We start from the raw sequence: 115343 nt of genomic DNA, 5'->3' as shown, positions 1-115343 counted from the left end.
CATGGCCGTCGATCACCACGACAGCCTGGCCGATGTCGAACGGCCCGAGCGCGGTCAGGACCGCGCGGCCGCGCTCGATGTCGGTCTTGCTGGTGTCGCTCGGCCAGGCGCGGCTGATGCAGCCCTCGGGCATCAGGAGGTCGGGCGCAACGTCCTTGATCCCGACCATGCGAAAACCGCCTTGTTCGAGAATGCGCCCGACGCCGGACAACAGATGATCGTCGCCGCCGCGAAAGGCGCGGATGACATTGCCGAGCAGCCGCAACGTCGTGAAGTCGAACCGGATCTCCGAGAGCGAAGGCCGCACCAGGGTGCCGATGAAGATCAGGTCGCGGCAGCCTTCCTCGCGGAACAGCCGCATCGCGCGCCCGAGCTGGCCGACCGAGATCCAGCGGTGGCGGAATTTCTCCACCTGCACCGGATCGCAGGCGCCGCGCAGCGGAAACAGCACCGGCGCGATGCCGCGCGCGGCGAGCGAGTCGGCGACCGCAAACGGCATGGCGCCGCCGCCTGCGACCACGCCGACCGGCGATGAAATCCCTGCCGCCGCCGATGTCATGTCCGCGGCCATCGCAGGTTCACTTCGCAATGGCGGGAAGACAGAGCGGACGCTTGCCCTTGCCGATGAAGCCGAGGATCTCGGCAATCGCCGGATCCTCGCCGGCGAGCGGCCTGGAGGCTTCGAGCCGCTCGCCAAAGGTGCCGGGGCCGTGGAAGAGCTTCTGGTAGAACGCGCGCACGGTCGCAAGCCGCTGCTTGGTGAACTTGCGCCGCTTCATGCCGATCAGGTTGAGGCCCTCAAGCACGGCATACTGGCCATTGACCAGCCCGAACGGAATGATGTCGTCGCGTACGCCACACACGCCGCCCACCATGACCTGCGGCCCGATGCGCGTGAACTGGTGCACCGCGGACAGGCCGCCGATGAAGACGAAGTCGCCGATCTCGCAGTGACCGCCGAGCGTCGCCGAGGTCGCGAAGATCACGTCATTACCGACATGGCAGTCATGGCCGACATGGCTGCAATTCATGAAATAGCCGCGATCGCCGACCGTGGTGATGCCGCCGCCGGCGACGGTGCCGGCATTCATGGTCACGGATTCGCGGATAGTGCAGCCCGAGCCGATATTGAGCTTCGTCAGCTCGCCGCGATAGCTGAGCGACTGCGGTGGCGTACCGAGCGAGGCAAAGGGATAGATGGTGCAATCATCGCCGATGGTGGTCTGCGCCGTGACATGCACATGTCCGATCAGCTTGCAGTTCGCGCCGATCACGGCATTGGGGCCGATGATGCAGTAGGGGCCGATCTCGGTACCCTCGCCGATCACGGCGCCGTCCTCGACCCGTGCGGTGGGATCAATCTTGCTCATCAAGCAATCTAACTCGTCAAGAAGGTCTGGTTATACGTTGAAGTCGCTCGGTTTTCCGCTGGTTAGCCCGACTATGCCCGATCTGTCCAGTGACGTATCATCTCGACGTGTTTCACGTGCCGGATGAGGCGGCCTTCGCGGCCCAACAACACGTTCATGCGGAGCTTCAGGTATCGTGGTCAGGGCCTTGACAATGCTGCTCGCACAGCTGGCGACCGCACCGGTCGTCTCCGAGACGGTGGAGACCGGCGGACACCGTCCCGTCGACCTCGCGACATTCGAATGCCGCGACATCACCCGCAGCACGGTGCTTCAGCGCGTCTGCTACGACCGCGCACAACAGGATCTGATCGTCGCGATCAACGGCGCGTATGACCGCTATTGCGGCGTGGATCCCGATACGGTCGACGGCCTCCTGGGTGCGCCGTCCATGGGCCAGTTCTTCAACCGGAATATCAGGCGCGAGGCAGCGGGCAGCCGCTACGATTGCGGCGCGTGAGCCCGCCCTGCGGGCCGTAAGCCGCTCAGTCCGTCAGCATGGCGCCGACGTCGGCTTCCGCGACGACCTGGCCGTTGACCTTGGCGTCGCCGTGAAACCACCACATGGTCTTGCGGCGGCCGAGCGAGCGCATGTGATACTCGATGGTATCGCCGGGCAGCACGGGCTTGCGGAACTTGCACTTGTCGATGGTGAGGAAATAGACCGCGCGCGGTTTCTCGGTGCCCTCGACCGACTTGATGCCGATCACGCCCGCAGTCTGCGCCATCGCTTCGATCATCATCACGCCGGGATAGACCGGGCGCTCGGGGAAATGTCCCTGGAAGGCCGGCTCGTTGAAGGTGACGTTCTTGATGCCGATGCCGCTGTAATCGGCGCGGATGTTGATCACGCGATCGATCAGCAGCATCGGAAAGCGGTGCGGCAGCGTCTGGAGGATCGCGTTGATGTCCACCAGCTCGAACCTAACAGGTGATTCCTCCGTCATTCCCGTCCCTCGTCCTTCGGATCGGCCTTGCTGTCACGTACCAGGCGCTCCACCGCGATGATCTCCTTGAACCACTGCTTGGTCGGCTTGGCAAAGAAACCACCCCAGCGTCCGTTCGGCGGGATGTCGTCCTTGACGCCGCTCATCGCGGTGACCTGGGCCCCGTCGCCGATCTTGAGGTGATTGTTGATGCCAACCTTCGCTCCCAGCGCCACGTTGTCGCCGATGGTCAGGCTGCCGGCCAGCCCAATCTGGGCCGCCAGCAGGCAATTCCGGCCGATTGTCACATTGTGGCCGATCTGGACCTGGTTGTCGATTTTGGTGCCCTCGCCGATCACGGTGTCGCGCAGGGAACCGCGATCGATGGTGGTGCCGGCGCCGACCTCCACATTGTTCTGGATCAGCACGCGCCCGGTCTGCGGCACCTTCAGGTGCCCCTCGGGACCGAAGAAGATGAAGCCGTAGCCGTCCTGGCCGATCGAGCAGCCCGGGTGGATCAGCACGTTGTTGCCGATCAGGGCACACTGGATGGCGGTGCGGGCGCCGACATTGCAGTCCCGGCCGATCTTGACGCCGGGGCCGATCACGGCGCCGACGCCCACCACCGTGCCGCTGCCGATCTCGACATCCGCACCGATGACCGCCAGCGGGTCCACGACCACACCGTCCTCGAGGCGCGCCGTGGGATCGATGATGGCCGACGGCGCGATGCCGTCATTGCCGACCCAGGATTGTGGCCTCAGCGCGTCGCCGTGCCATTCCCGCGCGATCCTGACGAAGGCGCGGAACGGCTGCGCCGCCCGCAGCACGGCCACATGCGCGGGCACCTGGGCCTCGAAGCGCGGGCTGACCAGGCAGGCGCCCGCTCTGGTCGCCTTGAGCTGATCGGCATATTTGAGGTTGTCGAAGAACGCCAGATGCATCGGGCCGGCTTCGTCGAGCGAAGCCAGGCCCGTGATGACGTGATCGCCCCTGGCGGGATCGACCAGTAGCGCCTTGGTCAGCGTGGCGATATCGGCCAGCGCCGTCGCAGGCGGCTTTGTGAAGAAGGTCGGCTGCGCCATTCCACCCCGTCGTGGTCCGGCTTCGGCATGAAGCGGCCAAGCCGCATCATGCCTCATCTCCCGGATTGAGCACGAACTTTTTGGAGACCGGCCCCCAAGGGAAATCCAAAGGGAAACCCAAGGGGCCGGATCATGCCCTGCTGATCGAATTAGAACGAGGTGCCGCCGCCGAACCGGAACTCCTGGGTGCGGTCATACTTGCCCTTGCTGAGCGGCACGGCGTAGTCGAAGCGCAGCGGTCCGAACGGCGACTGCCAGATCAGGCCGACACCGACCGACGAGCGGATCACCTTGCTGTCGTCGTAGACGAGGCCGGTACAGGTTCCGGTGCTCGACGGATTGACGGTCGACGGAATACAGCCAGGCGCGTTCACTTCGTTGGTCAACGTCCAGCTCGTCGGTCCCTTGTAGTCATACAGGCCGCCGGCATCGGCATAGACCGCGCCCTTCAGACCCACTTCCTTCGGCAGGAACCAGAACGGCATCTGCAATTCGAACGAAGCGCCCCAATACTTGGTGCCGCCGAGCGCGTCCTGTGTACCGAAAGGATTCAGATCGCGCGGGCCGATGCCGTTCGGAGCGAAGCCGCGGACGAGGTTCGGGCCCATCTGGAACTGGTCGAGCATTCGCAGATCTTTGCTGATCTTGGTCAGGACGCCGCCCTGGAGATGGACGAGGCCGACGATGTCAGACACCAGCGGGGCGTAGTACTTTCCGTCCGCCGCGGTCTTCAGGTAGGACACGTCGCCGCCGACGCCGGCGAAATCCTGCCGGAAGTCGATGAGCAGGCCGTCGGTGGGGTTCTTGTTGTTGTCGAGCGTGTTGTAGGTCAGCGTATAGCCGAGCGCCGAGGTCAGGGTCTTGCCGTTGGCAAGCTCCTTGCGCACCGGCAGCGAGGCTTCGCCGTCGTTGTAGCAGCCGAGGCCGTTGGTCGAAGTCAGGTCAAGCGGCGGCGTCTGCGACGCGGCGAAGGCCGGGCTCGGGTTGAATGCCGAACCGGGATTGTTGTTACAGTTCGCCAGGTAGGACGGCAGCGTGATTTCCTGCCGATAGATCGAATAGCGCAGCTGGAGCGACAGATCTTCGCGCAAGGAGAAGCCGAGACGCGGCGAGAAGCCGAGCGTCTTGGTGCCGTAGGAGATGTAGCTGTTGGACAGCTGCTGGCGCTGATAGAGGTCGAGGCCGAGCGCGACGCGGTAGTCGAGCAGATACGGTTCGACGAACGACAGCGAATAGCCGCGCGCGTACTGGCCATAGGTCACCGACGCCTTGGCGAACAGGCCGCGGCCGAGCAGGTTGCGTTCGGAGATCGAGACTTCGGCGAGCGCGCCGTCGGTCGTGGAGTAACCGCCCGAGACCGAGAAGTCGCCGGTCGATTTTTCTTCCATGTCGACGACCAGGATAACGCGGTCGCTGGACGAGCCGGGCTCCGTCGTGATCTTCACGGTCTTGAAATAGTCGAGGTTCTTCAGGCGCCGCTCGGCACGATCGACCAGCGCGCGGTTGTAGGCATCGCCCTCGGAGATGTCGAACTCGCGACGGATCACGTAGTCGCGCGTGCGGGTGTTGCCGCGCAGGTTGATGCGCTCGATATAGGTGCGCGGGCCCTCGTCGATGTTGAACACGACCGAGACGGTGTGCGCCTCGAAATTGCGGTCGCCGCCGGGACGGACCACGGCGAAGGCATAGCCGCGGCGCGAGGCCTCGATCTGCATGTCCTCGACCGACTTCTCGACCGATTCGACGTTGTAGAGCGAGCCGACATTGACGCGCGAAAAGGAGCGCATCGAGCTCGGGTCGAAGTTCGGGATGCTGGAACGGAAGTCGAGCGCACCGACGCGGTATTGGGAGCCTTCCTCGATCTTGAAGGTGACGAGGAAGCCCTTCTTCTCCGGATCGTATTCGGTGAGCGCGGCCACGACCTGGACGTCGGCGAAGCCGTTCTTGAGGTAGAAGCGGCGGATCAGATCGCGGTCGGCCTCGACGCGGTCGGGATCGTAGATGTCGCCGCTGCCAAGGAAGCTCAAGAGGTTCGATTCGCGCGTCTTGATGACGTCCCGCAGGCGGTAGGACGAGAACGCGACGTTGCCGACGAAGTCGATCGACTTGACGCCGGTCTTGGAGCCCTCCTCGATCGTGAAGATGAGATCGACGCGGTTGTTCGGCTGCTCGATGACCTCGGGCGTGACGCGGACGTCGTAGCGGCCGGAGCGGCGGTAGATTTCGGCGATTCGCAGCGTGTCGGACTGCACCATGGCGCGGGAGAAGGTGCCGCGCGCCTTGGACTGGACTTCAGCGGTGAGCTGCTCATCCTTGATCTTCTTGTTGCCCTCGAAGGCGATGCGACCGATCACCGGGTTTTCCACCACGGAGACGATGATCTGGCCACCGGCGCCGCGGTTGATCTTCACGTCCTGGAACAGGCCGGTCTCGATCAGCGCCTTGAGGCCGTCATCGATGGCCCCCTGATCCAGGCGGCCGCCCGGACCCGGCTTGAAATAGGAGCGGATCGTCTCCACCTCGACACGGCGATTTCCCTCGACGGAAATCGACTGGACGGTCTGCGCAAGCGCAGGCGATGACACAAAAGCCGCCCCCATCGGGGCAACCACCGGCGCGCCGAACATGATCAGGGTGGCAAGCAAGCCCCCCCGGAGTCGCAGTCCAAACTTCATTGCGCAACGCGCCCTTATTTCCGTGCCAGACCCAACCCCAACGCCGGTCCGGAGATTCCCCAAGTTCAGAGCCGCTTGTAGCCAATTTCACCGACGCCGCAAACGGCCGAGCGCGCCGCAATTTCAATTTCATTCCAAGACGTTGCTCAACAGCAACGCCTCAAAAAAGCCCCTATCAGGAAGCCGCCATCCGCAGGATGTCGTTGTAGGTCGCGAACACCATCAGCATCAGCACCAAACCAAGCCCGATTCGGAACCCCATCTCCTGCGTCCGCTCGGACAGGGGCCGGCCACGGACCACCTCCGCCGCGTAGAACATAAGGTGACCGCCATCCAGCAGCGGGATCGGGAACAGGTTCAGGAGGCCGATCGACACCGACAGCACCGCGCAGAGATTGATCACGAACTGGAACCCGGCGCTGGCCGCCTGCCCCGACATCTTCGCGATTCCGAGGACACCGCTGACCTCGTTGGGATTGCCGTTTCCGACAAACAGCGAGCCCAGGAACTTGAAGGTGCTGGTGATGATGAACCAGACCTGCTCGACTCCGATCTTGAGCGCCTCGCCGACACCGACCGGTGTGGTCGAGGCCTCACCAGCCTGGGACTTGTGCTCGACGCCCAGCACGCCGAGGCGGTGGCTGTTGCCGAACGGATCCTTGCGCTCGAGCAGCGCCGGCGTCGCGGTCAGCGACACGATGGCGCCGTCGCGCTTCACCTGGAAGGCAAGCGCCGAACCGGCGTTCATCGCCACGATTCGCTGCATGTCGGCAAAGCTCTCGATCGGCTTGCCGTCGATCTGGACGACGATGTCCCCGATCTTGAAGCCGGCCGCAGCCGCCGCGCCATCGGCGACGACGCCGTCGACGCGCGCGATCGTGCTCGGCTTGCCGTAATACAGGGCCATGCCGGCGAAGATCAGCGCCCCCAGAATGAAATTGGCGATCGGTCCGGCCGCGACGATGGCGGCGCGCGGGCCGACCTTCTTGTGGTGGAAGCTGCCGGCGCGCTCCTCGGCCGTCATCGCCGCGAGCGTCTCGGCCGACGGGGTCGAGGCCTCGCTCTCGTCCCCGAAGAACTTGACGTAACCGCCGAGCGGGATCGCCGAAATCTTCCAGCGGGTGCCATGGCGGTCGTTGAAACCGACCAGCTCAGGCCCGAAGCCGAGCGAAAAGGTTAACACCCGAACGCCCGCCCAGCGCGCGACCAGAAAATGGCCGAGTTCATGGAAGAACACGACGATGGTCAGGACGAACAGGAAGGGAATTGCGTAGCCGAGGAGCCCATGGCTCAACGTATTGAAACTATGGACAAAAAAGTCGATCATCGAATTCCCTCATCCAGCGCCGCAAGGCCCTGGCCCCGAACCATCTAGGTTGCCTTTAAGGCAATTTGAGGCAATAGGGCGGCAGCTCTATTTCGAGCAACATGGTCAACAGAGATTGCATCGTCGGCGGACGTCAGGGGCCTCTGGTTCCCACCCCGGATCCAATCCTCCAGTGTCGCCTCGACCAGCCGGGCAATCGCGCCGAACCGGATCTTGCCGGCGATGAAGGCGGCGACCGCGACCTCGTTGGCGGCATTGTACACCGTGGTCGCCCCCTTCCCGGTCCGGAGCGAATCGTAAGCCAGCCGTAGTCCGGGGAACCGCTCGAAATCGGGCGCCTCGAAGGTCAGCTGGCCGATCTTGGCCAGATCGAGCTTGGCCGCCGGTCCCTTGATGCGGTCGGGCCAGCCGAGGCAGTGGGCGATCGGCGTGCGCATGTCGGGCGCGCCGAGCTGGGCCACGACCGAACGGTCGGAGAACTCGACCATGCCGTGGATGATCGACTGCGGATGCACGAGAACGTCGATCTCGTCGGGCGAGAGCGCGAACAGATAGGAGGCCTCGATCACCTCGAGCCCCTTGTTCATCATCGAGGCGGAATCGATCGTGATCTTCTGACCCATGCTCCAGTTCGGATGCTTCAGCGCCTGGGCGAGTGTCGCCTGCTCGATGTCGGCAGGCTTCCAGGTCCGGAACGGACCGCCGGATGCCGTGATGATGACACGGACCAGTTCATCGCGATTGCCCGAGCCGAGCGCCTGGAACAGCGCATTGTGCTCGGAATCGGCAGGCAGGATGCAGGCGCCGGCTTTCGCCGCGCGCTGCATGAAGAAATCGCCGGCGCAGACGAGGCATTCCTTGTTGGCGAGCGCGACATGTGCGCCGCGATCGACCGCGGCGAGCGCCGGCTTCAGCCCGGCGGCGCCGCTGACTGCAGCCATCACCCAATCGGCCGGACGCGCACCGGCTTCGATCACCGCGCTTTCGCCGGCGCCGCATTCGGTGCTCGTACCCGCCAACGCGGCCTTGAGCTCGGCGAGCTTGGAGGTGTCGGCGATCGCCACGAAGCGTGCGGAAAACTCCTTCGCGAGCTTTGCCAGCGCTTCGACATTGCCGTTCGCCGTCAGCGCCTCGACGCGGTAGCGTTCGGGAGAGGCGCGCAGCAGATCCATCGTGCTGTCGCCGATCGAGCCGGTGGCACCGAGAACCGTGACGCTGCGGACGGCAGACGCCGCAGCCTTGTTATTACGCAATGGGACCGCGCTCATATCCTCACCAAACCACAAGACCGCTTCCGGCGCTATGCACACCATGGCGGAGAAAGCCGATAATCCATGCCGCCAGGATGGCGGCGACAAAGCCGTCCAGACGATCCAGTAGACCGCCATGGCCGGGAATTAAGTGACTGGAATCCTTGACACCGAAGCGCCGCTTCACTGCGGATTCGAGGAGATCGCCGAGTTGCGAGACCACCGACAGGACGGCGCTGACGAGCAGCAATGGAACCGCCTTCCCGAGCCCGCAAGCCGCAAAGCCCGCGGCAACCGCAAGGCTGGCGGCAAAGCCGCCGAGGGCGCCGGCCCAGGTCTTCTTCGGGCTCACGCGCGGCCACAGCTTCGGTCCGCCAATGCTGCGGCCGGCGAAATAGCCGCCGATATCGGTCGCCCAAACCACGAGCAGCACGAACATCAGCGCGGCAAAGCCGTTCACGAGATCCTGCCGTACCAGGATCGAGGCCAGCAGCGCCGCCGATGCATAGGCGAATCCGGAGGCGGCCCAGACGAACTTGCCTCGCGCGATCAGCGTCACGATGGCGCCGCCAACGAGGCCGGTGACGACGGCGGTCTTGAGCGCGCCGAAGGCGACGCAGAAGCCCATGATGGCCAGGACGATCGTTCCGGACGCGGTCAGCGCAACGGACCCCGCGCCCACCACCATCAGCCATTCCGCAAACAGCCCGATCGACACCAGGGTGACGAGGAGCGCCCACAGCCAGCCGCCGGCATAAGCGAGCGCGATGGCAAGCGGCGCCAGCACCAGCGCTGCGAGGACCCGCATCACGAGATTGCTCGGGGCAGGCTTCGAGCCAGCCGGTGCGGTTTCGGGTTCGCTCACGAGGCGGTTTTCGCAACCAGGCCGCCGAAACGGCGCTCGCGCCTGGCAAATTCGGCGATCGCGCCTTCCAGCGCCGCCTTGTCGAAATCGGGCCAGTGGATCGGCACGAAGACGAGCTCGCTATAGGCGGCCTGCCACATCAGGAAGTTGGACAGGCGCTGCTCGCCGCTGGTGCGGATGATGAGATCGGGATCGGGAATATCGGGCGCATCGAGATGCGCGCCAAGCGTCTCGGCGTCGATCGTGGCAGGATCGCGCCTGCCCTCCGCGACCTCGCGCGCGAGCTTCTGCGCAGCTTTTGCGATCTCCTGCCGCGAGCCGTAGTTGAAGGCGACGACGAGCGTCAGGCGCGTGTTGTCGCGCGTCAGTTCCTCGGCCTCGTTCAACAGCGCGCAGATGTCGCTCTCGAGCCCTTCGCGCTCGCCGATGATGCGGACCTTGACGCCGTCGCGATGCAGGCTCGCGAGATCGTTGCGGATGAAGCGCCTCAGCAGGCCGAACAGATCGCCGATCTCGCTCGCCGGGCGCGACCAGTTCTCCGAGCTGAACGAGAAGATGGTGAGATAGCGGATGCCGAGTTCGTGCGAGGCGCGCACCACGCGGCGCAAGGCCTCCACGCCGCGGCGATGACCTTCAGCCCGCGGCAAGCCGCGCGCGGCCGCCCAACGCCCGTTGCCATCCATGATGATGGCGACATGCGCAGGCGCCTCGGACCGGTCGGGTCCTTCCGTTGCGGGCGCGGCGGCGTTGGACATGACGGCAGCCTCAGACGGTGAGGATTTCTTTTTCCTTGGCGCCCAGCAGCTGGTCGATCTCGGCGATCGTGCCGTCGGTCGCCTTCTGCACCTCGTCGGCATGACGCTTCTGATCGTCCTCCGACATCTCGTGATTCTTCTCGAGCTTCTTCAGAACGTCGAGTCCGTCGCGGCGGACGTGACGCGTGGCGACCTTGGCTGCTTCCGCGTATTTGTGCGCGACCTTGACGAGCTCCTTGCGCCGCTCCTCGTTGAGCTCGGGGATGCGCAGGCGCAGCACCTGGCCTTCGGTCGCGGGCGACAGGCCGAGATTGGAATCGACGATCGCCTTCTCCACCGCCTTGACCATCGACTTGTCCCAGACCTGCACCGAGATCAGGCGCGGTTCGGGCACGCTGACGGTGGCGAGCTGGTTCAGCGGCATGTGGCTGCCATAGGCCTCGACCTGCACGGGGTCGAGCATCGATGCGGAGGCGCGGCCGGTGCGCAAGCCGCCGAGCTCGTGCTTGAGGGACTGGACGGCGCCTTGCATGCGGCGCTTCACTTCGTTGAGGTCGAAATTACCCGTGGGCATCACGTTTTCTCCTTCAAAATCCCGGCGACCTCACCGCGCCCTCCCTTCAGGGCGCGCCAGATGAGCCGTCAGCCGGCGACGATGGTACCGTGGCCGATGCCACGTAGAATCGCACCGATCGAACCCGGCTCCGCGATCGAGAACACGATGATAGGCAGCGACGTCTCCCGGGCAAGCGCGAAGGCGGTCGCATCCATCACCTTGTAGCCGCCCTCGATCGCCTGCGAATGCGTCAGCCGGTCGAACCGCGTGGCGGTGGGGTCCTTCTTCGGGTCAGCCGAGTAGACGCCGTCGACATTGGTCGCCTTCAGGACCGCCTGGGCGCCGATCTCGGCGGCGCGCAGCACCGCGGTCGTGTCGGTGGTGAAAAACGGATTGCCGGTTCCGCCGCCGAGCAGCACGATCCGGCCCTCGGCGAGGTATTTGTGCGCCGCAGTCCGGGTGAACAGCTCGGAAATCTCGGGCATGACGAAGGCCGACAGCGTGCGCGCCGGCGTGCCCTTGCGCTCGATCGCCGCTTCCAGCGCGAGGCAGTTCATCATGGTGGCGAGCATGCCCATGGTGTCGCCGGTCGGGCGCGAGACGCCGCGGGAGGACACCTCGACGCCGCGCACGATGTTGCCGCCGCCGATCACGACCGCAACCTCGGTGCCGAGATGGCGGGCGGCGATCAGATCGTCCGCAACCCTGTCGACGGTCGGCTGATCGATGCCAAAACCCTGCTGTCCCGCGAGATATTCGCCGGACAGCTTGATCACGACGCGACGATAGACCGGATCAGTCATGAGCACTTTCCTTGTCCGGGCGCCGCTTCCGGCGGCACGCCGGAAGGAACGTTCCGGCTTACTTCTTGCCGCTGGCCGCAGCGACCTCGGCTGCGAAGTCGCTTTCCTGCTTCTCGATTCCCTCACCGAGAGCATAGCGCACAAAGCCCGCAATCTTCACAGCACCGCCGACCTTGCCTTCGGCTTCCTTCAGCGCCTGCGCCACCGACTTGCCGGTGTCGTGGATGAAGGCCTGCTCGAGCAGGCAGACTTCCTTGTAATAGGTCTTGAGGCCTGACTCGACGATCTTCTCGATCACGTTCTCGGGCTTGCCCTGCTGGCGATATTTGTCGGCGAGCACGTCCTTCTCGCGCTTGACGACCGCCGGATCGAGGCCGGACGGATCGAGCGCCAGCGGGTTGGTGGCGGCGACATGCATCGCGATCTGGCGGCCGAGCGCGGCAAGCTCGTCGGCCTTGCCGGGCGATTCCAGCGCCACGATCACGCCCATCTTGCCGGCGCCGTCGATGACCGCACCGTGGACGTAGTGCGACACCACGCCCTGGCTCACTTCGAGCAAAGCTGCGCGGCGCAGCGTCATGTTCTCGCCGATGGTCGCGATCGCGTCATTGATCGCAGCTTCGATGGTGACGTCACCGACCTTGGCGGCCTTGATCTTCTCGACATCGGCGCCGGCGTCGAATGCGACCTGGGCGATCATCTTGACCAGGCCCTGGAACTGACCGTTGCGCGCGACGAAGTCGGTCTCGGAGTTGACCTCGACCACGACGCCCTTGGTGCCCTTGGTGAGCGCGCCGATCAGGCCCTCAGCCGCGACGCGGCCGGACTTCTTGGCGGCCTTCGACAGGCCCTTCTTGCGCAGCCAGTCCTGCGCCGCCTCCATGTTGCCGTCGTTTTCGGTCAGCGCGGCCTTGCAGTCCATCATGCCCGCGCCGGTCGACTCGCGCAGGTCCTTGACCATCGCAGCAGTGATCGTTGCCATCGTTGAATATCCTTTGTGCCTGCCGGTTTGCCGCGGCGTGGCATCCAATTGCCCCGCCGCGGTCCATCTCAGGAATTCGCGTCAACTGAAATGGTGGCCGGAGTCTATCCGGCCAACCCATCGCTCTTTTTGACTATTCCGCTTCCGCGGTCAGCGCCTTGGCCTTGGCCACCCAGGCATCCGCGCGGCTCGGCAGACCGACTTCTTCGCCGATCGTGTGCGCGGTGTCGTGGTCGAGCTCGGCCAGCTGCCAGAAGTGGAAGATGCCGAGGTCGTTGAACTTCTTCTCGATCGCGCCCGACACGCCCGGGAGCTTCTTGAGGTCGTCGGCGGTGCCGCGGGGACCCGCGAGGCCCTGGAAGCCGCTCGAGGAAGCCGCCGGCAGCTCTTCGGCGAGCGGACGGGTCGACGCACCGATGTCGATGCCCGAATCGCCTTGGGCGCGCGAGATGCCGTCGATCGCCGCACGCGCAATGAGATCGCAGTACAGCGAAATGGCGCGGCCGGCGTCGTCATTGCCCGGCACCACATAGGTGATGCCCTTCGGGTCCGAATTGGTGTCGACGATCGCGGCGACCGGGATGTTGAGGCGCTGGGCCTCCTGGATCGCGATGTCTTCCTTGTTGGTGTCGATCACGAAGATCAGGTCGGGCAGACCGCCCATGTCCTTGATGCCGCCGAGCGAGCGGTCGAGCTTGTCGCGCTCGCGCTGAAGCGTCAGGCGCTCCTTCTTCGTGTACGAATTGGCTTCGCCGCCCGAGAGCACGTCATCGAGATGACGCAGGCGCTTGATCGAGGCCGAGATCGTCTTCCAGTTGGTCAGCGTGCCGCCGAGCCAGCGCGAATTGACGAAATACTGCGCGCAGCGCTTGGCAGCGTCCGCGACGCCGTCCTGCGCCTGGCGCTTGGTGCCGACGAACAGGATGCGGCCGCCCTTGGCCACCGTGTCGCTGACCGCCTGGAGGGCGTGGTGCAGCAACGGCACTGTCTGGGCGAGGTCGACGATGTGGATGTTGTTGCGGGTGCCGAAAATGAACGGAGCCATTTTCGGATTCCAGCGGTGAGACTGGTGACCAAAGTGCACGCCAGCTTCCAAAAGCTGACGCATGGTGAAATCGGGTAGCGCCATCGTTATAATTCTCCGGTTGGTTCCTCCGGAAGCGTGTGAGCAAAACGGAGCGTTGTCGCCCCGGCTGCCACCGGACGGCCTTGTGAGCCATGCTTCCGTGTGAGATGGCGCGCTATATAGCGCGATTTCGGCCAGAAGCAAGGAAATAAGGGCCCATTCGCGGGCGGTTTTCGCCCGCGAGAGGCCCCCTTCCGTAAAGGCCGCGCCACGCCCCAGCGCCGGACCAGCGCCTGACCAGCGCCTGACTAGCGCTTGACTAGCACTTGGGCTGGTTCGGCGGGCACTTCTTGGCTGCCGCCGGCGGCGGGGCCGCGGGACGCGGCGGAGGTGCTGCCGGGCGCGGCGGCGGCGGAGGCGCGACGGCCATCCGCGGTGGCGGCGGCGGTGGCGCCGCCCGAGCCACCGGCGGCGGTGGCGCCGGCCGGGCTACCGGCGGGGGTGGCGCAGGCCGGGCCATTATTGGCGGCGGCGCCGGCCGCGCGACCGCCACCGGCGGAGCGGGTCGTGGCGGCGGAGGTGCAGCCATCCTTGGCGGGGGCGCGGACACCCGCGGCGGCGGCGTGGGCCGCGCCACGGCCTGGGGCGGCGGTGCGGCCGGTCTGGCCGCCTGTGGCGGGGCCGACGGCTGGGTCTGCGGCCTGATCGGCTCACGCGAGGCTGAGGGCGGCGGCACGACCGGCCGTCCCGCGGTGCCCGGATGCGTACCGGGCGCGGGCGCGCCGGGCGGCGGCGAACCGGCCGGCTCGCGCGTCGCGGCCTTGGCACGATCAGCAGGCCCTGTCCCGGGCGGGGTCTGTGCAACCGGCGGCTTCGGCGGTTGGCCGGGCGCAACAGTCGGGTTTGCCGTGGCGGGCGCGGCGGTCGCCGGAGCGGCAGCCGTTGGCGCACCGGGATGCGCCGGCGGCGTTGCACCGGGTAGTGCCGTGGTCGGCACCCCCGGACGCGGCGGCGGTGTCGCGCCTGGTGCGGTCGCCGTCGGTGCGGGCCTGCCGCCCGGCAGAGGCCCTGCCCCGGCCGGCGGCACCGGCGGGCCGCCATGGGCTCCGGGAACCGGCAGCGTGTTGGCCTGAGGCAACCGGGTCTGTGGCGCAGCGGATGGAGCCGCGGTCGGCGCGACATTGGCCGGCGCCACCGGCGGCGTCCCGGGCCTTGCCATCGGCTGGATCGTGGCGCTCGGCGGCATCGGCGCCTTGCCCTGCTGGATCAGGGCGGCACGCTGCGTGACCGCCTGCGGCACGGCTGCACCGGCCGGATTGGCGCGGCCGGCAACCGCCGGCGCGAGATTGCCCGGTCCGGCGCCTGCTCCCACTCCCGCGGCAGGTGCCGGCGGCTGGTTGATCACGGTGTTGATGACCGTGGTGTTGTGGATGTTGGCGTAGATGATGTTGTTCGGCGGCGGCGCGACATAGACCGGCGGCCTGACGAACACCGGGATCGGCACGAACATCGGCTGCGGCAGCACGAACAGGCCGACCACGGGAAGCGGCGGCTCCAGCACGACGAAATCCGGCGGCGGTGGCGGCAGATAATAGACCGGCGGCGGCGGTGGCGGCGCGAAGCCAAAATCGGGATCGCTGAAGTACAGCACGGGACGGTCGACATAGACCACCTCCTCCGGCGGCGGCGGCGGCACGTCATAGTCGATCATCGCGAAGGTCGGCGGCGGCTCGACCGGCGCGGTGAGGATCGCGAGGCGCCGGCGCGCATCGCCCGCATGCGGGCCGCGCGGATAGCGGCGCAGATACGACCAATAGGCCTCCGGCGTGTCGGTGCGATAGGTCCGCCGCCAGGTGATCGCCTCGCGGCGCGCCGCAACGATCGCCATCACGCGCCTGGACATCGGATCGTTCGGATAGGCCGCGAGAAATTCCTCGTAGGCCGGCAGCGTGTCGCGCTCCAGCGCGGCGGCGTAGGCGTCTTGCACACCGAGATCGCGGATCGGCTTGTTGCGGATCGCGGCGATCTGGTCGGCCGAGGCCTCCGGCGGCGGCGCGTCGGGCCCGCGATCGAAGAACGAGAATGGCGCCGATATCTTCTGCTCGTTCCAGGGCACCTGCGCACCCTTGGAGGCCTCGTTGACGCGCAGCCGGACGCGATCGAACACCTCAGGCAGCGGCAGGCCGCCGGTGCGAATCATCTCGGCCAGCGACTGCGCATAGATGCCGTAGGGCCCCGGCTCCTGTGGCGCCACCGTGCCGGGCGCGGCGTTGAAGGCGATCAGCATGTTCGGATCGGGCTCGACCAGCGCCAGTCCGCTCGCGATCGGCTGGCCGCCCTCGATGAAGGGCTGCGCGCGGGCTGCGTCGAGCACGACGATGTTGGCCTTCAGTGGAATCGAAGCGAGCTGACGCGCATAGTCGCTGATGCGCAGGGCCTCGGTCGGGATGTCGGTGTCGCGGGTGATGTTGGAATCGACCGGGATGAAATAGTTCTCGCCGGCAAGCTGCACGCCGTAGCCGGCAAGATAAATCATCGCGACGGTGCCGGGGCCGGAGGCCTGCGCCTTCTGGATGAAATCGCGAAAGCTCTTGCGCAGCGTGTCGCCGTCGAGATCGCGCGCGCCGACCACGTCGAAGCCCGCCGCCTGCAGCGTCTGCGCGATCAGGCCGGCATCGTTCGCGGTCGTCGCCAGCGGCGACTTGGCATAGGCGCCGTTGCCGACCACGAGCGCGATGCGCTTTTCCTGCTGCTGCGCGCGCGCCGGACCGGGCATCGCACCCGCAGTCACCAGCAGGATTGGCAAAAGAAGGCTTATGAAAGCTCTGTATGTCCCGCGCATCGCCTGCCTGCCCTAATTGATGAATTGCCACTGCGCATCAGACGCGCGGCCAGCTGAACGGCGCTTGAACGAGAGGCTCGGATTGAGGCGGCGAAATGGCACGCCGAGCACGAGCATGCCCGGGAAGATTCAGGATTATCGCATTTGCAAACAGCTCGGTGACCGGCCTCTGCGGGAAAGAGGCCTGATCACCCGGCCCGGATGCCCCGGGAACCCGTGCTCAGCCCTGGGCAAGCAACTCGACGGTGCCTGTGCGCAATCGATAGATGCCGCCGATCACCTTGACCTTGCCCTGCTCGACTGCCGCATTGAGAATCGGGGCGGCCGATTTCAGCTTGGCGACGTTGTCGATGACATTCTGACGAATGGCGTTGTCGAGCGCATTCCCGCTCTGCTGGGCAGCTGTCTTCACAGCCGGCGCGATCGCGGAAACGAGCGAGGGGATGTGCCCCGGCAGCGGCTTGTCGTCTTTCAGGGACTTGATGGTCGCATCGACGGCGCCGCAATTGTCATGGCCGAGTACCAGGATCAAGGGCGTGCCGAGCACGGCGACCGTGTACTCCATGCTGGCGACGGTTTCATCTCCGGCAAAGTTTCCGGCGACACGGCACACGAAGAGGTCTCCGCGTCCGCTGTCGAAAGCATATTCGGGCGCGATCCGCGAATCGGCGCAGCTCAAAACGGCCGCGTACGGATTTTGCCCCCCGACCAGTGCTTCGCGCTCATGCGTAAAGTCGTGGCGGCGCGAAACGCCCGACACGTAGCGCGCATTGCCCTCCATCAGCCGCTTGAGCGCGGCATCGGGCGACAGCACGTTCTGCGGTTTGGGCGGCGCCTTCGCCTCCTTGGCCAACGCGGTCCCGCCAAACGCCACCCCGAGCGCCGAGGCAGCAAAAAGCATCACGGAGCGCCGCGAAGGAGCAACAGGTTGATGCAGATTTTCGGAGCATTTGTCGCACATGGTTCTCTTCCTTCGCTTCCCGCTGAACCGGATCATCAGGACAACAACTCATAGCTGCGCTCGACAGCCTTCGAAACCACGCACAAGCTTGATAGTTAAGCCTTCGTTTGCGGCGGTGCAGGCAACGTCAGAGCTGCTGCACGTCCACCACGCCCGCCACTGCCTTGATCGCGCCGGCGATCTGCGGCGAGACCTTGAAGCGGCCGGGCAGCTTCATCTCGACCTCAGTCTCGAGGTCGAGCATCATCACCAGCGAGACCTCGCCATCGCCGTTGGAGCGCGGCGCAATTCCCGGGCTGCCGACCTTTGGCGCGGCGCCGTTCGAGGACGCCATCTCGGGGCCGGCGAGACGCTTGGCGATCGATTCCAGCGGCTTGGTGTCGCGCAGGAAGATGCGCAGGCCCTTCTGCGTCTTGGCGGCGGCATCGTCGAGCGGCTCGGCATGCAGCACGCGGGCGCGCACGTCCTCGCCCTGGAGCTCGGCGCCAAGCTGGAGCAGCACGGCGGCGCCCGGCTCGAGCACGTCGCGATATTGCGCAAGGCCCTCGGAGAACAGCACCGCCTCAAAGTGGCCCGTGGGATCAGAGAGCCCCATGATGCCCATCTTGTTGCCGGTCTTGGTGCGCCGCTCCATGCGCGAGACCACGGTCGCCGCGACCTTGCCGGCGGTGGCGCCGGTCTTCACCGCGCGCGAGAACTCGGCCCAGCTCTGCACCCGCAGGCGCTTCAGCACGGTGGCGTAGTCGTCGAGCGGATGGCCGGACAGGAAGAAGCCGATCGCGTCGTATTCGCGGCGCAGCCGCTCGGCCGGCAGCCACGCCTCGATCTGCGGCAGCATGATGGTCGGCGCATCGGCCGCGCTGCCGAACATGTCGTTCTGGCCGATGGTCGCGGCCTCATGCGCGCGCTGGCAGGCGGCGAGGATCGCGTCGGCGCCGGCGAAGACGCGCGCGCGGTTCGGCTCCAGCGTGTCGAAGGCGCCGGCGGCGGCGAGACTCTCGATGATGCGCTTGTTGATCGCACGCGGGTTGACGCGCGCGGCGAAGTCGGCGAGCGAGGTGAAGAGACCGTTCCTGGTGCGCTCCTCGATGATCTGGTCGATCGCCTGAATGCCGACGCCCTTGAGCGCGGCGAGCGCGTAGTAGATGGTCTTTTCTCCGACCTCGAAGGTCGCCCCGGAGCGGTTGATGTTCGGCGGCTCGACCTTGATGCCGAGACGCTGCGCCTCGGAGCGGAATTCGGAAAGCTTGTCGGTGTTGTTGAGATCGAGCGTCATCGACGCCGCGATGAACTCCACCGGATAATGCGCCTTCATGTAGGCGGTGTGGTAGGACACCAGCGCATAGGCCGCCGCGTGGCTCTTGTTGAAGCCGTAGTCGGCGAACTTCGCCAGCAGCTCGAAGATGGTCTCGGCCTGCCCCTTCGGCACGCCGTTCTTCACCGCGCCGGCGACGAAGATGTCGCGCTGCTTGTCCATCTCGGCGCGGATCTTCTTGCCCATGGCGCGGCGCAAGAGGTCGGCGTCGCCGAGCGAATAGCCCGACATCACCTGCGCGATCTGCATCACCTGTTCCTGGTAGATGATGACGCCGAAGGTCTCCTTCAGGATCGGCTCCAGCACGGGATGCAGATATTCCGGCTCCTCGTCGCCGTGCTTGCGCGAGCAGTAGGTCGGGATGTTCGCCATCGGGCCGGGGCGATAGAGCGCGACCAGCGCGATGATGTCCTCGAAACGGTCGGGGCGCATGTCAATCAGCGCGCGCCGCATGCCCTGGCTTTCAACCTGGAACACGCCGACCACATCGCCGCGCGCCAGCATCTGGTAGCTCTCGGCATCGTCGATCGGCAGCGTCGCGAGATCGACATGGATGTTGCGCGGCTTCAGGAGCTTCACCGCGACGTCGAGCACGGTCAGCGTCTTCAGGCCCAGGAAGTCGAACTTGACGAGCCCGGCCGGCTCGACCCATTTCATGTTGAACTGGGTTACCGGCATGTCCGACTTGGGATCGCGGTACATCGGCACGAGTTCGCTTAAGGGACGATCGCCGATCACGATGCCGGCCGCGTGGGTCGAGGCGTGGCGGGTCAGGCCTTCGAGGCGCTGGGCGATGTCGAAGGCGCGCGCCACCACCGGATCCTCGTCGCGGAACGCCTGAAGCTTCGGCTCGCTCTCGATCGCGGCCGCCAACGTCACCGGCGCGGCCGGATTCTGCGGCACCAGCTTGGTCAGCTTGTCGACCTGGCCATAGGGCATTTGCAGCACGCGGCCGACGTCGCGGAGCACGCCGCGCGCCTGCAGGGTACCGAAGGTGATGATCTGCGCGACCTGGTCGCGGCCGTAGCGCTCCTGCACGTACTTGATCACTTCGCCGCGGCGGTCCTGGCAGAAATCGATGTCGAAGTCCGGCATCGAGACGCGCTCGGGATTGAGGAAGCGCTCGAACAGCAGGCCGAACTTGATCGGGTCGAGATCGGTGATGGTCAGCGCCCAGGCAACCAGCGAACCTGCACCCGAGCCGCGGCCCGGCCCGACCGGAATCCCTTGCGACTTCGCCCATTTGATGAAGTCCGACACGATCAGGAAGTAGCCCGCGTACTTCATGCGCATGATGACGTCGAGCTCGAACGCCAGTCGCTTGTCGTAGTCCTCGTCCGTGGTGCCCTGCGACAGGCCATGCACGCGCAGGCGGTTGGCGAGCCCCTCCTCCGCCTGGCGCTTCAGCTCGGCTGCCTCGACCGCGGCCGCATCGGAGCTTGCGGCGGCGCCGACGGTGAAGAACGGCAGGATCGGCTTGCGCGTCATCGGGCGGAACGAGCAGCGCTCGGCGATCTCGACCGTCGAGGCCAGCGCCTCCGGAATGTCCGCGAACAGCACCGCCATCTCGGCGCGGGTCTTGAAGCGGTGATCGGGGGTGAGCTGCACGCGATCGCTCTCGGCGATCAGCCGGCCGCCGGCGATACACAAAAGCGCATCGTGCGCCTCGTAATCGTCGGTCGCGGCGAAATACGGCTCGTTGGTCGCAACCAGCGGCAGGCCCTTGGCATAGGCAATGTCGATCAGCCCGCTTTCGACGCGCCGCTCCTTGTCGATGTTGTGGCGCTGCAGCTCGATGTAGAGCCGGTCCCCGAACAGCGTGGCGAGACGCTCGCAGCGCGCAGCCGCAAGCTCGGCATGGCCGCCGGCAAGCGCCAGCGAGATCGGCCCGTCAGGGCCGCCGGTGAGCGCGATCAGGCCCTCAGTCTCGCCATCGAACCAGTCGAACTTGATGAAGGGCGCGTGGCTGTCGGGCGTTTCCAGGAACGCGCGCGAATTGAGCCGCATCAGGCTGCGATAGCCGCGCTCCTGCGCCGCCAGCAGCACCACGCGCGACGGGCCAATGGCGTTGCGTGCATTGGGATCCTGGTCGGCGAAGTCGATCGCGAGCTCGCAGCCGACGATCGGCTGGATGCCGGAGCCCGCCATCTTGTCGGAGAACTCCAGCGCACCGAACAGATTGTCGGTGTCGGTCAGCGCCAGGGCCGGCTGATGGTCCTTCTTGGCGAGCTCGGCGAGCTTGGCGATCTTGATCGAGCCCTTGAGCAGCGAATAGGCCGAGTGAACGTGAAGGTGGACAAATCCGGCGCTCGGCATGGTCGCGTGACGGCCTCTTGCAGATGAGATGGAGCGGTCGTCGGCCCCAAGGGGATGCCGAGGGGATCATGAGAGCATCCTGCACCCGCGTTCCACCGGCCTTTGCCGACTCGCCGCACCATGGTGGGGCGTCGCTGCCGCAGAGTCCACGCCGGAGCGGCCGATCGGCCGCGTCGTCCCGCTTTTCCCCAAGCGCGCCGAGGGGTTCCCGGGCAACGGTTTTCCAACCCTGCTTCTAGAGCTGCGGAATCACCTGCGCCCAGATTGCGATCATCCCGACGAACAGCGTGATCGATGCCAGTGCGGCGGCTTCTTCCACGAAAATCCTGAACATGGCCTGCTCCCTTGCTGGAACGTATGAAGAACATTGTTCTCATTTCGTTCTCGGAAGTCAAGCCATCTGAGCCGTCCCCAAAAGGAATGGTTAACTCGTTGACTTCAAACAATAAAAAAGCCCCGGCCAACGGCCGGGGCTTTCGACAACCGCTTCTTGCGAAGCGATCGGTATCAGTAGCGGCCGAGGATCGGGCCACCGAACTTGTAGTTCAGGCGGACGAGGCCCATGTCGACGTCCTGCTTGGTGTGGACCGCCAGGACACCGAGGCCGCCGGTCAGGTTCTGATCCTTGCCGCCCAGGAAGATGTGGTCGTACTCGACGCCAACCGACCAGTTCGGAGCGAAGCCGTACTCGAGGCCTGCGCCGACCGTGCCGCCCCAACGGGTGTCGTTGGCCGAAGCAAGCGACACGCCGGCGAGAGAGGCGTCGTACTTGGTGCCGACCACAGCCGCGCCGCCCTTCACGTAGACCAGCACGTTGTTCCAGGCGTAGCCGACCTGACCGGTGATCAGACCGAACGAATCGATCTTGGTGTTGTTGGTGAAGCCGGAGATCGCACCGACGTGGCTGCCGGAGAAGTCAGCCCAGTTGCCCTGGCCTTCCACGCCGAACACCCACTGGCCGGACTGCCAGCGATAGCCGATCTGACCACCGACCGTGCCGCCGGTCGCATCGTGCGAACCGTCGCGGCCGAAGCCGACCAGATCCCAGGTCGCGTGCGACGAACCGCCGCCGCCGTTGATGCCGATGTAGAAGCCGCTCCAGTCGTAGATCGCGGCGACCATCGCAGGCGCCTTCGTGTACGGCCGAGCCGCGAGATCAGCAGCCAGCGCCGGTGCAGCCGCGCTCAGCGCGACGAGGCTCACAGCAGCAAGCAACAAATTCTTCTTCATTTGAATCCCGTTCCAGTTTCGTCGTTAGGCCCCCGGGCCGTGGCGTCGTCATATCAGCGATCGACGGAATTGCTGTAACCTCGACGCAACAGTTCGCTCCAAAGGGCCGCGCTTCATTAATGAAGATTTATCAGAGCGCGCTGGAAACCCTTTGAAACAAGAGTCTTCAGCGATTCCAATGTCGCCGGCACGAGACGCACAGCGGACGCGCGTAACATCGCCGCGCGCACATTCGCGTGATTGGAGATTCGAGATGCGTGCATTATTCGCTCTCCCCATTGTCGCCACATTTTCGCTCGCAATCGCCACATTCACGCTCGCGCTCAGCGCAAGCACACCGGCGCGCGCGTTCGGAACAGGCTGCAAGCCATCGCAGCCCGGCACGGGTCTCGAACGATCTAGTGCCAGGGTGGCGCGCTTAGCGATGGCGCGATCGCACCCGCCTCACCGCGCTGCGCGATACCATCATATTGCGACAGAGCTGCATCGTCCAACACGCGATGTGGTTCGCGCGCGGCGCGCCACGTATCCCATGCCGAGGTCTCGATCTTGGCGAGCGCGAGCAGATCGCGCACGAGGTTGACGCGCGCAAAGAACAGGCCGGTCGTCGTTCCGTGGCCAAGCTGCGCAGGATCGATGGCGCCGGTCCGGCATAGCTTCCATACCTCGATACCGGTGATGAACTCCGTACGAGGCACATCAACTGGTTCGAAATCGAACTTGAGCAGACTGCGGTGCAGCTCGTCGAGTTCGGCATCGACCAGGATCCAGCGTTGCTCGTCCCGGGACCAATACTCGCACACCCAATGGTCGTGATAGGGATGCCCGGTAAAATACCTGCCGAAACCGCAGCGTATGCGGGCCGGCACGCGATGATGCCGCAGGACGGCGCACGACATCAGTGAAAAATCCCGGCACGTCGCCAATACCCTCGACGGGCCCGGCCGGGCGATGGTCAGCGGTCTCGGGTCGATCGCCAGAATCTGCTTCAGGCGCTGGGCCACAGGCAAGGTGGTGCGGCTTTGACCGGCGAACGCAGCGACGTCCAATCCCTGCCTCTCGATCCATGCTTCGTGGATCAGGAGGCCCTGCAAGGTGCGACATAGCACCGGCAAATCCAGCGGCAGGCCGCCGATCACAGCGGCGTAAGCTCCGGGATCGGTGAGCGCGCTATGGCTGGCGTAGTTGGGAGTCGCGAATTCAGTCATCGGGACATATCGGCAAGGGCGAGCAAATCATATCAGGCCCTTGTCGCCCTGCACACACTCCCGCCATCGCCACCCGCAAATCGGGACGCTGATATGCGGCCAGCCTTGCATCGCGGCTCCGGTGTTGACGCAGGCTGATCCCGCTTTAAGTACGGCAGACAAATCTTGCAGGGGTGGCGACGTTCGCTGGGCTGGTTCCCCTTGACGCCACCAATGCAGGACACATGTCGATATCGCCTCAAGCGACCTCGCCCCGCGCGACCACGGCCTCCGCGCCCCCTCACCTCGCCATCGTCCTGTTCTCGCTCGCGATGGGCGGCTTTGCGATCGGAACCACCGAATTCGCATCGATGAGCCTGCTGCCGTTCTTCGCCGCCGACCTTCATGTCGACGAGCCGACCGCGGGCCATGCGATCAGTGCCTACGCGCTCGGCGTCGTGCTGGGCGCGCCGCTGATCGCCGTGCTTGGCGCGCGTTTCGCCCGGCGCACGCAGCTCCTGGTCCTGATGGCCGTGTTTGCGCTCGGCAACGCGCTCACCGCGCTTGCGCCGGGCTTTGGCCCGATGATCGCGGCCCGTTTTCTCTCGGGATTGCCGCATGGCGCCTATTTCGGCATCGCCGCGCTGGTCGCGGCCTCGCTCGTTCCTCAACATCGCCGCTCGCGGGCGATCGGCCAGGTGATGCTCGGCCTGACCAGCGCCACCATCATCGGCGTGCCGCTCGCCAATCTGATTGGCCAGGCGGTCGGCTGGCGCGCGAGCTTCGGTCTCGTGTCGGTGCTGGCGCTGCTCACGGTTCTGCTGTGTGCCCTGTTCGCGCCGCGCGATCAGGCTGGCCAGTCGGATCCGCTGCGAGAGCTCGGCGCTTTGAAGAGCGGCCGCGTCTGGATCACGCTCGCGATCGGCGCGATCGGCTTTGGCGGCATGTTCGCTGTCTACACCTATCTGGCGACGACGCTGATCGAGGTCACCAAGGTGAGCACCGCGGTCATCCCGTTCTTTCTGGCCGTGTTCGGCGTCGGCGCCACGCTCGGCAATCTGTTCGTGCCGCGCTTTGCGGACCGGGCGTTGATGCCGACGGCGGGCATCATCCTGCTGTTTGCTGCGGTCGCGCTCTTGCTGTTTCCGCTCGCCGCCGGCAATCCCTGGCTGCTTGCGGCAGACATCTTCGCCATCGGTGCCAGTGTCTCGCTTGGCGCCATCCTCCAGACCCGCCTCATGGACGTCGCGGGCGACGCCCAGGCGCTCGCCGCCGCGCTGAACCATTCGGCGTTCAACACCGCCAACGCGCTCGGCCCGTTCCTCGGCGGCCTCGCCATTCGCGAGGGGCTGGGCTGGACCTCCACCGGCCCCGTCGGCGCTGCGCTCGCGCTTGCGGGTTTCCTGATCTGGATCGTCGCCTCTCGCGACGCCGGATCTGCGCCGGTCAAGGTCACCTCAGGACTCGACGCTGCTCCGCTGAAGAGCGCTGCCGCGAGACCGGCGCCGCCGCTGGCGCCGGATGACCGGGGCCGTTCGGCTTATCGCAAGGATCCGGTGGCATGACGCCACCTCTTGCCGGGCGACGCTGAGACGTCTCGGGCTCTGGCCAGGGCGGCCCTTAACCGGCCATCGTAACGATCAACGGTCCGTGTCGGGTGGCGACAACGGTGTGTTCGTACTGCACGGTCGGCGCCTCGGGACTGCTGTAGAGCGTCCACGGATCATCACCATTCTCCGCCCACTCGGCGGCAAAGGACAGGAATGGCTCGACGGTGAACACAAGGCCGTCGCTCATGATGCGGCGTTCGGAGGAATCGGGCCATGTTGCGATCTCTGTCGGCTCCTCGTGGAGCGAACGGCCAACACCGTGACTGGCGAGGTTCCTGACGAGGCTGTAGCCGTTTTTCCGCGCAAAGGTCCCGATGGCTTTGCCGATGCCGGCGATCGGCTTGCCGGCGCCGACCTGCTGCAGGCCCGTCCACATCGCCCGCCGGCCATCCCTGCAAAGGCGTTCTATCCTGCGGGTTACGGGTGGAACGGCAAACGAGGCGCCGGTATCCGCAAACAAGCCGTTCTTCTCGGCTGAAACGTCGATGTTGACGAGGTCGCCACGCGCGATCCGCCGATCACCCGGGATGCCGTGCGCGATCTCCTCGTTCACGCTGATGCAGGTCGCCCCCGGGAAGGCATAGGCCAGCTCCGGAGCCGAACGTGCGCCGGCAGTCTCCAGGAATTTTCGTCCGATCTGGTCCAGCTCCGAGGTCGTCATGCCCGGTTCGAGCGCCTTCCCCATCGCCTCGAGGGTATTGGCGACGATGCGCCCGATCTCCTTCAGGCGGGTGAGGTCGTTGTCATCGGAGATTGTCATGTCGGGCGCTCTCGAAAGCCCGGACATAGCGGTTGCGAACTCGACTTGCAAACGCGAGAGCGCGCGCGAATTCGCAAAAGCTCGCTCATGGGGCCGGATGAGGTTTCGTTCGTGAATGCGGAATAATCGGCGCTCCGACACGCCACCAAAGGTTGTGACCTCGCCGATCTTCATATAGCTTTCGCTTCTGTTTTCGCCCCGCGTGGTCCCGTCAGTTCATGCTCGCCCGTATTCTGCTCCTCGTGACCTTGCTGTCGATCCCCGGCGCATTGCGTGCAGAAGGAGCGCCGGCCGAGAAGGCCGGATTTGCATCCAGGCTGACGATCTATCTGGCCAAGGGAGCGCCCGACGCGTGCGGGCCGGGTTGCGACCGCTGGATTGCCATCGAGGGCCAGATCGATCAGGACGCGGGGCCGCGCATTCGCCGCTTCCTCGCCGGCGTCAAGGACACGCAGCGTCCGATCTACCTTCATTCGCCCGGCGGCAACGTGGAGCAGTCCTACGTCATCGGGCGGTTGCTGCGCAGCCGCACGGCAGTCGCCCGAGTTGGCCGCACCATTGTGACAGCGTGCGCCGAGGGCGCGCAGGTGGACGCCGCATGCCTGAAGGTGAAGAACGCAGGCGGCGAGATCGAGGCCGAGCTCACCACCCGCAATGCGATGTGCAACTCGGCCTGCGGTTACCTGTTTCTCGGGGCGACCTCCCGCGAGGTGGCGCCCGACGCGGCGCTGGCGGTCCATAATTCCAGGCTGGTCCTCCTCTTTCGCGGTCATCCGCCTCCGGAGGTGATCGCGGAGGCCCGGCGGCGTCGAACAGCGACCGCCGACCGCGACCGCGCCGCCTTCATCGCGGCGATGGGCATCAGCCGCGAGCTCGATGCTCTCATCCGGACCGTGAAGTTCGAGAACCTGCACGTGCTGACGCGCCCCGAGCTCTATCGTTTCGGAATCGACACGCGACCGCTGGCCGAGACGACGTGGAAACTGGAGAAGGAAGCGCGCCCGTTTGTCCGCAAGATCGCGGTATTGAAGAAGGAGAACGGCGCTTCGTTCCGGATGATGGAGTGGCGCCTGTCTTGCGAAAGCAGGAAACGCGTGCCGCTGACGTTCGCGGGCGAAATCGACGAGGCCGTCACCGGCAAGAGCACGATCCTGGTGACGGCGGACGCCGACACGGACAAGGCGACCGGAGGAGCTCCACTACGCGCCGGCAAGGTCGAGGTCTGGCGCGGCAGCATCGCCCCCGACATGGTCAAGGCGATCCTGGCGTCCCGCTCGCTGCATGTCCGGGAAACCATTTCGATGCCGGACGACAAGACGGACATGACGAAATTCGACATCGACTTGACGGGCCTGGCGTCGGTGTGGACGCAGCTCAAATCATCTTGCGCTCTGTCGACGCTCAACCCGATAAGCCCTTGGCCAGCCACGCTGCCGAACGCCAGCACACCGCCCCCGGCCACGCCGGCACCGTAAGCGGCGGTTTAGCGGGCTAAGACGGGTTCAATCGCCTTCGAGCGTTCAATCTCACCAGCTAAAAGGCAACCGGCTTCAACGAACTCTGGGCCTTGCGATTTAAAGACCAATTGGTCTATATATTGGCAATGAGCTGCCAAGCCCCGATGCGATTGCCCCGCGGTCGCCCCCGCAGTTTCGACGTGGAAGCCGCGGTCGCGCGCGCGATGGATGTGTTCTGGTCGCGCGGCTATCACGGCACGGCGCTCCCCGACCTTCTTCGTGCGACGAAGCTTTCACGTGGCAGCCTTTACGCCGCTTTCGGTGACAAGCACTCGCTGTTCTTGCGTGCGCTTGATCGCTACATTGCCGATGCTCTGACACGGATGGATTTCGAGCTCGCCCCCCGCAGAGAGCCGGTCGACGGCCTGCGGACCTTCCTTGCCGGCTATGTCGACCGCACGAGCGGTGCCAATGGCCGCCGCGGATGCTTGCTCGTCGCCACAGCCATGGAACTGGCCGGCCAGGACGCCGAAGTCGGTCGGCGCGTCACGAGCTTTTTCAAGGCCATGGAGGCCAGGGTGGCCGATGCCCTTTCGCGTGCGAGGGCGGCGGGCAAGCTGGCCGACGGTGTCGAGCCTTCTAGCGCCGCCCGCATTCTCGTCTGTTTCGTCGAGGGGCTGCGCGTGGTCGGCAAGACGGCGCCGGCACGGATGACGTCGCAGGCCACCGCTGACGCTCTGCTCGACCGCTTCATCAGGTGAACAACCCATGCCGCGCCTTCCGCCATTGTCGCGCGCCGATATTTGGACCGATCGGTCTTGCAAGGAAGGATGCCGTGTCTGCCATCCAGATCGTCTGCGCGGTCACCGTTCCCCTGCTCTGGGGTTACCAGTTCGTGGCCATCAAGGTGGGCGTGACGGAGTTTCCGCCGCTCTTCTTCCTCGCGCTGCGCTTCCTGGCCATCGCGCTGCTGCTCGTTCCGTTCGTCAAGAGGCCCACGCGTCAACAGATCGGCCCCGTCGCAGCCATTTCGATTTTCCTTGGCGGACTGAATTTCGGGCTCTTCTATGTTGGCCTTGGGCTCGGCTCGGGAAGCATGTCGGCGGTCGCCTATCAGCTCGCCACGCCCTTCACCGTGCTGTTGGCCTGGCCGCTGCTCGCGGAGAGGCCGTCTGCCACCACGTCTGCCGGTGTGGCGCTTGCATTCGTCGGCGTGGTCGTGCTGGCGGCGGAGCCCGGCCCGGCGGCAAACGCGCTTCCGCTGTTGCTCGTGGTCGGTGCAGCCTTCGCCTTCGCGGTGTCCAACGTCCTGACGAAACGCTACGGCCCTTTCGATCCCCTGATGTTGATGGGATGGTCGTCGCTGTTCACGGTGCCGCAGGTCATGGTGATGTCGCTGCTCCTTGAATATGGACAGTTGGCGAGCCTCGTCACGGCGGATGAACGCGGCTGGCTGGCCCTCGCCTACACAATCTTCATCGGAGGAATTGTCGGATTTGGCCTCTGGTTCTGGCTGATCGCCCGCTGCTCCATGGGCCGCGTCGCCCCCTTCGGTCTGCTACTTCCGGTGTTCGCGTTGCTTTCGAGCGTGTTGTTCCTTGGCGACCGCATAACCCCGAAGTTGATCGTCGGTGGGCTGCTCGCGATCTCCGGCGTCGCCATGACACAAATCAGACCGAGCGTTCGAGCCACCTAAACCCCGGAAGCCAACGCTCGGCCTCACGAGCTGCCGCCCCTGACCGGCGTGTAGATCACGAGCTTCAGCGCGGGATCGTCATTGGCCTGGAAACTGGTGTGCTCGAAATGCAGCACGCCGAGGGTCGGATGCGACATGGTCTTCAGGCCCGACGACGTGCTGCGGATCTCGTGGGCTTCCCACCATTTGACGAATTCCGGGCTGCCCTGCCGTAACCGCGTGAGCAGCTCGGCGAAGGCGGGATCGCCGGCCCACACGTCGTGGGTGGCCCGGAACATCGCGACCATGCGCTTGGCCACGTCCGCCCAGCCCGCGCCGTAAGCCTTTCGAGTCTGCTTGTTGGTCATCACGAGGAGCAGCGTATTGCGATCCTCCTCAGGCAATCGCCCGAACGCAAACACCTGCTCCGCGGCGGCGTTCCAGGCCAGCACGTCCCAGCGCCGTCCGACAATGTAGGCCGGCTGATTCAGGCTCTCGATCATCCGCAGGATCGGCGGCGGTACGATTTCGCGCGTGAAGGCGCGCTTGTCGCCGTCGCGCGCCAGCGCCTTCAGATGCGCGTGCTCGGTCTTGCTGAGACGCAGCGCGCGGGCCAGCGCGTCGACGGTGGTCACCGACGGGCTGACGGTACGGCCCTGCTCGAGGCGAATGTACCAATCGACACCGATGCCGGGGAGCTGGGCGACCTCCTCGCGGCGCAGACCCGCGGTGCGCCGCCGGAGCCCTGCCGGAAGCCCGACGGTCTTCGGCGACAGCTTTTCGCGGCGGGACCTCAGGAAGTCGCCGAATTCGACGCGGCGTGGGTCGGCCATGATGTCGCTCCCGCGATGGAGGGTCTAGGAAATACTAGGATAATACCAGGCCTTCTTGTCCCCTCCAAGGCGGCGCATAAGCGTTTCACCCCAATTCGAGGTGAACATCATGAAAGCCGCCGTACTCAAATCCTTCGGAACGCCGCTGGTGATCGAGAATGCCCCCGAACCGGTGCTCGGCACCGGCGAGGTCATCGTCGACGTCGTCGCCACGCGCGTGCTGTCCTATATGAACGAAGTCTTCAGCGGCGAACGAAACTATGCACTCGATTTGCCGATCATCCCGGGCCCAGGCGGCATCGGCCGGGTGCGGGCGATCGGTCCCGACGCAACCAAGCTCAAGATCGGCGACTGGGTGTTCTGCGACCCGACGGTGCGCTCGCGCGACGACGCAATTGCGCCCGACATCGCCCTGCAGGGATTAACCGCCGCCGGCGCCGGCGGCATGCTTCTGCAAAAACATTTTCGCCACGGCTCGTTTGCCGAGCAGATGCGGGTGCCGACCGAGAACGTCAAACGCCTTGGCGCGATCACGTCCGAGGAAGCCACGCAATGGTGCGCGCTGGGGACGCTGCTGGTGCCCTATGGCGGCTTCCTCGCCGCCAACCTCCAACCGGGCGAAACCGTGCTGGTGAGCGGCGCGACCGGCAATTTCGGCAGCGCTGCGGTGTCGGTCGCGCTGGCGATGGGGGCGGCCTGCGTGGTGACGCCGGGCCGCAACGAAAAAATTCTCGCCGACCTCGTCCGCCGCTTCGGCGCGCGGGTGAAGCCGGTCAAGCTCACCGGCAACGAGAACGACGACCGCGAGGCGATGAAGCGCGCCGCGCCGGGGCCGATCGACTGCGTGTTCGACATCATGCCGCCTTCGGTGAGCCCCACCGTGGTGCGCGCGGCAATCATGACGGTGCGCGCTTATGGCCGCGTCGTGCTGATGGGCGGTGTCGGCATGGCCGGCGGCGCGGGCCTCGAGCTGCCCTACCCCTGGATCATGCGCAACTGCATCAGCATCCACGGCGTCTGGATGTACCCGCCGGATGCCGCCAGCCGCCTGATCGCACTGGTGCGATCAGGACTGTTGCGGCTGGAGGAGTACGAGACCACGGCCTTCGACCTCGACCACACCAACGACGCCGTGGCGCATGCCGCGGCCAACGGCGGACCGTTCAGATTGACGGTGATCCGGCCGTAAGCGGTCGCCTGCCCCGGCGATGCGCCGTCGGCGCCGTTTTGCCTGCCACGTCAAGTACCTGGCAGGCCTCAGGCCGGCAGAGGCTGAAGCAGGCCGGCTACTGTGCATGGGGTTGTTTTCGCAGTTTTACTCGAGCTCGACCACCTGGCCGTTCGACAGCGACACCCGACGGTCCATGCGGCCGGCGAGCTCCATGTTGTGGGTCGCGATCAGCATCGAGACCTGCGTCGCCTTGACGAGCTGCATCAGGGCCTGGAACACGTGGTCCGCCGTGTGCGGATCGAGGTTGCCGGTCGGCTCGTCCGCAAACAGCACGCGCGGCGCATTCGCCACCGCGCGCGCGATCGCGACGCGCTGCTGCTCGCCGCCCGACAGCTCTGCGGGGCGATGGGTGATGCGGTCGCCGAGGCCGAGATAGCCCAGGATCTCCTTGGCGCGCTTGACGCTCTCGGACTTCTTCAGGCCACGGATCATCTGCGGCAGCATGACGTTCTCGAGCGCCGAGAACTCCGGCAGCAGCCGGTGCGACTGGTAGACGAAGCCGATGTCGGTGCGGCGCAGCTGCGTGCGCTCGATGTCGGGCAGTTGCGAGGTCGGCGCGCCGTTGACGTAGACCTCGCCGGAATCGGGCGCTTCCAGCAGCCCCGCGATGTGCAGCAGCGTCGACTTGCCCGAGCCCGACGGCGCCACCAGCGCGACCGACTGTCCGGCCCACAGCGCGAGCTTGGCGCCGTCCAGGATCGTCAGCGGCACCTCGCCCTGCAAGTACTGCCGCTTTATCTCGTGGAGATAAATGACCGGTACATCCTCAGCCCCCTGTTGCTGCTCCATCAGCCCCTCACTCGTACCGGAGCGCTTCGACGGGATCGAGGCGCGCGGCGCGCCACGACGGATACAGCGTCGCCAGGAACGACAGCGTCAGCGCCATGATGACGACGGCCGTGGTCTCGCCGACGTCGATCTCGGCGGGCAGTTTCGACAGGAAATAGAGCTCCGGCGAGAACAGCTCGGTGCTGGTGAGCCAGGACAGGAACTGCCTGATGGATTCGATGTTGAGGCAGATCACGAGGCCGACGAAGAAGCCGACCAGCGTGCCGACCACGCCGATCGAGGCGCCCGTGATCAGGAAGATGCGCATGATCGAGCCTTGCGAGGCGCCCATGGTGCGCAGGATGGCGATGTCGCTGCCCTTGTCCTTCACCAGCATGATCAGGCCGGAGACGATGTTGAGTGCCGCGACCAGCACGATCATGGTCAGGATCAGGAACATCACGTTGCGCTCGACCTGGAGCGCGTTGAAGAAGGTCGAGTTGCGCTGCCGCCAGTCGACCAGGAACACCGGGCGGCCCGCCGCTTCCGTCACCGCCTTGCGAAAGGCGTCGATCTTGTCCGGATTGGTGGTGAACACCTCGATCGAGGTGACGTCGTTGCTGCGGTTGAAATAGGCCTGCGCCTCCGCCAGCGGCATGAACACGAAGCCGAGATCGTATTCGGACATGCCGATCTCGAACACGGCGACAATCTTGTACGGCTTGATGCGCGGCGTCGTGCCCATCGGCGTGACCGCGCCCTTCGGCGCCACCAGCGTGATGCTGTCGCCGGCGTGCAGCGACAGCTGGTCGGCGAGGCGCCGGCCGATCGCGACGCCCTGTCCGTCGTCGAAGCCTTCGAGCGAGCCCTGCTTGATGTTCTTGGCGATCGAGGTGAGGTTGTTGAGGTCGTCGGAGCGGATGCCGCGCACCAGCACGCCCGAGGCGTTCCACGGCGAGGACGCCAGCGCCTGGCCGTCCACCACGGGCGCGGCAAGCCGGATGCCCTGGACCTGGCTGATGCGGTCGGCGACGTCCTTCCAGTCGGTCAGCGGCGATTCCAGCGGCTGGACCAGGATGTGGCCGTTCAGCCCCAGGATCTTGTCGAGCAGTTCCTTGCGGAAGCCGTTCATGACGGCCATCACGATGATCAGCGTCGCCACGCCCAGCATGATGCCGAGGAACGAGAACCCGGCGATGACCGAGATGAATCCCTCCTTGCGGCGCGCCCGCAAATAGCGCCCCGACAGCATCCACTCGAATGGCGCAAAAGGCGCGGTTTGCACGGTTTCGGTCATGGTCTCATCCATCGCTCGATAATCCCATGATTCGGGGTCAATTGTGGCCGGATTGGCGGCCGCGATATCGGGCGATGAACAATATTCAGCCGACCAGCCGGGCGACCGCGTCCGCAGGCGACATGGTCTCGCGCGAGCCGTCGCTGCGCCGCTTGAGCTCGACCTTGCCGTCGGCGAGCCCCTTCGGCCCGATCATGATCTGCCAGGGGATGCCGATCAGGTCGGCAGCAGCGAATTTGGCGCCGGCGCGCTGGTCGGTGTCGTCGTAGAGCACGTCGACGCCCTTGGCCTGGAGCTCCGCATAGAGCTTCTCGCAGGCCGCATCGACCGCGGCATCGCCCTGCTTGAGGTTCAGCACCACCGCACGGAACGGGGCGACAGCTTCCGGCCATTTGATGCCGGCATCGTCATGGCAGGCCTCGATGATGGCGCCGAGCAGCCGCGAGACGCCGACACCGTAGGAGCCGCCATGGATCGGCACGTCGACACCGTCGGGCCCCGCCACCATCGCCTTCATCGGCTCGGAATACTTCGTGCCGAAATAGAAGATCTGGCCGACCTCGATGCCGCGGGTGTTCAGGCGCTTGTCCGCGGGCACTTCCTGCTCGAACCGCGCGGCGTCGTGCACGTCCTCGGTCGCAGCGTAGACCGACGTCCATTGCTTGATGATCGGCGTGAGGTCGCTCTCGTAGTCGACGTCCTCGCCCGGCACCGGCAGGTCCAACACGTCGCGATTGATGAACACGCCGGATTCGCCGGTTTCGGCGAGCACGATGAATTCGTGGCTGAGATCGCCGCCGATCGGGCCGGTCTCGGCGCGCATCGGGATCGCCTTCAGCCCCATCCGCGCGAAGGTGCGCAAGTATGCGACGAACATCTTGTTGTAGGCGACGCGCGCCGCCGCCTCGTTGAGGTCGAAGGAATACGCATCCTTCATCAGGAATTCGCGGCCGCGCATCACGCCGAAGCGCGGACGCTGCTCGTCGCGGAATTTCCATTGGATATGATAGAGATTCAGCGGCAGGTTCTTGTAGGACTTCACGTAGGCGCGGAAGATCTCGGTGATCATTTCCTCGTTGGTCGGCCCGTACAGCAGCTCGCGCTTGTGGCGGTCGGCGATGCGCAGCATCTCCGGGCCGTAGGCGTCGTAGCGGCCGCTCTCGCGCCAGAGGTCGGCGAGCTGGAGCGTCGGCATCAGCAGTTCCAGCGCACCGGAGCGGTCCTGCTCCTCGCGCACGATCTGCTCGATCTTCTTCAGCACGCGGAAGCCCAGCGGCAGCCAGGCATAGATGCCGGCCGCCTCCTGCCGGATCATGCCGGCACGCAGCATCAGCCGGTGCGAGACGATCTCCGCCTCTTTCGGATTTTCCTTCAGGATGGGCAGAAAGAACCGCGACAACCGCATGGCAACACTCTGGGAATCAGTGAGGGGTTGCAGTGAAACCGGATTGGGAGCGAAAACACAAGACCGGGAATGAGGAAAAGCCGCTAACACGGCGGAATTCCTTATCATTTTTCCGTCGACTTCAGATTCAGCTTGAGCCGCAGCAGCGCCCCTTACGGCGTCACTTCGAACTCGTCCTCGAGCGTGATCTTGTCGAAGTCGGTCACCAGCGCATCGATCCGCACATGCCAGCGGCCGGCAAAGGGCAGCTCGACCTTTCGCACGTGCCAATAGCCATCCGGCCCGAGCGAGGCGTCGCGCTCCATCGGCTCGATACCGCGCTCGGGCAGGCTCAGAGTCAGCGTCACCTCCTTGGCCGCCAGCGGCGTCGCTTCGCCGGTCATGAGCTGGAGCACGAAGTCATCGACGCCGGCCTTGCCCGGCGAGACCAGGACCTGGAACATTGCCTTGTCGGTGTGGAGGTGGATCGCCAAAGGCGTCTCCGGAACGATCGTCCGTGGCGGCGGCGTGAAGCGCCAGCCGGCGACAACGGCAAGGATCGCGAGGCCGATCACGCATTCGAGCAGGATCGAGCGCTTCAACGCCGGCGCAGCCGCCTCGTCCCGCGCCAGCGCCGGGGTCAGGCGAACGCGATTGAGCGCGGCCAGCGCCAATAGTGCAGCGACCAGCGCGAGCTTGATCGAGAGGATGAGACCGTAGCGGGTCTCGACCAGCGCCGCCGGCTTTTCAAGCTGGACGACCGCGAGCGCAAGACCAGTCAATGCCAGCATCGCGACGACAGGCACGGCGATCCGGGAGAATCGGTTCACGACGGGCAATGCCGCCGCCGGCTTCGAGACGAGTGCAGCGAGCGGGGCCAGCGCCCCGATCCAGAACGCAACGCCGAGGCCATGGAGGAAGATCGCCGGCCGTGTCAGCATTTCGGGCGGTGCCGTTGCGGCGTGTCCGGTCATGGCCAGCGACAAGCCGACACCGACAAACGCGATGGCCGCAAGCGCCCGCGCGTACCATGCACCACGCAGCGCCAGCATCGCCAGCAGCATCGCGGTGACGGCGACCAGCACTGCGGGACCGGCGCTCGTCGCGGACGCAACCTTCCAGGGGGTAACGGTCGCGAGAGCCGCTGGCGGCAGGCCGAGGAGATCGAGGCCCAGGACGCCGAGGGCGACAACAGCGCTCGGCAGGCCAACCACGAGCGCGACACGCGCCACGGCCGTTCCCGTCATCGACCATGCAATCCAGCGCGCAAAGAACACACCGCCGACACCGACGAACAGCCCGAGATAGAGACCGACCCGCGCCAGCCAGATCAGCGCGTTCAATCCGCTATCCGCAGTGGCCGAAGGCTTCGTCGCGGTCGGCGTGCCGATCGAAAAGACCACCGACCCCGCGACGGGATGGCCGTCCTGCGAGATCACGCGATAGCTGACCACCGCCGTTCCCTGCGGCAGGTCCGGCGGCATCGCGACCCAAATTGTCTCGCCCGACGCGCTGACGCTTGCATCGTCCCGCGCCCTGCCCGCACCGTCGATCAGCAGAATCGCGCCCGGCGTCACCGCCTCGTTGAAGCGCAGCTCCACCGCCTTGGGCGCGGTCTTCAGGATGCTGCCGCTCGCCGGCGCGGCCGAGACGAGCGCCGCATGCGCCGACGCGCCGGTCGCGAAGCCGACAATCAGGAGCAACGTCGCGAGCGCGGCGAGGAGGCGCATCAGAGTTTTGGCAACAGCTTCACGCCAGGCGCCGGCGACTTGCCCTCGTGCGAATGCCCTGCCCCCTCCGCCGGAATTTCGATCCAGCGGCTGACGCCGGTCTCGCACTCCTGGACGACGGGGAAGTACAGGGTCGCGTTCGGTTTGAGCTTGTCGGTCAGGACCGTGTGCATGACGAATTCGTCATAGTTCTTGTCCGGCAGCTTGCCGCCGGACCACGACACTTCCTTGACGCCCGAGGAGAGCTTGTTGCCGTGATAGTCGTACTCGTTGGCATATTTGCCCTCGACGACATCAACGCTCCAGCCCGCCTTCGGCATCGGCTTCACCGCGATCACCCCTTCAGGGATCTGGACGCGGATCTTCACCGTGGGCGAGCCCGCGCAGCCGTGCGGCACGGCGAAGACGGCCTTGTATGACGCCCCCACACTCGCCTGCTTGCCTTCGAGGAAGACGTGCGCACTCGCCGGCGCTGCCGCAAGCACGCCGAGAAGGATCAGCCAGATTCGCTTCGACATGTTCGCTCTCCCGAAGGTCCTGATCACGCTCGTCACATCTTCATTCCCGAATGGTCCGGCATTTTCTTCATCATGTGCCCGCCGTCGCCGGGCGCCTGCGCGCCGACGCCCTGGACGTCCAGGGACACGGCGACCTTGCCGGCCTTCTCGAACTGAAGCGTCACCGGCACCTTGTCGCCCTGCTTGAACGGACCCTTCAGCTCCTGGAGCATCAAATGATAGCTGCCGGGCGCGAACTTCACGATCTTGCCCGGCTCGATCACCAGCCCCTTGTCGAGATGACGCATCTTCATCACACCATTGTCCATCGCCATCTCGTGGACCTCGGCCTTGCCGGCGATATCGGCGGAAACGCTGACCAGCTTGTCCGCCACTGTGCCCTTGTTCTCGATGGTGAGATAGCCGCCCGCGACCTTGGCGCCACCCGGCGTCGCACGGCTCCAGGCCTGCGAGATGACGAGATCGCCGGCCTTGACGTCGTCGGCGCGCACCGGGGCTGCAAACATTGCGGCGGAGAGCGCTGCGAGCGCGAGCATGCGTGAGAGCTTGTTCATGTCGTTTGCCTTTCTTGTCGTCGTGAACATCATCCCACCCGTCAGAACGTGTACTTGCCGGCGAGAACGAAGGTTCGCCCCGGGAACGGATGGAACAGGAAATACTGCTCGTTGAAGAGATTATCGATGCCGAAGTCGAACGCGAAATTCTTCGTCGCGTTATAGTGCATCTTCAAGTCCACAACGAAAAAGTTATCGAACGCGCCGTAGACGTGGGAGACACGGTCGGTGTTGTCCAGCGTCGAGTACTGCTTGCCGCTGTAGCGTGCGGCAACGGTATAGGCCCAGTTCTCGTTCGGCCGATAGGTGACGCCCAATTTGGCCCGCCAGTCCGGGACGTAAGGCACGCGCTTGCCGACGGCCGTCGTGGCAAGATTCGTCAGAGGATCAACGCCGGCCCAGCTTGTATCGGCCAGAATTCGGGAATCGACATAGGTCACGCTGCCGAACAACTGTAGACCGCTCATGAGAACGTTGTCCTTGTCGGCGGACAACTCGACACCCTGCAACCTGATCGCATCGACATTGCTGAACGTGGTGGCGCTCTGGGTCGCGTTGATCATGTTGGTCTGCGCGATGATCGCGTTGTTGGTCCGCTCCCTGAACAGGGTCAACCGGACTCGGCCATCATTCCAGTGACGCTCGATATTGAGCTCGCCGGTAAAGTCCTGCTCGGGTTTCAGGAACGGATTGGCCACCGTGATCGTATTGCCGACGGTCACGTTCTGATACAGCTCGAGAACCGTCGGGTAGCGATAGGCCTCGCCGAAATTGACCGTGATGTTCCAATCCTTGTTCGGGTCGTAGGAGAGCGACGCCTTCGGCGAGAAATTCGTCGACGCAAGGCCCGGCTGGTTCTTCGTGAACGACGAAGTGATGACACCCGCCCCGCTGGCCAAGGTCACGACGTTCTGACCATCGAGCGATTGCCAGGTCTCCAGCCGCCCGCCCAAGGTCAATTTCAGATTGGGCTGGATTTTCCAGGCATCCTGAAGCCAGAGCGCGCCGGTGCGGGTTTCCCCCTGACTGTTCGCGTAAAGCTGTCCCGTGCCGGTCGAGGCCTGATACCAGACGGCCGAGCCATAGGTCGGGTTTTCCAGGCGGTACCGATCGCCGTGGATGCCGAAGCTGATCTCGTGCGCCCCGCCGTAACCGAGCGGACGCCAGATGCCCTTGGCGTCGGCGTTCTGCCAGTTGGTGCCGTCCATGCGCTGGATCTTGCCGTTCTGCGAGAAGCCGACGCCGGTGGGAGTTACGGTATAGGGATTGAGCTGGGTGTCCTCGAGATAGTTGTAGCTCGAGGCCGACAGATCGAAATCGAAAGTGCCTTTGGTGTCGCTCTTGATCGCGACCGCGTTGCTCACATGGGTTTCGTCCCAGATATATTTGGCGTTCGCGAAGGTCGTGATGTTGTTGAAGGTCGGCAGCCCGGTCGCCGCCGACCGCAGGTAGGTCTGAGGATCGGAGACCTGATGGTTGTTCCATATCCCGAACGAATAGGTCGCCTGCACCTGCGCCGTCACGTCATAGGCAAGGCGGATGTTGCCGGAGGTCTGCTGCGAATGCGCGAGGATTCCCGCGCCGACCACATTGGCCGCAACGCCCTGCTTGTTCAGCGCAGGAAACGCACCGGTCGTGCCGGCCGGGATTGCAGCGCTCGTCGTATAGGTCAGCGGCTGCTGAAAACTGTCGAGATAATTGGCGCTGACAAGCCAGGACAGCCTGCCGTCGCGATTGCCCGCGGCCGCACTGGTCTGGCTGGTCACGTAGGTGTCCTTGGTGCCGTACTGATTCCACGGCATCACCGAGACCGTTTCCTTGGCGACCGCAAACGGCTTGTCCGGCATCTTGGACGAGATCAGCAATACGCCGCCGATCGAGTTGCCGGGATAGGCCGCGGCGAACGGGCCATTGAGGTAGTCGACCCGACCGATCGCTTCAGGCGAGATCAGATTCCACCGTGGCGAGGAGTTCGTGTTGTTGTTGCCGATCAGCGCCGAGATGAGGAGGTCGTCGTAATAGATCAGCGTGCGCGCGCTGGAGTTCACGCCCCAGCTTCGCGTCGCCAGCACCGCCTGGTTGTCGCCGTCGTTGCGCTTTCGCACGAACAGGCTCGGCATGTATTTGACGGCGTCCTCGGGGTCCTTGAGGTTGATGGTCTCATCTACCTCCTTCGCGGTGATGCTGAACGACCGCTGCGGCAATTGATAGCGCGCCACGGCAGCCGGCGGTCGCAGTGACGCGCGGGCACTGCCCGCCCCCTGCTCGCCCGTGAGGGTGGGAGCCGCCCGCTCGCCGGCAGGCTTTGCCGACCGGCTCCTGGCGGCGGCCGTATTCACCGCCGGCTTGCGCGGCTTGGGCTTCACTGCGGCGGGCGCGTCGACGGTCACCGGCGGCAGCACTGCGCTGCTGCTTTGGGCGAAGGCTCCGCTCGACGACGCAAGCAGCGCGGCCTGAACGGCAACGACGCTCACGCCACGGCGGGCATGACAACGTAACATGAGGCATTCCTGACGCCGGCTTTCTTCCCGGCTGCTCGACAGCATCAATCGCCAGCGGACGAACCGCGGCGACACCGAAGGTCGTCAGGAAAAGCTTGGAGGCGCACGCGCCTGGGCACTTCCGCCCTTATGGACGGAAACAGCGGACGTATCCGCCACGTGCCACGCCACGCGCTCGGCGTGGCGGAAGGGAACGGCCAGCGCAACCTCTGGCGACGAATCGAGCGACGCGTTGGCGTGGGCCAGACAGCAGAGCGCGCACGCGGCGCCATGCGCGGTTGGCGCGCCGGTCCGATCGTTCAGGCCGCCCTGTTCATTCGCGCTGTGGCAGATGACGGCGGCGGACAGCGGATCGGCAACAGCCTGACTGGCCGCCCAACAGGCGGCAATCGGCGCCAGCACCTGCATCACCAGGGCGAGCAGGACCAAAGGTAGGAATTTTTGCAGCCGTGCGCGCATCCACCGAACCATTCGTTCGCGCGCTAGCTAAACACCTCGCCGGGACCTGAGTCGAGGTCAGTTCCGCCGCCTGCTTGGTCCAGCGCAAATTTGCCGAAAACTGTGGTCGGGGCGCCCCATCGGGGGACGGGTCCGGCATTTGAGGCAGTCGATCCGCCCCGCCGGTCCACAGATTTCTTATATTTGTCATATGCTTACATGGCTAAAAGCCCGATCGTTTCATTAACTGCTCTTATTTTGAACATTCGTTGCCGAAAATGATGACAAGTGAGAAAAGTTGATCTAGCATCCCTCTTGCTCAGGCTGGCCGAGAGGTCGAAGTCTGGTGGTCCAAGTCTCGGGAGGAGCCCCTGGCGCGCAAAACGCAGCGTCGCCCCGTCAATCAAGAGCAAATCTTAGAATCGGGGATAATAGGGTCGACACAATTTTTGAGCGGGGCTAGGGCCCCGCTCTTTTTTTGTCTGCATGGCGCCTACGCCGATGAATGTCTCCCCCAATCCGATCGAACAGAGCTTTGAACGCGCGGCCTTGCGCTGCGCGGATCTCACGCCGCTGGTCTACCAACGTCTCTTCACTGAGCACCCGGAAACGCGAGCCATGTTCCGCTCGCAAGGCAGCGAGCTGGTGAAGGGATCGATGCTTGCACTGACGATCGAGGCGATCCTCGACTTCGCCGGTGAGCGCCGTGGCCATTTCCGGCTGATCGCCTGCGAGGTCACCTCGCACGATGCCTATGGCACGCCGCGCGAGCTGTTCATCGCCTTCTTCGCAGTCATCAGGGACACGCTGCGCGAGCTGCTCGGCGCCGAATGGACGCCAGATATCGTGCGGGCCTGGGACGCGTTGCTCGTCGACATCGACACATACGCCGCCGCTCAGGCCTGACGCTTTGCGCTGCACCAACGCGGCTGCGGCGATCTCGCAACTGATTGCAGATTGAGTGGCATCAACTCTTGTGAGACACTTTCGGACATCGGTCGCGCAATCAATGACGCGCCGACGATAAATATATGGGAGCGAGCGATGTCCGGGACGAAAGATTTCTCGACGACGAGGCGCGATCTTCTTCAGGCGGCAGCGACCGCCGGCGCCGCAACTGCCATCCTCGGCAGCATGGGCATAAACCCCGCATTGGCAGCCGAAGTCGGACGATCCGAGAAGCCGCTGAAGGCGGCGTTCTCCAACGCGGGCCTCCAGGCGACCTGGTGCGCGCAGGGCAAGCAGGCCGCGGAATTCTGGGGCAAGCTGTTCAACGTCGAAGTCACCTGGTTCGACGGCCAGCTCGATGCGGTGAAGCAGCGCGCCGCGATCGACAACATGGCCTCGCAGAAATGGGATTTCGTCGCGATCCAGGCCTTCGGCATCGGCACCCTCACCCAGCCCGTGCAGAAGATGATCGATGCCGGCACGCCCGTGATCGACATGGACACGCTGATTGCTCCGCTCGACCAGATCAACGTCCACTCCTTCCTCGCCCCCGACAACGAGTTCATGGGCGCCTCGGTGACGCAGGCGCTGTGCAACGCCATGGGCGGCAAGGGCAAGATCATCATGACGCAGGGCGCGCTCGGCCATACCGGCGCGCAAGGGCGCGCCAAGGGCTTCACCAATGTCGTGAAGCAATTCCCTGGCATCGAGGTGCTCGACACCCAGCCCGCCGACTGGGACGTGTCGAAGACCGCGCGCCTCTGGGAAACCTATCTGACGAAATATCCGCAGATCGACGCGGCGTTCTTCCACAATGACGACATGGCGCTCGCCGCCGCCAACATCATGAAGGCGCGGGGCCGCACCAACATCCTGATCGGCGGCGTCGACGCGATGCCGCCCGCGATCCAGGCGGTGAGCGAGGGCCGCATGTTCGCGACCGTGCGCAATCCGTCCTGCCGCATCCATGGCGGCGCCATCATCGCGGGGGTTTCCGCCGTGGTCGGCGGCGAGAAGAGCGGACAGGGCATCCCCAAGAACGTCGTCACCGACGGCCCGGTCGTGACCAAGGCCAACGCCGCCGGAATGCAGTGGATGCAGGATCACTTCCTGATCTGAGCCTCCATGCGAGAGGATCGTTCGCCCATCCTGGAACTGCAAGGCATCACGAAGAGCTTCGGCGGCGTCGAGGCGCTTCGTGGTGTCGACTTCGCGCTTCATCCCGGCGAGATCCACGGTCTCGTCGGCGAGAACGGCGCCGGAAAAAGCACGCTGATGAAGATCATCGCCGGCGTGCACACCGAATTTTCCGGCCGTTTCCTGGTCGACGGCAAGGAGACCCATTTCCGCTCGGCGCGCGACGCGCATGCGGCCGGGATCGCCATGGTGCATCAGGAGCTCAGCGTCGCGCCCGACCTCACGGTCGCGGAGAACGTCTTCCTCGGCAACCAGCCGACCAACGCCCTCGGCCTGGTACAGTGGCGGCGCATGGCGCGCGAGGCCGGCGAGCAGCTTGCCCGCTTCGGCATCAACGTCGATCCGATGAGCCGGCTCGGCGACCTTCCGATCGGGCTCCAGCAGCTGATCGAGATCGCCCGCGTGCTGTTCTCCGGCGCGCGCATCGTCATCCTCGACGAGCCGACCTCCGCCCTCTCCCCGCCCGAGGTCGAGCGGCTGTTCGCGACGCTCAGGCGCTTGCGCGAGGAAGGCACTGCAATCGTCTTCATCTCGCATTTCATCGAGGACATTTTGCGCGTGTCGGACACGGTGACAGTGTTCCGCAACGGACGGAAGGTCGCGGAAACAGCGAGCGCGGCGACCAGCAAGGGCGCGCTGATCGAGGCCATGATCGGCCGCGGCGGCGAAGCGCTCGAGCACAGCTACACCGATGATCTGATGCTGCCCCAGCCGAGCGACAGCTCGGTGATCCTGAAGGTCGACCAGCTTTCGCTGGCCCGCAGCCTGAAAGACATCTCCTTCGAGGCGCGCGCCGGCGAGGTGCTCGGCATCTACGGCTTCATGGGCTGCGGCCAGCAGGAGCTCTCGCGCATCCTGTTCGGCAAGCTGAAGCCGGACGGCGGCACGCTCGCCGTCGAGGGCAAGCCCAAGACCTTCGCCAGCACGGCGGCGGCCCGGCGCGCGGGCGTCGCGCTGGTGCCGGAAAGCCGGCGCGACATGCTGTTTCACCAGGAGCCGGTCTACAAGAACATCTCGATCAGCATTCTGGACCGCATCTCCGCACTGCTGCTCAAGCCGGCGCAGGAGCGCGACATCGCCAAACGGCAGGTCGAGCAGCTCCAGATCCGGCCGCCGGTGGTCGGCCTCGACCTCGGCATGCTCTCCGGCGGCAACCAGCAGAAGGTCGCGCTGGCGAAATGGCTGACCTATCCGCCAAAACTGCTGGTGCTGTGCGAGCCGACCCGCGGCATGGATGTCGGCGCCAAGAACGACGTCATCAACATCGTCCGCGACCTCCGCGCCAGGGGGCTCGCCATCATCGTGCTGTCGACCGAGCCGGAAACGGTGCTGTCGCTGGCCGACCGCATCCTGGTGCTCAAGCGCGGCACAGTGGTGCGGGAGTTCAAGAACGAACCGGTCAGCAAGGACCGCCTGCTGGAAGCGGCGTGACGGAGAAGCACAATGGCGAGCAGTGAGACGGCCTTTGCTGAAGCTCATCGGGCGCGTGGTCTGGCGCCCTTCCTGCGCTCGCAGATGCGCAACATCGCGCCGTTCCTGACACTGATCTTCCTCTCCGCCTTCTTCGCCTTTGCCAGCCCCTCCTTCGCGACGCTGGACAATCTCGGCAACATCCTCACGCAGGTGTCGGTGACCGGCATCATCGCCGTCGGCCTCACCTTCGTGATCCTCTGCGCCGAGATCGACCTGTCGATCGCCAGCATCGCCAACGTCACCGGCATTGCCGTCGCCTACTTCACGCTGCAAGAGTCCTACGTCAACATCGCCAACATCCCCCTGCCCGGCGCGGTTGCGATCATCCTGTCGCTCCTGCTCTGCGCGCTGCTCGGCCTCGTCAACGCGCTGGGGCTGACCGTCATCGGCATCCCCTCCTTCATCATGACCTTGGCGATGATGCAGATCGCGGCCGGAATCTCGGCGCTGCTGGTGCGCGGCCAGATCGCCTACAAGGTGCCCGGCCTGATCACGACGCTCGGCTCGGGCTCGATCGGCGGTATCCCATGGATCGTCATCGTCGCGGCCATCATGCTGCTCGGCGGCCATCTGGTGCTGACCTACACGCGCTTCGGCCGCTACGTCTACATGGTCGGCGGCAACCGCGAGGCGGCCGAATATTCCGGCCTCAACGTCAAGCTCATCCTCGGCGCCGTCATGGTGATCTCGGCGGTGTGCTCCGGCATCGGCGGCATGCTGGGCGTCGCGCATTTCGGCAGCGCGCAGCAGAACGAGTTCGACACCTATCTGCTCGACTCCATCGCCGCGGTCGTCGTCGGCGGCACCAGCCTGTTCGGCGGCCGCGGCGGCATCGGCAACACCATCGTCGGCCTGTTCGTGCTCGGCGTCCTCAACAACGGCCTCGACCACGTCAACATCGACAGCTTCCTGAAGATCTTGATCCGCGGCCTGATCCTGCTGGCGGCGCTGGTCATCAACGTCTATGCGCAGCGGCTGAGGGAGAAAGCGGCGGAGTAGACCGCCTCAAAACAAAAAACTTGCGAAAACAACCCCATGCACAGTAGAAACTGTGAGGAAGTTCAGCCGCTTACCAAACCCGCAATTGCGTGAGTGCGACCGCGCCGACATTTGACTCGTCGGGCAAGACACCGGCATAGATCCATCGTGACGTTGCTCGCCAGCCCTTGGGAACGCTGGGCTCACGCTGGAGATTACAGCTCATTCGAGCCGCACTCGTCTTTTCAGGAGCGTGACTTACGACTCGGCTGTCAGCCAGCCGAGCTCGAAGAGCCGACGGACCACGTCGTCGTAGGGTTGGTTCTGCGCAATCTGCTCTTTGGTCATGCCTAAATTCGCAATAACGCCCTGCTCGGTCAGCTCAGCAACAAACCAAAGAAAAGCGGCGCGCATCTTTGGCCGATCCGTTTCATTCTGAGGCATGCTCTGCACGAGCTCGTAGAGCGACTGAACTCGCAGCCGATTTGCGTCGGGCAACAGGTGGATAATGCGCTCGCGCGGGAGGGCAACAGCGGCCTGAACGTAGGATGAGACCAGAAGCAGCTTTTCGAGTCCGATCAGTTTGGCGACGGGGAGCAATGCCGCGATTTGCTGCCGCACCATGGGAGGCGCGGCGGCAATCAACGCCTCGTGCGGTTGCCTTTGTCCCGTCAGGACGAGCTCTGCCACCGCGACCGCATCCTGCGATCCGGCCGGCGGGTCGCCATTATGTTGACGGATCATCGCCATCACGCCGATGAACATGGCTTGATCAGGATTGAATCCAAACCCGCCACCGCTGAAGCCGGGAGATATTCCCAGCATGGCAAGCTGGTGACCGACTTGGGCGTCGATCTGCGATCGTCGATTCACGGCATCCGCCTGCTGTTTCATGAATGCGGCCTGCTCGACGATCTTCGAGGGGATCTTGTGCCACGACCACCGCGCCAACAGGGCCGCATGGGCCACATTGTGGTGCATCCATATGTCCCAGATTTTTCCCAGGAACCCATCGTACGGATTCTTCGGCTCAAAGAGTTTTCTGATCAATCCAAAAATTGGAGCCTCCCATCATTGAGTAGCAATGAGCGGCGGTGACCTTTGACACCTTCGGCTTTCAGCGCCTGAGCGGCGCGCGCAATTCCTTGTCGACCTCCTCCGGAGTGACGCTCTCCAGCGAGCGCGGGGTACCGTCGATCTCCACCTTGATGGCCCGGATCAACGCTCCGCCCTCGGTGACCATTTTGCGCAAGGCAACAAGAAGGGATGTTCCGGCTCCGACTGCCCCGGCCATCGCGCTCAGCAGGACTGCGAGATGGGCGACCGTCGCGGGATCTAGATTTGCCTGCGAACGAACGGCCATGTCATCGATCGCAACACCTTTTATCTCCCCGAGACTCGTGCGCGCCAACGCTGCGACCTCGTCCTTGCGCTTCGCTGCAACTTTGGGGTCCTGGTCCCGGTTGATCTCGACGAATATCTGCAAAGTCATCGCAACCTCCGCTCGTTATGCTTTCATGCCAAATTGCACCGCCGTGAAGGGGGCCCATTCGTAGTTGTTCTGGTGGAAGGCGTTCTTGCAGAGCTCCACCGCCGCTATTTGGATGCTGGCAGCGGCATCCGCCCCCTTGACCCAAGCGTCGTAGACGACGCCTGCCATTGTCTTTGCGGCGCCGACATCGGCATTCCAGAGCGAGCCGATGACCTGGCGCGCGCCGGCGGCCCGAAATGCGGCCTGGAGCCCAAATAGATCGTCCCCGGGCCAGAATTGAATCCCCATCCCGCCGACAGGTCGTTGCCCGGAGCAGCAGGCGACGAGCAAGACAAGGTCGGCGGGAGCGCGAGACGCGGAGATCATGTCTGCAGTCAGCCGCTCCGACCCCAACTGCAGGAACGACTCTCCGGGGACATCGCCTTGCGCGGATGTGCCGTGGCAAGCCAGCAGCAAGAATGCGGCATGGTCCAGCTCACCGGCGGCCAGCATCCGAGCGAATGTCTTGCAGACACCCGGCTCCGTGAGCCGGCGGGCCGGAAGTCCCCGAGCCCTGTGCCTTTCAACTATCTCTTCGGCAACGCCGTCAAATCCCACGGTCGCTTCAACGTCAGGATAATAGTCAATGCCCGCAGCAACCAGGCCTCGCCCTCCCGCGACCGGTATGCGTCGGTGGATAGCTCCCAGATTAGGGATGGTTGTCCATGGATAGCGCAACCCGAGCCGACTTTCCCCACACCTGAGTAAGCTGAATGGAAGCGCGTGCAGCGACCGATGCGGCAGGATGAAAAGCTTCTGGGCGCTCGTCAGTCGCGACGTCACCAGGGAGGGCAAGAGCACCGGGTGCAAGACGTCGAGCAACTCAGCGTCTTTGGGAATGAACTCCCAGCCCCGGTCGTTGCCGTTTCGAAGATGGGTCGAGAACGACTCCAGAATGCTCAGAGCTTCCAAACCGACGGGCACCGACACCGACTGCAAAGCATTTCGCTCGACGGTCGCAACCAGAAGACGGTCGGCTCCCAACCATGTGTAGACAATGGCGAGTTCACCAATTCCCAGAGCTTCCTGAACCAGCTTCAAATCCAATGGCGGTTCATTCGGCAGCGCGGAACGCTGGTTCTCTGCTGCCTTCAGCGCGCACGCCAAATGTCCAGCAGCCAATGCCGCCGAGGTCGCGCTCTCGAAGACGCGAATGCGATCTCGCATGGCGGTCGCCCGGAGAATTGGATCCGTTGTCCGTTCGCGATGCTGTCGGGCCAGCTTGATCGCGCGTTGCGTCAGGTCGTAGGCGCATTCCGGCTTGGGCTTGTCGCCCTTCATCGCCGCGTCCGCCTCGATCGCGAGCGCGAGCGCCGTAACGTTCGGTGCAGACGTCTCGTTCACCAACTCGCGCGCCTGCACGGCGAAGCATCGCGCCTTGCCAGGCTCATCATCGAGCCAAGCGTCGGCCACTTCCAGCAGGGAAGCAGCTCGAACAACGCGCTGCGTCAGCGGCGCCGCTTGCGCTGCGAGCCGCTCGGCCGCCGCGAGCCTGTCGCGCCCGCGCACGCCTGAGAGGCGCTGGAGCCGCACCTCGGTCAGGAGCTGATTTACCGCCAGGAGCACACGACTACTCCCGCTGGGTTTGCAATTTATGCGCCTCAATCAGGCCCGCGTAGTGATCAGCCATGCCCCGGTTTCCGGGGTTGCCCGCATCAACCGGGCCATACGCATTCTTCAAACCGCTGTACAATCGGTAGAAGAGTAGCCTGAGCTTCAGGATGTTGCCGGCGCGCTGCATCAATTGCAGGCCACTTCCATTGTCGCCCCTCATCGATACCAGCATCTCGGTGAAGATCGCGCCGGGGGCCGGCGGCTCGTCGTAGCCGGCCCGCTTCAGGGTTGCCTCTGCATCGCTAAACGTCGCGACCGCCGCCCATTGATTGCCGGTTTGCAGTTGGATTTCACCCAACTGGATCAAACGGGACGCTCTCGAAACCGTGGATGGAGGGGCCGAGGCGACCGCTGCTCGCACGCGCGAAAGTCGCTCCTCGACATTGCCCGTCGAAACGTCGACGCATGCTGCCGCGTTTTCGGCGGCCTCCTGGGCTTCCGCCAAAAGACCAGCTCTTTCGAAATTGGCTTGCGCCACCTTGTATCGAGATGCAGCGCGATCGGGCAACTCCAACACGGTATCGAGGATGAAGGCGGCGAGCCGGGAACATTCAGCCGCTTGCGCGAGAGGCGGCATCGGCCAGCCCGAGGCCGGAGCTGGCTGGTTCGCGAGGGCCAAAAAGACAGTCTCAATCTGCAGAAGTTCCGCGATCGTCGTCTCATCCATTTGCATCGATGACATTCCCAGCGCTGTCGCGGCAACTGGCGGCAGACTCCAGCCCATCGAAACGAACGTGGCTTGCAGGCTCACACGCCGAAGCCTCGCGTTCGCATCGAAGAATGCATCCAGTTGCCGCATGGGAGCCGAGCCTCCGAACGCGTTCCGCCCTCCTCGAAGGCGATCGACAACGGCAACATGTTGATTGATCGAAGCCGCATCCAACGCGGTCCTTCCGTTCGCGTCCCGCAGATTCGGATTGGCGCCATGCTCGAGTAATACGTCGACGGCAGCGAGCTGACCCGTCATCGCAGCGGACATGAGCGCGGAGAATCCGTTGTCGCCGACCAAGTTCGGATCGGCTCCCCGGGACAGCATGAGACGGAGAACATCGATTTGCCCACGTTGCGCCAGGAGATTGAGCAATATCGGCCCTCCCAGATCAATGTTGGGCGGCATTCCCCTGCTCAGCCCCTCGGTGACGGCGGCCAGATCGCCTCTGATAGCCGCCCCTGCAAAGGTCAGGATCTCTTCGTCTGTCATGTGTCTGCCCCCAACTTCGCCGGTGTAGCGAGCCGAACGAGCAAGATATGCTTTGCTCGTGTCGACGTTGGATCAGCCTTGTATGCGCCATCAACGACGGGAAAGGCCGCGCAATCAGCGAGAGCACCACCATTCCTTGTCTGCTATTGCTGCTGGTGCGACCCCTCAAACGTGCAAGCAGGTCAAAGAGGGATCGAAAATTCGCCGAAGCCGACAATTCTTGTCGTTGGGACGACTCGCGTAAGTATTTCCCCTTACACAACCACAGGGCGATCCTAGCATGACATGCTCTGTCGTCAAAGCCGCTCTCCTGTCCTTCGCATCACCTGTTCATCAGCAACCACACAGCTGCGTAAAGGCAACTTAAGCGCTGCACCGCGAGAACCGTGTGAACCAATTCACTTCCAACAAGCGACTTTTTTGGCTAGCTGAACTCTCGCTCCTGAAGCTAATCATCTCCACGACAGGCCGACGTCCCCCAAACGGGTGAGGGATGATTGACCACCAACAATTGGCGGAGTCCTGCTGACCTTTTCGGACATCGTGAATTTCTGACAAATTGAAATCAGACGCGCCTGAGGAAGCGCTGAGCGGAAAATGGAATCCGCCGCCGGTTGTGAAGTCACAAGCAACGGCTGGCATATCGGCCCAATAAAAGTTGACGGCACGCTGGCGCTTCGGTGCCGGCGTCCCGCGCCCGGACGAACCCGCCTTAGCGCGGCCTGCTCCAGTTAGCCTCCATGCTCACGAATACGCCGTATAGGAACTGACCCACACCAGGATCGAGACGAGCAGGCCGATCACCCCTGCATTCTTGGCAAAGGCAGTGGCGCTACCGGACATTTCCAGACGAAGCTAGTCACGGCTGATCCCATCAGGTATCGATATCTCAGCCGGAAGCACCGTCGTACCGCCAAGCGCGTTTGTACACGCCGGCCCATAGCACGAAGAGGTAGAGGCACACAAAATAATGACCAAGGCTGGTCCTCACTGGACGGTTGTGCTAGCGTTCCCTTCGCAAGGAGGTTTCAAGAAATACCTCATCGCAACTTTTTCACTGCGCCTCATTTCTATTCCCGCATACGCCGTCAGGCGTTTGATGCATCGCATATTGCCTGCAGATGCGCTCCTTGGCGCGCCCAAGCACGAGTGTTTCAAGTCGTTCCGTGGTTTTGTGTACAAGGAATGATGTCATGCGTATCACAATGCTGAATCACATTTTCGGAATGCTCGCCGTCACCGCGACGTTGCGCGGGACCGAAACAGCGTTCGCCCGGAACGCGGCAGCCCCGCCTCCGCCCTATCATTGAGACGATCGAAGACGCGGGGAACGCGCGCGACGCGTGGGCCAAGGCTCCGGCGATATGATGTGGATCAACTGATCGAAAATACGCCGGGCTCGACCGTCACGAGAGGCGAGACGATTCCGACGTTGGACAAGGAGAATTGAACGAAGACGTAAATCCAAATCAAAAATCAGCAGAGGAGGTTCGAGATGTTTCGAGGATTGCTGCCACTGACATTGTCTCTCTGCCTTGGTGCGGCGACAGCACCAGCAACGCTGGCTCAATCGGCGCCGCCGATCACCGAACAGGAGGCGCACGCCATCGCGGTCGACGCCTATGTTTACTTCTACTCCATCATGTCGATGGAAGTATCCCGCAAGCAATTCACCAACGGCACGACCGATTTCAGGGGGCCGATGAATACGTTCGTCAACGTGCCCGAATACCCGCCGGCGGATTTCAAAGGCGTGGTGCGTTCCAACTTCGATACGCTGTATTCCGCCTCCTGGCTCGACATGACCAAGGAGCCGGTCGTCATCTCGGCGCCGGATACCGATGGGCGCTACTATCTGCTGCCGATGCTCGACATGTGGACGGACGTCTTCGCATCGCCGGGCTGGCGCACGACGGGCACCAAGGCCGGGACGTTCCTGGTGGCGCCGGCGAACTGGCGGCCGGATCTACGCGACAGGTTCGCTGAGGAGTTCAAGCTTCCAAAAGACACCCAGCGCATCGACGCGCCAACGCCCTACGTCTGGCTGATCGGCCGGACCAAGACCGACGGGCCGCCGGATTATGATGCGGTCCACAAGATCCAGGCCGGCTACAAGGTCACCCTGCTTTCCGAGTATGGCAAAACGCCCAGGCCAGTCGAATTCAAGCCGGACCCAAGCGTCGACATGAAGACGCCGCCAAAGACGCAGGTCGATACCATGACGGCGGGGGTATATTTCGCCTATGCCACGGAATTGCTGAAGCTGCATCCGCCTCACGTCACCGACGAACCGATCCTCGCGCAGATGAAGAGAATCGGCATCGAGCCCGGCAAGAGCTTTGACATCGGCAAGCTCGACCCCGCCGTGCAAAGGGCGCTGGAGACCGCACCGCAGGACGCGCAGAAGCTGATGGCCTGGAAGGTGCCGACGCTAGCGCGGGTTGCCAACGGCTGGGGGATGAACACCGACACGATGGGTGTTTACGGCAACTACTACCTGAAGCGGGCCATTATCGCGCAGCAGGGGCTTGGCGCCAACGTGGTCGAGGATGCCATCTATCCGCTCAATCTTGCCGACGACACCGGTAAGCCGCTCGATGGCGCGAACAAATACACCCTCACTTTCGAGAAGGGCGCCACGCCGCCTGTCAACGCGTTCTGGTCGATCACCCTCTACGATCAGGACGGCTTCCAGGTCGGCAACACGCTGAACCGCTTTGCGGTCTCTAGCTGGATGCCGTTCAAGTACAATGCGGATGGTTCGCTCGACCTCTATTTCCAGAACGCGAGCCCCGGCAAGGAGCTCGAAGCCAACTGGCTTCCTGCGCCGAAGGCGCCGTTCAATCTGACCATGCGCCTGTACGCGCCGAAGTCGGAGGCGCTGACCGGAAAATGGAATCCGCCGCCGGTTGTGAAGTCACAAACAACGGTTGGCATATCGGCCCAATAAAAGTTGACGGCACGCTGGCGCTTCGGCGCCAGCGTCCGACAGCGCGAACGCGAAGCAGGCGGTGAGACGCTTGAACCCGCGGCTTGGCGGTCAGGCTCAAAGGCTCTGCTGCAAGCCCGTTGCTGAAGGGTCAGCACTCCTTCCGTAATTCGCCAAGTACGAACATAGTTCCGCCCTCCTCGGCTGCGTTAAAAATCAACACCGAGCGGCTGGCAAGAAACAATCCTCGCAGGCCCAACAACCGATGCGTTGAGTGTTCGCGCTCCGTAGCGCGGATGCGCGGATCGCTCTCACGCGAATGCCATTGCATTTTGATACGGAGCATCAAATGAACTCCATGCTGGACGACAGGCTCGTGGAAGGGCAGATCGCAAGCTTGGAGGAGCAATTGTCGAACCTGGCACGCGAAGCAGGAGTCAGTTCTTCGGCCGCGCCGACCAGCATCAAGCGGTTTCCCATCCCGCTGCCAACGCTTCGGGCGGATTGGCGCCATGTGGCTTTCGTCGGTTCCCTGTTGGCAGCATCCCTTGGTGTGGTTGCCTGGTGGTGGTCATTCTCCGCCGATACGGCAAAGATGCCTCCCTCAGACCCAGCACCTCTGGCGCGCGCCGCGCCGGAGGCGGTCGTGCCGACTGCCGTTGCCCTGCGTCCCGAGTCGTCGCAGCAGCTCCAACCGACGGCGCGTGATCTTGCTGCCTTGAGCCAAACGGTTGAACAGCTCAAAGCGAGGCAGGAACAATTGATCCGCGACAACGAAAATCTGGCAAGCCAACTCAAGGAGAGTCGAGAGGAATCGGCGCGCAACAACGGCATCATCTTCCAGATCAGGGCCGATCAGATCCAAATGGCGCGCGAAAGCCAGACGCTCACCGAGCGGCTCAACGCAAGTCAGGACCAACTCGCCCGCGTCATCGCCAACGCTTCAGAGCCAAAGGCAATGCCCGAAGCGTCACCAACGACGATCCCCGAACAGCCAAAGACGATGCTCGAAGCGTCACCAACGGTGGGCTCTGAAGAGCCCAAAGTGGTACCCGACATACCGCTGCCACGTCCGCGGCAGTCGGCCAATGTCGTCCAAACGCAAAGGCCGGCGCGCCCCCCGGAGCGGCCGCAAGCCAAGAAGCCGCAACCGTCGATCTCATGGCCATGGTCCACGCGCTAAAGCGGGCATCGACGTTCCGCAGAAATTGACGCTGCGAGCGGTGGCAGCCGGCGAACTTGGGATGCGACGACGGACGCGCTCTCCATTCTAGGGATGTCCGCTTTCGGTCGAGGCCAATGCCATCGGGCCGGCAATTTCGTCAGCTCGCCAACACCGCACCGCGTGTCCGTCGGGCCGCACTTCCAGCGACGGCCCTGGCTCGCTTCGACACACGTCCTCGGCGTGACGGCAGCGCGGGCTGAAGGCGCAGCCGTTCGGTGGATCGAGCGGATTGGGAAGGTCGCCCCCTGTCGTCGCCAGCGGCGCATGGCGCAGCGGATCGGGGATGGCGGCGATCAGGGCCTGCGTATAGGGGTGCGCCGGCCGTTCGAAGATCTCGCGCCAGTCGCCATTCTCGACAATGCGGCCGAGATACATCACGGCGACCCTGTCGCTCATGTGCTCGACCACGCCGAGGTCGTGGCTGATCATGATGTAGGAGAGGCCGAGCGTCTCCTTCAATTCCAGCAGCAGATTGATGATCTGGGCGCGGATCGAGACATCGAGCGCCGAGACCGGCTCGTCGCAGATGACGATCTTGGGATTGAGGATCAGGGCGCGCGCAATGCCGATGCGCTGGCGCTGGCCGCCCGAGAATTCATGCGGGTAGCGGTCGGCCTGTTCGGGCCGCAGGCCCACATGCCGCAGCATCGTCGCGACGCGGTCCTCGATCTCGCTTGAGGCCGTGACGCCATGCACCCGCAGCGGGTCTTCAAGCGTGCGACGAACGGTCTGGCGCGGGTTGAGCGAGGCGTAGGGGTCCTGAAACACCATCTGCACGATGCGGGCCAACGCCTTGCGATCGCCGGATTGCCGGTTCGTCACGACCTGTCCGTCCAGCACGATGCGGCCGCGCGTCGGCGTCAGCAGACCAAGGATCGACAATGCGACCGTCGACTTGCCGGAGCCGGACTCGCCGACGAGGCCGAGACATTCGCCGCGCTTCAGCCTGAGATCGACACCGTCGACGGCACGGAGCAGCCGCCGGCCGCGGCCCAGCAAGCCGCCCCCCAGCGGAAAATGAACCGCGAGATCCTCGATGCTGAGAATGACGTCGCCGTCCGGCCTGCCCAGCGGTTCATGCATGGTGGTGACACCTCACCAGACCGCCCGCCTCCAGCCATGTCGTTTCCGGCGCGGTGGTCCGGCAAATATCGGTCGCCTGCGCACAACGTGGATTGAACCTGCAGCCATCAGGGAAAGCCGTGATCGCCGGGACGACGCCCGCGATCTCCTGCAGCCTGGTACGGCCAAGCGCCGCGCGGCTGCCCAGCCGCGGCAACGAGTCGACCAGGCCCTGCGTATAGGGGTGCGATGGCGCACGGAAGATATCGGCCGAGCCGCGCTCCTCGACGATGCGGCCGGCATACATCACGGCAACGCGGCGACAGACATTGGCGACCAGGCCAAGATCGTGGCTGATCATCAGGATGGCCGTTCCCCTCTCGGCGCAGAGATTGCGCATCAGCTCGATGATCTCGGCTTGCACGGTCACGTCGAGCGCGGTGGTCGGCTCGTCGGCGATCAGAAGATCCGGGCCGCATGCGAGCGCGATGGCGATCATCACGCGCTGGCGCATTCCGCCCGACAGCTGGTGCGGGTAATCCTTCACGCGTCGCTGGGGCGCGGGGACGCGGACGCTCGCCAGCGCCTCGACCGCCAGCTGGTCGGCCTCGCGCCAGCTCTTGCCCTGGTGCAGCACGAACATCTCGGCTATCTGCCGTCCCACCGGCGAGACTGGGTTCAGCGCCGTCATCGGCTCCTGGAAGATCATGGCGATGCGATTGCCGCGCAGCGCCCGCTGCCCGGCAGCTGGGAGCCGCTGGATCTCCCGCCCCTCAAACCGGATGACGCCGCCGCCGATCGACAAGGGCGGCCGCAGCAGGCCGATCAGGGCCAGCGCCGTGATGCTCTTGCCGCAGCCGGACTCGCCGACCAGGCCGAACGTCTCGCCCCGATCGATGCGGAATGAAACGCCCTCCACGGCGGGAACCTGGCTGGAACCGTGGTTGAGGTCGATGCGCAAATCCTCGACTTCGATCAGCGGCGAGCCCGTCATGTGCGCCGGCTCCGCGATTGCGGATCGAGAATGTCGCGCAGGCCGTCGCCGAGCAGGTTGAGGCCGAGCACCGTCAGGAAGATGGCAAGTCCGGGAAACACCGAGAGCCACGGCGCCGTGGTGATCTGGTCGCGGGCTTCCGACAGCATGCTGCCCCAGCTTGGAAAGGGCGGGCGGACGCCGAGACCGAGGAACGACAATGCGGCTTCGGACAAGACCGCGCTGCCCATGCCAAGCGTGCCGATGACGACGATGGGTCCGAGCATGTTCGGCAAGAGCTGCGTGATCATGATGCGCACATCGCCGTAGCCGAGCACGGTTGCTGCCTGCACGTAGCCCTGGCTCCTCAGCGACAGCGCCGAGGCCCGTGCGAGGCGGCAGGTGAAGGACCAGTTGGTCAGCCCGAGTGCGATCAGCAGGCTGGTCAGGCCGGGGCCGAGCACCGCCATGATGGCGAGCGCGAAGATCAGCGAGGGGATCGCGAGCATCAGATTGGTCAGGCCGTTGACGACATCGTCCCACCAGCCGCCAAAATAGCCGGCGCTCAGGCCCAGCGCCACGCCGATAACGCTGTTGATGAGCTGAGAGACGATGCCGACGGTCAGCGAGACGCGCGCGCCGTACAGGACGCGGGAATAGATGTCGCGGCCCTGCCCGTCGGTGCCGAACCACCAGGTCCAGCTCGGGGGTTCCTCTGCATTCATCAGATTGGCGTCCATGACGGGGTCGGTGTGCGCCAGCCAGGGCGCGAGCAGGCCGACGACGATCGCAAGCGCGAACAACGATCCGCCGATGACGAGATTGGCGCGGAGCTTCATGCGTATCTGATCCTGGGATCGATCACGCCGTAGAGCACGTCGATCAGCAGATTGATCGCGAGAAAGAACAGCACGACCACGAGAATGGAGCCCTGGACGGCGGGAATGTCGCGCTGCAGAACGCTATCGACGAGCAGCGAGCCGATGCCCGGCCAGGAGAACAGTTTTTCGACGACGACCGCCTGCCCCATCAGCGCGCCGAACTGCAGGCCCATGGTCGTGAGAATGAGGACGAGCGCGTTGCGCATCACATGCCACTTCACGACCCTGGTCTCGCTCATGCCCTTCGATCGCGCCGTGCGGACAAAGTCGGCCGTCATGATCTCGAGCACCGCGGCGCGCGTCGTCCGCGCCAGCAGCGCCATCGGCGAGACGCCGAGCGTCACGGCCGGCAGGATCAGATATTTGAGGCCGCCGTCGCCATAGCCGAAACTCGGAAGCCAGCCGAGTTTGAGCGCGAACAGGTACATCAAGAGCAGTCCGAGCCAGAATTTGGCCAACGACAGGCCCGACACCGCCAGGACCATCGAGGCGGTGTCGACCAAGCTTCCCGGCCGCAAGGCCGCGACGAAGCCGAGCGGCACGCCGAGCGCGATCGCAAATGCCATGGATGCGAAGATCAGTTGCAGCGTCGGCCATACCCGCTTGGCGATCATGGTCGTGACCGGCTCACGCGTCCGGAACGACGCCCCCAAATCACCAGTCGCGAGCCTCGCGACATAGGCGCCGAAGCGCATGTAGACGGGCTGGTCGAGGCCGAGCTGCCTCTTCATGCGCAGCTCAACCTGCGGATCACTGTCATCGCTCATGGTCGAGACGATGCTGCCTGGAACAACGCTGAACAGCACGAAGATCAGCAGCACGACGGCAAGCACGGTCGGAATGGTCTGCAGGAGACGGCGGAACAGGAACGGAAGCATCGGCACTTTTCCTCTCTCCCTCCATCGTTCGTCACGATGGAGGGAGCGCGAGAGCAGGTTTCACTTCGCGGGCGAGGTCTCGTCGACCCAGAGGTCTTCGACGTTCTGATGGGTCAGCTCCGTCGCGTTCAGCTGAACGCCCTTGAGCCAGGGCTGCACGGCCATGACCGCCTTGTTGTAGTTGAAGAACCAGACCGGCGCCTCTTCATAGAGCAGCGCGTTGGCCTTTTGCAGCAGCTGGCCACGCTTTGCGACGTCGTCGGTCTGCCCGGCCTCGTCGATCAACTTGTCGAAGTCTGCGTTCTTGAAATTCATGTAGTTGCAGGCCGATTGCGGCGTCGACGAGTGGAAGCATTTGAGGGCGGCCTGCGGATCCGGGCCGGTCTGCTGGGAGTAGACAAAGGCTTGGTAGTCGCCGCTGCGGACCACCTCGGCCAGAACCGCGGTCTCGACCTGCTTGACCTTCGCCTTGATGCCCACCTTGTCCAGCATCGGGATGACGGCCGTGACGATCGGCAGGCCCCAGCTTTCATTCTGGCTCGTGGTCCATTCGAACTCGAAGCCTGAGGGATAGCCTGCATCGGCAAGCAGCTGCTTGGCCTTGGCGGGATCGTAGGCGTAGGGCTTCATGGTCTTGTCGTAGAGCGGCGAGGTCAGCGGCAGCCAGCTGGTGGCGCGATAGGCCTTGTTCTTGACCAGCTTGTTGATGATCAGGTCGGTATCGATCGCATAGTTGATGGCCTGCCGGACGCGCTTGTCGGCGAACGGCTTGAAGGCGGTATTCATCCCCATGTAACGCGTGAATACCTCGGCGACCTCGACGATGGTACCCTTGAGGTCCGCGTCGGACTGATAGGCGACATACTGCGCAGGTCCCAGCACCGAAGTGTCGATCTCCTTGTTGCGGAAGGCGACATCGCGGGCCGCGGCCTCGCCCATGACCGACACGATGACCTTGTCGGCGTAGGGCTTGCCGGGCTTGTAGAACCGGTCCCACCGTTCGAGGACGATGCGCGATCCCGGCACGTGCTCGACGAACTTGAACGGCCCAAGTCCGATCGGTTTCTGGATAAAGCCCTCCTTGGCGGCCTCGTCGGCGGGATAGATCGACGTCAACGCGGTGAAGAAGTAGAAGCCCGGATCGACCTTCTCGGTCAGCTTCATCTCAATGGTGAAATCGTCGATCTTCTTCAGGCCGGAGATTTCCTTGGCCTGGCCCTTCTCGACCGCGGCGGCGCCCTCGATCACGCGGACATAGCGCGCGCCGGGATAGGCCTTGGCACCGTCCATGATACGGTTGTAGGACCAGATGACGTCATCGGCGGTCATCTTGCGGCCATTGTGGAAATAGGCGTCGTCGCGCAGCTTGAAGGTGTGAACGAAACCTCCGCCCGAGACCACGTCCTCCTTGGCGAGTTCCAGGACCGGTTTGCCTTCAGCCGAATTCCAGATGTAGAGCGACCGGTGCAGAGCCTTGGCGTAGATCTCGTCCTGGGCGCGCTGGGTCGTATGAATGTCCAGACTGGTGAAACTCGAACCGTAGGGCGCGGTCATGCGGATGGTTCCGCCCTTGCGCGGCGTCTGGGCCTCCGCCGTGGCGGCGAGCGCCAGTCCCAAACCAGCGACGATCGCCACTATCCTGAACATCATGGTCCCTCCGACAATGCAGGCGTATTCCAGTCAGCGAGTTGACCATTCGCAGCACGTCGAGCGCAAGCTCCTCTTTTCGTCTTGATGGCGCAGTTCCTAGCAACGCATCCTCCAAGACGCCCGCCCCGGGGGCAAACCCCTCAGGATGAGGCCGTGCTCTGCGGCAAGACCTTCAACCCATCGAGAATCGGAAGCGGAAACAACGATCTACGAACGGTGAACGCCTTGCGCGATCGATGCGACCAAGCTCAGGACAAGGGCCTTGGCCCAAAGATCTCGTCGCGATGGGAATCCGAAAGATGAAAAGCCGAACCTTGGGTATCTTGCTCGTCGGCGGTCTGGTCGCCGCCACGGCTGTGCTGGCAAGCCCGGTCGCGGCCAGCCTCAGCCGGTACAGCGAGGCGGACAGCATCCGGTTCAACTGGAGTCGCACCACCGGCGCGAACGACTATCTTGACGAAACGTGGTGGGCGGTCCGGGGCCATGACACTCCGGATAATTTCGTCGAACGACTGCTCAGCATCCCGGTCGGAGCGGTCGCACGGGGCGCAGGTGCGGGTTTCGAAGCCAGGGTTTCCCAGGGCACCGGTCTGCCACTGCCAGAGAGCTGGAGCATCGCTACGGCGAAGAATTCGCCGTTCATCACGTCGGTCTACGCCGAGACCCCGCGCGATCTCGCGGCGGTGCTCGGCTTCTATCGCGCCGAGCTCGGCAAGCGTGGCTGGATCGAGACGGTGGTCGAACCAGATCGGGCCGTGATCACCTTCACGACGGCCCGTGGACCGGTCCTGCTCCGGCTTTCCCGTCAGAACGACAGGACAATCGCCGAACTTTCGCTGCGCAAGCCGGGTATCGCGAATGCCGGCCTCCTGCCGAGGCCGAGGCAGGCAAGGCTGATGCTCGGCAACAAGTCGGACGAGGGGGCGGTCATCACCGTCGCCGACCAGACCATCAAGCTGGCGGCGCACGCCGGCGAAAAACTGGCGCACTCCGACTCCGCCGCATCCGAAATACCGGACAGCCAAAAGATCGATCTGCCGCCCGGCAAGTACAAGGTCACCCTCAAGGTCGAGGGCGGCACGGTCCAGACCCGGGAGTTCGAGATCGCGGCCAACGAGACCTGGGGTCTGCTGGCCGGCACAGACGGCGTCCTGCTGCCGATGCGGCTTTATTGAAGCGCGCCTGGCCCCTTGGGCTCTCATAACAGTGTGACCGTCATCCTGAGGTGCTCAGCACGCGATGCGAACGCATCGCGTGTTGAGCCTCGAAGGATGAACGGTCGCGATGCATCCGGGCTGTCGCCCTTCGAGGCCTCCGCTTCGCTCCGGCACCTCAGGGTGACGGCGAAACAGTTGTGTCAATTGTTCGGTTTTGTCATTGCGAGCGCGCAACCGCGCTCCTCATGAGGCTCTTAACCGGATAGCTCCGGCATCCAGTCCCGCAGTTTTCGCGCGGCACCTGTGACGTCGGCGATCGTCCCAAATGCCCCCGCCTCCACCATCATCGCCCGCGCCAGCCGCACGGCGCGGGCCTCGCTGACCGCCCGCCTGCGCGGATCCTCGATCAGCTCGAAATCGATGTTGTGGGCGAGGCCGAAGATGCGGCGGATGGTTTTTGCCGCGGCGAAGCCGACGGTGTCGGCGAACAGGCGCTGCATGTAGGCCTGCCGCTCGGCCTCCAGGCGGGCGGCGCCCTTCTCGCCGGCGAAGAGCGAGACCGGATAGGCGTCACCCGAAGCACCGGCGCGCCAGAGGTCGAGGAATTTGCGGGCGAACTCGCTCCAGACCTGCTCGACCGTCTCCAGCACCCAGCCCTCGAACGCAGCCCGCTCGCCCGGCGAGCGCTCGTGACCGGCGGAGGCGAAATAGGCCATCAGCAGATTGGCCAGCACGGCGCCGACGTCGAACCCCATCGGGCCGTAGAACGCGAATTCGGGATCGATCACCCGCGTCTGGCCATCCGTGACCATGATCGAGCCGGTGTGGAGATCGCCGTGGACCAGCGCTTCGGGGCTTGCCATGAACTTCAGCTTCAGCCGGGAGATCGCGACGTGCAGGTCCATGTCGTCGCGCAACGACGTGGCCAGGCCGTCGAGGTAAGGCGCGGTCCAGCGGTTCTGCTCGGCGACGCGGTAGGGATCGGTGAAGATCAGGTCCTCGGTGATCTTGCACAGCGCATGGTTGCCGGCGAAGGCCGCGATGCCCTCCTTTTTCTCGGCCGCGGAGAGCGCGAGGTCGGAGGTGAAGAACAGCGTCCGCGCCATGAAGGTGGTGATGTCGCCCGCAAAGCGCGGATATTGCGTTGCCGCGACCAGCCCCTTGCGCATGATGATGTGGGGCTCGAGCAGCTCCATCACCGTCAGCGCCAGCTTCTCGTTGTGATGCAGCAGCGCCGGCACAAGGCCGGGCGCGAGCTGGGCCTGCCGGGACAAAGCCAAAAATTCGTAATGGGCGCGCGACAGCGGCAGCGGCCAGCTTTCGCCGACAAGACGGACATAGGGCAGCGCCTGCTTCACGGCGACGCCGCCGCGGTCGCCCTTGACGATGAAAACGAGGTTGAGATTGCCGTCACCGACCTCGGTGATCGACCAGGACACCGGCTCGGCGCCGAGCAGCGCCGCGAGATCCGGCAGACCCGCGAGATAATCCCGCAAGGCCGCCTCATGCAGAATACGGTAGTCCCCTGCCCGATCCCCGGTCATGACGATCCCATCCCCCAAAGCGCGATGAAATCGCGCTTTAGTTTTTCTATTTGAGCATGATCTTCTCGGGAAACCGCTTCACACTTTTCCGGATCATGCTCTTGGCATGGCCGGATCGTTACTCCCGCTCCAGGAAGCTCGAGCCGATCCCGGCCTTTCTTTTGATGGGATCGTAATCACAATAGACGCCGTCCGCCACCAGCGTGTAGCTGGCGCTGACGTTGTATTTGTCCAGCTTGACCGAGTTCAGCCCGATCACCGAGGTGCTCTTGCCGCCGTTCCACTTGAACGGCGTCGAGCTCTTGGCCTGCTCGCAGGCCATCACGGCTTCGTTGAAGACGTAGCCCTCGACGAACGCCTTCAGCGTTCGCACCTGCACGGCCATCTTCCACTCGAAATAGCCGATGGCGCCCAGGCCGGCGACGATCAGCACCAGAAGCGCGACGACGATCCTCTGAAAAGTCATTCGTTCCCCCAAAACAATATCGCCAGCCAAAAACGTCTAGAACGGCATGCCCATCAACTTCGACAGGCGCTCGATGGAGAGATAACCCGCGTGGTAGGCGGCAAGGCCCGCGCCGTAGATGATCGCCGAGATGATCGTGGTCCAGATCAGCTTGCGTCCCATCCGCGTCAGGATCGGCGCGCCGGGATCGGTGCCGGGCGCGCCCACGCCGTCCTCGTGCTGGCTGCGCACGCCGAACGGCAGCGTCAGGAACAGCGCGACCCACCAGATGACGAAGTAGATCGCGATCGCGGTCGATATCTGGACGGCCATGGGACGGCCTTACGCCTGCTCGATTTCGACCAGCGCACCGGAAAAGTCCTTCGGGTGCAGGAACAGCACCGGCTTGCCGTGGGCGCCGATCTTCGGCACGCCGTCGCCGAGCACCCGCGCGCCCTCCTTCACCAGGGTGTCGCGCGAGGCGATGATGTCCACGACCTCGTAGCAGATATGGTGGATGCCGCCGTCGGCATTGCGCTCCAGGAACTTCGCGATCGGCGAGGCTTCACCGAGCGGCTCGATGAACTCGATCTTGGTGTTGGGCAGCGTCGCGAACACGGTGGTGACGCCATGCTCGGGCAGCGGCACGGCCTCCGAGATCTGCGCCCCGAACGCGGCGCCGTAGATTTTTGCAGCCTTGACGGCATCCTTGGTCGCGATCGCGACATGGTTGAGCCGGCCCAGCATGTTTCTCTCCCTCAGAGCATGATCCGGAAAAGTGTGAAGCGGTTTTCCGAAGAGATCCTGCCTCAATCAGACTGTCAGCACATGTACCAGACAGGCGGGCTTTTTGCCCCAATGTTCGTTGATCACGGCCCGGACCGCGCGTCGCACCGACTCGGCCAGGGCGTCCGGGTCGCGGCGGCGCGCTTTTGGCAGCCCCTCGATCGTGGACATCACGGCTTCGAAGACCAGATCGTCAAAAGCCTCGCCCGCCCTGTTCTTCTCGGGAACGCCGACGAGATCGACCTCGGGTTCGTCGACTAGCTCGCCCTGTGCGGTCATGGCGATGGCGACGAAAGCGCAGCCGGAAAAGGCCATGCGGCGGCGCTCGACCACCGCGCGGGACTTGGAATCCTCCAGGATCGTGCCGTCCTTGTAGAGCCGGCCCGAGGGCACCTCGCCGACGATGCCGGGATCGCCGGGGCCGAGCTTGACGAGGTCGCCGTTGCGGCAGACCAGCACGCGCGGCACGCCGGCGGCGCGCGCGAGCTTGGCGTGCTCGTGCAGGTGCAGGGCCTCGCCATGGACGGGGATCAGCAGCTGCGGGCGCACCCAGGCGATCATGTCGCGCAGCTCGTCGCGGCGGGGATGGCCGGAGACGTGGACCAACGCGTCGCGGTCGGTGATGACCTCGACGCCCTGGAGCACCAGATTGTTGATGATCGAACCGACCGCCTTCTCGTTGCCGGGAATGGTGCGCGAGGAGAAGATCACGCAATCACCGCGGTTGAGCGTGATCTCGGGATGGTCGTCATTGGCGATGCGCGCCAGCGCCGCACGGGCTTCGCCCTGGCTGCCGGTGCAGAGCGCCAGCACCTTGTCCTGCGGCAGATGGCCGTAGACGTCGGTCGAGCGGAAGTTCTGCACGCCGTCGAGATAGCCGGTCTCGCGCGCGACCTGCGACACGCGGTCCATGGCGCGCCCGACCACGACGACCTCGCGGTCGGCGGCCTTGGCGGCGTCGGCGACGGCTTTGATGCGGGCGACGTTGGAGGCGAAGGTCGTCACGGCAACCCTGCCCTTGGCGGCCTTGACCAGCCCGGCAATGGTCTTGGCGACCTCGGCTTCCGAGGGCGAGCGGCCGTCGCGCACCGCGTTGGTGGAATCGCCGATCAGGGCGAGCACGCCCTCGTCGCCGAGTTCGCGCAGCCGTTTTTCGTCGATCGGGCGGCCGATGATCGGGGTCGGATCGATCTTCCAGTCGCCGGTGTGCAGCACGATGCCGGCTTCGGTGTGGATCGCCAGCGCGTGCGATTCAGGTATCGAATGCGCGACCGGGATGAACTCGACGTTGAACGGGCCGATATCGACGCGGCCTCCCGACGGCACCACCGTCACCGGAATCTTTGGCGCGTTGCGCTCGGCGGCGCATTTGGCCTCGAACAGCGCCGCGCTGAACTGCGTCGCATAGATCGGGCATTTCAGCCTGGGCCAGAGGTCGATGATGGCGCCGAAATGGTCCTCATGGGCGTGGGTCAGCACCAGGCCCATCAGGTTCTTGCGTTCCTTCTCCAGGAAGCTGATGTCGGGCATGATCAGGTCGATGCCCGGCAGATGCTCCTCGTCGCCGAAGGAGACGCCGAGATCGACCGCGAGCCAGGCGCGCTGATGGCGGTTGCCAAGGCCGTAGATCGACAGGTTCATGCCGATCTCGCCGACACCGCCGAGCGGCGCAAATACCAGTTCGTCAGGCCGTGCCATCACGCAGCTCCCACGGAGGCGGCCGAGCCGAAGAACACCTCGCCGGCCGCCACCGGCAGGCGTCGGCCGTCAGCAGTGCGGACGATCAGGCAACCGGTATCATCGATCGTGTCGAAAATGCCTTCCAGCGTCGTCGTTCCCGTGTTGATCGCAACCCCCTCGCCGAGACCGGCGGCCCGCTCAAGCCAGAGCTTGCGGATCTCGGCAAAGCCGCGGCCATTGTCCCAGATGCCGCGGAACTCGACCCAGGCGTCGGACAGGGCGGAAAACAGCTCCTCGGCGCTGATCTGGACGCCAAGCGCGGCCAGCGACACCGCGGGCGTCGGCGTGCCCTCCGGCGCGGCGACGACGTTGGTGCCCATGCCGACGACGACCGCGAGGCGGTCGCCGATGATCTCGGCCTCGAGCCCGATGCCGACGAGCTTCTTGCCGCCGACCAGCACGTCGTTCGGCCATTTCAGGGCGTAGCGGGGACGGCCCTCGCCGAGGCGCAGCGCGGCCTCCAGGCTCACCTTTTCCAGGGCCGTCTCCTCCGCCAGCCCGGCGGCAAAGCCAAGCGTGGCCGCGACGGCGGGAGGAACATTCATGACTTCGAGGATGCTGGCGGCGAGATTGCCCCGCGGCGCGATCCAGGCGCGCTGGCGTCGGCCGCGGCCGGCCGTCTGCTCGGATGTGACGAACCACATCGGGCCGCGTTCGCCGCCCCTGGCGCGCTCGATCGCCTCGGTATTGGTCGAGCCGGTCCGCTCGAAAGCTGCGAGCTTGTAGCCCGCCGAGAGTGCGCGAGGACCGAGCGCGAACCCCATCCTAGAACAGCGACTTTGCGGCGGCGGAGGCGACGCTCACCACCGGCCCCGCGAACAACGCGAACAGGATGTTGAACAGGCCCGCGACCGCCAGCACCGTCTTCACCTCGACGCGCACCGGGTCGACCTGACCGGCCGGCTCGTCGAAATACATCGTCTTGACGATGGCGAGATAGTAGTAGGCGCCCACCACGCTGGAGAGCACGCCGATCACGGCAAGCGTGAACAGGTCCGCCCTGATGGCGGCGACGAAGACGTACCATTTGGCGAAGAAGCCGGCCAGCGGCGGAATGCCCGCGAGCGAGAACAGCAGCATCGCGAACATGAAGGCGAGCAGCGGATTGGTGCGGGAGAGACCGGCGAAATCGCTGATCTGCTCCACGGCCTGGCCGCTGCGCTTCATGGCGAGGATGATCGAGAACGAGCCGAGCGTCATCGCGACATAGATCACGATGTACATCAGCACGCCCTGCGCGCCTTCGACCGTGCCCGAGGCAAGACCGACCAGGGCGAAGCCCATGTGGCCGATCGAGGAGTAGGCCATCAGGCGCTTGATGTTGCTCTGGCCGATCGCCGCGAAGGCACCGAGCGCCATCGAGGCGATCGAGACGAACACCAGGATCTGCTGCCACTGCGGCACGATGCCGGGGAACGCAGTCAGCGTCGCGCGAGTGAGGACGGCGAGTGCGGCAACCTTCGGCGCAGAGGCGAAGAAGGCCGTTACCGGTGTCGGCGCGCCCTCATAGACGTCCGGCGTCCACATGTGGAACGGCACCACCGAGATCTTGAAGCAGAGGCCGGCAAGCAGGAAGACGAGGCCGAACACCAGGCCGACATTCGCGGTTGTCGCGGCGGTAGCGATGCCGGTGAAGCTGACCGTGCCGGTGAAGCCGTAGATCAGCGAGGCGCCGTACAGCAGCATGCCCGAGGACAGCGCGCCCAGCACGAAATACTTCAGGCCCGCCTCGTTCGACTTGGCATTGTCCCGGTTGGAGGCTGCCACGACGTAGAGCGAGAGCGACATCAGCTCGAGGCCCAGATAGAGCATGATCAGGTCGCCCGCCGAGATCAGCACCATCATGCCGAGGGTCGAGAGCAGCACCAGGATGGCGTATTCGAAGATGCGGCGCGAGGGGTCGGACAGGAACTCGGTCGACAGGACCAGCGTCACCGCCGAGCCGATCAGGGCCAGGATCTTCATGAAGCGGGCAAAATCGTCGACGATGAAGCTGCCGCCGAAGGTCACCTGCTTGCCCGCGGGCACCATGTATTCGAGCACGCCAACCACGATCAGGAGCAGCACCCCCAGCGAGGTGATCGCGCTGGTGGTTCCCTGCCCGCGATAGGCTCCCAGCATCAGAAGCGCCATCGCGCCGACCGCGAGCACGAGCTCGGGCAGCACCGGCGCCAGTTGATAACCTGCAGTCTCAAAGCTCATGGCGATATCCTGACCTGCCCGATCAATGGAGCAGTGCGGCGGCCTTCACGGCCGTCACAGCGGTGTTGTAATTGTTGACGAGTTGCTGGACCGAGGCCTCCGACATGTCGAGCACCGGCTTCGGATAGACGCCGAACAGGATCGTCAGCGCGATCAGCGGGAACAGCGTCAGGCACTCCCGGAAGGTGAGATCCTTGATCGTCATCAGCGACGGCTTAACCAGCATCCCGAACACGACCTTGCGGTAGAGCCAGAGCGCGTAGCACGCCGACAGGATCACGCCGGTCGAAGCGAAGAACGCGGTCGGGATTGAGGTCTTGAAGGTGCCGAGCAGCGTCATGAACTCGCCGACGAAGCCGGACGTGCCGGGCAGACCGACATTGGCCATGGTGAAGACCATGAAGGTCAGCGCGTAGAGCGGCATCCGGTTGACGAGGCCGCCATAGGCCGCGATCTCGCGGGTGTGCATGCGGTCGTAGACGATGCCGACGCAGAGGAACAGCGCGCCGGAGACGATGCCGTGCGAGATCATCTGGAACACGCCGCCGGCGACCCCCTGCATGGTGCCGGCGAAGATGCCCATGGTGACGAAGCCCATATGCGCCACTGAAGAGTACGCGATCAGCTTCTTCATGTCCTCCTGCATCATCGCCACCAGCGAGGTGTAGATGATGGCAATGACCGAAAGCGTGAAGATCAGCGGCGCGAAGTCGTGCGACGCGAGGGGGAACATCGGCAGCGAGAAGCGCAGGAAGCCGTAGCCGCCCAACTTCAAGAGGATCGCGGCCAGGACCACCGAACCGGCGGTCGGCGCCTCGACATGCGCATCGGGCAACCACGTGTGCACCGGCCACATCGGCATCTTCACCGCGAAGGATGCGAAGAAGGCGAGCCACGCCCAGGTCTGCAGCGACCGCGGCACGGCTGTGTGCATCAGGGTCGGGATGTCGGTGGTGGCGCCGTTCCAGTACAGCGCCATGATGGCGAGCAGCATCAGGACCGAGCCGAGCAGCGTGTAGAGGAAGAACTTGAACGACGCGTAGACCCGGCGCGGGCCGCCCCAGATGCCGATGATCAGGAACATCGGGATCAGGCCGCCTTCGAAGAACAGGTAGAACAGCACGAGATCGAGCGCGGCGAAGGTGCCGACCAAAAACGTTTCCAGGATCAGGAACGCCATCATGTATTCACGCACGCGGCTCGTGACCGATTTCCAGCTCGCGATGATGCAGATCGGCATCAACGCAGTGGTCAGGATCACGAAGGGCAGCGAAATGCCGTCCACGCCCATGTGGTAGGTGATGCCGGTGGCGAGCCAGTTCGCCTTCTCGACGAACTGGAAGTCCGCATTCGAAGGATCGAAGCGCATGACCAGGATCACCGACACCGCGAAGGTGATCAGCGTGGTCCACAGTGCGATCCAGCGCGAGTTGCGCCGCGCCGCCTCGTCGTCGCCGCGGCTGAGATAGACGATCAGCGCGCCGACCAGCGGCAGGAACGTGGTGACCGATAGAATGGGCCAGGTCGTCATTTACTGGCCTCCAAAGCCGAACATGAACCAAGTGATCAGGCCGGCGACGCCGATCAGCATGGCGAATGCGTAGTGATAGAGATAGCCGGTCTGGATCTTCACGACGTTGCGGGTGACGTCCAGCACGCGGGCCGAGACGCCGTCGGGCCCCAAGCCGTCGATGATGAAGCCGTCGCCCTTCTTCCAGAGCTGGTAGCCGATCCACTTCGCCGGACGGACGAAGATGAACTCGTACAGCTCGTCGAAGTACCATTTGTTGAGCAGGAACTGGTACAGCATCGGCTGCGTGTTCGCGAGCTCGACCGGCAGATACGGCCGGCGGATGTAGAACAGGTACGAGACCAGGAAGCCCAGCACCATCATCACCGTCGGCAGGAAGGCGATGGTCTCGGGGATGTGGTGCATCTCCTCGATGATGTGCGGGTTCATCTTCACGGACTCGCGGAAGAACTCCTCGACGCCGTGACCGGCGAACAGCTCCTTGAACGGGAAGCCCGCGACGATCGAGCCGACCGCGAGCACGCCGATCGGGATCAGAATCCAGAGCGGGGCCTCATGCGCGGCCTCGTAGTGATGCTCGTCATGGGGCTCGCCGTGGAAGGTCTTGAAGATCAGGCGCCAGGAGTAGAACGAGGTCAGGCCGGCGGCGACGACCGTCATCAGGAAGCCGTACATCGCGAACGGATTGTGCGAGGCGTAGGCCGATTCGATGATCGCGTCCTTGGAGAAGTAGCCGGCGGTGAGCGGGAAGCCGGTCAGGGCCAGCGTGCCGACCACCATCACCGCGTAGGTGTAGGGGATCTTCTTCCAGAGGCCGCCCATGTTGCGGATGTCCTGCTCGTGGTGCATCGCGTAGATCACCGAGCCGGAGCCCAGGAACAGCAGCGCCTTGAAGAAGGCGTGCGTGAACAGGTGGAACATGCCGACCGAATAGGCCCCTGCTCCCATCGCCACGAACATGTAGCCGAGCTGCGAACAGGTCGAGTAGGCAACGATGCGCTTGATGTCGTTCTGGACGAGGCCGATGGTCGCCGCGAAGAACGCCGTGGTCGCACCGAAGAACATCACGACGGCCTGCGCGTTCGGGGCGAGCTCGAACAGCGGCGACAGGCGCGCCACCATGAACACGCCGGCGGTGACCATGGTCGCGGCGTGGATCAGCGCCGAGACCGGGGTCGGGCCTTCCATCGCGTCCGGCAACCAGGTGTGCAGCAGGAACTGCGCCGACTTGCCCATCGCGCCCATGAACAGCAGGAGGCAGGTCAGGGTCAGCGCATCGGCGTGCCAGCCGAGGAAGTCGATGGTCTTGCCGGTGAGGCCCGGCGCGGCATGGAAGATCGTCTCGAAATCGGTCGAGCCGGCCAGCATGAAGATCGCGAAGATGCCGAGCGCGAAACCGAAATCGCCGACGCGGTTGACCACGAAGGCCTTGATGGCGGCGGCGTTCGCCGACGGCTTCTGATACCAGAAGCCGATCAGCAGGTAGCTGGCGAGCCCCACGCCTTCCCAGCCGAAGAACAGCTGCACGAGGTTGTCCGCCGTCACCAGCATCAGCATGGCGAAGGTGAACAGCGAGAGATAACCGAAGAAGCGCGGCCGGTACGGATCCTCGTCCATGTAGCCGATGGAATAGAGGTGCACGAGCGAGGACACGGTCGTCACCACCACCAGCATCACGGCGGTGAGCGTGTCGACCCGCAGCGTCCAGTAGACCTGGAGGTCGCCGGAGAGGATCCACGGCAGCAGCGGAATCCGCATGTCATGGTGCATGAAGCCTACATCGACCAGCGTCATCCACGATAGCGCCGCCGACACGAACAGCAAGGCCGTCGTGATCAGCTCCGCCGCGCGCGAGCCCGCCGCAGCCGGCTCGACCGGTCCGTGGCCGTGGTCGTCGTGCGCGTGATCGTCGTGACCATGGTCGTCATGGGCCGCCGACGCGTGCGCATCGCCGTGACCGTGGTCGCCGTGATGCTCGACTTCGTCGCCCGAGGGGTTGCGGGCATGCGCGCCGAACAGCGCAATCAGGCCGGCCAAGATGGCGCCCAGGAGCGGCAGGAATACGATCGCCTGAACCATGACTGAGCTCAGCCCTTCATCAGATTGACGTCCTCAACCGCGATCGAGCCGCGGTTGCGGAAATAGACCACCAGGATGGCGAGACCGATCGCGGCTTCCGCAGCAGCGACCGTCAGCACCAGAAGCGCGAAGACCTGGCCGACGATGTCGCCGAGGAAGGTCGAGAACGCGACGAGGTTGATGTTGACCGAGAGCAGGATCAGCTCGATCGACATCAGGATGATGATGATGTTCTTGCGGTTCAGGAAAATGCCGAGGATCCCGAGCGTGAACAGGATCGCGCCGACCGCCAGATAGTGTCCGAGCCCGATCGTCATTTCACCCACTCCGCCGCATCGGCATCCGAGAGCCCCTGCCCCGGCGCCACCTTGCGCATCGCCATCGCCATCTCGGGCGTGCGCGCGTTCTGAACGTTGATGTCCTGCCGCTTCACGCTCGCCTTGTGCCTGAGCGTCAGCACGATGGCACCGATCATGGCGACCAGGAGCACCATGCCCGCGAGCTGGAAGTAGTGGATGTACTTCGTATAGAGCACGAGGCCGAGCGCCTCGGTGTTCGAGACGTTGGTCGGGATCGCCGCCGTGATCGTCTTGGAGACGCCGGGGTTGATGACCCAGAAGCCGACGGTGAGCAGCAGCTCGAACAGGAAGATGCCGCCGATCACGAGGCCGACCGGCAGGTACTCGATGAAGCCCTCGCGCAGCTCGAGGAAGTCGACGTCGAGCATCATGATCACGAACAGGAACAGCACCGCGACCGCGCCGACATAGACGACGATCAGCATCATGCCGAGGAACTCGGCGCCCATCAGCACGAACAGGCCGGAGGCGTTGACGAAGGCCAGGATCAGGTACAGCACGGAGTGCACGGGATTGCGCGAGACAATCACCATCACCGCCGAGGCGACGCAGATGCCGGCGAAGAGATAGAAGAACAGCGCGGGAAGGATCATGCTCTCATCTCACCGGTACGGCGCATCGAGCTCGATCGCTTTCGCGATCTCGCGTTCCCAGCGGTCGCCGTTGGCGAGCAGCTTGGCCTTGTCATAGAACAGTTCCTCGCGGGTCTCGGTCGCGAACTCGAAGTTCGGGCCTTCGACGATGGCGTCGACCGGACAGGCCTCCTGGCAGAGGCCGCAATAGATGCACTTCACCATGTCGATGTCGTAGCGCACCGTGCGGCGGGTGCCGTCGTTGCGGCGCGGGCCGGCCTCGATGGTGATCGCCTGCGCCGGGCACACGGCTTCGCACAGCTTGCAGGCGATGCAGCGTTCTTCGCCGTTCGGATAGCGGCGCAGCGCGTGCTCGCCGCGGAAGCGCGGCGAGATCGGGCCCTTCTCGAAGGGATAGTTCAGCGTCGGCTTCGGCTGGAAGAAATAGCGCATGGCGAGGAAGAACGCCGAGACGAATTCCGACAGCAGAAGCGAGCGTGCAGTGGCGTTGATGTTGATACCCATGACGGCCCTCACTTCGGCGCGATGCCGGCGAAATGCAGCACGCCGGCCACCACGATCACCATCGCCAGCGACAGCGGCAGGAACACCTTCCAGCCGAGGCGCATCAGTTGATCGTAGCGGTAGCGGGGCACGATCGCCTTCGCCATCGCGAACAGGAAGAACATGAAGAAGACTTTGAGCGAGAACCAGATGATCCCCGGCACCCAGTTGAAGGGCGGCAGGTCCACCGGCGGCAGCCAGCCTCCGAGGAACAGGATCGTCGCCAGCGCGCACATCGTGACGATCGCGACATACTCGCCGAGCATGAACAGCAAATACGGCGTCGAGCCGTACTCGACCATGAAGCCGGCGACGAGCTCGGATTCGGCTTCGACGAGGTCGAACGGCGGACGGTTGGTTTCCGCCAGCGCCGAGACGTAGAACACCACGAACATCGGGAACAACGGCCAGACGTACCAGTTCAGGATGGTGAGCTGCGGCAGCCCGATCAGGCTGGCGAGGCCTCGGGCATGCTGGGCCTCGACCACGGCCGACAGGTTCAGCGTGCCGGCGCAGAGCAGCACGGTGATGATGACGAAGCCGATCGAGACCTCGTAGGACACCATCTGCGCCGCAGAGCGCAGCGCGGCCAAGAACGGGTATTTCGAGTTCGACGACCAGCCGGCCATGATGATGCCGTAGATCGACAGCGACGAGATCGCGAAGATGAAGAGGACGCCGACATTGATGTCGGAGATCACCCAGCCGAGATTGGTCGGGATCACGGCCCAGGCGGCGAGCGCAAGCACGCATGAGACCAAGGGAGCAAGGAGAAACACGCCCTTGTTGGCGCCGGCCGGGATGATCGGCTCCTTCAGCACGAACTTCAGCAGGTCGGCGAAGGACTGCAGCAGCCCCCAGGGGCCGACCACGTTCGGACCGCGGCGGATCTGCACCGCCGCCCAGATCTTGCGGTCGGCGAGCAGGATGTAGGCGATCGCGACCAGCAGGACGACGAGCACCAAGACGCTCTCCGCGACCATGATGATCAGCGGCCAGAGGAAACCGGTCCAGAATGCGCTTTCGAAGAATTCCATCAGATCACGCTCACTCCGCTGCGGTCAGCATCTGCCCGGAGGCAAGCCGCGAGCACTCCGCCATCACGGCGGACGCACGCGCGATTGGGTTGGTCAAATAGAAGTCCTCGACCAGAGGCTTGAACGGCGCCTTCTCAGGCGAGCCGCCCTTGCCTGCCAGCTTCTTGATCTGGTCGGCGGAGCCTACCTCGATCTGGTCGAGACGGATCAGATGCGGCACGGCCTTGAACATCGCCTGGCGCAGGGCGGCAAGCGAGTCGTAGCCGAGCTTCTTGCCGAGCGCTTCCGACAGCGCGCGGACGATCGCCCAGTCCTCGCGGGCTTCGCCCGGCGGGAATGCGGCGCGGCCGGTCATCTGCACCCGGCCTTCGGTGTTGACGTAGATCGCGGACTTCTCGGTGTAGGCGGCCGCCGGCAGGATCACGTCGGCGCGGTGCGCGCCGCGGTCGCCATGGGTGCCGATATAGACGACGAAGGTGCCGTCCGGCGCCTTGATCTCGTCGGCGCCGAGCAGGAACAGCAGGTCGAGCGTCCCGAAGGTCGTCATCTGCGCGGCGTTCAGGCCACCGGCCGCGGCGGAGAAGCCGATGTCGAGCGCGCCGACGCGCGAGGCGGTCTCGTGCAGCACGCCGAAACCGTTCCAGCCGTCCTTGACCGCGCCGACATCCATCGCGAGCTTGGCGGCGGCGGCCAGAATGGCGGCGCCGTCGTGACGCGAGGCTGCGCCCGCGCCGACCAGGATGATCGGGTTCTTGGCGTTCTTCAGCACGTCCATGAAGGAGTGCTTGCCGGCCGCGAGCTCACCGAGCGTCTCGGTGCCTGCGCCGAGATGGTCGTAGTCGTAGGTCAGGTCGGCCTTGGCGCCGATCACGCCGACCTTGAAGCCGCCGGAGCGCCAGCGCTTGCGGATGCGGGCGTTGAACACGGCCGCTTCCTTGCGCGGATTGGCGCCGATGACGAGCAGCGCGTCGGCCTGCTCCACGCCTGCAAGCGTCGGGTTGAAGATATAGGAGCCGCGGCCGAGCGCCGGATCGAAGGCGTCGCCGCCCTGCACCGCCAGATTGCTCGAGCCGTATTTGGCGAGCAGATCCTTCAGCGCGAACATCTCCTCGACACCGGCGAGGTCGCCGGCGATCGCGCCGATGCGCTTGCCGTCGGTACGTGCCGCTTTCGCAGCGATCGCGGCAAAGGCCTCGGGCCAGCTCGCCGCGCGCAGCTTGCCGGCTTCGCGGATATAGGGCCGGTCGAGGCGCTGGGTGCGCAGGCCGTCGACGATGTGGCGGGTCTTGTCCGAGATCCACTCCTCGTTCACGGCCTCGTTGATGCGTGGCAGCACGCGCATCACCTCGCGGCCGCGGGTATCGACGCGGATCGCCGAGCCGACGCCGTCCATGACGTCGATCGACTGGGTCTTGCCGAGCTCCCACGGGCGGGCGGCAAAAGCATAGGGCTTCGAGGTCAGCGCACCGACCGGGCAGATGTCGACGAGGTTGCCCTGCAATTCCGACGTCAGCGCATGCTCCAGATAGGTCGTGATCTCCATGTCCTCGCCGCGGCCGGTCGCGCCCATTTCAGGGGCGCCGGCGACTTCCGCCGAGAAGCGGACGCAGCGCGTGCACTGGATACAGCGGTTCATCGAGGTCTTGACCAGCGCGCCGAGATACTTGTCCTCGACCGCGCGCTTGTTCTCGGCGAAGCGGCTGGTGTCCACACCATAGCCCATCGCCTGGTCCTGGAGGTCGCACTCACCACCCTGGTCGCAGATCGGGCAGTCCAGCGGATGGTTGATCAGAAGGAATTCCATCACGCCTTCGCGCGCCTTCTTCACCATCGGCGAACGGGTGGAGATTTCCGGCGGCTCGCCCTTGGGACCCGGACGGCAGTCGCGCACGCCCCAGGCGCAGCTCGCGACCGGCTTCGGGCCGCCCTTCACCTCGACGAGGCACATCCGGCAATTGCCGGCGATCGACAGCCGCTCATGATAGCAGAAGCGCGGAATCTCGGCGCCGGCGGCCTCGCACGCCTGAAGCAGCGTGTACTCGGCCGGAACATCGATCTCTTTGCCGTCGATGATGAGCTTGGTCATGTCTCTTACTCCGCCGCGACCATGTTCACGGGATCGCGGACGCCGATATCGTCGATGTCGGCCTTATGCGAATACTGGTCGATGCGCGCTTCGATCTCATGACGGAAATGCGCGATCAGGCCCTGGATCGGCCAGGCGGCTGCGTCGCCGAGCGCGCAGATGGTGTGGCCTTCGACCTGCTTTGTGACTTCGAGCAGCATGTCGATCTCGCGCTTGTGGGCGCGGCCTTCCGCCATGCGGGTCAGGACGCGCCACATCCACCCCGTGCCCTCGCGGCACGGCGTGCACTGGCCGCAGCTCTCGTGCTTGTAGAAGTACGAGATGCGGGCGATGGCGCGGATCAAATCGGTCGACTTGTCCATCACGATCACGGCAGCAGTGCCGAGGCCGGAGCGCAGCTTGCTCAAGCTGTCGAAATCCATCGGCGTGTCGATGATCTGCTCGGCCGGCACCATGCGCACCGAGGAGCCTCCGGGGATCACGGCCTTCAGATTGTCCCAGCCGCCGCGGATGCCGCCGCAATGCTTCTCGATCAGCTCACGGAACGGAATGCCCATGGCCTCTTCGACGTTGCAGGGCCGTTCGACATGGCCGGAGATGCAGAACAGCTTGGTGCCGACATTGTTCGGACGACCGATGCCGGCGAACCAGGCCGCGCCACGGCGCAGGATGTCCGGCGCCACCGCGATCGACTCGACGTTGTTGACGGTGGTCGGGCAGCCGAACAGGCCGACATTGGCCGGGAACGGCGGCTTCAGGCGCGGCTGGCCCTTCTTGCCCTCGAGGCTTTCGAGCAGCGCGGTTTCCTCGCCGCAGATATAGGCGCCGGCGCCGTGCGCGACGTAGATGTCGAACGGCCAGCCGTTGACGTTGTCCTTGCCGACCAGCTTGGCCTCATAGGCCTGGTCGATCGCGGCCTGGAGGTGCTCGCGCTCGCGGATGAACTCACCGCGGACATAGATGTAGCAGGCATGCGCGTTCATCGCGCAGCTGGCGATCAGGCAGCCCTCGATCAGGAGATGCGGATCGTGCCGCATGATCTCGCGATCCTTGCAGGTGCCGGGCTCGGATTCGTCGGCGTTGACGACGAGATAGCTCGGCCGGCCGTCGGTCGATTCCTTCGGCATGAACGACCATTTCAGGCCGGTCGGGAAGCCGGCGCCGCCGCGGCCGCGCAGGCCCGACGCCTTCATCTCGTTGATGATCCAGTCGCGGCCCTTGTCGATGATATTCTTCGTACCATCCCAGGCGCCGCGGCGCCGCGCACCCTCGAGCCCCCAGTCATGGAGGCCGTAGAGGTTCTTGAAGATGCGGTCCTTGTCCTCGAGCATATCAGTGCTTTCCGATCAACGATTGGACTGCTTGTAGGCAAGTCCGGCGGCGCAGACGGCGAAGGTCAGCGCCCAGAGCAGGCTGGATTCCAGCGACGCGTTCAGGCTGAAACGCTGAAGCAGGAAAATGAACGTGGCCGCCACGGCGGCATGCATCGCGATGAAGCCCCACTTCTTCATGGCACCGCTCCCCTGCACGGCCGGCGACGAGAGATCCCGCATCAGGTGATCTCCTTCAGCGTGGTCGGCCCGGTGATCGGCGCCGAGAACTGGCGGCCGTTCTGCGGACCGGGCTTCGGTGGATTGCCGGAAGCAAAGCCGTCGAGCACCTTGCCAAAGCTCTCCTTGGTCAGGTCCTCATAGGTGTCCTTGCCGATCAGCACCATCGGTGCGTTCACGCAGGCGCCCAGGCACTCGACCTCTTCCCAGCTGAAATTGCCGTCCTTGGAGAGATGGAAGGGCTCGTGATGGATGCGGTGCTCGCAGACGTGGATCAGGTCCTCGGCGCCGCGCAGGCGGCACGGCGTAGTGCCGCAGACCTGGACGTGGGCTTTCTTGCCGACGGGGGCGAGCTGGAACATCGTGTAGAAGGTCGCGACCTCGAGCACGCGGATATAGGGCATGTCGAGCAGGTCGGCGACGGCGCGGATCGCGGCTTCCGACACCCAGCCTTCGTGCTGTTCCTGGACGCGCCAAAGGATGGCGATGACAGCGGAGGCCTGGCGGCCGGCCGGATATTTCGCGATCTGCTGCTTGGCGAACGCGAGGTTCTCCTCCGTGAACGCAAAGCTCGCGGGCTGGACTTCCTTCGGTGCTAATCGGCGGACGGACATCTCTCAATCTCTCACTGCATGCGGCGCGCGGTCTTGGCATTCAGAGTCTTGGCATTCAGGGCATCGATCCTGTCCTGCCAGAATGCGCTTGCGGTGCCGAAAACGTTGTAGCCGACGTGGGTCGAGACCTTGATGCGGTCGAGGATCGACAGCTCCTTCACGGTCTCCATCCGTTTGCTGCGCGGATCGAACACGATCAGCTTCAGCGGGGTCTGTTCGAGGATGTAGCGCGACACCGCGTGGCTGCGGTCGCTGCCGTGCTCCTCGCACATGATGACGCTGTCGGTCTCAAGCAGCCGGGCGCCGCCCTTGATCGCTTCGATCTCGACGCCCTCGACGTCGAGCTTGATCAGGTATTTGCCGCTCGCCGCAACCTTGCCGTCGTCGATGAGGTTGTCCAGCGCGATGACCGGCACCTCCTCGCCGCCCGACGACGGATCGCCGGCGATGCTGAAGGCCTCGTGCTTGGTGCCCGACAGCCGCGCGGTGCCGCGAGCGGCGCCGATCGCGCATTTCAGGGTCTCGAAGCGGCCAGCGTTGACACGCGCGTTGTTGGCGAGCTTCGGATAATTCTGCCCCGACGGCTCGATCGCGATCGCCTTGTGCGAGCCGAACGGCCTGCTCGACACCAGGATCGACCAGTAGCCGTAATTGGCGCCGCAATCGAGCAGCGTGTAATCGACGTCGATGGAGTCGGCGAACAGGAGCTCCAGCTCGTCCTCATAGTTATAGGAGCGGTTGAGCAGCTTGCTCCAATAGCCGTCGCCATAGGGGAATTCGAACACGGCGTCGGGATTGAGCCTGATCGCGATGTTGCGCTCGGGCAGCGTTTTCCGCAGCAGGTTCGCGCAGGCGATGTAGCCCATATGCGAGAAATGCGACGAGATCTTCGATCCCGTCACCAGCGCCAAGGCAGCCGTCCGCTCCCACAGGTTGGCCCCTTCAAGGGCCCCCGAGGCGCGGTCAAACTGGATTGGCGCTTGCGCCATCACCGATCGACCTCTCCGAACACGATGTCGAGCGAACCCAGGATCGCCGAGACGTCGGCGAGCAGATGCCCGCGGCAGATGTGGTCCATGGCCTGGAGATGGGCGAAGCCCGGCGCGCGGATCTTGCACTTGTAGGGCTTGTTGGTGCCGTCGGCGACGAGATAGACGCCGAACTCGCCCTTGGGCGCCTCGACCGCGGCGTAGACCTCGCCGGCCGGCACGTGGACGCCTTCGGTGTAGAGCTTGAAGTGGTGGATCAGCGCTTCCATCGAGCGCTTCATCTCGCCACGGCGCGGCGGCGCGACCTTGTTGTCCTCGACGACGACGGGGCCCTTGCCCTCAGGCGCGTTCAGCTTCTCGATGCACTGCTTCATGATCCGCACCGACTGGCGCATCTCTTCCATGCGGATCAGGTAGCGGTCGTAGCAGTCGCCGTTCTTGCCGATCGGAATGTCGAAATCCATCTCGGCGTAGCATTCATAGGGCTGCGACTTGCGCAGGTCCCAGGCCGCGCCCGAGCCGCGCACCATCACGCCCGAAAAGCCCCACTCCCAGGCTTCCTTCAGCGGCACCACGCCGATGTCGACGTTGCGCTGCTTGAAGATGCGGTTGGCGGTGAGCAGGCGATCGAGGTCGTCAACCACCTTCAGGAACGGATCGCACCAGGCCTCGATGTCGTCGACCAGCTTCTGCGGCAGGTCCTGATGCACGCCGCCGACGCGGAAGAAGGCCGCATGCATGCGGCTGCCCGAGGCGCGCTCGTAGAACACCATCAGCTTCTCGCGCTCTTCGAAGCCCCACAGCGGCGGGGTGAGCGCGCCGACGTCCATCGCCTGCGTGGTGACGTTGAGCAGGTGCGACAGGATGCGGCCGATCTCGCAATAGAGCACGCGGATCAGCTGGCCGCGGCGCGGCACCTCGATGCCGAGCAGCTTTTCCGCGGCGAGGCAGAAGGCGTGCTCCTGGTTCATCGGCGCGACGTAGTCGAGCCGATCGAAATAAGGGATCGCCTGGAGATAGGTCTTCTGCTCGATCAGCTTCTCGGTGCCGCGGTGAAGCAGGCCGATATGCGGATCGACGCGCGCGACGATTTCGCCGTCCAATTCGAGCACGAGGCGCAACACACCATGGGCCGCAGGATGCTGCGGTCCAAAATTGATGGTGAAATTTCGGAGGTTCTCAGGTTGTTCGTTCATGATCAGACCTTCGGCCCCGCCTTCTCGTCACCGGGAAGCGGATAGTCCGCCCCTTCCCACGGCGAGAGGAAATCGAACTTGCGGAATTCCTGGTTGAGCCTGACAGGCTCGTACACCACCCGCTTCTCCTGGTCGTCGTAGCGGACCTCGACGAAGCCGGTGGTCGGGAAATCCTTGCGCAGCGGATGGCCCTCGAAACCGTAATCGGTGAGGATGCGGCGCATGTCGGGATGGCCGACGAAGAACACGCCATAGAGATCGTAGGCCTCGCGCTCGAACCAGTCGGCGCCGGGGAACACATCGATCAGCGACGGCACCTGGGTGGTCTCGTCGGCTTGAGCCCTGAGCCGGATCCGCGCGTTCAGCGTCGGTGACAGAAAGTGGTAGATCACGTCGAAGCGCTTCTCGCGATCCGGATAGTCCACCGCCGTGATGTCGGTGAAGTTGACGAAGCGGCAGCTCGGATCGTCGCGGAGGTACTTGACCACCTCAACGATCTTGCTGGCCTCGACATCCACCGTCAGCTGGTTGAAGGCCACCGAATGACCGGTGGCCGCGCCCGGAAGCGCGCTAACGATCGTTTGCCCAAGGGCGTCGAGCTTGCCGTCGTCCATGACGTAAAACCTTAGCGTTCGATGGTGCCGGTGCGCCGGATCTTCTTCTGAAGCAGCAGCACGCCGTAGAGCAGCGCTTCCGCCGTAGGCGGGCAGCCCGGCACATAGATGTCGATCGGCACGATGCGGTCGCAGCCGCGCACGACCGAATAGGAATAGTGATAGTAGCCGCCGCCATTGGCGCACGAGCCCATCGAGATGACGTAGCGCGGCTCGGGCATCTGGTCGTAGACTTTGCGCAGCGCCGGGGCCATCTTGTTGGTGAGCGTGCCTGCGACGATCATCACGTCGGACTGACGCGGCGAGGCACGCGGCGCGAAGCCGAAACGCTCGACGTCGTAGCGCGGCATCGACACCTGCATCATCTCGACCGCGCAGCAGGCGAGACCGAAGGTCATCCACATCAGCGAGCCGGTGCGCGCCCAGGTGATGAGGTCGTCGGTCGCGGCCGTGAAGAAGCCCTTGTCGGACAGCTCGGAATTGACCTCGAGGAAGAACGGATCAGTGGCCCCGACCGGCTTGCCGGTGGACGGATCCAGAATGCCCTTGGGGGCCGGCGCAATCACCGGACCGGTGGACGATGCAGGGTTCAATCCCATTCCAGTGCCCCTTTCTTCCATTCATAGGCGAAGCCCACCGTCAGCACGGCGAGGAACACCACCATGGACCAGAAGCCGGTCGCGCCAAGCTTGCCGAACGCCACCGCCCAGGGAAACAGGAACGCCACCTCGAGATCGAAGATGATGAAGAGGATGGCGACCAGGTAGAAGCGGACGTCGAACTTCATGCGGGCGTCGTCGAAGGCGTTGAAACCGCACTCATACGCCGACAGCTTTTCCGGGTCCGGCTGCTGGAACGCCACGATGAAAGGCGCGATCAGCAGCACGAGGCCGATGAGGCCCGCTACCCCTATGAAGACGACGAGTGGAAGATAGTTCTGTAGAATGCCGCTCATGGCGAGCCCTTTTTCCCGCGACGTCGGGGGAGCCGCGGATTCGTCCCGATTTGGAATTATTCTGAGCCTTAGCGCAGTGCACCAATGGGCGCAAGACACGCTCTTTTTAGGCCCTTTGCCGCCCCAGAACGGTAGGAAATCCCGGAATCACCCCGCGGCTGGTATGGAGCAGATCGACCGCCCCAGCAAGGGCGATCCCGATCGGTCCATGTGCGCTCGGCGGTGAGATCCGCTGTTGGGGAAGCTCACTTTATCTGGGCCGCGCGGCAAAATCCACAACGAGGACAGGCGCCCAGCGTCACCCGGGCGACATACTGGCTGCGCCTTCCTCGGAGCAGCACAGCCAGGGGAGCCGGTGATGGTCGCGACCGCGGTGCAAGAAAGACACGTATCCACAGGTGCGAAGGTCAGACGAGCCATGCATCACGACGGGACCGGGGCTCGCCTGGCGAATGCGTCGCCTGGCGCCGGCCGCGAGCGCGGCGTCGTCGACTTGCCGAGGCGTCGCACGCGCCGCGCTCGCATGAGCTCCGGGCCGGGGGGCATCGCCCGGGAGCTCATCGATCTCCCGATGGAAGGTCAGCGGTATCAGTCAGCGAAGCAGACAGACCGGTCGAGATCAGGCTGGTCCGAGGCCGGACAGGCGCAGCTTCACGATGGCCTGCCCTCGCCTGTCCCCGTCGTTTGCCTCACCATTTGTAGGAGACGCTGGCGGTGATGCGCCGGCGGTCGCCGTAGAAGCAGGACGTGGCCGCCGCGCAACTTGCGACATAGATCTTGTCGGTCAGGTTGATCACGTTGAGCGCCGTGCGCCAGTTCTGCCATTCGTAGTGGAGCGCGAGATCGCCGAGTACCACTGCGGGAACCTCGAGGGTATTTGCAGCGTCCGCCCAGGACGAGCCGACATAGCGGACGCCGCCGCCGAAGCCGAACCCCGTCAGCGGCCCCTCCTTGAAGGTGTAGTCCGCCCAGCCCGAGACCAGCATCTCAGGCGTGTTGGTCGGGGTCTTGCCGACCAGCGCCGGGTTGAGATCCTTGCTGGTAAACAAATGATAGGCCGTGAAGGCGCCGATCAGCTTCAGCTCGCGCGTAGCGTTCGCCACCGCTTCAAGCTCGATGCCGCGCGAGGTCACCTCGCCGGTCTGGTTCTGCAGCAATGAATTCGACGGATCGGTCGTCAGCGCGTTCTGGCGCTTCAGGTCGAAAGCCGAAACCGTGAAATAGCCATCGAAGCCCTTGGGCTGCACTTTCAAGCCGACTTCGGCCTGCTTGCCGGTTTCCGGCAAGAGCAATTGGTTGCTGGCATTCAAGCCAATGACCGGGTTGTAGCTCGTCGAATAGGAGACGTAGGGCGCGATGCCGTTGTCGAAATTGTAGATCAGGCCTGCGCGTCCGCTGAACCTGCTGTCGTCGCGGCTGGCAACCGTGGCGCCCGTAAAGCGGTTGTCCTGGGTGGTCTCGACCCAATCATTGCGGCCGCTCAGCACCAGCGTGAAATTGCCGAGCTTCATCTGGTCCTGGAGATAGGTGCCGGCCTGCTTCTGCGTGATCCGGAAGTTTCGGAACGGATCGCCCGCGAACGGAATGTCGCTCAATCCGTAGGTGGGATTGAAGACGTTGATCGAGGGCACGCCGCCCCCGAAGAGCTGGTAATCGTCGATCTGGTAGCCCTTCAGGTCGACACCGAACAGCATCGTGTGCTTCACCGGGCCGGTGCCGAAGCGATACTCCAGCTGGTTGTCGAGATCGGCCTGGTTGGCGGTGTTCTTCGCATACCAATTGTAGCGGTTGAGCGTGGCCGTGTTGACGTCGGCCCAACCATTGCCGACGTAACCGCGATACGTCACGTCGACATGGGCGAAGCGCGCATTCTGCCGAAACGTCAGATCGTCGGTGAGGTTGCGCTCGAACTGGTAGCCGAGCATCTCCTGCTCGCGCGTGAACTTGTCGACGCTGGGATCGCCGGCGAAGAAGCTGGTCGGGATCTTGCCGAAGGGGGCGTTGGTCACCGTGCCCTGGTAAGGCAGGAAGTTGATGCCGCGGGTTTCCTGCCGGGAAGCGGAGGCGAGCACCGTGAACGTGGTGTCGGCATCCGGCTTCCAGGTGACCGACGGCGCGATGAAGTAGTTGTTGTCCGGCGTGAAGTTGACCTGCGTCGGGCCGTTCTGGACCTGGCCGACGACGCGATAGAACAGCTTGCCGTTCTCGCTCTGCGTCGCGACTGGCCCGCCGACATCGAAGCCGACATAGGCATTGCCGAAATTGTTGACGCCGGTCTCGACGTAGCGGATCGGCTCGGCCGGCGGCATCTTGCTGATGACGTTGACGATGCCGCTCGGGCTGGACCCGCCATAGAGCACCGCCGACGGACCGCGCAGCACCTCGACGCGCTCCATGTTGGGGGTCTGGAGCTTCCAGCTCGCATAGGACGTGTAAAACAGCTGCATGCCGTCGAGGAACAGCCCGACGTCGTCGGACTTGAAGCCGCGGATCAGCCACCAGTCGTTGCGCGTATCCGCGCCGAAGGTCCCTGCCCGCACGCCGGCGGTGTAGCGCAGCACCTCGTCGAGCTTGTTCGGCTTCTGGTCGCGGATCTGTTCCGCGCCGATCACCGAGACCGCCTGCGGCGTCTCCATGATCGGCGTGTTGGTTTTCGTGCCTGACGAACTGCGACCGGCGACGTAGCCATTCACCGGACCGCGCGGCGTCTCGACGAAGCCGACATTGCGCTGCGGTTGCGGCTTGTTGCGATTGGCGGCCTGCACCGATCGCCGCGGCGCGCTACGCACGGCCGAAGCCGGTGCGCGGCGGCGCGCCTCCGGCGCCGTGACGGTCACCGACGGCAGGCTCTGTGCGCCACTCTGTGTAGACGATTGTGCGAGCGATGCCTGCGGCACCAAGACCCAAGCGGACGCGGTCGCCAACACGGCCGACCGCAGCATTCCAAGACTGTTCAACGCGCCACCCCAAAGCTGCATGTTTGATGCATCACGCCGCCTGTCCCGGGACGGCATGCGCTTACAGGTGACGCTTATGTGAGGGCGCCCGAATTCGCTAATTGAAAGCTTCTTAGAGAGACTCTTAGAAACGATCCAATATTTCCAGGGATTTCCGAGACATCAGCGCGAATTCTTTTCGGCCTCGAGCATCTCGGCGGCAATCGCGCTGAGCTGATCGATCTGCCGCAGCAGCGCGTCGAGCTCGGCTTCGCTCAGCTGTTCCAGCAGGCGTCGGTTGCGCTCCTGCGCGCCTCCGACGATCGCATCATGCGCGGCACGGCCCGTTGCGGTCAGCGAGACCAGCACTTCGCGGCTGTCCTTCGGATTTGCCGACTTCGCGATCAGCTTGCGCGACACGAGGTTCGCCAGCGCGCGGCTGATCTGTCCCTTGTCCTGGCCGACGGCCTCGGCGAGCCGCGCCACGCTCATCGGCGGGCGCCGACCGAGCGAGGCGACGAGACCGAACTCGACCGAAGACAATCCGGTGAGGCGCTTGTAGCGGAGGATGGCGCCGCGCTTGAGCAGATTGGCGAGCACCATCAGCCGCGACGACAGCATGACGGTGATCGGCGCCGGCTCGCTCTCGTCCGCCTCGGGCGTCGTCCACCCGTCCCTCGGTGTCTGGTTCATGATCCACCTGTGCCAAGAAAGCGGTGGCCTGCCAAGCCTAAGTCCGAAGCAAGTCCCAAGCCCAACTCCGAAGCTCAAGGCAGGCCGCCTCCCCACCTCATCCGAATGCGACTAAGAGGCATTTGGAAGATCGTTGACATTGTCATCGAATTATTTTTCACTGCGGGCAAGGCATCAAAAAGGCCAGCCAGCACGGCCCACAGCGGGAGGACCAGCATGACCATCACCCAGCGGGATCGCGATCTCGGCACGGCCTATGCGATGAAGCCGGCGCAGACGCGCACGGAGCTCACCTCGGTCGTGCGCGGCACGCCGATGGGCGAACTGCTCCGCCGCTACTGGCACCCGGTCGGGCTCGTCGGTGATGCCACCGACACCCCGAAGAAGGTGCGCGCGCTGGGCGAGGATCTGGTGCTGTTCCGCGACAAGCATGGCCGTACGGGTCTCCTGCACGCGCGCTGCTGCCATCGCGGCACCACGCTCTACTATGGCAAGGTCGAGGAGGACGGCATCCGCTGCTGCTATCACGGCTGGAAATTCGACACCGAGGGCCACTGCCTGGAGCAGCCCTGCGAGCCCGACGGCGGCCAGTTCAAGGACAAGGTGCGCCAGCCCTGGTATCCGGTCGAGGAACGCTACGGGCTGATCTTCGCCTATATGGGCCCGGCCGAGAAACGCCCGGTGCTGCCGCGCTATGAGTGCCTGGAAAACATGGACGACGGCGAGTTCGTCGAGGCGGACGATTCCTCGATCGGCGGCGGCGGACCGGCAGTCATCCCCTGCAACTGGCTCCAGCATTTCGAGAACGTGGTCGATCCCTACCACGTGCCGGTGCTGCACGGCTCGTTCTCGGGCCCGCAGTTCACCAACATGATGGCCTCGATGCCGGAGGTGAAGTTCGACAAGACACCGCGCGGGATCGCCGTGCGCTCGATCCGCAAGCAGGATGACGGCAAGGTGTTCTATCGCGTCACCGAAGCCGCCCTCCCCACCTTGCGCGTCGTGCCCAATCCGCGCGTGGCGCAGTTCGCCCGCGTCGAGTCGATCGGCTGGACACTGCCGATCGACGACACGTCCTTCCGCATCTACGTTGCCGGCCGCGTCAAGACATCAGGCGACATCGGCCGCATGCGCTCGAAGTTCAACGGAAAATTCTGGTGGGACATGACCGAGGCCGAGCACCAGCAATTCCCGGGTGATTACGAAGCCCAGGTCGGCCAGGGCGAGGTGACCGTTCACTCCGAGGAGCATTTCGGCCAGAGCGACCGCGGCATCCTGTTGATCCGGCGCATGCTGACCGACCAGCTCGACGCGATGGCCGCGGATCGCGACCCGATCGGCGTGTCGTTCGACGCAAGCGCAGCGCCGGTCGAGTTCGAAGCGGGGAATTACATCCGCGACGCGTGAAGCAGCCAGCTCCAATCAGGGCTGGACCGACAACGATAACAAAGACAAATTGGGGGAAGCGATGGTCGATGTGACGTCACAAGTGTCGGTGCAAACGACTGCTGCGGCAACGCCGTCGGCGCGGCGCTATTACGTGCTGGGGCTGCTCACCATCATCTACGCGCTGAACTTCCTCGACCGCACGATCTTCAACGTCCTGATCGAGCCGATCAAGAAGGAGTTTCAGCTCAGCGACACCATGATGGGCCTGCTCGCAGGCTTCGGCTTCGCGCTGTTCTACTCCCTGCTTGGCATCCCCATCGCGCGCGTCGCCGACCGGCTCAACCGGCGCAACATCGTGGCCGTGGCCTTCGCGTTCTGGAGCGCGATGACGGCGCTGTGCGGCGCGGCCTCGAGCGTGACCTCGCTGGCGCTGGCCCGCATCGGCGTCGGCATCGGCGAATCCGCGGGCTCGCCCGCCTCGCAGTCGATCGTCGCCGATCTCTTCGCCAAGAACGAGCGCCCGCGCGCGCTCGGCATCTACGCCATCGGCACCTATCTCGGCGTCTTCCTCGGCTATTTCGTCGGCGGCTACGTCAACCAGCACTATGGCTGGCGGATGGCGTTCTTTGTCGCGGGCTTGCCGGGCATCCTGCTCGCATTGGTGCTGTGGCTGACGATCTCCGAGCCGAAGCGCGGCGCCATGCAGGAGAGCTTCGTGCCCGAGCCGCTCGGACCGACGCTGCGGTTCCTGGCCTCGCAGCGGAGCTTCGTCATCGTGCTGATCGGCTTCTGCCTCACCACCTACACGAACTATTCGACCGCGGCGTGGATCCCGCCGTTCCTGGCCCGCGTGCACCATCTGTCGAGCGCCGAGATCGGCACCTATGCCGGCACCTTCAAGGGGCTGGCCGGCATGGCCGGCACCCTGCTCGGCGGCTTCGTGGTGGCGCAGGTGAGCCGCAGCGACGACCGCTGGAAGCTGTGGGCGCCCGCGATCACCTCGGGCCTCGCCGGCCCGGTGTTCGCGCTGTGCATGCTGACGCAGGATTTCGCGATGATGGTGGCGATGCTGGCGCTGACCTCGTTCCTGGTCGGCTTCCACCTCGGGCCGATCTTCGCGATCGCCCAGACCGTGGCAAAGCCGAGCATGCGGGCGCTGGCCTCCGCGCTGATCGCGCTCACCGCGACCTGCTTCGGCCAGGGCGTCGGCCCGCTCGCCGTCGGCATGGTCAACGATGCCCTGAAGGGGAGTTACGGCGCCGACGCCGTGCGTTACTCCCTGCTCTCGGCGGCGGTCACGACCACGCTGGGCGCCCTGCTGTTCGTCTGGGCGGCCCGCACGATCCGGAACGATATCGGCCGGGCCGCGGCCTGAGGCCGGCCCGCATCCCGCCGCCCGGTGAAGCCAGCCGGGCGGGCAGATGAAACCATTTTGCGGAACCCGCGAAACCATCCGGAAACAGACGGTCCTTAGAAGAAGAGCCATAGACGGCGGCCAAGCCCGTCGGGAGGCTCAGATGAACCACTCAATTCACTCTGCTGATCGTGCGACCCACCTGAAGATCGTGGTGGTGGCGCTGGTGGCCGGCATTGCGGTGGCCGGTTTCGGGATCGCAGCTCGCACCAATGCCGATTACAGTCAGACCGCCCAGTCGACCCACGTGGTCAAGGCTGGCAAGCCGGTGGTGGTGACGAGCGCGGGCACGTCGGAGCTTCGCTGACACGCCCTGTTCCGGGCTGACCATTGGCCGCCTCCGGGCGGCCTTTTCGTTTTCCAGAGCAATGCTTAGCCGATACGTCCTGACGAAGCGCAACGTCCTTGACTTCAACAGGTCCGGCCTTTAAGTCCCCCCTCGTTCCGCGCGCTTTCAGCGAACCACGCGGGAGTAGCTCAGTTGGTTAGAGCGCCGGCCTGTCACGCCGGAGGTCGCGGGTTCGAGCCCCGTCTCTCGCGCCATTTTGGCAATCCCTTCATAATCTTAGCCTGAACTCCTCGATGCCTTGCGCGGCTGTGCCGGCGGTCGGCTGGAACCGGGGCATAGTCAGCCTGCGCCCGAATCGTCTAGGCCTGCCAGGACTTTGAGGGATCCCCCGCATTTGCCCGATTTTTCCGGGGCTTCCCTGTCGATGGACATCCCAGGAGGCCAGACATGGCGAAGAAGGCAGCCGCTCCCGCCACCATCACCCTCAAGCACCTCGCCGCCGAGATCGCGGAAAGCCAGGACCTGTCGAAGAAGCACGCCGAGGCCGTCCTCACCGACATGGTCGACCTGATCACCAGGCACCTGAAGAAGGGCGACCGCGTCCGGATCGTGGGGCTGGGCATCCTCCAGGTCCGCAAGCGTGCCGCCCGCACCGGCCGCAATCCCGCCACCGGCGAGCCGATCCACATCAAGGCCAGCAAGAAGGTCGCGTTTCGCCCGGTCAAGGAACTGAAAGAGGCGATCTGAGGCTACTTTTCGTTAAGCCTGATCCGCGCCGTTCCGGCCGCATCAAAGCCCCGCTTTTCTGATATACCGCCTGCATCCCCAAAGACCCGGCGGTTTGACCAGAAATGTCCTCCCTCACCTTTTCGCATACCGTGACCGAGCGCTTCCTGCGCTACGTCACCATCGACACCCAGTCCGATCCGGAATCCCCTAGCGCGCCCTCGACCGAGAAGCAGAAGGATCTCGGCCGCGTTCTCGTCACCGAGCTGAAGGCCATGGGCGTCGCCGACGCCCATCTCGACGACTACGGCTACGTTTACGGAACGATCCCGGCCAACACCGACAAGAAGGTACCGGTGATCTGCTTCTGCTCGCACATGGACACTTCGCCCGACGTCACCGGCAAGGACGTCAAGCCGCAAATGGTGAAGAATTATCGCGGCGGCGACATCACCCTGCCGGGCGATACCAGCCAGGTGATCCGCTTCACCGAGCATCCCGCGCTGAAGAACCAGATCGGCAACGACATCATCACCACCGACGGCACCACGCTGCTGGGCGCCGACAACAAGGCCGGTGTCGCCGAGATCATGGATGCCGCGTATTTCTTCATCAACAATCCCGATGTGAAGCACGGCACCATCAAGATCCTGTTCACGCCCGACGAGGAGATCGGCCGCGGCGTCGACAACGTCGACATCAAGAAGTTGGGGGCCGATTTCGGCTACACCATGGACGGCGAGAGCGCGGGCTCTGTCGAGGACGAGACCTTCTCGGCCGACGGCGCCACCATCACCATCAACGGGGTCAGTGCCCACCCGGGCTACGCCAAGGGCAAGATGGAGCACGCGATCAAGATCGCAGCCGCCATCGTCGAGCGACTCCCGAGGGAAGGCTGCTCGCCCGAGACGACGTCAGGCAAGCAGGGCTTCCTGCATCCGATCAGCATCGACGGCGCGCTCGAGCAGGCGACGCTCTCCTTCATCGTCCGCGACTTCACCGAGGAAGGCCTGAAGGAGAAGGAGGTCCTGCTCGAGAACATCGTCAAGGACGTGATGAAGGACTATCCGCGCTCGACCTACACGTTCGAGGTCAGGGAGCAGTACCGCAACATGAAGCAGGTGATCGACCGTCATCCGCACATCCTCGAATACGCCATCGAGGCGATCCGCCGCGCCGGCCTGCGGCCGATGCGCACCGCGATCCGCGGCGGCACCGACGGCTCGCGCCTGTCGTTCATGGGCCTGCCCTGCCCCAACATCTTCGCCGGCGAGCACGCGTTCCACTCGCGCATGGAATGGGTCAGCCGGCAGGACATGGAAAAGGCGGTGCAGACGATCGTCCATCTCGCCATGATCTGGGAGGAGAAGGCGTAGGCACGCCGCTAATCCCGGCAACGGGCGCAAAAGCCTCCACGACGTCATGGCCGGGCTAGTCCCGGCCATCCACGTCTAGCCACGCAGCACCGAGAACGTGGATGCCCGGGACAAGCCTGGGCATGACGACCTCTGTGCGATCGCCCCGATGACGGGTGCAAAATAATTCCAAGCCCCATGGAACGAGCCGGCGCGGGGCGCGTTGGTGATGCAAGTCCCAAGGATGAAGATTGTGAGCACAAAAGGCCTCAGCCGGTCAGCCCCGGGCTGGGGCCTTTCCGCGTCTCGATTGGCGCCCGGGACTAGCCTGCCCTCAGGCCGTCGCAGCAGCTTGGCCGCCGCGATACTCCGCCCACGCTTGCCGCAGGATTTGCAGAGATGAAGTGAGGAAGATTCCTCCCATCACGGCGGCAACAGCCAGATCAGGCCATGCCGTCCCGGTACCGAACACGCCAACGGCAGCAACCATCACGATGACGTTGCCGATCGCGTCATTGCGCGAGCAGAGCCATACCGACCGCACGTTGGCGTCGCCGTCCTTGTAGCGCGCGAGCAACAGAACCGAGGTCAGATTCGCCGCCAGCGCGGCCAAGCTCATCGCTCCCATCAGCTCCGCACGGGGAAGCCCCAGGACCAGGGTCTGATAGACCGTTGACCCGAACACCCAAGCTGCCATCGCGCTGAGCGACACCCCCTTGAACAGTGCGGCGGTGGCCCGTGTCTTGAGGCTCGCGCCGATGACCGAAAGGCTCAAGCCGTAGGTGACTGTATCGGCCAGGAAGTCGAGAGCATCGGCCTTGAGAGCCTGCGAGCCGGCCAAGTGGCCCGCCGCCATTTCGCTCACGAACATCGTCGCGTTGATGGCGATGACGGTCCACAGCACGCGCTTGTATCGCGGATCGAGCCCGTCGAAGACCGGAACGCCTGCCGAGCAGCAATCGGCGCAGCCCGACGCGGCGACTTCCTCCACGTGGAGTTTGGCGGCTTCCCCGCAGCACGCGTCGTGCGCGCAGCAAGACTTTTCAGGCATTCCGGGCTCCCTCTCGGCGTGCCATTTTACCATGCGCCCGTAACGATAGCGATCTTCTAAGCGGACCACTCTCGATCGGTCCCTCGCACCGTTTCCCGTGGAGGAGGAAAATGAGAATCTTGCGAACTGACTGTAACCGAGTCGGCAATACGACCGAACTATAGCTATGTGGGTATGACGTCTCCGGAAATTGAACTGAAGGCACTGATGCTTGCCAGCCAGGACGGCGATGCGGTTGCGCATCGGGTGCTGTTGGAGCGGTTGAGCCGCCACTTGCGCGCCTATTACAAAGGCAAGCTCGCGAAAATAGGCCGAGGTGCAACGGAAGCCGAGGATTTGGTTCAGGAGGCCGTGTTGGCTATCCACATCCAGCGTCACACCTACGATCCGCAAGAGCCGTTGACACCCTGGGTACACGCAATCGCGCGCTACAAGCTGATCGATTTCCTGCGCCGAAACCGGGCCTCGGTTGCCAATGTGCCGATCGATGAGGCGGGCGACGTCATCGCGAATGACGATCACCTCAGCGCCGAGAGCAGCTTTGATCTCAGGCGCCTGCTAAGGCACCTTCCGGAAAAGATGCAATGCGCCATCGAGGCCGTGAAGCTGGACGGATTGAGCGTAGCTGAAGCAGCACGGCGGTGCCGTATTTCGGAGTCTGGGGTGAAGGTCAATATTCATCGCGGGTTGAAGGCGTTGGCGGCGTTGATCACACAGAGGACGCAAACATGAAGACGGACGAGCTGATCACTGCACTCAGCATGGGCGTCGAACCGGTTAACCGGCGGCTGGTCAACCGCAGCGTAGGCATTGCACTCGCGGTTGGAATGGCTATTGCGATCGGGCTGACGTTCGTTGCGCTTGGCGTCCGCGCGGACCTGACCACGCCGCGCGCCCTGATTTTTCTCTTCCTGAAGCTCATGTTCGCGATCGGCACGGCAGGCGCGGCAGCGGTCTATTTGGCACGGCTGGCGCGTCCTGGAGGGGAGCGAAGAGTATCTCCAGGCCTCGCTGCGCTCCCGTTTGTGGCGATCCTGCTGCTTGCGGGCATCAGCCTTGGACAGGCGCCCAAGTCGCACTGGGACAAGATGGTGATGGGCAGTGAATGGCTCGAATGCCTCATTTCCATTCCGATCATTGCGATCGTCCCCTTTGCCGTCGTTATTTGGGCAGTGCGAAAGGCAGCTCCGACCAATCTGGTTCGGACAGGCGCCTTCAGCGGGCTCGTCGCAGGCGGTGTGAGCGCGGTCGCCTATGCGCTTCATTGCACCGACGATTCGCTGCCTTTCATCGCGCTCTGGTACGGCGGCACGATTGTACTGTGCACGCTCGCAGGCGCGGTGTTGGGACCACGGCTGCTACGCTGGTAGCTGCATCTCACGTCGGCGTGAGCTTGTAACCGCCGGACGGACGGCTCCGAACTCCTCATTAGAAGCGCAATGGATGCGCTTCGGAAAAATGATGGAGCCGGGACTATGTTGACGAAAAGCCTTCTCGCAATCACGCTACTGGCAGCCCTTTCCGCCAGCGCCCAGGCGGGCTCAACCATTTCCGACAGGAGCTACTGGCCGAGCGAGGCGAGGCAAGCCGCTCAATCCAGAGCAGCTATCCCGCAACGCGACCTGACTTCCGCGTTCGCCTATGATCGCGAATCCCTACCCTTGCCTGCGCCGACCGCCGGCGCATCCGGATGGCGTTATCAGGGAGGGCCCAAGTCCCGTTAGGATTGCGCAGTAGCATGGTACTCTGCGGTCGTTTGAGACGGTTAACCACCGGAGTGCCCTGCTCGCACACTTGTGAACCGGAGGGCTTTCCAGCGTTGTCCCCCTGTGACAGGGTCGCACCATGATTGCTCGTCGCATCCTCAGGCTCGTGCTCGCGGTCCTCGTGACCGCGGGGCTGATGGTTGCGCCGCTGGTGACGCCAGCGGCGGCAGGACATCCGATGGCCAGCGACATGCAGATGACCGACGCGCAAGACATGTCGGCCGACATGCCTTGCTGTCCCGATCAGCAAGACAGCAAGCAATGCCAGGATTGCCCTCTCCTCGCGATCTGCATGTTGAAGGTGTTGCAGACTGGGCCGGCGGTCGTGACGGCAACTCTCGATCCGCGTGCGCTGGAGCTGCTCCGGCCGCTCGATGATGCCATTGCCGACGGCCTTACCCGCCCACCTCCGGATCATCCACCTCGATCGATCGTCTGACCGGCGCCCCAGCGCCCGGTGAAGATGCGTGCCGGAAGCGGCACGCATCGCTGCCTGCCGTCCGGCCGCGCGTCACGTCGTTGCGCGGGGTCCCGGCGGCTCCATCAGACCCATCGAGGAATTGACATCATGACAACGTCCAAAGTTGCGCGCGCCGCCATCGCTGCGCTGATCGCCGCCGCGTTTGCGACTTCCGCACGCGCCGAAATCAAGAACTACGAATTCCAGCTCATACAGCCGACCGTCAAGGCCGGCGCCGATCGCGTCGTGACGGTGCGGCTGGTCAACAAGACCACCGGCAAGACCGTGCCCGATGCCGTGGTCTTCGCCAGCCGGCTCGACATGGCGCCCGACGGCATGCAGGAGATGGCCACCAAGGTCACGCCGGTGCCGGGCAGCGAGCCCGGTACCTACCGTTTCAAAGCCACCTTCGGCATGGCCGGGCGCTGGCAGCTTTCGCTCGGCGCCAAGGTGCAGGGCGAAAGCGGCACGGTCGAAAACAAGCTCGTCGTCACGGCCGAGCAATGAGCAAGAACCGCCTCATCGGCCCTGTCGCTGCGCTTCTCGCAGCGGCGGGCGCCGCGCTGCTTGCCGGCAGCTTCTTGCCGGCGGACGGCGATCCGATCCTGTCTGCGGCGAATGCAGCGGATGCGGCCGCCCCGCTCTATTATCAGGACCCGGACGGCAAGCCGCTCTATTCGCCGACGCCGAAGAAGACCGACGACGGCCGCGACTATGTCGCCGTGCCGGCGACGTCCGATGCTGACGAGCCCAAAGGCGAGCACAAGGCTGATCGCAAGATCAAATATTACCGCAACCCGATGGGCCTGCCCGACACCTCGCCGGTACCGAAGAAGGATTCGATGGGGATGGACTACATCCCTGTCTATGACGGCGAGGACAGCGACGACGGCTCGGTCAAGCTCTCGCCCGGCAAGATCCAGCGCAGCGGCGTCAAATCCGAACCGGCCGAACTGCGCCGGCTGCGGACGCTCGTGCGCGCCCCCGGCACGATCCAGCTCGACGAACGCCGGGTCTCGGTGATCACCATGCGCGCCGAGAGTTTTGTGCAAAGGGTCGCCGACGTCACCACTGGAAGCCGCGTGACCAAGGGGCAGTCCCTGATGGAGATCTACAGTCCGGCGGTGTCGTCCGCAGCGGCTGAATATCTCGCCACCATCACGTCGAAGACGACCGCGGGCATCGAGCCCTATGGCCGCGGTTCGCGGCAGCGGCTGGTCAATCTCGACGTTCCCGAGCCCGTCATCGCCGAGATGGAGAAGAGCCATGCGGTGCCGATCACTATTCAATGGTCGTCGCCGCGCGACGGCATCGTGCTCCAGCGCAACGCGATCGAGGGCATGCGCGCCCAGCCCGGCGACGTCCTGTTTCGTATCGCCGATATCTCGCTGGTGTGGGCCATCGTCGACGTCGCCGAGCGCGACCTCGGCGGCATTGCCGTCGGCCAGCCCGTGACGGTGCGGGCGCGCAGCTATCCCGGCCGGGATTTTGGCGGCCGGATCGGCGTCATCTATCCACAGGTGAACAAGGAGACGCGCACGGCCCGGATACGGATCGAACTCGCCAACGCCGATCTCACGCTGCTTCCCGACATGTATGTCGATGCCGAGATCGATACCGGCAATCCGGCGCCGGTGCTGGTGGTCGCCGAAAGCGCAGTGCTCGACACCGGCAGCCGCCAGGCCGTTCTGGTCGAGAAGGGACAGGGCCGCTTCGAGCCGCGCGAGGTGAAGCTCGGACGGAGGGGGGACGGCTATGTCGAAATCCGCGACGGGCTTGCCGAGGGCGATACGATCGTCACCTCCGCCAACTTCCTGATCGACGCCGAGAGCAATTTGAAGGCCGCCCTCAAGGGGCTCGCCGAGGGCGGCAACGCCCAAGGCGCAAACGTCCAGGGCACGAATGTCCAAGGCACTAACGCCCAAGGCACTGACGCGCACGGCGGCCACGCCATGGGAGGCAAGCCATGATCGCGCGCATCATCGCCTGGTCGGCACGCAACCTGCTGCTGGTGCTGTTCGGCACCGGCTTTGCCACTGCTGCCGGCCTCTATGCCCTGCTCCATCTGCCGCTGGACGCCATTCCTGATCTCTCCGACACCCAGGTCATCGTCTACACCGAATATCAGGGTCAGGCGCCCCAGGTGATCGAGGACCAGGTCACCTATCCCCTCACCACCGCCATGCTGACGGTGCCGAAGTCGAAGGTGGTGCGCGGCTTCTCCTTCTTCGGCGTCTCCTTCGTCTATGTCATCTTCGAGGACGGTACCGACATCTACTGGGCCCGTTCGCGCGTGCTCGAATTCCTCAACGGCGCCGCGGCACGGCTGCCGGCCGGCGTCGCGCCCACGATCGGCCCTGACGCCACTGGCGTCGGCTGGGTCTACCAATACGCGGTGATGTCCAAGGAGCTGAACCTCGCCGAGACCCGGACGATCCAGGACTGGAACCTGAAATTCGCCCTCGCCAAGGCCGAAGGCGTCGCGGAGATCGCCAGCGTCGGCGGCTTCGTCAGGCAGTACAATGTCATCCTCGATCCGCAGCGCATGCGCGACCTCGGCATCACCATGCAGAAGATGCGCGACGCCATCCGCGCCAGCAATGCCGACGTCGGCGGCCGCACCGTCGAGCTCTCCGAGTTCGAATATGTCATCCGCGGCAAGGGCTATCTGAAAAGCGTCGACGACCTCGGCAGCATCGTGCTGAAGACCGACAACGGAACGCCGGTCAAGCTGCGCGACGTCGCCCGCGTCGAGCTCGGGCCGGACGAGCGGCGCGGCATCGCCGAGCTCAACGGCGAGGGCGAGGTGGCGAGCGGCATCGTGCTCCAGCGCTTCGGCATGAACGCGCTCGACGTGATCGAGAGCGTCAAGAAGCGCTTCAGGGAGATCGCGACCAGCCTGCCGAAATCGGTCGAGATCGTTCCGGTCTACGACCGCTCCAACTTGATCAAGGCCGCGATCGAGACGCTCAGGCACACGCTGCTCGAGGAGAGCATCGTGGTGGCGCTGGTCTGCATCGTGTTCCTGCTGCATGTCCGCAGCGCGCTGGTCGCCATCCTGATGCTCCCCGTCGGGGTGCTGATGGCGTTCGGGGCGATGAAGCTGCTCGGGATCGGCTCCAACATCATGAGCCTCGGCGGCATCGCGATCGCGATCGGCGCCATGATCGACGCCGCCATCGTCATGATCGAGAACGCGCACAAGCATCTCGAGCGCGCCGAGCCCGGCCATTCGCGGGTGGTGATCCTGATCGAGGCCGCCGCCGAGGTCGGCCCGGCGCTGTTCTTCAGCCTGCTGATCATCACCGTCTCGTTCATGCCGATCTTCACGCTGGAATCGCAGGAGGGCCGGCTGTTCAGCCCGCTCGCCTTCACCAAGACTTTTGCGATGGCGGCGGCGGCGCTGCTGTCGGTCACGCTGGTGCCGGCGCTGATGGTGATCTTCGTTCGCGGCAGGATCATCCCGGAGCACAAGAACCCGATCAACCGCTTCCTGATCTGGACCTACCGGCCGGTCATATCGGGCGTGCTGCGGGCGAGGATCGCCGTGATCCTGCTCGCGCTCGGCGTGCTCGCCGCCTCGATCTGGCCGGCCGGCCGGCTCGGTTCCGAGTTCATGCCGAACCTCAACGAAGGCACCCTGCTCTACATGCCGACGACGCTTCCCGGCATTTCCGTGACCAAGGCGGCCGAGCTGATGCAGACCCAGGACCGCATCATCCGCTCGTTTCCGGAAGTCGCCTCGGTCTACGGCAAGGCCGGTCGCGCGGCCACCGCGACCGATCCGGCGCCATCGGAAATGTTCGAGACCATCGTCGACCTGAAACCCAGGGAGCAGTGGCGCGCCGGCGTGACCATCGACAGCCTGATCGCCGAGATGGACAAGGCGTTGCAGTTTCCCGGCGTGTCCAACGCCTGGACCATGCCGATCAAGGCGCGCATCGACATGCTCTCGACCGGCATCCGCACCCCCGTTGGCATCAAGGTCATGGGCACCGACCTCGCCGGGATCGACAGACTGGCACGGCAGATCGAGCAGGTGCTCAAGGCGGTGCCCGGCACGTCCTCGGCCTATGCCGAGCGGAGCCTCGGCGGCTACTATCTCGAGATCACGCCGGACCGCGAGGCGCTGTCGCGCTACGGCATCATGGTGCAGGACGTTCAGGACACGATCGCCACCGCGCTCGGCGGCCAGGCGGTGACGACGACCGTCGAGGGCCGGCAACGCTTCACCGTCAACATGCGCTATCCGCGCGACTTGCGCGACAATCCGAAGGCGATCGCCAGCGACGTCCTGGTGCCGATGCCGGGCGGCGGCGCCGTTCCGCTCGGCGAGGTCGCGAGCGTCACGCCGGCGCGCGGGCCGACCTCGATCCGGACCGAGAACGGACAGCTCGCCACCTACATCTATGTCGACATCCGCGACCGCGACCTCGGCGGCTATGTCGCCGATGCGAGGGCCGCGGTGCAGGCGAGCGTCAAGTTCCCGCCCGGTTATTATGTGGTCTGGAGCGGGCAATACGAATATCTGGAACGCGCCACCGCGCGGCTGAAGATCGTGGTGCCGGTGACGCTGCTGATCATCTTCCTGCTGCTCTATCTCAACTTCCGCTCGATCACCGAGACCCTGATCGTGATGCTCTCCCTGCCCTTCGCCCTCGTCGGCGGACTGTGGCTGATGTGGTGGCTCGGCTTCAACCTCTCGGTCGCGGTCGCGGTCGGCTTCATCGCACTCGCGGGCGTGGCGGCAGAGACCGGCGTGGTGATGCTGATCTATCTCAACCAGGCGCTCGCCGAGGCCAAAGCACGCTGCGCACGCGCGGGCCGCGCCCTGACGCGCGACGATCTCGACAAGGCGATCATGGAAGGCGCGGTCGAGCGCGTCCGCCCGAAGATGATGACGGTTGTTGCGATCATGGCCGGCCTGCTGCCGATCATGTGGAGCAGCGGAACGGGCTCGGAGATCATGCAGCGGATTGCCGTGCCGATGATCGGCGGCATGATCTCGTCGACGCTGCTGACGCTGATCGTGATCCCCGCGATCTTCGGGCTGGTGAAGGGCTTTGGGCTGCGTGCCGGCGATGGGGTTATCGCGTCGGAGCAGATTCCGGAGGCCGCCGAATGAACGCGTAACCGCCGTATGTTGCCGAGCCGGTCGCAGTCGCATCGTGAGGTGCGGCTGCGACGTTGAGTTCCCCACACGTAACATTATTGCGGGTCGACACTGTTCCCGCCGCCATGCTAGGCCAGCCGAACCGACAGCGAGAATGAATTCGTGCTCCTGAACCGCCGGCCCTTCAGACTGAGCTACACGCGCAACTGGCGTGGGCTCGTGGCTGTGCTCGTCGCGGTCATGTATCTGCTCTCGGGCGCGCTCCACGGCGCCCACGACATCGATGTCACCAGCCCGTCCGGCGGCTCGGAGATCGCCTCGATGCTCGAAGACGGCGCGGCCGACCATGGCGATCACAAGGCGCTTGCCGGCCATCATTGCCACGGCTGCTTCTCCCTCGCCGTCGTGCAACCGGTGCAACCGGAAGCCACGGCCGACGTGATGGCCGCGCCGGTCCAGCAGCGGCAGCCGGCGCTCGCCGGCATCGCGCCCGATACGGACTCTCCTCCCCCCAAGCACCTGACCTGAACGGATCAGCCGGGCGCCCCATCGCGCCCATCGGTTCTCCTTCACAGGTTCTGTTCATGTTTTGCAGGCGACTCGCCGCGCGCATCGCGTGCGCGACGGCCATTCTCATCAGCCCACCCCTGGTGCTGACGTCACACGCCCAGACGCTGACGATGCGCGCGGCGCTCTCGCGCGCGCTGGCCGCGAGCCCGCGCCTGACGGCGGCGGAGCGCGACGTCGGCATTGCCACGGGCCAACGCATCCAGGCAGGCGCCCTTCTCAATCCGGAACTGTCCTATGAACAGGACAATTCATTCGGGTCGGGCATCTATCGCGGCACGCGATCGGCCGAGACCACGCTCCAGATCAGCCAGGCCTTCGAGCTGTTCGGCAAGCGGGACGCCAGGATCGCTGCCGGACAGGCCGGCATCGAGGTCGCCGCGATCCAGCGCAAGGCCGTCAGGTTGGAGGTGCTGTCGGAGACCGCGATCGCCTTCCTCAGCGTGCTCGGCGCGCAGCGGCGGATCCAGATCCTCGACGAGCAAATCGTCGCGATCGACCGGCTGACGCCGCTGCTCCGCCGCCGCGTCGAGGCCGGCGCTTCCTCCCCGGCCGAGACCGGCCGCGCCGAGGTCGCCTCCGCCCTGGTGAAGGCCGATCGCGAGCGCTTCAAGGCGACGCTGGCGAGCGCCCGGCGCGAGCTCGCGGTGCTGATGGGCGATCCTGCGGCGAAGTTCGGCGAGGTCTCCGGCCGGCTCGACACCACGGGACGCCCGCCCACGTTCCAGTCGGTGGTCGCCGCCATCGATGCCAATCCGCAACTGGTGCGCTGGACGGCGGTCTTTGCCCAGCGCAATGCCGAACTATTGATGGCGCGGCTCAAGCCCTATCCGGACGTGCGGATCGCGGCCGGCTGGCGCCATTTCAACGAGACCAATGACGATGCGGCGCGCCTCACCGTCTCGGTGCCGATCCCCGTGTTCGACCAGAACCAGGGCAACATCCTCTCCGCGCAGGAAAGCCTCGCCAAGACCAGGGCCGAGCGCGAGGCCAACCGCAACACGCTGATCGTGATTGCGGGCCGCGCCTATGACTCGCTCCAGGGCTCGCTGCGCGAGCTTGCCGTGCTGCGCGAGACCGCCATTCCTAAAGCCACCGAGGCTGCGGAAGCGATCTCGCAAGGTTACGGCCAGGGCCGCTTCACCCTGCTCGAAGTGCTCGATGCCCAGGCCAGCGTCGCGCAGGCGCGGCTGCGCGAGCAGGAGGCGCTGCAGAATTTCCATGCCGGAGTGGCGACCATCGAAGGTCTCGTCGGCAATCCCTTTGCGCTGGCCCGGGAGGGCGCACGATGAAGACATCCTCCACCATCCTGCTCGCGATCGTCACCGCAGCGCTCGGTGCCTATGGCTACGCCATGCTTGCGCCGGCCAGGGTCACCCCGACCGAACATGCCGCCGACAAGAAGCCGGAGAAGCCGAACGACCATGTCGAGCAGGACGAGCACGGCGCCGACCGCATCCGCATCTCCGACGTCAAGCTGGCCGCCGCCGGCGTCACGCTGGCGGCGGCCGCGGGCGCCACGCTAACCGACACGCTGGCCTTCAACGGCATCCTGCGCGCCAACCAGGAGGCGGTCGTTCAGGTCACACCCCGCTTTCCCGGAATTGCAAAATCGATCCAGAAGCGCATCGGCGACAAGGTCGCCAGGGACGATCTGCTCGCCGCGATCGAGAGCAACCAGAGCCTCACCGTCTATGAGCTGAAGGCGCCGATCGCCGGCACCATCATCGAGCGGCAGATCTCGCTCGGCGAATACGCCTCCGAGCAGAAACCGGCCTTCGTCGTCGCCGACCTCTCCAGCATCTGGGTCGATCTGTCGATCTACCGGCAGGACCTCCGGCGCGTCCGCCTGGGCGACGAGGTGCTGATCGATCCCGACGATGGCCGCGGCGAGATCAAGGGCGCGATCTCCTACATGGCACCGATCGGCTCGAGCGAGACCCAGACCGCGCTGGCGCGCGTGGTGCTGCCAAATCCCGATGGCCGCCTTCGCCCCGGCCTGTTCGTCACGGCGCGGCTGATCCTCGCCGCCCGCGACGTCGCAGTTGCCGTGCGCCGAAGTGCGATCCAGACGCTGGAGAACAGGACCATCGTGTTCGTCCGCGAGGACGGCGACAAGATCGAGGCCCGCCCCGTGGAGCTCGGCGACTCCGATCCGAAATTCGTGGAGATCCGCGCAGGGCTCTCCGTCGGCGAGCGCTACGTCGCCGAGAACAGTTTTGTGGTCAAGGCGGAGATGGGCAAGGGAGACGCCGACCATGATTGACGCCCTCCTCCGCTTCTCCATTCGTCAACGATGGCTCGTGGTCCTGTTCGCGCTCGCGGCCGGCGCCTTCGGCGCCTGGAATTTCACCCGCCTGCCGATCGACGCGGTGCCCGACGTCACCAACGTCCAGGTCCAGATCAACACGCGCGCGCCGGGCCTGTCGCCGCTCGAAGCCGAGCAGCGCATCACCTTCCCGATCGAGACCGCGATGGGCGGCCTGCCCAGGCTCGACTACACCCGCTCGATCTCGCGCTACGGCCTGAGCCAGGTCACCGTCGTATTCCAGGACGGCACCGACATCTATTTCGCGCGCCAGCTCGTCAACGAGCGCATCCAGCAGGCAAAGGACCAGTTGCCTGCAGGCACCGAGGTCGCGATGGGGCCGATCTCGACCGGGCTCGGCGAGATCTATGTCTACTCGGTCGAGGCCAAGGCCGACGCGAAGTCGCCGTCCGGCGCCGAGTTCACGCCGACGGAACTGCGCACCATCCAGGACTGGATCATCAAGCCGCAACTGCGCACCATTCCCGGCGTGATCGAGGTCAACTCGATCGGCGGTCATGAGCGGCAATTCCACGTGCTGCCGATCCCCGGCCGGCTGATGGCCTACAAGCTCGGCTTCCGCGATATCATGACGGCGCTGGCCGCCAACAACGCCAATGTCGGCGCCGGCTATATCGAGCGCAACGGCGAGCAATATCTCGTCCGCGCGCCCGGCCAGGTCGCCAATATCGAGGAGATCCGCGACATCGTGATCGGCTCGCGCGGCGGCGTGCCGGTGCGTATCCGCGACGTCGCCGACGTCCAGGAAGGCCAGGACCTGCGCTCGGGCGCCGCGACTACGAACGGCAGCGAAACCGTGCTCGGCACCGCCATGCTGCTGATCGGCGAGAACAGCCGCACCGTGGCCCAGCGCGTGAAGGCGAGGCTCACGGAGATCGCGAAATCGCTCCCCGACGGCGTGGTCGCGCGTGCCGTCTACGACCGCACGCATCTCGTGGAAGCCACCATCCAGACCGTCGAGAAGAACCTCGTCGAGGGCGCGGCGCTGGTGATCGCGGTGCTGTTCCTGATCCTCGGCAACATCCGCGCCGCGCTGATCACGGCCTGCGTCATCCCGCTGTCGATGCTGTTCACGATCACGGGCATGGTCGAGAGCAAGGTCAGCGCCAATCTGATGAGTCTGGGCGCGATCGACTTCGGCATCATCGTCGACGGCGCGGTCATCATCGTCGAAAACTGCCTGCGGCTGCTCGCTGCCGAACAGCACCGGCGTGGCCGGCTGCTGTCGCTCGAGGAACGGATGGACACGATCCGCGCCGCCAGCAGCGAGGTCATCAAGCCGAGCCTGTTCGGCACGCTCATCATTGCCGTGGTCTACCTGCCGGTTCTGACCCTGACGGGGACGGAGGGCAAGATGTTCACGCCGATGGCCCTGACCGTGCTGATGGCGCTCGCGGGCGCGGCGCTGTTGTCGATCACCTTCGTCCCGGCCGCGGTGGCGATCTTCGTCACCGGCAAGGTCTCGGAGACAGAGAACGCCTTCATGCGAGCGGCCAAGCGGTTCTATGTGCCGCTGCTCGATCGCTCCATCCGCTACCGCGGCAGCGTCGCACTCGGCGCGCTGCTGATCGTCGCCGGCAGCGTCTTCGCCGCAACGCGCATGGGCGGCGAATTCATCCCGAGCCTGGACGAAGGCGACATCACCATCGAGACCATTAGGATTCCCGGCACCAGCCTGACCCAGAGCGTCGACATGCAGCTCCGGCTGGAAAAGACGATCAAGCAGGTCCCGGAGGTCGCGACCATCTTCTCCAAGATCGGTACCGCCGAGATCGCCAACGATCCGATGCCGCCGAATGTGACCGACACCTACGTCACGCTCAAACCACGCGACGAATGGCCCGATCCGGGCAAGCCCAAGGACGAGGTGGTCGCCGAGCTTGAACGCGCCGCCAACACCCTGCCCGGCACGGCTTACGGCATGACCCAGCCGATCCAGATGCGCTTCAACGAGCTCATCGCCGGCATTCGCAGCGACGTCGGCGTCAAGATCTTCGGCGACGATCTCGACGTGCTCGCCGGCATCGCCCAGCAGGTCAACGGCGTGGTCCGCGGCATCGAGGGCGCCGCGGACGTCAAGACCGAGCAGGTCGCGGGCCTGCCGATCCTCACCGTCAGGCTCGACCGTCAGGCGCTGTCGCGCTACGGCCTCAGCCTGAGCGAGGTGCAGAACCTGGTCGAGATCGCGATCGGCGGCAAGCCGGTCGGAAAGCTGTTCGAGGGAGACCGCCGCTTCGACATCGTGGTGCGGCTGCCGGAAAGCCTGCGTGCCAACCCCGACACGATCAAGTCGCTGCCGATCCCGCTGCCGCCGGGGGAGGATACCGCGGCCGTCACCAAAACCGCCTGGCCAGGTGCATCGGGAACGGCGCTGCGCTACGTCCCCCTGTCCTCCGTTGCGGCGATCGAGATCGCGCCCGGGCCGAACCAGATCAGCCGCGAGAACGGCAAGCGCCGCGTCGTCGTGATGGCCAATGTCAGGGGACGCGATCTGCGCTCCTTCGTCGCCGAGACCCAGGCCGCCGTTGCAGAGAAGGTCAAGCTGCCGCCCGGCTACTGGATCGGCTGGGGCGGACAGTTCGAGCAGCTCGTCTCCGCCACCAAGCGGCTGACCATCGTCGTACCGGTGGCGCTACTGCTGGTGTTCCTGCTGCTGTTCATGGGCATGGGATCGGCGGCGGATGCGGCGCTGGTGTTCTCCGGCGTGCCGCTGGCGCTGACCGGCGGCGTCGCCGCGCTCCTGCTGCGCGGCATTCCGCTGTCGATCAGCGCCAGCGTCGGCTTCATCGCACTGTCGGGCGTCGCCGTGCTCAACGGCCTCGTCATCATCGCCTTCATCGAGCGGCTGCGCAGCGAGGGCCGTCCCATTGCGGAGGCCGTGCGCGAGGGCGCGCTGACCCGCCTGCGCCCGGTGCTGATGACCGCGCTCGTCGCCTCCCTCGGCTTCGTGCCGATGGCGCTCGCCACCGGTGCCGGCGCCGAGGTGCAGCGGCCGCTCGCAACCGTGGTGATCGGCGGCATCATCTCCTCGACCGTGCTGACGCTCCTGGTGCTGCCGGCGCTCTACCTGCTGTTCCGGCGTGACGGGGCTACCGAAACGCCTACAATGGCGGCCGATTTGGCAGCTTCCGGGGAGCGCTAGGTTTGGGCAGCCACGACCATCACGGCCATCATCATCATGACCATGCCGGCCATACGCATGATCATGGCCATGGCCACGACCACAGCCATGCTCACGGTGTTGGCCATGCGCATGTCCACGCCCCCGCCAGTTTCGGCAAGGCGTTCGCGATCGGCATTTCGCTCAACATTGTGCTGGTCGTGGCCGAGGCGGTCTACGGCTATATCGGCAACTCCACCGCGCTGCTTGCGGACGCCGGCCACAATCTTTCCGACGTGCTCGGCCTGGTCGTGGCATGGGGCGCCTCGATCGCGGCGCGGCGCGCCCCGAGCGGCCGGTTCACCTACGGCCTGCGTGCCTCCACCATCCTGGCGGCGCTGGCCAACGCGGTGTTCCTGCTGGTCGCGACCGGCGCGATCGGGTGGGAGGCGATTTTGCGCCTGCGCGAGCCGGAGCCGGTCGCGGGGGTGACCGTGATGGTGGTTGCCGGCATCGGCATCCTCGTCAATGGCTTCACCGCCATGCTGTTCGCACGCGGTCGCAAGGACGACATCAACATCGAAGGCGCCTATCTGCACATGGCCGCCGACGCCGCCGTCTCGCTCGGCGTCGTGGTCTCGGCGGCGCTGATCATCTGGACCGGCTGGCTCTGGCTCGATCCCGTCACCAGCCTCGTCATCTGCGCCTCCATCCTCTGGAGCACGACCAGCCTGCTCCGCGGCTCCATCGACATGTCGATGGCGGCCGCCCCCAAGGGCACCGACCTTGCCGCGATCAGGGCGTTTCTGCAGCAACGGCCCGGCGTCTCCGCCATCCACGATCTCCACGTCTGGCCGATCTCGACCACCGAGACGGCCCTGACCTGCCATCTCGTCATGCCCGCAGGGGCCGGCGATCCGTTCCTGATGGAGACCGCGCAGCTGCTGAAGGCGTCCTTCCGGATCGGCCACACCACGCTTCAAATCGAGACGCATCCGGACAATGGCTGTGCGCTGGCGCCGGATGATGTGGTGTGAGGCATTCTGCCTCCACACCGTCATAGCGAGCGAAGCGAAGCAATCCAGACGACCACGGCGGAGACATTTCTGGATTGCTTCGTCGCAAGAGCTCCTCGCAATGACGGCGTGGTGAGAGTCGCGCCTTACGCCGCCCTCGCCGTCACGATCCAGATCGCGCCCTGAAGCGCCACCGACTGTCCCTTCAGGAACGGCGTCAGCATCTCGCGGATCGAGGCTTTTGCGGCCTCGTAGATCTCCGGCGGATGGCCCTGGAGCGCGCGGCTGGCCGGGCCAATCTGCAAGGCGCCGTCGACGGCCGCATCGAGACCACCGCCGATCGCGACATCCATCGCGAGATTGTGCGGCTCCATCGCCACATCGACGAAGCCTGCACCTTTCAGGATGCGCGTCACGCGCTCTTCCGATGCAAAGGCGAACGGGCCCGGCTCCTCCGGCCCGACCGGCGGCATTTTCGGCACGTGTTTGTAGACCGCCATCAGCGGCGCCATCATCCAGGGATTTTCCTTCGGCTCGCGCCAGCAGGCGAAGGCGAGCCGACCCGTCGGCTTCAGCGCGCGACGAAGGTTGGTGAAGGACGCGATGGGATCGGCGAAGAACATGACGCCGAAGCGCGAGGCCAAGAGATCAAAACTCGCCGGCTCGAACGGATGGACCGTCGCATCTGCCTGCACAAACTCGAGCGGCAGGCCCTTTGGCGCCAGCGCACGTGCCTGCGACAGCATGGGATCGGAGACGTCGAGCCCGAGCGCAAATCCGTTCGGCGCCACCTCCTTTGCAAACGCAACCGTCGTCGCACCGGAGCCGCAGCCGACGTCGATCACGCGCTCGCCTTGCTTCGGCTTGGCCCGTGCGATCAGGACATCGGCGATCGGCCCGAGGAGCCGCTCCTGCGCCGCATGGCGGTCGGCCCAGCGCTGCCCGCTCGGTCCGTTCCAATAGGCGATCTGGTCGGCGTTCTGCGCGTCACCGCTGGGCTGTTGCATCGGAACCTCATCGCACGCACTCGCGCGCCGTTTACGCTTCGTAATATTCCATATTCCGCAAGCCGGCGGCCCGCCCCGATCGCGGGCCTCAAGCGATCCGCTTGACGAGCTGCGCCGGATTTCCGCCCATCATGACATTCGGCTCGACATCGGCACTGATCAGGCTGCCAGCCATGACCTGAACATTGTCGCCGATGATCCTGTTCGGAAAGACGCCGCTCTTCATGCCAAAGAAGCAATTGGCGCCAACCCTGACCCCGCCGCCGAACGTCACGCCGACTGTCACCTGGGACAGCGCACCGAGAACACAATCGTGGTCGACGCTGGAAAGGGTGTTGACGATCGTGTCACGCCCGATCAGGGCCCTGGAGCCGATGACAGCACCGGCCCCGATCACGGCGCCGCTCTCGATTTCGGCATCCCTCGCGACAAAGGCCGTCGGAGCGATGCACGGCGGCATATTCACCTTGGCGGCCCGCAAGCGCGATGCACAGAGTTCGCGCGCCGCGTTGGCTCCTATTCCGAGGTAGGCATCCCCGAGCGGGAGCTCACGGAAATAGTCGTCCTCGGACATCATGCTTCCCGGCAACGCCGCCTGGCCGTCCAGGCTGCGAACGACAAAGACCGGCGCAACATCGAGGAACGAGGCGATCACGCGCGCATGACCACCTGCACCGAAGATATATGCCTTAGCCATGGGATTTCTTCGTCATCATATCGGCCATCACGACACCATCGCTTTTGGAAGCATGCCCTGGACCAGGGATCACATAACCCGACGCGGATGGCCGGATAGACCGCATCAGCGAGCGTATCTGGTGGGCGGTCACGGATTCGAACCGCGGACCCTCTCGGTGTAAACGAGATGCTCTAACCAGCTGAGCTAACCGCCCCTCGCCGCCTCTTTATCCCTACCCGCCCTCGGTGGGCAAGTACGGAACATCAATCCCCCGGCCTCCCCGGCAGCGCCGGCACGGCGTCGATCCATACCGCCGCCGACTGGCACCAGATCTGTCGGCTGGGCCTCAGAGCGTCGCGCTGGCGGATGCTGCCCCAGCGGATGCCCCAATCGTCGGCCTGGTCGCCCTCGCCGCTGGTAAACAGCGGGGAACCGCAATCGGCGCAGAAATGCTGGAAGCGCATCCGGCCGTTGTCGCCGCGCTTGCCGTAGATTTTTGGCGTGCCGCCGGTGAGCCTGACGTCGCCGGCGGAACAGATCGTGGTGACCCGGAACGGCGATCCCGTCAGCGTCTGGCAGTCCCGGCAATGGCAGACCGAGACCGCCTCGGGGTCGATCTCGGCTTCAAAGGTGACCTGCCCGCAATGGCACTGCCCGTCGATCCGCATCGCCCTCGTTCCCTTGCCTCAAAACAAAAACGGCGCCCGAAGGCGCCGTTTTATCATCTTTCGCTGGAGATCAGTGAGCGGTCAGGCCGCCGGCGGCTTCGTCGCCGTCCGGCTTCACCGTCACCTTGGTGTCCTCTTCCCAGACGATCGGCACCGGCTTCTTCACCAACGCCTTGGCGACGACGTCGTCCAGCCGCGAGACCGGGATGATCTCCATGCCGCCCTTGATCGCATCGGAGATCTCCGTGAGATCCTTGGCGTTGTCCTCGGGGATCAGCACCGTCTTGATGCCGCCGCGGGCCGCGGCGAGCAGCTTCTCCTTCAGACCGCCGATCGGCAGCACGCGGCCGCGCAGCGTGATCTCGCCGGTCATCGCGACATCGTGGCGAACCGGGATGCCGGTCATGACCGAGATGATCGCGGTGGCCATCGCCACGCCCGCCGACGGACCGTCCTTCGGCGTCGCGCCTTCCGGCACGTGCACGTGGATGTCGCGCCGGTCGAACAGCGGCGGCTCGATGCCATAGACGATCGCGCGCGAGCGGACGTAGGACGCCGCCGCCGAGATCGATTCCTTCATCACGTCGCGCAAGTTGCCCGTGACCGTCATCTTGCCCTTGCCCGGCATCATGACGCCTTCGATGGTCAAGAGCTCGCCGCCGACATCGGTCCAGGCAAGGCCGGTGACGATGCCGACCTGCGGCTCGCTCTCGATCTCGCCGAAGCGGTACTTCGGCACGCCCAGAAGCTCTTCGAGAGACTTCTCGGTGACCTTGACCGACTTCTTCTTGGAGATCATCAGCTCCTTCACCGCCTTGCGGGCGAGTGTGGAGAGCTCACGCTCCAGGTTACGCACGCCCGCTTCGCGGGTGTAGCGGCGGATCAGCAGCAGCAGCGCGTCGTCGTCGATCGAGAACTCCTTGGAGTCCAGGCCGTGCTTGGACACCGCGTTCGGGATCAGGTGCTTGCGCGCGATCTCGACCTTCTCGTTCTCGGTGTAGCCCGCGATCCGGATGATCTCCATGCGGTCCATCAGCGGTCCCGGAATATTGAGCGTATTCGCGGTCGTGATGAACATCACGTTGGACAGATCGTAGTCGACCTCGAGATAGTGGTCGTTGAAGGTCCCGTTCTGCTCGGGGTCGAGGACCTCGAGCAAAGCCGAGGACGGATCGCCGCGGAAGTCGGCGCCCATCTTGTCGATCTCGTCCAGCAGGAACAGCGGATTGGACGACTTGGCTTTCCGCATCGACTGGATGATCTTGCCGGGCATCGAGCCGATATAGGTGCGGCGGTGACCGCGGATCTCGGCCTCGTCGCGCACGCCGCCGAGCGAGACGCGCACGAACTCGCGCCCGGTCGCCTTCGCGATCGACTTGCCGAGCGAGGTCTTGCCGACGCCGGGAGGTCCGACGAGGCACAGGATCGGTCCCGTCAGCTTGTTGGCGCGCGACTGCACCGCGAGATACTCGACGATGCGTTCCTTGACCTTCTCGAGACCGTAGTGATCGGAGTCCAGGATGGCCTGCGCCGATTCCAGGTCCTTCTTGACCTTGGACTTCTTGTTCCACGGGATCGACAGCAGCCAGTCCAGATAGTTGCGCACGACGGTCGCTTCCGCGGACATCGGCGACATCTGGCGCAGCTTCTTCAATTCGTGCTGCGCCTTCTCGCGCGCTTCCTTGGAGAGCTTGGTCTTGGAGATCTTCTCTTCGAGATCGGCGAGCTCGTCGCGACCGTCGTCGTCGCCGAGTTCCTTCTGGATCGCCTTCATCTGCTCGTTGAGATAGTACTCGCGCTGGGTCTTCTCCATCTGGCGCTTGACGCGCGAGCGGATGCGCTTCTCGACCTGCAGCACCGAGATCTCGCTCTCCATCAGGCCCAGCACCTTCTCGAGGCGCGTGGTGACCGACAGCGTCTCCAGGATGCCCTGGCGATCCGCGATCTTGACGGCGAGATGGGAGGCGACGGTGTCGGCGAGCTTGGCGAAATCGGTGATCGCCTGCACGACGCCGACGACCTCCGCCGAGATCTTCTTGTTAAGCTTCACATAGCTCTCGAAGTCGGACACGACCGAGCGCGCCAGCGCCTCCGCCTCGACCGACTTCGCATCGGTATCGGCCAGCGCAATGGCGGTCGCTTCGTAATAATCGGCGCGATCGGTGTATTTCTGCACGCGCGCACGCTCGAGCCCTTCGACCAGCACCTTCACGGTGCCGTCGGGAAGCTTCAAGAGCTGGAGCACGCTGGCAAGCGTACCGGTCTCGTAAATCGCATCGGGCGCCGGATCATCGTCGGACGCGTTCTTCTGCGTTGCGAGCATGATCAGCGCGTCGTTCTTCATCACCTCTTCGAGCGCGCGGATCGACTTCTCGCGGCCGACGAAGAGCGGAACGATCATGTGCGGGAAGACGACGATGTCGCGCAAGGGAAGCACGGGATAAGCGTGCGTCTCGCCATGGACGATGGTTGGCCGGGGTTTTGGATTAGACATGGCCTTTTCCTTTTGCTTTGCCCCCCTGCACGCAGTCCGCCATGCTCATGCGCAACCGCCACAAGGTGCCGAGGTGATCCACAAAACCGGTCTACCATTCTATGGTTGGACTGGGCTTGCCGGATCGGAACTGAGGCGAATCTTGAAGAGAATTCACGCTCGCCGCCGACATTAGGTGGCTATCGACCCGGGGGGTGTCAAGTCATTGAAAAACGCGCGCCATCAGGCGCTTACGCACACGGCTAAGCGACGCAACGTCGACTGCGGAGATACATTCCGCAGCCGTCACTTCTCTGGACGATTGGAGCGTTCCAGCGCCGCAAATCAGGCGCTGGCGTTCTCGACGGCACGATCGGATCGATCGGCGTAGATGTAGAGCGGACGGGCCGTGCCTTCCACGACTTCGCGCGAAATCACGACTTCTTCCACACCTTCCAGACCCGGCAGGTCGAACATGGTCTCGAGCAGGATCGCCTCGAGGATCGAACGCAGACCACGCGCGCCGGTCTTGCGCTCGATCGCCTTGCGGGCGACCGCGCCAAGCGCCTCGTCGGCGAAGGTCAGCTCGATGTTCTCCATCTCGAACAGGCGCTGGTACTGCTTCACCAGCGCGTTCTTCGGCTCGGTCAGGATCTTCTTCAGCGAGGTCTCGTCCAGATCCTCGAGCGTCGCCACGACCGGCAGACGGCCGACGAACTCGGGGATGAGGCCGTACTTCAGGAGATCCTCAGGCTCGACGTGACGGAAGATCTCGCCGGTACGGCGGTCCTCCGGCGCGAGCACCTGGGCGCCGAAGCCGATCGAGGTCGACCGCCCGCGCGCCGAGATGATCTTCTCGAGGCCGGCGAACGCACCGCCGCAGATGAACAGGATGTTGGTGGTATCCACCTGCAGGAACTCCTGCTGCGGATGCTTGCGGCCGCCCTGCGGCGGGACCGACGCCACCGTGCCTTCCATGATCTTCAAGAGCGCTTGCTGCACGCCCTCACCCGACACGTCGCGCGTGATCGAGGGATTGTCGGACTTGCGGCTGATCTTGTCGATTTCGTCGATGTAGACGATGCCGCGCTGGGCGCGCTCGACATTGTAGTCGGCGGCCTGGAGCAGCTTCAGGATGATGTTCTCGACGTCCTCACCGACATAACCGGCTTCGGTCAGCGTCGTCGCGTCCGCCATCGTGAACGGTACGTCCAGGATGCGGGCGAGCGTCTGCGCGAGCAGCGTCTTGCCCGAACCGGTCGGACCGATCAGCAGGATGTTCGACTTCGCGAGCTCGACGTCGTTGTGCTTGGTCTGGTGGTTGAGGCGCTTGTAGTGGTTGTGCACCGCGACCGACAGGACCTTCTTCGCATGGCTCTGGCCGATCACGTAATCGTCCAGCACCTTGCAGATTTCCTTCGGCGTCGGAATGCCGTCGCGCGACTTGACCAGCGAGGACTTGTTCTCCTCGCGGATGATGTCCATGCAAAGCTCGACGCACTCGTCGCAGATGAAGACCGTGGGACCCGCGATCAGTTTGCGGACTTCGTGCTGGCTCTTGCCGCAGAACGAGCAATATAGCGTGTTCTTGGAGTCGCTCGTGCCGACCTTACTCATTCATGTCTCCGTCCGCGGTTCGATCCCGTTCCGCTCGATCGCTCCATCCCGACACACCGGTCGGTATGAAACTCAAATAGAGCAAATTCCGTACCAAAAAAGACCCTACGCGTTACATCCCGTGCGAATCACGGTCACTCGATTCCCCCGCGATCATAGCGGATCATTCGTAGCCAACCATGCTGTCACCCGACTATCAAGAATTCGCTAATCGGGGGTCGTCGGCTACCCGTGACAATACCGTGATTTCAGGTCTTGGCACGGGCGAAGTGATCGAAATCACCCCGGCGTTGCTGGATTGCCACGAAAAACAAGCACGAAAGCGGAACTTTCTGCCTGTCGTGGGGCGCAAAACGGCGTTTTGCGGCGCGCACACGAGTCCTAAACGTGAACGCTTCCCTGAAGGTACCCGGCGACCCCCAAGGGATCGCCGTTGCCGACCGGTAGTGCTACGAGGTCTTCGCTGCCGCCGGCTCTTCGGCGCGCTTGTCGATGACCTTGTCGACCAGGCCGAACTCCTTGGCGTCGTTGGCGGTCAGGAACTTGTCGCGTTCCAACGCATCCTCGATCGTCTTGTAGGTCTGGCCGGTGTGCTTCACGTAGATCTCGTTGAGCCGCTTCTTCAGGTTCAGGATTTCCTGCGCATGCAGCATGATGTCGGTGGCCTGGCCCTGGAAGCCGCCGGAGGGCTGATGCACCATGATGCGCGCGTTCGGCAGCGAGAAGCGCATGTCCTTCTCGCCGGCGGCGAGCAGCAGCGAGCCCATCGAAGCCGCCTGCCCCGTGCACAGCGTCGAGACCGGCGGGCGGATGAACTGCATGGTGTCGTAGATGGCAAGGCCCGACGTCACCACGCCGCCCGGCGAGTTGATGTACATCGAGATTTCCTTCTTCGGATTTTCCGCCTCGAGGAACAACAACTGCGCGACGACCAGCGTCGACATGCCGTCCTCGACCGGACCGGTGAGGAAAATGATGCGCTCTTTCAGCAGGCGCGAGAAAATGTCGTAGGCGCGCTCGCCACGGTTGGTCTGCTCGACCACCATGGGCACGAGGTTCATGTAGGTTTCAACCGGATCGCGCATGAGTCACCTAGGGTTTTCGGAGGCGGACATCGCCACTCTTGGCTGCCAGTTTGGCTGGATTTGCCGGAAGGCCGATGGACGCCCGTGATGCAGGAAGTTGGTAGCGGTAGAAGATTGGGTACAGGGTGTACCGACAGATATAGCCCAATTCGCGCCAGACAAGTGCGGAGCGAATTAAGGCTTAATCCACCGGGCACTTGAAGCTGATTCTCGCAAGAAGGCCCAGCCAGCCACATGGCTAGCCGGGCCCTTCCACTGATCATCCTTAATGGAAGACTGTCTCAAAGCCTTCAGGCCGCGGTCTTTTCCGCCTCGTCGTCCTTGTAGAGGTCCTCGCGCGAGACCTTCTTCTCGGTCACGTTGGCGAGCTCAAGGATGAAGTCGACGACCTTGTCCTCATAGATCGGTGCACGAAGCTGGGCCAGCGCCTGGGCGTTGCTGCGGTAATAGTCCCAGACTTCCTTCTCGCGGCCGGGCATCTGGCGCGCCCGCTCGATCACGGCGCGGCCGACCTCGTCGTCGGTCACGGTGATCTTGTTCTTCTCGCCGATCTCGGAGAGCACGAGGCCGAGGCGCACGCGGCGGTCGGCGATCTTGCGGTATTCTTCCTTGGCGGCGTCTTCAGTGGTATCCTCGTCGGCAAAGGTCTTGCCGGCCGAGTCCATCTCGGCCTTGACCGAGTTCCACATCAGATTGAACTCCTCGTCGACGAGCGAGGGCGGCGCCTCGAAGCGATGCGCCTCGTCGAGACGGTCGAGCAGCGCACGCTTGACGCGCTGACGCGTCGCACCCGCGAACTCGGCAACCAGACGCTCGCGCGCGGCTTCCTTCAGCTTGTCCAGCGATTCGAGGCCGAGCGTCTTGGCGAACTCGTCGTCGATCGCGATGTCCTGCGGCGCTTCGATCGCGGTCGCGGTGGTCTCGAACTCGGCCGGCTGGCCGGCGAGCTTGGCGTTCATGTAGTTCTTGGGGAACGACACTTTCAGCGTGCGCGTCTCGCCCGCGCCGATGCCGGTGAGCTGCTCCTCGAAGCCGGGAATGAAGGTGTTGGAGCCGATCACGACCTGGATGCCCTCGCCGGTGCCGCCTTCGAAGACTTCGCCGTTGATGGCGCCCTTGAAGTTGACGGTGACGCGGTCGCCGGACTCGGCCTTGGCGCCGTCGGCCTTCGCGGCATAGCCGCGGTTGCTGTCGGCGATGCGCTTGATCGCCTCGTCGACGTCGGAGTCGGTGACGTCAGCCACGGGCTTCTCGACCTGGAAGGTCTTGAAGTCGGCCAGCGCGATCGACGGCACCACCTCGATCGCGACCGTGTAGGTCAGATCGGTCTTGCCGCTCAGCAGCTCCTCGACCTCGGCCTGCTCGCTCGGCATCGTGATCTTCGGCTCGGTCGCAAGGCGGAAGCCGCGCTCGGAGAACAGCTGCGTGTTGGTGTCGCGGATGGTCTGGTCGATGGTCTCGGCCATCACCGAGCGGCCATAGACCTTCTTCAGATGAGCGACCGGCACCTTGCCGGGACGGAAGCCGTTGATGCGGACCTTGTCCTTGAGGTCGACGAGCTTGGCGCCGGCCTTGGCGTCGAGATCAGACGCGGGAACGCTGATCTTGAACTCGTGCTTCAAACCTTCCGAGAGGGTTTCTGTGACCTGCATGGCGTCCAATCTTCTTCTCGTTCGGTCCCGGCACGCTCTCGCGTCGGGACGCTGTCATTAATCGATCCGGCGCGAGGCGAACGCCTCAACGCCGGTGGTTCATCGGACCGCTCCCGCCGGAAACACTCCGTAAGGAAACAGCCCTTCGGTAATCCGTGCAAACGCTGAAAGCGCTTGGTGCGGGCGGAGGGACTCGAACCCCCACAACTTTCGTCACTGGAACCTAAATCCAGCGCGTCTACCAGTTCCGCCACGCCCGCGTGAATTTGCATCAAGACCGGCCGCGATGCCGCGGGCGGCCGGGCTTATAGCATGCGCCTGACTGTTCGCAGCAAAAAAATGGCCTGATGGAGGCAAGCTTCAAGTAGGCACGATGGCTGGACTTATCCAGCGCGGCGTGGTCCGGATCGGCTCATGAAACCGCGGATCTTTGACCCTCATCGGCGCGAGGTTTTGGCCGGCCTTCTTGGCGGCCTTGGAGCCTCGGCGGCCGGGTTGATGACCGGTGGCGCAGTCCCGCCCGTGACCGCCCAGCTCGCCCTCCAGGCCCGCCTGGCAACCCTGGCCTTGAGGCCGGGTCAGCCGCCGACACCCATCTGGGAGCTGGCCGCCGTAAGCCACACCAGGGGCGTCCATCTCAAGCGTGGTGACCGCTGCGAGGTGGTGTTCCGTAACGACCTGCCTGTGCCACTTGCGCCAGTCTGGTACGGCCTCAACGGCCCGGCCGCGGCCGACCCGCTGCGGGGACGCGCGCCGACCGCGCCGGATGCGACTGAAACTTCAATCATTTCAATACCAAACGCCGGAACCCTGCTGACCGACTTTCGTCTCTTCGAGGACGGCCTGAAGCAGCCGGCGCGCCCGCTTCCGATCATCGCGGAGGAGACCAGCCGCATCGCCGTCGATCGTGACGAGGTCCTGCTGATCGAGGAATGGCGCCTGCGGCCGGATGGGACAGCGCTGCCCCCGGGCCGCGACCCGAAGGACACGACCCCGCTCTATACGATCAACGGGCAGACTTCATGCGAGCTCTCAGCCGCGGCCAATGAGCGGCTGCGATTGCGCTTTATCAACGGCTCCCAACGCTCTGTT

100 protein-coding genes and 3 tRNA genes (2 of these 103 only partly in view) are annotated in these 115343 nt (G+C 64.6%); 31 read left to right on the top strand and 72 right to left on the bottom strand.

What is annotated here, in order from left to right; genetic code table 11:
* Positions 1 to 559: the 5' portion of an LpxI family protein gene (locus tag BM118_RS01100; protein WP_049823630.1), read on the bottom strand. Its footprint begins 299 nt before the window's first position; only the first 559 of its 858 coding nucleotides appear in the window; the start codon lies at positions 557 to 559; its stop codon lies off the left edge, out of view.
* A gap of 19 nt (positions 560 to 578) precedes the next feature.
* On the bottom strand, positions 579 to 1370 hold the full coding sequence (gene lpxA / locus BM118_RS01095; protein ID WP_092181078.1) for an acyl-ACP--UDP-N-acetylglucosamine O-acyltransferase: 792 nt from the start codon (positions 1368 to 1370) through the stop codon (positions 579 to 581).
* Positions 1371 to 1545: 175 nt separating this feature from the next.
* Between lpxA and BM118_RS01090 the strand changes: the two genes are divergently transcribed.
* Positions 1546 to 1869: a KTSC domain-containing protein gene (locus tag BM118_RS01090; RefSeq protein WP_092181075.1), complete on the top strand. Its 324-nt coding sequence runs from the start codon at positions 1546 to 1548 to the stop codon at positions 1867 to 1869.
* Between the two features lie 25 nt (positions 1870 to 1894).
* Here the strand turns inward: BM118_RS01090 and fabZ are convergent, their stop codons facing one another.
* From fabZ to BM118_RS01010, 16 genes are all read right to left on the bottom strand, one after another.
* Positions 1895 to 2356, bottom strand: a complete 462-nt coding sequence (gene fabZ / locus BM118_RS01085; RefSeq protein ID WP_092181072.1) for a 3-hydroxyacyl-ACP dehydratase FabZ — start codon at positions 2354 to 2356, stop codon at positions 1895 to 1897.
* On the bottom strand, positions 2353 to 3420 hold the full coding sequence (gene lpxD, locus BM118_RS01080; protein ID WP_092181069.1) for a UDP-3-O-(3-hydroxymyristoyl)glucosamine N-acyltransferase: 1068 nt from the start codon (positions 3418 to 3420) through the stop codon (positions 2353 to 2355). The genes fabZ and lpxD overlap by 4 nt, the downstream gene beginning before the upstream one ends.
* 149 nt (positions 3421 to 3569) lie before the next feature.
* Positions 3570 to 6095 (bottom strand): outer membrane protein assembly factor BamA, encoded by a 2526-nt coding sequence (gene bamA, locus BM118_RS01075; RefSeq protein ID WP_092181066.1) that lies wholly within the window; start codon positions 6093 to 6095, stop codon positions 3570 to 3572.
* A 175-nt stretch (positions 6096 to 6270) separates the two neighbouring features.
* A complete protein-coding gene (rseP, locus tag BM118_RS01070) occupies positions 6271 to 7422 on the bottom strand; it encodes an RIP metalloprotease RseP (RefSeq protein ID WP_092181063.1) in 1152 nt (383 codons plus the stop codon).
* Between the two features lie 44 nt (positions 7423 to 7466).
* Positions 7467 to 8690, bottom strand: coding sequence for a 1-deoxy-D-xylulose-5-phosphate reductoisomerase (gene dxr / locus BM118_RS01065; RefSeq protein WP_092181060.1), 1224 nt, complete (start codon positions 8688 to 8690; stop codon positions 7467 to 7469).
* Positions 8691 to 8694: 4 nt separating this feature from the next.
* The gene (locus tag BM118_RS01060) at positions 8695 to 9537 is read right to left on the bottom strand and encodes a phosphatidate cytidylyltransferase (protein WP_092181056.1); all 843 of its coding nucleotides are present in this window, start codon (positions 9535 to 9537) and stop codon (positions 8695 to 8697) included.
* Positions 9534 to 10292, bottom strand: a complete 759-nt coding sequence (locus BM118_RS01055; RefSeq protein ID WP_092181053.1) for an isoprenyl transferase — start codon at positions 10290 to 10292, stop codon at positions 9534 to 9536. Before BM118_RS01055 ends, BM118_RS01060 begins: the two co-directional genes overlap by 4 nt.
* A 10-nt stretch (positions 10293 to 10302) precedes the next feature.
* Complete coding sequence (frr, locus tag BM118_RS01050) at positions 10303 to 10866, bottom strand: ribosome recycling factor (RefSeq protein ID WP_092181050.1); 564 nt, start codon at positions 10864 to 10866, stop codon at positions 10303 to 10305.
* 68 nt (positions 10867 to 10934) lie between these two features.
* Positions 10935 to 11651, bottom strand: coding sequence for a UMP kinase (gene pyrH / locus BM118_RS01045; RefSeq protein WP_027545778.1), 717 nt, complete (start codon positions 11649 to 11651; stop codon positions 10935 to 10937).
* Between the two features lie 58 nt (positions 11652 to 11709).
* Positions 11710 to 12633 (bottom strand): translation elongation factor Ts, encoded by a 924-nt coding sequence (tsf, locus tag BM118_RS01040; protein ID WP_092181047.1) that lies wholly within the window; start codon positions 12631 to 12633, stop codon positions 11710 to 11712.
* A gap of 133 nt (positions 12634 to 12766) precedes the next feature.
* On the bottom strand, positions 12767 to 13762 hold the full coding sequence (locus BM118_RS01035; RefSeq protein ID WP_092181044.1) for a 30S ribosomal protein S2: 996 nt from the start codon (positions 13760 to 13762) through the stop codon (positions 12767 to 12769).
* A 256-nt stretch (positions 13763 to 14018) separates the two neighbouring features.
* A complete protein-coding gene (locus BM118_RS01030) occupies positions 14019 to 16541 on the bottom strand; it encodes a caspase family protein (RefSeq protein ID WP_092181041.1) in 2523 nt (840 codons plus the stop codon).
* A gap of 220 nt (positions 16542 to 16761) precedes the next feature.
* Positions 16762 to 17502, bottom strand: a complete 741-nt coding sequence (locus BM118_RS01025) for a carbonic anhydrase (protein WP_092181038.1) — start codon at positions 17500 to 17502, stop codon at positions 16762 to 16764.
* A 127-nt stretch (positions 17503 to 17629) separates the two neighbouring features.
* Positions 17630 to 21133, bottom strand: a complete 3504-nt coding sequence (gene dnaE / locus BM118_RS01020; RefSeq protein ID WP_092181034.1) for a DNA polymerase III subunit alpha — start codon at positions 21131 to 21133, stop codon at positions 17630 to 17632.
* 507 nt (positions 21134 to 21640) lie between these two features.
* Complete coding sequence (locus tag BM118_RS01015) at positions 21641 to 22363, bottom strand: outer membrane protein (RefSeq protein ID WP_092181032.1); 723 nt, start codon at positions 22361 to 22363, stop codon at positions 21641 to 21643.
* 398 nt (positions 22364 to 22761) lie between these two features.
* Positions 22762 to 23571, bottom strand: coding sequence for a transglutaminase domain-containing protein (locus BM118_RS01010; protein WP_092181030.1), 810 nt, complete (start codon positions 23569 to 23571; stop codon positions 22762 to 22764).
* 224 nt (positions 23572 to 23795) lie between these two features.
* Here BM118_RS01010 and BM118_RS01005 point away from each other — a divergent pair, with 224 nt between their 5' ends.
* Positions 23796 to 25115: an MFS transporter gene (locus tag BM118_RS01005; protein ID WP_177233918.1), complete on the top strand. Its 1320-nt coding sequence runs from the start codon at positions 23796 to 23798 to the stop codon at positions 25113 to 25115.
* A gap of 55 nt (positions 25116 to 25170) precedes the next feature.
* Here BM118_RS01005 and map read toward each other — a convergent pair whose 3' ends face one another.
* Positions 25171 to 25920, bottom strand: a complete 750-nt coding sequence (map, locus tag BM118_RS01000) for a type I methionyl aminopeptidase (protein WP_092184163.1) — start codon at positions 25918 to 25920, stop codon at positions 25171 to 25173.
* A 218-nt stretch (positions 25921 to 26138) separates the two neighbouring features.
* Between map and BM118_RS00995 the strand changes: the two genes are divergently transcribed.
* The 3 genes from BM118_RS00995 to BM118_RS00985 all read left to right on the top strand — a co-directional run bounded on the left by BM118_RS00995 (position 26139) and on the right by BM118_RS00985 (position 29073).
* Positions 26139 to 27395 (top strand): hypothetical protein, encoded by a 1257-nt coding sequence (locus BM118_RS00995; protein ID WP_092181026.1) that lies wholly within the window; start codon positions 26139 to 26141, stop codon positions 27393 to 27395.
* 146 nt (positions 27396 to 27541) lie between these two features.
* Positions 27542 to 28138, top strand: coding sequence for a TetR/AcrR family transcriptional regulator (locus tag BM118_RS00990; protein WP_092181023.1), 597 nt, complete (start codon positions 27542 to 27544; stop codon positions 28136 to 28138).
* 74 nt (positions 28139 to 28212) lie between these two features.
* Positions 28213 to 29073, top strand: coding sequence for a DMT family transporter (locus BM118_RS00985; RefSeq protein WP_092181020.1), 861 nt, complete (start codon positions 28213 to 28215; stop codon positions 29071 to 29073).
* 23 nt (positions 29074 to 29096) lie between these two features.
* Here the strand turns inward: BM118_RS00985 and BM118_RS00980 are convergent, their stop codons facing one another.
* Complete coding sequence (locus BM118_RS00980) at positions 29097 to 29885, bottom strand: helix-turn-helix transcriptional regulator (protein WP_092181017.1); 789 nt, start codon at positions 29883 to 29885, stop codon at positions 29097 to 29099.
* Positions 29886 to 29994: 109 nt separating this feature from the next.
* Between BM118_RS00980 and BM118_RS00975 the strand changes: the two genes are divergently transcribed.
* Positions 29995 to 31074, top strand: coding sequence for a zinc-binding dehydrogenase (locus BM118_RS00975; protein WP_177233917.1), 1080 nt, complete (start codon positions 29995 to 29997; stop codon positions 31072 to 31074).
* Between the two features lie 126 nt (positions 31075 to 31200).
* On the opposite strand, the gene BM118_RS00970 is transcribed toward BM118_RS00975, so the two are convergent.
* The 8 genes from BM118_RS00970 to BM118_RS00935 all read right to left on the bottom strand — a co-directional run bounded on the left by BM118_RS00970 (position 31201) and on the right by BM118_RS00935 (position 40327).
* Positions 31201 to 31905 (bottom strand): ABC transporter ATP-binding protein, encoded by a 705-nt coding sequence (locus BM118_RS00970; protein WP_092181011.1) that lies wholly within the window; start codon positions 31903 to 31905, stop codon positions 31201 to 31203.
* Positions 31906 to 31912: 7 nt separating this feature from the next.
* The gene (locus tag BM118_RS00965; RefSeq protein WP_027545760.1) at positions 31913 to 33193 is read right to left on the bottom strand and encodes a lipoprotein-releasing ABC transporter permease subunit; all 1281 of its coding nucleotides are present in this window, start codon (positions 33191 to 33193) and stop codon (positions 31913 to 31915) included.
* Positions 33194 to 33266: 73 nt separating this feature from the next.
* The gene (proS, locus tag BM118_RS00960; protein WP_092181008.1) at positions 33267 to 34586 is read right to left on the bottom strand and encodes a proline--tRNA ligase; all 1320 of its coding nucleotides are present in this window, start codon (positions 34584 to 34586) and stop codon (positions 33267 to 33269) included.
* A gap of 152 nt (positions 34587 to 34738) precedes the next feature.
* A complete protein-coding gene (locus BM118_RS00955; protein WP_177233916.1) occupies positions 34739 to 36295 on the bottom strand; it encodes a copper resistance CopC/CopD family protein in 1557 nt (518 codons plus the stop codon).
* The gene (locus BM118_RS00950) at positions 36295 to 36813 is read right to left on the bottom strand and encodes a YcnI family copper-binding membrane protein (RefSeq protein ID WP_177233915.1); all 519 of its coding nucleotides are present in this window, start codon (positions 36811 to 36813) and stop codon (positions 36295 to 36297) included. Before BM118_RS00950 ends, BM118_RS00955 begins: the two co-directional genes overlap by 1 nt.
* Positions 36814 to 36845: 32 nt before the next feature.
* Positions 36846 to 37367: a copper chaperone PCu(A)C gene (locus tag BM118_RS00945; protein WP_092184161.1), complete on the bottom strand. Its 522-nt coding sequence runs from the start codon at positions 37365 to 37367 to the stop codon at positions 36846 to 36848.
* Positions 37368 to 37408: 41 nt separating this feature from the next.
* Positions 37409 to 39868: a TonB-dependent receptor gene (locus BM118_RS00940; RefSeq protein ID WP_244550027.1), complete on the bottom strand. Its 2460-nt coding sequence runs from the start codon at positions 39866 to 39868 to the stop codon at positions 37409 to 37411.
* An 84-nt stretch (positions 39869 to 39952) separates the two neighbouring features.
* The gene (locus BM118_RS00935) at positions 39953 to 40327 is read right to left on the bottom strand and encodes a DUF2946 domain-containing protein (protein WP_177233914.1); all 375 of its coding nucleotides are present in this window, start codon (positions 40325 to 40327) and stop codon (positions 39953 to 39955) included.
* A gap of 480 nt (positions 40328 to 40807) precedes the next feature.
* Between BM118_RS00935 and BM118_RS00930 the strand changes: the two genes are divergently transcribed.
* The 4 genes from BM118_RS00930 (at position 40808) to BM118_RS00915 (ending at position 44923) form a co-directional block, all read left to right on the top strand.
* Positions 40808 to 41212, top strand: coding sequence for a globin (locus tag BM118_RS00930; RefSeq protein WP_177233913.1), 405 nt, complete (start codon positions 40808 to 40810; stop codon positions 41210 to 41212).
* Between the two features lie 138 nt (positions 41213 to 41350).
* Positions 41351 to 42373, top strand: a complete 1023-nt coding sequence (locus BM118_RS00925) for a sugar ABC transporter substrate-binding protein (RefSeq protein WP_092180990.1) — start codon at positions 41351 to 41353, stop codon at positions 42371 to 42373.
* A 6-nt stretch (positions 42374 to 42379) separates the two neighbouring features.
* The gene (locus BM118_RS00920) at positions 42380 to 43882 is read left to right on the top strand and encodes a sugar ABC transporter ATP-binding protein (protein WP_092180987.1); all 1503 of its coding nucleotides are present in this window, start codon (positions 42380 to 42382) and stop codon (positions 43880 to 43882) included.
* Positions 43883 to 43894: 12 nt separating this feature from the next.
* The gene (locus tag BM118_RS00915; protein WP_092180984.1) at positions 43895 to 44923 is read left to right on the top strand and encodes an ABC transporter permease; all 1029 of its coding nucleotides are present in this window, start codon (positions 43895 to 43897) and stop codon (positions 44921 to 44923) included.
* A gap of 237 nt (positions 44924 to 45160) precedes the next feature.
* Here BM118_RS00915 and BM118_RS00910 read toward each other — a convergent pair whose 3' ends face one another.
* The 4 genes from BM118_RS00910 to BM118_RS00895 all read right to left on the bottom strand — a co-directional run bounded on the left by BM118_RS00910 (position 45161) and on the right by BM118_RS00895 (position 49248).
* On the bottom strand, positions 45161 to 45952 hold the full coding sequence (locus BM118_RS00910; protein WP_092180981.1) for a hypothetical protein: 792 nt from the start codon (positions 45950 to 45952) through the stop codon (positions 45161 to 45163).
* Between the two features lie 67 nt (positions 45953 to 46019).
* Positions 46020 to 46388 (bottom strand): hypothetical protein, encoded by a 369-nt coding sequence (locus BM118_RS00905; RefSeq protein ID WP_143099395.1) that lies wholly within the window; start codon positions 46386 to 46388, stop codon positions 46020 to 46022.
* Positions 46389 to 46409: 21 nt separating this feature from the next.
* Positions 46410 to 47999, bottom strand: coding sequence for a CHAT domain-containing protein (locus BM118_RS00900; RefSeq protein WP_092180975.1), 1590 nt, complete (start codon positions 47997 to 47999; stop codon positions 46410 to 46412).
* Between the two features lie 4 nt (positions 48000 to 48003).
* Positions 48004 to 49248: an ankyrin repeat domain-containing protein gene (locus BM118_RS00895; protein ID WP_092180972.1), complete on the bottom strand. Its 1245-nt coding sequence runs from the start codon at positions 49246 to 49248 to the stop codon at positions 48004 to 48006.
* 1495 nt (positions 49249 to 50743) lie between these two features.
* Here BM118_RS00895 and BM118_RS00890 point away from each other — a divergent pair.
* Positions 50744 to 52198 (top strand): DUF1254 domain-containing protein, encoded by a 1455-nt coding sequence (locus tag BM118_RS00890; RefSeq protein WP_092180968.1) that lies wholly within the window; start codon positions 50744 to 50746, stop codon positions 52196 to 52198.
* Between the two features lie 130 nt (positions 52199 to 52328).
* On the opposite strand, the gene BM118_RS41050 is transcribed toward BM118_RS00890, so the two are convergent.
* Positions 52329 to 52523, bottom strand: coding sequence for a hypothetical protein (locus BM118_RS41050; protein ID WP_177233912.1), 195 nt, complete (start codon positions 52521 to 52523; stop codon positions 52329 to 52331).
* A 3-nt stretch (positions 52524 to 52526) separates the two neighbouring features.
* Here BM118_RS41050 and BM118_RS00885 point away from each other — a divergent pair, with 3 nt between their 5' ends.
* The gene (locus BM118_RS00885) at positions 52527 to 53360 is read left to right on the top strand and encodes a hypothetical protein (protein ID WP_177233911.1); all 834 of its coding nucleotides are present in this window, start codon (positions 52527 to 52529) and stop codon (positions 53358 to 53360) included.
* Between the two features lie 87 nt (positions 53361 to 53447).
* Here the strand turns inward: BM118_RS00885 and BM118_RS00880 are convergent, their stop codons facing one another.
* From BM118_RS00880 to BM118_RS00860, 5 genes are read right to left on the bottom strand one after another with little or no spacing between them, the layout of a single operon-like run.
* The gene (locus BM118_RS00880) at positions 53448 to 54485 is read right to left on the bottom strand and encodes an ABC transporter ATP-binding protein (RefSeq protein ID WP_092180965.1); all 1038 of its coding nucleotides are present in this window, start codon (positions 54483 to 54485) and stop codon (positions 53448 to 53450) included.
* Positions 54478 to 55458, bottom strand: coding sequence for an ABC transporter ATP-binding protein (locus BM118_RS00875; RefSeq protein ID WP_092180962.1), 981 nt, complete (start codon positions 55456 to 55458; stop codon positions 54478 to 54480). Before BM118_RS00875 ends, BM118_RS00880 begins: the two co-directional genes overlap by 8 nt.
* The gene (locus BM118_RS00870) at positions 55455 to 56276 is read right to left on the bottom strand and encodes an ABC transporter permease (protein WP_092180959.1); all 822 of its coding nucleotides are present in this window, start codon (positions 56274 to 56276) and stop codon (positions 55455 to 55457) included. Before BM118_RS00870 ends, BM118_RS00875 begins: the two co-directional genes overlap by 4 nt.
* Positions 56273 to 57196 carry an ABC transporter permease gene (locus BM118_RS00865; protein WP_092180955.1) on the bottom strand — a complete coding sequence of 308 codons (924 nt, stop codon included), beginning with the start codon at positions 57194 to 57196 and terminating at the stop codon, positions 56273 to 56275. Before BM118_RS00865 ends, BM118_RS00870 begins: the two co-directional genes overlap by 4 nt.
* A 60-nt stretch (positions 57197 to 57256) precedes the next feature.
* Positions 57257 to 58846, bottom strand: coding sequence for an ABC transporter substrate-binding protein (locus tag BM118_RS00860; protein WP_092180953.1), 1590 nt, complete (start codon positions 58844 to 58846; stop codon positions 57257 to 57259).
* A 299-nt stretch (positions 58847 to 59145) separates the two neighbouring features.
* Here BM118_RS00860 and BM118_RS00855 point away from each other — a divergent pair, with 299 nt between their 5' ends.
* The gene (locus tag BM118_RS00855) at positions 59146 to 60021 is read left to right on the top strand and encodes a hypothetical protein (protein WP_092180950.1); all 876 of its coding nucleotides are present in this window, start codon (positions 59146 to 59148) and stop codon (positions 60019 to 60021) included.
* Positions 60022 to 60257: 236 nt separating this feature from the next.
* Here the strand turns inward: BM118_RS00855 and mtnK are convergent, their stop codons facing one another.
* The 24 genes from mtnK to BM118_RS00735 form a co-directional block, all read right to left on the bottom strand.
* Positions 60258 to 61547 (bottom strand): S-methyl-5-thioribose kinase, encoded by a 1290-nt coding sequence (gene mtnK, locus BM118_RS00850; RefSeq protein ID WP_092180947.1) that lies wholly within the window; start codon positions 61545 to 61547, stop codon positions 60258 to 60260.
* A gap of 118 nt (positions 61548 to 61665) precedes the next feature.
* Positions 61666 to 62013: a hypothetical protein gene (locus tag BM118_RS00845; RefSeq protein WP_011087666.1), complete on the bottom strand. Its 348-nt coding sequence runs from the start codon at positions 62011 to 62013 to the stop codon at positions 61666 to 61668.
* A gap of 36 nt (positions 62014 to 62049) precedes the next feature.
* Positions 62050 to 62325 (bottom strand): DUF1467 family protein, encoded by a 276-nt coding sequence (locus tag BM118_RS00840; protein ID WP_092180943.1) that lies wholly within the window; start codon positions 62323 to 62325, stop codon positions 62050 to 62052.
* 9 nt (positions 62326 to 62334) lie between these two features.
* Entirely contained in the window at positions 62335 to 62739 is a 405-nt protein-coding gene (mce, locus tag BM118_RS00835) for a methylmalonyl-CoA epimerase (protein WP_091885955.1), read from the bottom strand.
* A 66-nt stretch (positions 62740 to 62805) separates the two neighbouring features.
* The gene (locus BM118_RS00830) at positions 62806 to 64476 is read right to left on the bottom strand and encodes a ribonuclease J (protein ID WP_092180940.1); all 1671 of its coding nucleotides are present in this window, start codon (positions 64474 to 64476) and stop codon (positions 62806 to 62808) included.
* A complete protein-coding gene (locus BM118_RS00825) occupies positions 64476 to 65282 on the bottom strand; it encodes a biotin--[acetyl-CoA-carboxylase] ligase (RefSeq protein WP_092180937.1) in 807 nt (268 codons plus the stop codon). Before BM118_RS00825 ends, BM118_RS00830 begins: the two co-directional genes overlap by 1 nt.
* Position 65283: 1 nt before the next feature.
* Positions 65284 to 66720, bottom strand: coding sequence for an NADH-quinone oxidoreductase subunit NuoN (gene nuoN / locus BM118_RS00820; RefSeq protein ID WP_092180934.1), 1437 nt, complete (start codon positions 66718 to 66720; stop codon positions 65284 to 65286).
* A 22-nt stretch (positions 66721 to 66742) separates the two neighbouring features.
* Complete coding sequence (locus BM118_RS00815) at positions 66743 to 68251, bottom strand: NADH-quinone oxidoreductase subunit M (protein ID WP_092180929.1); 1509 nt, start codon at positions 68249 to 68251, stop codon at positions 66743 to 66745.
* Positions 68252 to 70330 (bottom strand): NADH-quinone oxidoreductase subunit L, encoded by a 2079-nt coding sequence (gene nuoL, locus BM118_RS00810; protein WP_092180926.1) that lies wholly within the window; start codon positions 70328 to 70330, stop codon positions 68252 to 68254. It abuts the gene before it with no gap.
* Positions 70331 to 70338: 8 nt separating this feature from the next.
* Positions 70339 to 70647: an NADH-quinone oxidoreductase subunit NuoK gene (nuoK, locus tag BM118_RS00805; RefSeq protein WP_092180923.1), complete on the bottom strand. Its 309-nt coding sequence runs from the start codon at positions 70645 to 70647 to the stop codon at positions 70339 to 70341.
* Positions 70644 to 71282, bottom strand: coding sequence for an NADH-quinone oxidoreductase subunit J (locus BM118_RS00800; RefSeq protein WP_092180920.1), 639 nt, complete (start codon positions 71280 to 71282; stop codon positions 70644 to 70646). Before BM118_RS00800 ends, nuoK begins: the two co-directional genes overlap by 4 nt.
* 9 nt (positions 71283 to 71291) lie before the next feature.
* Entirely contained in the window at positions 71292 to 71780 is a 489-nt protein-coding gene (nuoI, locus tag BM118_RS00795; protein WP_026232873.1) for an NADH-quinone oxidoreductase subunit NuoI, read from the bottom strand.
* A 14-nt stretch (positions 71781 to 71794) separates the two neighbouring features.
* Positions 71795 to 72862: an NADH-quinone oxidoreductase subunit NuoH gene (gene nuoH, locus BM118_RS00790; RefSeq protein WP_084302793.1), complete on the bottom strand. Its 1068-nt coding sequence runs from the start codon at positions 72860 to 72862 to the stop codon at positions 71795 to 71797.
* 10 nt (positions 72863 to 72872) lie between these two features.
* Positions 72873 to 74948 (bottom strand): NADH-quinone oxidoreductase subunit NuoG, encoded by a 2076-nt coding sequence (gene nuoG, locus BM118_RS00785; RefSeq protein ID WP_092180917.1) that lies wholly within the window; start codon positions 74946 to 74948, stop codon positions 72873 to 72875.
* Positions 74949 to 74953: 5 nt separating this feature from the next.
* On the bottom strand, positions 74954 to 76279 hold the full coding sequence (gene nuoF, locus BM118_RS00780) for an NADH-quinone oxidoreductase subunit NuoF (protein WP_092180914.1): 1326 nt from the start codon (positions 76277 to 76279) through the stop codon (positions 74954 to 74956).
* Between the two features lie 15 nt (positions 76280 to 76294).
* Positions 76295 to 76501, bottom strand: coding sequence for a hypothetical protein (locus BM118_RS00775; RefSeq protein WP_092180911.1), 207 nt, complete (start codon positions 76499 to 76501; stop codon positions 76295 to 76297).
* Positions 76501 to 77112 carry an NADH-quinone oxidoreductase subunit NuoE gene (gene nuoE / locus BM118_RS00770; protein WP_027559486.1) on the bottom strand — a complete coding sequence of 204 codons (612 nt, stop codon included), beginning with the start codon at positions 77110 to 77112 and terminating at the stop codon, positions 76501 to 76503. The genes BM118_RS00775 and nuoE overlap by 1 nt, the downstream gene beginning before the upstream one ends.
* An 11-nt stretch (positions 77113 to 77123) precedes the next feature.
* Positions 77124 to 78101 carry an FkbM family methyltransferase gene (locus tag BM118_RS00765; protein ID WP_177233910.1) on the bottom strand — a complete coding sequence of 326 codons (978 nt, stop codon included), beginning with the start codon at positions 78099 to 78101 and terminating at the stop codon, positions 77124 to 77126.
* On the bottom strand, positions 78101 to 79297 hold the full coding sequence (locus BM118_RS00760; protein WP_092180905.1) for an NADH-quinone oxidoreductase subunit D: 1197 nt from the start codon (positions 79295 to 79297) through the stop codon (positions 78101 to 78103). Before BM118_RS00760 ends, BM118_RS00765 begins: the two co-directional genes overlap by 1 nt.
* 2 nt (positions 79298 to 79299) lie before the next feature.
* On the bottom strand, positions 79300 to 79911 hold the full coding sequence (locus tag BM118_RS00755; RefSeq protein ID WP_092180902.1) for an NADH-quinone oxidoreductase subunit C: 612 nt from the start codon (positions 79909 to 79911) through the stop codon (positions 79300 to 79302).
* 11 nt (positions 79912 to 79922) lie between these two features.
* Positions 79923 to 80510, bottom strand: a complete 588-nt coding sequence (locus BM118_RS00750) for a NuoB/complex I 20 kDa subunit family protein (RefSeq protein ID WP_177233909.1) — start codon at positions 80508 to 80510, stop codon at positions 79923 to 79925.
* Positions 80501 to 80866, bottom strand: a complete 366-nt coding sequence (locus BM118_RS00745; protein WP_008136158.1) for an NADH-quinone oxidoreductase subunit A — start codon at positions 80864 to 80866, stop codon at positions 80501 to 80503. The genes BM118_RS00750 and BM118_RS00745 overlap by 10 nt, the downstream gene beginning before the upstream one ends.
* A gap of 689 nt (positions 80867 to 81555) precedes the next feature.
* The gene (locus BM118_RS00740) at positions 81556 to 83808 is read right to left on the bottom strand and encodes a TonB-dependent siderophore receptor (protein WP_177233908.1); all 2253 of its coding nucleotides are present in this window, start codon (positions 83806 to 83808) and stop codon (positions 81556 to 81558) included.
* A 177-nt stretch (positions 83809 to 83985) separates the two neighbouring features.
* Complete coding sequence (locus BM118_RS00735) at positions 83986 to 84495, bottom strand: MarR family winged helix-turn-helix transcriptional regulator (RefSeq protein WP_092180893.1); 510 nt, start codon at positions 84493 to 84495, stop codon at positions 83986 to 83988.
* A 216-nt stretch (positions 84496 to 84711) separates the two neighbouring features.
* Between BM118_RS00735 and BM118_RS00730 the strand changes: the two genes are divergently transcribed.
* From BM118_RS00730 to pepT, 6 genes are all read left to right on the top strand, one after another.
* Complete coding sequence (locus BM118_RS00730; RefSeq protein ID WP_092180890.1) at positions 84712 to 85902, top strand: aromatic ring-hydroxylating dioxygenase subunit alpha; 1191 nt, start codon at positions 84712 to 84714, stop codon at positions 85900 to 85902.
* Positions 85903 to 85963: 61 nt separating this feature from the next.
* On the top strand, positions 85964 to 87259 hold the full coding sequence (locus tag BM118_RS00725) for a spinster family MFS transporter (protein ID WP_092180887.1): 1296 nt from the start codon (positions 85964 to 85966) through the stop codon (positions 87257 to 87259).
* Between the two features lie 142 nt (positions 87260 to 87401).
* Positions 87402 to 87605, top strand: coding sequence for a hypothetical protein (locus BM118_RS00720; RefSeq protein WP_092180885.1), 204 nt, complete (start codon positions 87402 to 87404; stop codon positions 87603 to 87605).
* 159 nt (positions 87606 to 87764) lie between these two features.
* Positions 87765 to 87841: transfer RNA gene (locus BM118_RS00715), tRNA-Asp, on the top strand.
* Positions 87842 to 88034: 193 nt separating this feature from the next.
* On the top strand, positions 88035 to 88334 hold the full coding sequence (locus BM118_RS00710) for an HU family DNA-binding protein (protein ID WP_092180882.1): 300 nt from the start codon (positions 88035 to 88037) through the stop codon (positions 88332 to 88334).
* A gap of 104 nt (positions 88335 to 88438) precedes the next feature.
* Positions 88439 to 89689 (top strand): peptidase T, encoded by a 1251-nt coding sequence (gene pepT / locus BM118_RS00705; protein ID WP_092180879.1) that lies wholly within the window; start codon positions 88439 to 88441, stop codon positions 89687 to 89689.
* A gap of 313 nt (positions 89690 to 90002) precedes the next feature.
* Here pepT and BM118_RS00700 read toward each other — a convergent pair whose 3' ends face one another.
* A complete protein-coding gene (locus tag BM118_RS00700) occupies positions 90003 to 90719 on the bottom strand; it encodes a cation efflux transmembrane domain-containing protein (protein WP_092180876.1) in 717 nt (238 codons plus the stop codon).
* 174 nt (positions 90720 to 90893) lie between these two features.
* On the opposite strand from BM118_RS00700, the gene BM118_RS00695 reads away from it, so the two are divergent.
* The 11 genes from BM118_RS00695 to BM118_RS00640 all read left to right on the top strand — a co-directional run bounded on the left by BM118_RS00695 (position 90894) and on the right by BM118_RS00640 (position 105091).
* Positions 90894 to 91451 (top strand): sigma-70 family RNA polymerase sigma factor, encoded by a 558-nt coding sequence (locus BM118_RS00695; protein ID WP_177233907.1) that lies wholly within the window; start codon positions 90894 to 90896, stop codon positions 91449 to 91451.
* Positions 91448 to 92089, top strand: coding sequence for an NrsF family protein (locus BM118_RS00690; RefSeq protein WP_092180870.1), 642 nt, complete (start codon positions 91448 to 91450; stop codon positions 92087 to 92089). Before BM118_RS00695 ends, BM118_RS00690 begins: the two co-directional genes overlap by 4 nt.
* A 574-nt stretch (positions 92090 to 92663) precedes the next feature.
* Positions 92664 to 92924, top strand: coding sequence for a hypothetical protein (locus BM118_RS00680; RefSeq protein ID WP_349527633.1), 261 nt, complete (start codon positions 92664 to 92666; stop codon positions 92922 to 92924).
* A gap of 129 nt (positions 92925 to 93053) precedes the next feature.
* Positions 93054 to 93452 carry a FixH family protein gene (locus BM118_RS00675; RefSeq protein ID WP_092180861.1) on the top strand — a complete coding sequence of 133 codons (399 nt, stop codon included), beginning with the start codon at positions 93054 to 93056 and terminating at the stop codon, positions 93450 to 93452.
* Positions 93449 to 94915 carry an efflux RND transporter periplasmic adaptor subunit gene (locus BM118_RS00670; protein WP_092180858.1) on the top strand — a complete coding sequence of 489 codons (1467 nt, stop codon included), beginning with the start codon at positions 93449 to 93451 and terminating at the stop codon, positions 94913 to 94915. Before BM118_RS00675 ends, BM118_RS00670 begins: the two co-directional genes overlap by 4 nt.
* On the top strand, positions 94912 to 98070 hold the full coding sequence (locus tag BM118_RS00665; protein ID WP_092180855.1) for an efflux RND transporter permease subunit: 3159 nt from the start codon (positions 94912 to 94914) through the stop codon (positions 98068 to 98070). Before BM118_RS00670 ends, BM118_RS00665 begins: the two co-directional genes overlap by 4 nt.
* A gap of 150 nt (positions 98071 to 98220) precedes the next feature.
* Positions 98221 to 98586 (top strand): hypothetical protein, encoded by a 366-nt coding sequence (locus tag BM118_RS00660; RefSeq protein WP_092180852.1) that lies wholly within the window; start codon positions 98221 to 98223, stop codon positions 98584 to 98586.
* Between the two features lie 56 nt (positions 98587 to 98642).
* Positions 98643 to 99917, top strand: coding sequence for a divalent metal ion exporter subunit IhpA (gene ihpA, locus BM118_RS00655; RefSeq protein WP_092180849.1), 1275 nt, complete (start codon positions 98643 to 98645; stop codon positions 99915 to 99917).
* Positions 99914 to 100891, top strand: a complete 978-nt coding sequence (ihpB, locus tag BM118_RS00650; RefSeq protein WP_092180846.1) for a divalent metal ion exporter adaptor subunit IhpB — start codon at positions 99914 to 99916, stop codon at positions 100889 to 100891. Before ihpA ends, ihpB begins: the two co-directional genes overlap by 4 nt.
* Complete coding sequence (ihpC, locus tag BM118_RS00645; RefSeq protein ID WP_092180843.1) at positions 100884 to 104096, top strand: divalent metal ion exporter subunit IhpC; 3213 nt, start codon at positions 100884 to 100886, stop codon at positions 104094 to 104096. The genes ihpB and ihpC overlap by 8 nt, the downstream gene beginning before the upstream one ends.
* A gap of 2 nt (positions 104097 to 104098) precedes the next feature.
* Positions 104099 to 105091: a cation diffusion facilitator family transporter gene (locus BM118_RS00640; RefSeq protein ID WP_177233906.1), complete on the top strand. Its 993-nt coding sequence runs from the start codon at positions 104099 to 104101 to the stop codon at positions 105089 to 105091.
* A 125-nt stretch (positions 105092 to 105216) separates the two neighbouring features.
* Here the strand turns inward: BM118_RS00640 and BM118_RS00635 are convergent, their stop codons facing one another.
* The 9 genes from BM118_RS00635 to BM118_RS00595 all read right to left on the bottom strand — a co-directional run bounded on the left by BM118_RS00635 (position 105217) and on the right by BM118_RS00595 (position 114511).
* Positions 105217 to 106077 carry a class I SAM-dependent methyltransferase gene (locus BM118_RS00635; RefSeq protein WP_092180840.1) on the bottom strand — a complete coding sequence of 287 codons (861 nt, stop codon included), beginning with the start codon at positions 106075 to 106077 and terminating at the stop codon, positions 105217 to 105219.
* Positions 106078 to 106165: 88 nt separating this feature from the next.
* Entirely contained in the window at positions 106166 to 106774 is a 609-nt protein-coding gene (locus BM118_RS00630; RefSeq protein ID WP_092180836.1) for an acetyltransferase, read from the bottom strand.
* Positions 106775 to 106893: 119 nt separating this feature from the next.
* A tRNA-Val gene (locus tag BM118_RS00625) sits at positions 106894 to 106970 on the bottom strand.
* A gap of 49 nt (positions 106971 to 107019) precedes the next feature.
* Entirely contained in the window at positions 107020 to 107424 is a 405-nt protein-coding gene (locus BM118_RS00620; protein WP_092180832.1) for a GFA family protein, read from the bottom strand.
* Between the two features lie 70 nt (positions 107425 to 107494).
* Positions 107495 to 109918, bottom strand: a complete 2424-nt coding sequence (lon, locus tag BM118_RS00615; protein ID WP_092180829.1) for an endopeptidase La — start codon at positions 109916 to 109918, stop codon at positions 107495 to 107497.
* A 324-nt stretch (positions 109919 to 110242) separates the two neighbouring features.
* Complete coding sequence (gene clpX / locus BM118_RS00610) at positions 110243 to 111514, bottom strand: ATP-dependent Clp protease ATP-binding subunit ClpX (protein ID WP_008547851.1); 1272 nt, start codon at positions 111512 to 111514, stop codon at positions 110243 to 110245.
* Between the two features lie 449 nt (positions 111515 to 111963).
* Positions 111964 to 112599: an ATP-dependent Clp protease proteolytic subunit gene (locus BM118_RS00605; protein ID WP_092180826.1), complete on the bottom strand. Its 636-nt coding sequence runs from the start codon at positions 112597 to 112599 to the stop codon at positions 111964 to 111966.
* 290 nt (positions 112600 to 112889) lie between these two features.
* Positions 112890 to 114251 carry a trigger factor gene (gene tig, locus BM118_RS00600; RefSeq protein ID WP_092180823.1) on the bottom strand — a complete coding sequence of 454 codons (1362 nt, stop codon included), beginning with the start codon at positions 114249 to 114251 and terminating at the stop codon, positions 112890 to 112892.
* 175 nt (positions 114252 to 114426) lie between these two features.
* Positions 114427 to 114511: transfer RNA gene (locus BM118_RS00595), tRNA-Leu, on the bottom strand.
* 154 nt (positions 114512 to 114665) lie between these two features.
* On the opposite strand from BM118_RS00595, the gene BM118_RS00590 reads away from it, so the two are divergent.
* A protein-coding gene (locus BM118_RS00590) for a multicopper oxidase domain-containing protein (RefSeq protein WP_092180820.1) crosses the window boundary here: on the top strand, positions 114666 to 115343 show its 5' portion. It continues 639 nt past the right edge of the window; only the first 678 of its 1317 coding nucleotides appear in the window; its start codon is at positions 114666 to 114668; its stop codon lies beyond the right edge, outside the window.

This window comes from Bradyrhizobium sp. cf659 (assembly GCF_900113725.1).
In the GTDB taxonomy this organism is placed as follows: domain Bacteria; phylum Pseudomonadota; class Alphaproteobacteria; order Rhizobiales; family Xanthobacteraceae; genus Bradyrhizobium.
Note: the sequence above shows the minus strand (reverse complement) of the source record. Positions and strands in the feature narration are given on the sequence as shown.

Bases quoted from the DNA above. Each gene is read 5' to 3' on its own strand.
- nuoH (WP_084302793.1), bottom strand. From the start codon at position 72,862: ATGGAATTCTTCGAAAGCGCATTCTGGACCGGTTTCCTCTGGCCGCTG.
- BM118_RS01010 (WP_092181030.1), bottom strand. From the start codon at position 23,571: ATGACTGAATTCGCGACTCCCAACTACGCCAGCCATAGCGCGCTCACC.
- BM118_RS00665 (WP_092180855.1), top strand. From the start codon at position 94,912: ATGATCGCGCGCATCATCGCCTGGTCGGCACGCAACCTGCTGCTGGTG.
- BM118_RS00675 (WP_092180861.1), top strand. From the start codon at position 93,054: ATGACAACGTCCAAAGTTGCGCGCGCCGCCATCGCTGCGCTGATCGCC.
- BM118_RS00735 (WP_092180893.1), bottom strand. From the start codon at position 84,495: ATGAACCAGACACCGAGGGACGGGTGGACGACGCCCGAGGCGGACGAG.
- BM118_RS00860 (WP_092180953.1), bottom strand. From the start codon at position 58,846: ATGATGTTCAGGATAGTGGCGATCGTCGCTGGTTTGGGACTGGCGCTC.
- BM118_RS00995 (WP_092181026.1), top strand. From the start codon at position 26,139: ATGCTCGCCCGTATTCTGCTCCTCGTGACCTTGCTGTCGATCCCCGGC.
- fabZ (WP_092181072.1), bottom strand. From the start codon at position 2,356: ATGACGGAGGAATCACCTGTTAGGTTCGAGCTGGTGGACATCAACGCG.
- mce (WP_091885955.1), bottom strand. From the start codon at position 62,739: ATGCTGGGCCGGCTCAACCATGTCGCGATCGCGACCAAGGATGCCGTC.
- BM118_RS00955 (WP_177233916.1), bottom strand. From the start codon at position 36,295: ATGCGCCTCCTCGCCGCGCTCGCGACGTTGCTCCTGATTGTCGGCTTC.
- BM118_RS00720 (WP_092180885.1), top strand. From the start codon at position 87,402: ATGAACCACTCAATTCACTCTGCTGATCGTGCGACCCACCTGAAGATC.
- ihpB (WP_092180846.1), top strand. From the start codon at position 99,914: ATGAAGACATCCTCCACCATCCTGCTCGCGATCGTCACCGCAGCGCTC.
- BM118_RS00700 (WP_092180876.1), bottom strand. From the start codon at position 90,719: ATGCCTGAAAAGTCTTGCTGCGCGCACGACGCGTGCTGCGGGGAAGCC.
- BM118_RS00830 (WP_092180940.1), bottom strand. From the start codon at position 64,476: ATGGCACGGCCTGACGAACTGGTATTTGCGCCGCTCGGCGGTGTCGGC.
- BM118_RS00725 (WP_092180887.1), top strand. From the start codon at position 85,964: ATGGTCGATGTGACGTCACAAGTGTCGGTGCAAACGACTGCTGCGGCA.
- frr (WP_092181050.1), bottom strand. From the start codon at position 10,866: ATGCCCACGGGTAATTTCGACCTCAACGAAGTGAAGCGCCGCATGCAA.
- nuoN (WP_092180934.1), bottom strand. From the start codon at position 66,720: ATGAGCTTTGAGACTGCAGGTTATCAACTGGCGCCGGTGCTGCCCGAG.
- pyrH (WP_027545778.1), bottom strand. From the start codon at position 11,651: ATGACTGATCCGGTCTATCGTCGCGTCGTGATCAAGCTGTCCGGCGAA.
- BM118_RS01015 (WP_092181032.1), bottom strand. From the start codon at position 22,363: ATGAAGAAGAATTTGTTGCTTGCTGCTGTGAGCCTCGTCGCGCTGAGC.
- BM118_RS01030 (WP_092181041.1), bottom strand. From the start codon at position 16,541: ATGCGCGGGACATACAGAGCTTTCATAAGCCTTCTTTTGCCAATCCTG.
- BM118_RS00865 (WP_092180955.1), bottom strand. From the start codon at position 57,196: ATGCTTCCGTTCCTGTTCCGCCGTCTCCTGCAGACCATTCCGACCGTG.
- nuoE (WP_027559486.1), bottom strand. From the start codon at position 77,112: ATGTCCGTCCGCCGATTAGCACCGAAGGAAGTCCAGCCCGCGAGCTTT.
- BM118_RS00760 (WP_092180905.1), bottom strand. From the start codon at position 79,297: ATGAACGAACAACCTGAGAACCTCCGAAATTTCACCATCAATTTTGGA.
- BM118_RS00930 (WP_177233913.1), top strand. From the start codon at position 40,808: ATGAATGTCTCCCCCAATCCGATCGAACAGAGCTTTGAACGCGCGGCC.
- bamA (WP_092181066.1), bottom strand. From the start codon at position 6,095: ATGAAGTTTGGACTGCGACTCCGGGGGGGCTTGCTTGCCACCCTGATC.
- BM118_RS01055 (WP_092181053.1), bottom strand. From the start codon at position 10,292: ATGTCCAACGCCGCCGCGCCCGCAACGGAAGGACCCGACCGGTCCGAG.
- BM118_RS00950 (WP_177233915.1), bottom strand. From the start codon at position 36,813: ATGTCGAAGCGAATCTGGCTGATCCTTCTCGGCGTGCTTGCGGCAGCG.
- BM118_RS00710 (WP_092180882.1), top strand. From the start codon at position 88,035: ATGGCGAAGAAGGCAGCCGCTCCCGCCACCATCACCCTCAAGCACCTC.
- BM118_RS00765 (WP_177233910.1), bottom strand. From the start codon at position 78,101: ATGGCGCAAGCGCCAATCCAGTTTGACCGCGCCTCGGGGGCCCTTGAA.
- pepT (WP_092180879.1), top strand. From the start codon at position 88,439: ATGTCCTCCCTCACCTTTTCGCATACCGTGACCGAGCGCTTCCTGCGC.
- BM118_RS01035 (WP_092181044.1), bottom strand. From the start codon at position 13,762: ATGGCGCTACCCGATTTCACCATGCGTCAGCTTTTGGAAGCTGGCGTG.
- clpX (WP_008547851.1), bottom strand. From the start codon at position 111,514: ATGAGTAAGGTCGGCACGAGCGACTCCAAGAACACGCTATATTGCTCG.
- BM118_RS00970 (WP_092181011.1), bottom strand. From the start codon at position 31,905: ATGGAGCAGCAACAGGGGGCTGAGGATGTACCGGTCATTTATCTCCAC.
- BM118_RS00740 (WP_177233908.1), bottom strand. From the start codon at position 83,808: ATGCTGCGGTCGGCCGTGTTGGCGACCGCGTCCGCTTGGGTCTTGGTG.
- BM118_RS00880 (WP_092180965.1), bottom strand. From the start codon at position 54,485: ATGCATGAACCGCTGGGCAGGCCGGACGGCGACGTCATTCTCAGCATC.
- BM118_RS00670 (WP_092180858.1), top strand. From the start codon at position 93,449: ATGAGCAAGAACCGCCTCATCGGCCCTGTCGCTGCGCTTCTCGCAGCG.
- lpxD (WP_092181069.1), bottom strand. From the start codon at position 3,420: ATGGCGCAGCCGACCTTCTTCACAAAGCCGCCTGCGACGGCGCTGGCC.
- tig (WP_092180823.1), bottom strand. From the start codon at position 114,251: ATGCAGGTCACAGAAACCCTCTCGGAAGGTTTGAAGCACGAGTTCAAG.
- BM118_RS00840 (WP_092180943.1), bottom strand. From the start codon at position 62,325: ATGGCCGTCCAGATATCGACCGCGATCGCGATCTACTTCGTCATCTGG.
- tsf (WP_092181047.1), bottom strand. From the start codon at position 12,633: ATGGCAACGATCACTGCTGCGATGGTCAAGGACCTGCGCGAGTCGACC.
- nuoL (WP_092180926.1), bottom strand. From the start codon at position 70,330: ATGGTTCAGGCGATCGTATTCCTGCCGCTCCTGGGCGCCATCTTGGCC.
- ihpA (WP_092180849.1), top strand. From the start codon at position 98,643: ATGTTTTGCAGGCGACTCGCCGCGCGCATCGCGTGCGCGACGGCCATT.
- BM118_RS00695 (WP_177233907.1), top strand. From the start codon at position 90,894: ATGACGTCTCCGGAAATTGAACTGAAGGCACTGATGCTTGCCAGCCAG.
- nuoG (WP_092180917.1), bottom strand. From the start codon at position 74,948: ATGACCAAGCTCATCATCGACGGCAAAGAGATCGATGTTCCGGCCGAG.
- rseP (WP_092181063.1), bottom strand. From the start codon at position 7,422: ATGATCGACTTTTTTGTCCATAGTTTCAATACGTTGAGCCATGGGCTC.
- BM118_RS01005 (WP_177233918.1), top strand. From the start codon at position 23,796: ATGTCGATATCGCCTCAAGCGACCTCGCCCCGCGCGACCACGGCCTCC.
- BM118_RS00750 (WP_177233909.1), bottom strand. From the start codon at position 80,510: ATGGGATTGAACCCTGCATCGTCCACCGGTCCGGTGATTGCGCCGGCC.
- BM118_RS00800 (WP_092180920.1), bottom strand. From the start codon at position 71,282: ATGATCCTTCCCGCGCTGTTCTTCTATCTCTTCGCCGGCATCTGCGTC.
- BM118_RS00690 (WP_092180870.1), top strand. From the start codon at position 91,448: ATGAAGACGGACGAGCTGATCACTGCACTCAGCATGGGCGTCGAACCG.
- BM118_RS00680 (WP_349527633.1), top strand. From the start codon at position 92,664: ATGGCCAGCGACATGCAGATGACCGACGCGCAAGACATGTCGGCCGAC.
- BM118_RS00815 (WP_092180929.1), bottom strand. From the start codon at position 68,251: ATGACGACCTGGCCCATTCTATCGGTCACCACGTTCCTGCCGCTGGTC.
- BM118_RS00890 (WP_092180968.1), top strand. From the start codon at position 50,744: ATGTTTCGAGGATTGCTGCCACTGACATTGTCTCTCTGCCTTGGTGCG.
- BM118_RS00935 (WP_177233914.1), bottom strand. From the start codon at position 40,327: ATGCGCGCACGGCTGCAAAAATTCCTACCTTTGGTCCTGCTCGCCCTG.
- BM118_RS41050 (WP_177233912.1), bottom strand. From the start codon at position 52,523: ATGCTCCGTATCAAAATGCAATGGCATTCGCGTGAGAGCGATCCGCGC.
- BM118_RS00775 (WP_092180911.1), bottom strand. From the start codon at position 76,501: ATGCGGGATCTCTCGTCGCCGGCCGTGCAGGGGAGCGGTGCCATGAAG.
- dxr (WP_092181060.1), bottom strand. From the start codon at position 8,690: ATGAGCGCGGTCCCATTGCGTAATAACAAGGCTGCGGCGTCTGCCGTC.
- BM118_RS00920 (WP_092180987.1), top strand. From the start codon at position 42,380: ATGCGAGAGGATCGTTCGCCCATCCTGGAACTGCAAGGCATCACGAAG.
- BM118_RS00945 (WP_092184161.1), bottom strand. From the start codon at position 37,367: ATGAACAAGCTCTCACGCATGCTCGCGCTCGCAGCGCTCTCCGCCGCA.
- BM118_RS00885 (WP_177233911.1), top strand. From the start codon at position 52,527: ATGAACTCCATGCTGGACGACAGGCTCGTGGAAGGGCAGATCGCAAGC.
- nuoF (WP_092180914.1), bottom strand. From the start codon at position 76,279: ATGCTCGAGGACAAGGACCGCATCTTCAAGAACCTCTACGGCCTCCAT.
- BM118_RS00940 (WP_244550027.1), bottom strand. From the start codon at position 39,868: ATGTTACGTTGTCATGCCCGCCGTGGCGTGAGCGTCGTTGCCGTTCAG.
- BM118_RS00620 (WP_092180832.1), bottom strand. From the start codon at position 107,424: ATGCGGATCGACGGGCAGTGCCATTGCGGGCAGGTCACCTTTGAAGCC.
- BM118_RS00730 (WP_092180890.1), top strand. From the start codon at position 84,712: ATGACCATCACCCAGCGGGATCGCGATCTCGGCACGGCCTATGCGATG.
- BM118_RS00965 (WP_027545760.1), bottom strand. From the start codon at position 33,193: ATGGATGAGACCATGACCGAAACCGTGCAAACCGCGCCTTTTGCGCCA.
- BM118_RS00630 (WP_092180836.1), bottom strand. From the start codon at position 106,774: ATGGCTAAGGCATATATCTTCGGTGCAGGTGGTCATGCGCGCGTGATC.
- BM118_RS01025 (WP_092181038.1), bottom strand. From the start codon at position 17,502: ATGTGCGACAAATGCTCCGAAAATCTGCATCAACCTGTTGCTCCTTCG.
- BM118_RS00990 (WP_092181023.1), top strand. From the start codon at position 27,542: ATGCGATTGCCCCGCGGTCGCCCCCGCAGTTTCGACGTGGAAGCCGCG.
- BM118_RS00745 (WP_008136158.1), bottom strand. From the start codon at position 80,866: ATGAGCGGCATTCTACAGAACTATCTTCCACTCGTCGTCTTCATAGGG.
- ihpC (WP_092180843.1), top strand. From the start codon at position 100,884: ATGATTGACGCCCTCCTCCGCTTCTCCATTCGTCAACGATGGCTCGTG.
- BM118_RS00870 (WP_092180959.1), bottom strand. From the start codon at position 56,276: ATGAAGCTCCGCGCCAATCTCGTCATCGGCGGATCGTTGTTCGCGCTT.
- BM118_RS00975 (WP_177233917.1), top strand. From the start codon at position 29,995: ATGAAAGCCGCCGTACTCAAATCCTTCGGAACGCCGCTGGTGATCGAG.
- BM118_RS00915 (WP_092180984.1), top strand. From the start codon at position 43,895: ATGGCGAGCAGTGAGACGGCCTTTGCTGAAGCTCATCGGGCGCGTGGT.
- BM118_RS00925 (WP_092180990.1), top strand. From the start codon at position 41,351: ATGTCCGGGACGAAAGATTTCTCGACGACGAGGCGCGATCTTCTTCAG.
- BM118_RS00845 (WP_011087666.1), bottom strand. From the start codon at position 62,013: ATGACTTTTCAGAGGATCGTCGTCGCGCTTCTGGTGCTGATCGTCGCC.
- BM118_RS00875 (WP_092180962.1), bottom strand. From the start codon at position 55,458: ATGACGGGCTCGCCGCTGATCGAAGTCGAGGATTTGCGCATCGACCTC.
- BM118_RS00895 (WP_092180972.1), bottom strand. From the start codon at position 49,248: ATGACAGACGAAGAGATCCTGACCTTTGCAGGGGCGGCTATCAGAGGC.
- BM118_RS00605 (WP_092180826.1), bottom strand. From the start codon at position 112,599: ATGCGCGATCCGGTTGAAACCTACATGAACCTCGTGCCCATGGTGGTC.
- proS (WP_092181008.1), bottom strand. From the start codon at position 34,586: ATGCGGTTGTCGCGGTTCTTTCTGCCCATCCTGAAGGAAAATCCGAAA.
- map (WP_092184163.1), bottom strand. From the start codon at position 25,920: ATGACAATCTCCGATGACAACGACCTCACCCGCCTGAAGGAGATCGGG.
- dnaE (WP_092181034.1), bottom strand. From the start codon at position 21,133: ATGCCGAGCGCCGGATTTGTCCACCTTCACGTTCACTCGGCCTATTCG.
- BM118_RS00825 (WP_092180937.1), bottom strand. From the start codon at position 65,282: ATGGGGTTCGCGCTCGGTCCTCGCGCACTCTCGGCGGGCTACAAGCTC.
- lpxA (WP_092181078.1), bottom strand. From the start codon at position 1,370: ATGAGCAAGATTGATCCCACCGCACGGGTCGAGGACGGCGCCGTGATC.
- mtnK (WP_092180947.1), bottom strand. From the start codon at position 61,547: ATGACCGGGGATCGGGCAGGGGACTACCGTATTCTGCATGAGGCGGCC.
- BM118_RS00980 (WP_092181017.1), bottom strand. From the start codon at position 29,885: ATGGCCGACCCACGCCGCGTCGAATTCGGCGACTTCCTGAGGTCCCGC.
- nuoK (WP_092180923.1), bottom strand. From the start codon at position 70,647: ATGACGATCGGGCTCGGACACTATCTGGCGGTCGGCGCGATCCTGTTC.
- BM118_RS00755 (WP_092180902.1), bottom strand. From the start codon at position 79,911: ATGGACGACGGCAAGCTCGACGCCCTTGGGCAAACGATCGTTAGCGCG.
- BM118_RS00635 (WP_092180840.1), bottom strand. From the start codon at position 106,077: ATGCAACAGCCCAGCGGTGACGCGCAGAACGCCGACCAGATCGCCTAT.
- BM118_RS00855 (WP_092180950.1), top strand. From the start codon at position 59,146: ATGAAAAGCCGAACCTTGGGTATCTTGCTCGTCGGCGGTCTGGTCGCC.
- lon (WP_092180829.1), bottom strand. From the start codon at position 109,918: ATGTCTAATCCAAAACCCCGGCCAACCATCGTCCATGGCGAGACGCAC.